This is a genomic window from Bellilinea caldifistulae, assembly GCF_001306055.1.
GTDB classification, from domain to species: Bacteria; Chloroflexota; Anaerolineae; order Anaerolineales; family Anaerolineaceae; genus Bellilinea; species Bellilinea caldifistulae.
Genome location: NZ_LGHJ01000013.1, coordinates 115344 through 218264, shown reverse-complemented (window position 1 = coordinate 218264; position 102921 = coordinate 115344). Strand labels below are relative to the sequence as shown.

Sequence of the window (102921 nt, the reverse complement as noted above, 5' to 3'; positions counted from 1 at the left end):
ATGATCCTTTGCCGGTTTCTTCGAAACGCTGCTTTTCCATCCCGCTGATCTCCAAAGTGGTTTGGTTCGATTGTATTAAGGTTTTCCCCTTTTCGTCAATCCCAGTTGTTTGTTTTTCAACAATCTCAGCCCTCAAATAGTTGCAATTTTTGAGGGCTGCCGCCATAATATTAATCTCCGATTAATGGTTGTGCATAAACATGCATTTTTCCCCATTTTTTACATCAATTCAACAGAGGACTGCTGGCAGCCCTCTTGAGGAGGTAATGAATAAATGAAACCGGCACCTTTTGAGTATTATGCACCGACCAGCGTGGAAGAGGCGCTCGCTACCCTGCAATCTCTTGGGTATGACGGGAAGGTGCTGGCCGGCGGTCAAAGTTTGATTCCGGCGATGAACTTTCGCATGGCTCGTCCGGCAGCGCTGGTTGACCTGAACAAGGTAAAAGAATTGTTTTATATCAAACCCACCAGTGACGGCGGGCTGGCAATTGGGACGATGACCCGCGACAGTGTGGTGGAAAAAGACCCGCTGGTGTCCGAGCGTTTTCCAATTGTCCCTTATGTGGTTAAACATATTGCCCATCCGCAGATCCGCAATCGGGGCACGTTCGGCGGGGCAATTGCTCACGCCGACCCGGCCGCTCAGATCCCGGCTTTATCGGTAGCCTTACAGGCTCGTTTTCTGGTTCGCAAACAGGGCGGTGAACGTTGGGTCAATGCCGAGGATTTCTTCATGGGTCCGTTTATGACCGTGCTGGAACCGGAAGAAATGCTGGCGGAGGTTGTCCTGCCGCCCATGGCCAAAGGCAGCGGGGCGTCTTACCAGCAGGTCTCCCGCCAGAAAGGCGGTTACGCACAGGCAGCCGTGATCAGTGTGGTGGTGGTGGACGAGAACAAACGCTGCAAGGATGTGCGGGTCGTTCTGTTCAGTGTCGGGGAAACCCCCATTCTTTCCCAGACCGCTCGCAAGATTCTGGTGGGAAATGTGCCAACGGCCGAGGCGATTGCCGAAGTGGCGGAGAAAATCTCCAAAGATGAAGTTGACCCCGGCACGGATATACACGGCACGGCAGAATACCGGCGGCATCTGGTCAAAGTGCTGGTGAGACGCGGCCTGACCGAAGCCTTCGAGCGAGCAAAGTAAAAGGAGGATGACATGGCTCAAACAGTCAAAATTAATGTTACCGTCAATGGCAAGCAGTATGAACGCGAGGTTGAGCCCCGTCTTCTGCTGAGCGATTTTATCCGCCATGACCTTGGTTTGACCGGTACGCATGTCGGCTGCGAACATGGGTTGTGTGGGGCTTGTACCGTTTTGATGGACGGCGAGGCGGTGCGTTCCTGCACCATCTTTGCCGTTCAGGCAGATGGACACGAAATTCAAACGGTTGAATCGCTGGGAACCCCGGACAACCTGCACCCGATCCAACAAGCCTTCATCGAAAAACATGCTTTGCAGTGCGGTTTTTGCACACCCGGTTTTCTGATGACGCTGGTGGATTATCTGGGGGATAACCCCAATCCAACCGAAGAAGAAATCCGTGAGGCGATTGATGGCAACTTCTGCCGCTGTACCGGCTATTTCAACATCATCGAGGCGGTGAAGCTGGCTGCCCAGAAGATGGCGTCTCATTAGTGGATGAAAGGAGAAGCAACCGTGGCAGGTAAATACGTTCATCAATCCATTTTACGGCTCGAAGACCCGGAATTGATCACCGGCAATGTTCAATTTCTGGATGATATCGAACTTCCGGGTATGCTTCACGCCGCTTTCAAACGCTCGGATTACGCTCATGCCCGTATCAAAAGTATTGATGTGAGCGAAGCCCGCAAACTGCCGGGGGTCATCGGTGTTTATACTGCCGAAGATTTCGGCGATTACATCAAACCCGGGCCGCTGCAAGTACCGCCCCCCACGGCAATCAAAGGCGCAACCTACGTGGCACGCACAACCATGCCGATAGCCAAAGATAAAGTTCGTTTCGCCGGTGAACCGGTTGCCATTGTCATCGCCGAATCGCGTTACATTGCCGAAGATGCCTGCGACCTGATCTACGTGGATTACGAGCCGTTAGAAGCTGTGGTGGATCTGGAAAAGGCGCTTCAGCCCGGCTCGCCGCTGGTGCATGAAGACCTGCCTTCCAACGAAGCCGGCCATGTGCGTCAGGAGCGTGGTTCGTGGGAGGAGGCAGTCAAAGAAGCCGACCTGGTGATCAAACGAAAGTTCTTCATCAATCGCAACGCCGGCGCGGCAATGGAAAACCGTGGCATCATCGTCCAGTGGGATAAACACGCCAAACAAATGACCATCTGGTGCGGCACCCAATCGGTGATTGCATTGCGCAATCAGACTGCCGCCCGGCTGGGATTGTTCGAAAGTCAGGTGAGGGTGATCACCCCCAACACCGGCGGCGGTTTTGGCCCGAAAATTAACACCTCACTGCCGGATGATGTCCTGATTACCTATCTGGCGATGAAATTGGATCGGCCTATCAAGTGGGTTGAAGACCGGCGCGAAAACTTTTTAGCCACCACCTCGGAACGCGATCAGGTGCATTATTGCGAACTTGCGGTCAAGCGGGATGGTACGATTGTTGGCCTGAAGGACTTTTTCTACCACAACACTGGGGCGTACAATCCCTATATGATGACCGTGCCGCTCAATTCCCAAACCCATACAGTCACCAATTACCGCGTTCCGAATTTCCTGACCGAGTTCTATGTGGTATTCACCAACCAGATGATCGTAACGCCGGTACGGGGCGCCGGCCGCCAATACGGCGTGTTTGTGATGGAACGCATGCTGGACGCAGCTGCCAGAGAACTGGGGATGAGCCCGGTAGAAATCCGCCGCAAGAATCTGCTGCCGGCGAATGCTTATCCTTACTACACCAGCATCATTGGGCAGGACTTTGTAGAGGGCGTGCTGGATAGTGGAGATTACCCGACCTCGTTTCAAAAGACCCTTGAATTGATCGAGTACGACAAATTTGTCAATGAAGTGCAGCCCAAACTGCGCGCCCAGGGCAAGAAGGTGGGTATTGGCGTGGCCTGCTTCAGCGAAGGCACGGGCGTTGGACCCTACGAAGGTGCCCGTGTGACGGTTGGCGGCAACGGCAAGGTGGTGGTTACCACGGGTTACACCTCCCAGGGACAGGCGCATTACACGACCTTTGCCCAAATTGTTGCCGATCAACTGGGGGTGGATGTGAAAGATGTCAAAGTGATCACCGGGGATACCGGTTACTTTGGCTGGGGAGCCGGCACGTTTGCCAGTCGCGGCATTACGGTGGCCGGTACGGCTACCCATCTGGCCGCTCAAAAAGTGCGCCAGAAAGCCCTCAAACTGGCGAGCAAGATTCTGGAAGCGCCGGAGGAAGAGCTGGAACTGGCTGATGGCGTGGTGCGAGTTGCCGATATTCCTTCTAAATTTATCTCGCTGGGTGATCTGGCGAACCTGGCCAACCCGATGCGCGGTACGATGGAGCCCGGCGCCGAACCCGGTCTGGAAGCGGTGGCTTACTACGGCCCGCCCTATGGTGCAACCGGCGCTGGTGCAGTGGGATTGATTATCGAAGTGGACCCGGAGACGATGCAGGTCAGTCTGGAAAAAATGGCTTTCGTCCATGACTGTGGTACGCCGGTCAACCCCATGGTGGTAGATGGTCAGATTCACGGCGGTATCCAGATGGGCATCGGCGATGCCTTCTACGAAGAGCTGATTTACGACGAGAACGGCCAGCTCGTAACTGCCTCGTTCATGGATTACCTCTTCCCGCAGGCAACCGATATGCCCAAGAAACTGGTGTTGGGTCATATGGAAACACCCTCGCCGCTCAATCCGTTAGGCATCAAGGGTGTTGGTGAAGCCGGCGCGATTCCGATTCCCTCCGTGTTTGTGCAGGCTGTTGAAAATGCGCTGCAAGAAACCGGGGTGGAGTTTGATCGTGATACGCTTTCACCCAGCCGCATTTTCACCTATGTTCAGCAGGCGAAGGGCGCTTGACGCCCTTCGCCATGAATGGATTTCGCATCCAAAATCCAACTTTACCTTATCATTGATGGAGGAAAACTTATAATGAAACTGGAAGGCGAGCACGTTTTTAACGGTCCCCGTGAAGCAGTCTGGGAAATGTTCTACGATCCCGAAGTGTTAGCCAGTGCCTTGCCGGGCACCCAAAAGCTGGAGATGGTCGCCGAAAATGAATACGAAGGCGCAATGAACGTGCGGATCGGCCCGGTTTCCGGTTCTTTTACCGGAAAACTGGTGATTTCCGATGTGGTCGAACCCGAGTCCTGCACGCTGACCGTGGATGGGCGCGGCACGCCCGGTTTTGCCAAAGGTGTCGGGAGAGTGCAGTTCATTGATCAAGGGGATGGTACAACCCTGATGAAATATGAAGGAGAGATGAACATCGGCGGCGCGCTGGCAAGCGTTGGCCAGCGGATGATCGACTCGGTTGCCAAAACCATGATCCGCCAGGCGTTCGAAGTGCTGGATAAAGCATTGGAAGCCCGCCTTGCTGCCAAAGCCAGCGGCAGCGAGGTTGTTGACTTCAAACCCCCGTCCGAAACAGAATTTGCCGCTGCCGTAGCCAAAGACATGGCGGGGGGTTTAACTAAAATACCAGAGGTTCGCCTGCTCATGTACATCATCCCTCTGGTGGCTGTGTTGGTTCTTCTGGCTGTTTTGTTCCGAGGTTGCAGCGGTTGATCCGCTGAATATAAGAAAGGAGGTGTCTATCGAGGACAGGATTGGTTTTTACACCCAAAGCGCGGTTCGGATGTCCACTTAAATCCGCAAGGAGGAGAGGATTGTACCTGAACGAATACGGACAGTTGTTCCGGACCCAATTCCCAACCCACAGTTTTCAATTTATTCTATCCATTCTTTCTTCAAGGGAGGAAGACTTCAATGGCAACTGATGTTCAAAAACCAGCCGTTCTGGGTTACCTGCCACAGGATACCCCGCCGATTGGGCGTATGATCCTGCTGGGTTTCCAGCACGTGATCACCATGTTCCCGGCCACGGTCTTGTGCGCGCTGCTGATGGGCTTCCCGGTCAGCACGGTGTTGACGGTAACCGGTTTTGGTACGGTGGTTGCGCTGATTGCCTCCAAACTGGCCATCGGCAATTACATCCCGCTGTACTACGGTTCGTCCTTCAGCTACATTGCGGCCGTCACTGCCATCACCAAACCGACTTTTGGCGTACCGGCCGACCCGGCTTTGCTGTCCATTGTTCAAACCGGTTTCATCGCAACCGGTACGATCAACGTCATTGTCGGCTTGATCATCCGGCTTTCCGGCGGTAAAGAAGCCCTCGATAAAGTGCTGCCCCCCGTGGTGACCGGTTCGGTAGCCTGCACCATCGGTATCGGCCTCGGTAAAGCAGCGCTGGACATGTCCTCCGGTGTGGCCGGCGGTATTCTGACCGGCGACATGACCTGGTGGACGGTTTCCCTGATCACCCTGCTTTCGGCCTTCATTTTCTCGGTTTATCTGCAGGGGAAGGGCTTCATCGGCATGCTGCCGATTTTGCTGGCGGCGATTGTCGGCTACATTGTGGCCATTCCGTTTGATCTGGTCAATTTCTCGCTGCTCGGTCAATCGGCGCTGTTCCGCGCCCCGCAATTCACTTTCCCCAATTTCGCCAGTGACCTGACCCTGACGGTGATCTTCGGTGTGGGCGTGATGGCGATTGCCACCATTCCCGAATCCACGGCGCACCTGTACCAGATCAGCCTGTATGTGGATCACCTTGCAGAGGAACAGGGCCGCGAAAAACTGCGCCTGAACCGCTATATCGGCATCAACCTGATGATTGACGGTTTGAACGATCTCGTCAACGGTATCTTCGGTTCGACCGCAGGTACCAACTACGGTGAAAATAACTCGCTGATGGTGATCACCCGCAACTACTCCGGCCCGGTACTGATCACAGCAGGTTTGATCTCGGTGCTGCTGGGCTTCATCGGCCCGCTGGCGGATCTGGTGTCCACCATCCCAACCGCCGTATCCGGTGGTTTGTCCATCTACCTGTTCGGCGTCATCGGCATGCAGGGTATTGCGCTGATGCTGGCGGAGAAGGTCAACCTGTTCGATCCCAAGCAACTGGCGATCGGCGCGACCATCCTGATCATCGGTATTGGTGGTAACATCGGTTACGAAGGCGGTTTCCTGCCGATCCCGATCCTCAAGGGTCTGTTCCCCTTCGGCTGGCCTTCCATTGCGACCGGCGCGGTGGTTGGTATCATTTTGAACCTGATCACCAACGTCTGGAAACCCCCGGTTGAACGGCTCAATCCCAACGTCTGATTGGGGATGCTGACGAGATAAACGGGCTGAACAAGGGTTATAACGGCGTTCAACCCAATTAACCTGGCTCCCGATGTCGTCACCCGGACATCGGGAGCCTTTTTGGAATATAATACGCGATGATGAGTGAAACCGACAAAATTCTTATAACCGGCGCTGGCGGTAAAACCGGCCTGGCGGTGTGTGCAGCGCTGATCGAGAAGGGCGCAGCACTTCGGGCGTGGGTGCGTCGGGATGCTAACACGGCGCCCCTCCGCCAGATGGGCGTAGATGACTTCATCGTAGGTGATCTGCTGGATTTTTCGCTGGCGGAGCGAGCCATGCGGGGAATCCGGGTGGTTTATCACATTCCGCCGAACATGCACCCGGATGAACTGCGCATAGCCGAAAACCTGATCCGGGCCGCCCGTTCCAATGAAGTGCTGCGGTTTGTTTATCATTCGGTGCTGCACCCCCAGGCGGAGGAAATGCCGCATCACTGGCAGAAACTGCGGGTTGAAGAGCGCTTGTTCACCAGTGGGGTGGATTTTACCATTCTTCAACCGGCTGTTTACATGCAGAATCTTCTGGGCTACTGGCAGTCCATTGAGCGGGATGGGGTTTACGGCATTCCTTATTCGATTGATGCGCCGCTCAGTCAGGTGGATTTAGCGGATGTGGCCGAGGCCGCGGCGAGCGTGCTGCTGGAAGAATCCCATTCCTGTGCCATTTACGAATTATGCGGCCCGGAAGCTCTCTCGGCCCGAGAAGCGGCTCAAAGGCTTTCTCAGTATCTTGGGAAACCCGTTGAAGCAGTAGAGATAGACCGTGATGCCTGGCAGCGTAAAATGCTGGCGGGGGGCATGTCGGAATATGCGGTCAATACCCTGTTGAAAATGTTTCTTTACTACGAAAATTACGGCATGCGCGGCAACCCGAATGTCTTGAGGATGCTTTTAGGGAGAAACCCCACCACGTTCGATGAATTTCTGAGTGCAGAAATTCAAAAACTTGATTGAGGAGCGGAATATGGATAAAAACAAGAGCCAGCACTATAACTTTTGCCACGAAGCCCTGCCGACTCTGTTTCATTCTCAAACCAAAGGTTTTTTGGAATATCTTGAACGGGATGGGTTGAAGTTCCTCAAATTCTGGTGGGATCATGTGGGGGAGCGCCTGGATGATTCCAAATGCTCTTCATTTGCCGGCGCTCAATATGAACTCCGCGAGGTGCCGGAAAAAAAGTCACGGGTAGTATTGGTGCGCTTGCCTACTCCAACGGTCAATTATGAATTTTACATGATGGCGCTGGTGCAGACGCCCGAAAAGCGCCTGCCGATGGTGCGCCTGCCGAATACCCGTGTATTCGCACTAGAAAAAGTGCCAACCGAAATGAGTGAAAGCGGGACGATGTTTGTAGAAATCACGCCGCGCTGCAGAATGCTGCGGATAAAGGAAGGCCCAAAACCTTCCCTGCAGACTTTTTACAATACGGTTCTCAAATACGTCTGGAAGAAGGACTTTGGAGGATTGGAATGAAATTTGATTTTGGACTGGTGATCACGGCAGTGGCCATGTTATTCTTTTATCTGCGGCTGGCCATGCTGCGCGGTAGAAAACGACGGCTGGAGCGCGAACAGGCTCTTAAAGCCAAAAAGGCCGGAAAAGGCGCCAAAGTTGCTCTGCCAGACCCGAACAAGCCAAGATATGAAATTCGCAGCTGGGTGCTGGTTGGAATTGCGGTTGCTCTGATGCTGGTGGGGTTGGCCGCCCGCCAGGCAACTTCATTTCCCCAGGTGATGCAGGATTACTGGTGGGTGGGAACTTCTCTGGGGGCTGTTTTGTTCTCTTTCTGTTTTAAGTAATGATGAACGCCAGCCTTCCAAATACCATTCGGATTACGATTGAATTCACCAATCTGGCAAAATATATCGCCGGTACACCGGCGATTGAAGTGGAATTTCCACGCGGGATTACTTACGGACAAATCGTTGAATGGCTGGCCGAGCGATACCCGGATATGGTTGGGATCATCATTCAGGATGATAAAAAGTCCTTATTGAATTCCAACCTGTTCATCATCAACGGGGAGATGGCTCAGCCAGCCTTTCGGATGGACGATACGCCCAAAGATGGTGACCGCCTGACACTGGTCGCGGTTGCAACCGGCGGTTGAGTTACGGGGTACCTTTGGCTGTCCGGTCAACCTAACGCAAAAAGAAAGACAAAACTATCAGGAGCGCGATAAAAGAACCGGCCAGAACACCGATTCGTTTTAAGTCCTTGATGATTGGGGTGTAATCCGGGTTGAACTCGGCGCTGGCTGAGTAGCGCCCGGTAGGAGCCTGGCTGCTTTTGGCAGGACTTTCGCGACTGATGGATTCGCTGGATGAAACGCGGCGTTTTTGTTTCTTGCTCATTCAAAACTCCTCATTAAAATTTTTTATCTTTGTTCGACAAAATTAGCGGTCACTACAATCCGCTGGGTATCTACCATGTATGGGTAACAGGAAATCAACGTGACCACTGCCTCGCGAGTAGGAGCAAGTACCTCAACACGGGTTGGTTCCACAATTTGAGATTGCTGGACTACATAGACGAATGCCCGCTGGCTGGTGTAAATGATGATTTCGTCGCCTTTTTTGAGTTTGTCTAAATCCCGAAAGATTTCACCGAAGACATCGTTATGGGCTGAAAGCACCAGATTGCCCTTCTGCCCCGGATTGGGTGAGCCAATCATTGTGCCAACCCCTTTTTTGAGTTGTTCCCAGCCGTCTCCCTGTACGACTGGTGCATCCACGCCAATGGCAGGGATCTGGATGCGGACGGCTTGTTCCGGGCTGGGAGTGGGGACCGGCAGGCTGGCAAAGGTCTGTACCAGCGGACGCAGGTGTTCGGGGATTTCGGCGTCGTTGGGGCGTACCCCGCCCGGCGAGTTGGGCGGGGTATGACCGGAGGGCAGCACCACTGCCTGAATGAGCGGAGTGGGGGTGAAGGTCGGCTGCTGCAAAGCGGCTGCCACTTCTTGATTGAGACTACGAATCAGATTCATGCCGTTGAGCAGCACAAATGCCAGTCCCAGTACCGCTGCAATTTCTACGAAAAGCAATAGACGATCCAACCAGCGGTTGGATTTACGGCGGGGAGATGCCTGCTCAAAGTCGCTTTCCACCTCGTCAAACGGCTGGATGGACTGGAATGCCGAAACATTCGGTTGAGGTTCAACCCGCACCACCCTGCCAGTACGGCGGAAGCGCTCCAGCCGTTGTTCGCGTTCGGCCCGGCGCTTTTCCACCAGTATTTGCCTCAACTCTTCGACACTGAGTTCTTCGACCGTTCGTCTTCGGCGCAAGGGTCTTGCTTCCTTTCCTGTCCAGTCCTCAAAATTATACTCGATTTTGAGGTGCTGCGATTTCAAAAAAAGAACAGATTATGGTAAGATAACCCATATTTCAAAGAAGGAACGGCTTTGATGTCGGTTTTTCGGAAGGGTATTCTCCTCATCGCTTTATTGGGGTTGTGGATCACTCAACCCGTACAGGCTCAGAGTAACACACCCCTGGATAGTGTGGTGATTCAAATTCTACCGGAGTTTGACCGGCCGGATGTGCTGGTGATTTACCGGCTCACTCTGGCAGCCAGTGTCAGTCTGCCGGCTCAGATCAGCCTGCGCCTTCCCCGCGCGGCCGGCGCACCGTATAATGTGGCATGGGAGGATGTGGACGGCTTGCTGTATAACCTGACCTACACGACCGAAGTCCGCGGTGACTGGCTGCAGATCAACTTTACAACCCCCTCGGCGAATTTGCAGGTCGAGTACTACGATCCTCGTTTGGAACGCGAAGGCCAGCTGAGAAAATTTACCTATGAGTGGAATGGCGATTTCAGCGTTCAAAATCTGGTTGTTTCGGTTCAGCAGCCGGCTAATGCCGAAAAAATGCAGGCTTACCCCGGTTTCGATGGCGGACAGCGGCTTAGTGATGGCTTTATCTACTTTACCAATCCGGTGGGCAAAGTGGATGCCGGCACTACCTTTAAAGTCAATGTGCGCTATGAAAAAGCCGACGATTCGCTTTCGGTGGGGATGTTGCCGGTTCAGCCGGCCCAGCCGCTGGATGAAACCACGCCTGGACGAACTTCGGCCTCCGGGCTTCTACCGGTATTTATTCTGGTGGTTGGCGGGGTTTTACTGGTCGTGCTGGTTTCTTGGTTTTTTATCCGGCGTGACCGGGAAGCCAGTCCGTCCACTCGGCGTTACCGCCACAAACGCTCGCCAGCGGTAAGCGTGATGGAAGAAACCAGCAGTGTGGTATATTGTCATCAATGCGGGCGGCGGGCTGAAAGCGGTGATATTTTCTGCCGAGCCTGTGGGGTTCGCTTGCGTAGGGATTAATCCTTGCCGCTTTTGGATGGCAGGCATATAATCAACAAAGATCATGATAAGAAGTTTTCCAATCAAGTTATCGGTGTGGAGCGAGATCGGTGCAATCTTCAATTCCTGAACCGCGTGAAGGAATAGCGCCCGAAACTGGCGAAAAAAAGACCTCTTCCTGGTTGAAGTCATTGGGGGAGATTTTCCAAACGCTGCTATTGGCGTTTGTGTTGTATTTTGCGATTGACGCAGTAGTGGCGCGCGTGCGAGTCGAAAATATCAGCATGCAGCCGACTCTCAAACCGGGTGAATTTGTGCTGGTGCATAAACTGGCCTACCGTTTCGGTGAAATCAAACGGGGGGATATAGTTGTCTTTCATTACAGCCCGCAGGAGGACTACATCAAACGGGTGATTGGTTTGCCCGGTGATGTTGTGGAGATCGCCGACGGATTGGTGAAAGTCAATGGATATCCTCTGAAGGAACCCTATATCAACGCTCCGCCCATGTACACCGGTTCCTGGCAGGTGCCAGAAGGAAAGGTTTTTGTGCTGGGTGACAACCGCAATCAGTCCTCGGATTCGCATACCTGGGGATTTGTTCCGGTTGAAAATATCGTTGGCAAGGCATTCGTGGTATACTGGCCATTGGAAGAGATGAAGGTATTGACCACCCAAATTACCGTGATTGCGAAGAATCAGCCATGAAGTTTGACCGCAATAGAATGCTCCCCTCTGAATTTTTCATCCCCTGCAGCGAATGTCAGGCAGGCCAGATGCACCGCACGCGGGTGGTATATTACACCTGGCTGGGTGAGGATTTGATCACCGTGCCGGATTTTCCGGCGTGGGTATGTGATGTGTGTGGCCGGCGGGAATATGACCTGAATGCCCTCAATCAATTGTCTCTGATCCTGAGCCCCAATGCCGGCAAGACGACCGTGCGTCAGCGGCGGATTAACCCCAAGACCGCCCCGCGCCAGAAAGGCCGGCGCGTAAGTCGCGCGGAGTAATCTTGTGGAATAAAAAAATCGGGGCTGGCTTTCATAAGCCAGCCCTTCTTTGTTATGGGGTATGGTGATGAGAATTAGGGGGTTGTCTTGATCTTGCCGGCGATGATATCGGCCTTGACCTGTTCAAGTTCGGCCTTCAGGTCGTCGGAGATGCGGCCGGCCAGGAATTCGGGGATGCCCACGCCGTCATTCGCCAGCGTGCCGACATACAGACCGCCTTTGAAGGTGCCTTCCACAACTTCTTTGGCAGCTTCAAACACGGCATTGTCCATTCGCTTCAACACCGAGGTGAAGATCACATCGGTGAACTGCGAAGCGCTGATCGTCCAGTCGGTATCCACACCGATGATCCAGGCGTTACCGCGTTCCTGGACGGCAGCGGCAGTACCCAACCCAACCGGGCCGGCTACCGGCATGATGATGTCGGCACCTTCGTCCATCAGGGTTTGACCCAGCTGGCGGCCGTCATCAGTGCTTTCGAAGTTGCCGGTGAAGAGGCCAGTCTGATTGGCGACGTCCCAACCGAGGACTTCCACGTTGGTACCGTGTTTTTCGTTGTAGTATTTGACGCCCAGGGCGAAGCCGTCCATGAAGACGGTTACCGGCGGGATCTGGATACCACCGAAAGTACCCACTTTACCGGTCTTGGTAGCGCCGGCAGCGGCGTAACCCGCCAGGAAAGCAGCCTGATCGGTTGCAAAGGTCAAGCCGAGCACGTTGGGGATCGTCGGATCGTAGGCGAAGTCCACAATGGCGAATTTCTGATTGGGGTTGGCTTCGGCGGCAGCTTTGGTGGCATCACCCAGCAGGAAGCCGACCGTGACGATCAGATCGCAGCCATCTTCGATGAAGGCATTGATGTTCTTTTCATAGTCGGTCTGTTGCTGGGATTCCAGATATTTACCTTCGACGCCCAATTCCTTCATGGCGTCTTCAACACCCTTCCAGGCGGTGGCATTGAAGGATTTGTCATCAATACCGCCGGTGTCGGTGACCTGGCAGACCTTGATTTTCGGTGCAGCCGGTTCCTGGGGGGCGGGTGTTGCTGCTTGCTGGCAGGCGGAAAGCGCCATGCTGGCAATGATCAACACTGCTACAACAAGGTAGAGCTTTTTGAACATGTGTTTTTCTCCTCCAAAAAATTAGGATTGGAATTTGGGGACGACTCGGTTGCGATGGGTGGGTTTCAGAAAACCCCCGCAACTTGCTTCAAGTATACAACGCTTTGGAAAAGATGACAAGTTGACACTTGACACCTGTTTTCCGTTCAAGAAGTCCGGGTTTTGGCTTCACCGCGCCGAACACCCAGCATCATGATCAAGGCCAGCAACATGAAAAGCGGACCGAAAAGCATGACCAGTGCATAATTCGAACCGCTCAACTGGATGATGATGCCGTTGAGATTCGGACCAAGGATGGCCGCCATGGTTGAAAAGAGATAATACAAGCCCGTGTAGGTGCCGATGTGCAAGTCATCGGTCATGTCCACTACCATCGGCAGCGAGTTGATGTTGATCAATGCCCACGAAACGCCGGCCAGCATGAGAATGGTGCCAACCACGGGGACATTACCCAGGACGGGCAGCCGGGCAAGTGAGATGGTCAGAACATCCGCAGGGACGAAAAACATTGCCAGCATGCAGGAAGCCAGCAGCACAATCCCGGTCATAATCGTACGCCGCCGCCCGATTCGCCCGCCGATCAGACCGGCCGGCAGGGCCATGATGACAAAGAAGAGCGAAAGCTGCCCCAGCAATCGAGCGCCATCCGATTCGGACAGCCCAAGATGATTGACCGAGTAGAGGGTGAAAAAGGCTTCAATGGCGTTGTAGGCCACAAACCAGAAGAAAATTGCCAGCAGGATGCGCAGGGGGGATTTTTCCTCCTCCCGGATGACCTTTTGCAGGCTGACCAGCAAATTGGGTTCGGTTTTATCGGTGACTTCGTACTCTTTTGGCTCCCGGATGAAGATGAACACCATCAGTGTCGCCAGAATGACCAGTGCCGAGCCCAGCCAGAACGGGTAAGCCGGATTCATCTCGTACAGCGTTGCCCCGAATAAAAAGGCGATGATGGCGCCGACCCCGCCCATGAAATTGATGATGCCGTTTGCCTGCGAGCGGTACTGGGATGGGGTGATGTCTGGCATGAGCGCCACCACCGGTGTGCGCCACAATGCCATGCTGAGCAGCAAAGTGCTGGTACAGGCAACAAACAACGGCAGAAGGGTCTGCAACGGAATCAAACCGAAAGCCACCGCGCCAATCGGCGCGCCGACCAGAATGAAGGGCATGCGCCGTCCAATGGGAGTGCGCAGACGGTCTGACCACGCTCCAATGGGCGGCTGAATCAACAGGGCGGCAATGTTATCCAGCGTCATGAAAAAGCCGATCAGAGCGGGTGCCAGATTGAAACGGTTGGCCAGAAAAATGGGGACGTAAGCGTTATACACACTCCAAATCACGCTGACGCCAAAAAAACCAAATCCCAGCAGAAAGGTTTTACCGAAACTGAAACGGGGAGTCATGAAAGCACCTCTTGAATGAAAGATGGATTTGTACCTCAGGTTGAGGGGGATTGGTCGGTTTTTTCGTCTGTAAGGGATGCCAGAAACCGGCGGTCGCTATCCGATAAATCGGCTTTTTCCAGCAGGTCGGGGCGGCGTTTCCACGTACGCAATAGGGCTTGCTGACGCCGCCAGCGGGCAATCTCGGCGTGGTTGCCGGAAAGCAGCACCTCCGGCACGCGCCAGCCGCGAAATTCTGCCGGGCGGGTGTAATGCGGATATTCCAGCAGACCGCTGGCAAAGGAATCATCCTGTGCGCCGTCCGGGTCGCCCAACGCGCCGGGAATCAGGCGGGTGATCGAGTCGATCAGAATCAGGGCGGGCAGTTCACCACCGGTCAGCACATAATCGCCGATGGAAATTTCATCGGTGACCAGATGTTCGCGGACTCGTTCGTCAATCCCCTCATATCGTCCGCACAACAGGGCAAGGTGAGGATAGGCAGCCAGTTCGGCAGCCACTTGCTGGGTGTAGGTTCTGCCCTGAGGGGTCAGCAAAATCACCGGACAGGCCGGTGGGCTGCCCAGCACGCTTTCCACGGCGGTAAAAATCGGTTCCGGTTTCATGACCATCCCGCCACCGCCGCCAAAAGGGGCATCATCGGTGATGTGGTGTCGGTCCGTCGTAAACGAGCGGATGTCATGGAGATGGACTTCCAGCAGTCCTTTTTCAATGGCGCGCTGGAGGATGCTGATTTCGAGGTAGGGGCGGATCACCGCGGGGAAAAGGCTGAAAACATCAAAACGCATGCTTCCATTTTAGCCGTTGGTGAGAAAGCAGGCAAGCCAAAACCGGAAAGATTAACCAGGCCTTAAAGCTTCAACGCCAGCGCTTGACGTTTCTTAAAATCTGATGGTAATATCCCTGATATGTATTTACGAGGTAGTAGATTAAGAATGAACCGCCGTCGGCGGACTTCCAACCCGCTGACCGTGATCATTTTATTGTTGCTGATTGGCGGAGGAATTTATATCAATCAGGTAGTGGTGCCGCAAACCCCCCCGTTGTTTGTGCCTACGCCGACCCCTACCCGCTCGCCGGAGTCCTATCTGGCTGAGGCGGAACAATTTGTGCGCGAGGGTAAGTTCAAGCAAGCCATACAGGTGTATCAGACGGCTTTGCTGGTCAACTCGGATAATCCGACCATTTACCTGAATATTGCACGCTTGCAGGTGTACACCAACCAGTATCAAGCGGCGGTGGATAACGCCGGTAATGCGCTGGTGATCAACCCGAACAACGCTGCTGCACTGGCGTTACGCGGATACGCACAGGGCTTGAGCGGTAATTATCTGGATGCCGAAGCGTCCCTCAATCAGGCGATTGAACTCGACCCGAACAACCCCGTGCCATACGCCTATCTGGCTGAGGTTTTGGCGTTGAAATCCCAGTCCTCTGCCGGGGATCCCGATGCCCTGAACCGCGCCATTGAGCTTTCACGCAAGGCGCAGTCCATGGCGCCAAATGCACTGGAAACTCACCGCGCCCGGGGGCTGGTGCTGGAATTTACCACCAACTACGAAGAAGCAGTAGCCGAGTTTGAAGCGGCCATTGCGCAAAACCCCTACATCTCCGATTTGTATATCTACCTTGGCAGGAACTACCGGGCATTGGGGGATTACCCCAAAGCCATCCGCGCCTTTACCAGTGCCAGCACCCTCAACCCGACCGACCCGCTGCCGTTGACTTATCTTTCCCGTACTTATTTCATCCAGGGCGAGTTTGCCAGCGCAATTCAATATGCAGAAAAAGCCATTGAGAATAACCCCACTGACCCGTATCTCTACGGTAACTTGGGGGTGATGCATTACCGGCGCGGTGACTACCCGCGCGCCATTCAAGCCCTCCGTTTGGCGGTACAAGGAGGTACAACCGAAGATGGAAAAGTGGTTGAGGGATTGCCGCTTTCGTACTGGCCGATCTCTGAATATTATTATATTTACGGATTGGCGTTAGCTCGTCAGGCTCAATGCGGAGAGGCGTTGTTGATCGCCCGAGCCGTGATGGAAACGGTGGCCATCGAGCAGGTCTCGGTCGCCAATGCGCAGGAAATCATCAATATTTGCCAGCAAGTTGCCGAAGGCAGCCTGCCAACCCCCAGCCCGACACCCGAGCCGTAAAAACGGCAGGGATGGAAAGATGATTGATTTAAACAACCACCGCCCCATATTTAGAAACCGAAATGGCCACAGCAACCCCTATCGGATTGTCCTCTTACTGGCGTTGCTGATGGCGGGCCTATTTGTTTTACGGGGCTACCAGAGCGGTCAGGTGGAAGCCCTGTTTCTACCCACACCAACCCCAACACGGATTCCGCGTTCATACGCGCTGGAGGGGGAAACCCAGTTTGTCGCTGGGAATTTGCCGGCTGCCATTGCAGCCTATCAACGGGCGATGGAGTTAGAACCCACCAACGCGCGGTTGATTGCCGAACTGGCCCGTATTCAAACCTATTATTCCAGTCTTTCCACCACCGATGCGATTCGTGTTGAACGGCTGAGGGCTGCTCGCGAAAACATTGACAAAGCCACCGAGCTGGCTCCGGAGGATTCTTTTGTGCTGGCCATCCGCGCCTTTGTTTATGACTGGAACTCGGTGTATGCCGGAGAAGATGCCCAACGCTATCTCAACGAAGCCGAGCAGTCGGTCATCCGTGCGCTGCAATTTGACAGCAATAACGCGCTGGCCCATGCCTATTACGCCGAAATCTTGATTGATCAGCAGAAATACGTGCAGGCCGACGAGAGCATGCGCCAGGCTTTGGAACGCGGAGCGGATTTGATGGATGTTCACCGCGTGAGCGGGTATGTACAGGAATCGCTGGGGGATTATCGGGCAGCCATTGAAGAATATCTGAAAGCGGCTGAAATTACCCCCAACTTTACCCCGCTTTACATTCGGATTGGGGCAAATTACCGCACGCTTGGTTTGAAAAGGGCAGAAGTGGTTGGCAGTGATCACCCTGAGGTAAAGGAGTACTACGAACAGGCTCTTTCGTATTATGCCAAAGCGGTAGCCATCAATAAACAAATTGGCGTACAGGATCCCATCCCCTATCTGGCGATTGGGCGCACCTATTCTCAGATGGGAGAATTCTTTGCGGCATCGTTGAATGTGCGGACGGCATTGGGCATGCTGCCGGCAGACCCGGATATTTACGGCCAGTTAGGCCTGGTTTACTTCCGCGCTCGAAACTATGAAAGCGCCATTCCGGCTTTGCAATGCGCCGTGCGTGGCTGTGATGCTGCGATTTCCTGCGAAGTTCGCCAGTGCAACCCGGATGTTGACCCGCCGATTGAGATTCAGGGGTTGGAATTATCGCCGGCTTCTTTGATCTACTACTATACCTACGGTTCGGTGCTGGCGGGTATGCACCGACCCGGTCTGGATTACTGTCAGGAGGCGGTCAAGGTGCTGGCGGAAGTACGTGCTCGCTACGGAAGTGATCCGACCATCCGCGCCATTATTGACCCCAGTGAGCAAATCTGCGCCTCTTACGGTATTCAAGCGCCATAAACCGCTAAAAAATATCAGAATTTTGTAAGAGATTCGCGAAACCCCTTGACTTTCCTTCCAAAGGTGGGTATGATACGCACTGGTTTAGCACTCAGGATAAGAGAGTGCTAAAATGTTCACAATCCAATCGAATTTCAGTAGTGGGAGGTTTGTATGAGTGTCAATCTTAAACCGTTAGGCAGCCGTGTCGTGGTTGAACCGATTGAACAGGAAGAAGTTACTGCGGGTGGTATCGTTCTTCCCGAAACGGCAAAAGAAAAACCCCAGAAGGGTGTCATTCTTTCGGTCGGCCCTGGTGATCGGGATGAAGACGGTAAACGCATTCCGATGGATGTGAAAGAGGGCGATACAGTTTTGTTTGCCAAGTACGCAGGCACCGAAATCAAGGTTGAGGGCAAGAAATTGCTCATCCTGCGCGAGAGCGACCTGCTCGCCATTGTCGAAACCAAGTAATTTTTCAAATCATCAAATAATCAAAGGAGAACACCTATGGCAGCCAAACAACTGGTATTTTCGGAAGAGGCTCGCCGTCGTCTGAAGAACGGCATTGATATCGTTGCTACTGCTGTGGCAACCACCCTGGGCCCCAAAGGCCGCAATGTAGCACTGGACCGCAAGTTCGGTTCACCCACCATCACCCACGACGGTGTGACCGTTGCCAAAGAAATCGAACTGGAAGACCCGTTCGAAAACATGGGCGCGCAGCTGCTCAAAGAAGCAGCCACCAAAACCAATGACATTGCCGGTGACGGCACCACCACCTCTACCGTGCTGGCGCATGCCATCGTTACCGAGGGTCTAAAAACATTAGCCGCCGGCGCCAACCCCATGCTGCTCAAACGCGGTATCGAAGCCGCTGCAAAACTGGTCTCGGAAGAAATCCGCAAACAGGCGATTGACATCACCACCAAAGAGGACATTGCCAATGTTGCGACCATTTCCGCTCAGGACCGCACCATTGGTAACCTGATTGCCGAGGTGATGGATAAAGTCGGTAAAGATGGCGTGATCACCGTCGAAGAATCCAAAGGTCTGGAATTCGAGACCGAATATGTCGAAGGTATGCAGTTCGACCGCGGTTACATCTCCCCCTACTTCATCACCGATCCTGAACACATGGAAGCCGTCATTCAGGATCCTTACATCCTCATCCACGACAAGAAAATCTCTGCTGCACAGGATATTGTCCCCATTCTCGAAAAACTGGTGCAGGTTGGCAAACGCGACCTGGTGATCATTGCCGAGGATGTGGATGGTGAAGCCTTGGCGACCCTTGTGTTGAACAAACTGCGCGGAATGCTCAACGTGCTGGCGGTTAAAGCCCCCGGCTTTGGTGATCGCCGCAAGGCAATGCTGCAGGATATTGCCATCCTGACCGGTGCCAGCGTGATTTCTGAGGAAACCGGCCGCAAGCTGGAAACCACGACGATTGCGGACCTTGGCCGCGCTGAAAAAGTGGTGGCGGACAAAGACAATACCACGATTGTGGGCGGTAAAGGCAATGAAGCCGAAATCCGCGGACGCATTGAGCAGATTCGGGTTGAGATTGAAAAGACCACCAGCGATTACGACCGCGAAAAACTGCAAGAACGTCTGGCGAAACTGGCTGGCGGTGTGGCGATCATCCGCGTCGGTGCTGCTACCGAAACCGAACTGAAAGAGAAGAAACACCGCGTTGAAGATGCCCTCTCGGCTACCCGGGCAGCGGTGGAAGAAGGAATTGTCCCCGGCGGTGGTGTGGCACTGCTCAACGCCATCCCCGTGCTGGACACGTTGAAGATGGAATATGAGGACGAGCAAATCGGGGTCAACATCGTCCGCAAAGCACTGGAAGTTCCGATGCGCAAGATCGTCGAAAACGCTGGCAAAGAGGGTTCCGTGATCATTGAAAACGTACGCCAGGCTCAGAAACGCGAGAACGACCCCAAGATCGGTTACGATGTGCTGCGCGATGAGTACCTGAACATGGTTAAAGGCGGCGTGATTGATCCTGCCAAGGTGACCCGCGGTGCATTGGAAAATGCTGCTTCGATCGCAGCCATGATCCTGACCACTGAAGCGTTGATCACCGAAGTTCCCGAAAAGGAAAAACCGGCAACTCCGCCGATGCCGGAATACTAAACCGTCAACCTTTCCAATTCTGAAAGGTACACCTCCCGCAGACAACCTGCGGGAGGTGCTTTATCCTGAAATCGGTTATAATTTTTTTCATGAATCTAGCCCATTGGAGAAACTGGAAAAAATTTTTGGCAGTGGGGGTGTTATTACTGGTGGTTATGGCGGGTTGTAATACCGGTAGCAGACCGACTGTTACCGACATTCCTGCGCAGGCAGAGCGGACTCCCCAGCCGCCAGTTGAACCCAGCCCTACGGCAACCATCACAGCAACCCCTGAACCGGCAGCCCTAATCATCAACGGGGAAAGGGTGGCGTTGCGGGAGTTTGAGGCTTCGCTGATTCAATTGGAAGCCGCCGACCGTGACCTTGCCATTCAGCGCAGTGACGAAGAGCGAATTCGCCTCGTGGCAAACGACCTGATTGAGCAAACTTTACTGGCGCAGGCTGCCCGTGAGAATGGCTTTAGCGTGGATGATGAACAGTTGAATAACCGCATCCAGCAACTGATTGAGGACGCAGGAGGACGGCAGGCTTTCGAAGACTGGCTGAGTCAAATGGGGTATGCTGAAGAAGGCGTTTTTCGGTCTGCGCTGCGCCGGGCAATGGAAGCCGCCCGCCAGCGCGATCAAGTGGTGGCCAGTTTACCCCCCCAAATTGAACAGGTAAAAGCTCGTCAAATCGTGGTACGCTTGCGCTCCACCGCCGATTCGCTCTACCGCCAATTACAGGCTGGCGCAGATTTTGCAACCCTTGCTTTTCAGTATGATCCGCTCACCGGCGGCGATTTGGGCTGGTTTCCGCGGGGTTTTTTGACCGTTCCGGCGGTAGAAGAGGCGGCATTCGGTTTACAACCGGGTGAATACAGCGGTGTGATCGAATCCGATTTTGGATACCATATCGTTCAAGTCGAACAGCGGGATGAAAGTCACCCTTTGAGCGGAGAAGCCCGCTTGACCTTGCAACAAAAAATCCTCCAGGAATGGCTCGAAGCACGGCGTGCTGCGGCCCAAATTGAGATGCTCTACCCGTGAAAGATGATTAATTCACCGACCCAACTCCCTGAGGAGGTAGTGCGTGAATAGACCCCAACCCCGAAAATCCAATCGAGACCTGCCGTGGAATCTGGCCACGGTGTTTGTCATTGCCCTGATTCCCCTGACAGCTTCGTTTTTCCTGATGGTTTTTCTCAATCCTCAGTCTTCCTTGAACCCTTTTCCGCCACCAACCTTGCCGGCTTTGGCCCAGGCGCCTACTGCAACATCAACTCTGCTGGCGCTTCCTCCCACATGGACGCCGACACCGTCCCCCACACCGGATTATTCCCCCACTCCTCCCCCGACGGCAACACCGACAGAGCCGATCATTGTGATTATTGGCACGCCAATTGAAAAGCTGGAGACGCCCGAACCGACCGAAACCAATGTGGCGGGAGGGTTTACTTTCATGCGTCAGAGTGATCCACAGGCCATTTCGATCAATCTTTATGATGCCAGCCGTGGCTGTGGCTGGATGGGTGTGGCCGGTCGGGTAGTAGATGAGCAGAACCGCCCTGTGACCGGCATTCGGGTCTGGCTGCGGGGTACGCTGGACGGCAAGCGGGTGGATATGACCAGTCTGACCGGAACGGCTGCCCAGTACGGCCCGTCGGGTTATGAATTTACCATTGCCAATCAGCCAATTGCTTCGCGGGGCTTGCTTTCGGTGCGGTTGTTGGATCAGGCCAATTTGCCTCTTTCCGAGCGGGTTGTGTTTGATACCTTTGCCGACTGCGATAAAAACCTGATTTTGATTGACTTCAAGAAAGTACGCTGATTCGAAATGAATCAGCGCGGATGAATATCCACTACCCGGCTGGCAGCCAGCAGACCCTTCAGCTCACCGGAATCGAGCGCCATTACGCTGCCGCTGCTGAAGAATTCAAAATCAAAGTTGATCGGCTCACCTGCCTGTTTACCCGGCATGGGCATCAAACGGGCGGTGAGGGGTTTTTCCAACCGTAGTGATAGGGCAGCCAGGTCCAGCAATAAAGCAGAGATGCTTTGCTCCGAACAATTGCCCGGCAGTGGAACCGTATCCAACCCGGTTCCGCAGACCGTAGAGTAGAGCAGCAAGTCCTTGATTTTCAGAGTGCCTTGGGAACCGCGGAGAGCCAGCCGCGAATCTTCCAGCACGGGGAGCATCAAACCGTTGAAGCCAGTCCGCTTCCACTTTCCCCGGTCAAGGGAATCCGCCAGAAACGCCGCAGCAGCCAATGAGCCATGCCCGCCGAGGGCGGAAATGCCTAACTGCTCCAAAGCCGCACCGGCAGAGCACCAATCCTGTGGGTATGGCGCAGTCGAAAAATCGAAGCCATAAAACTGGATCCCGAAACGTTCCTCCAACGAAGCAAGAAGTTCGCGGATACGTGAGGCGCTCGTTTCCAGTTCGATGATCAAATTCTGGCGGGCTGTTGTAAGGTTTTCAGATTGTTGAAATATACGCAAAATGGCATCGGCACATTCGAAACCCAATGCGTAGGCTGGCGGCTGGCCGGGGTTATGATAAGCCGCCGGTAAAAAGGGACAGCCGGCAGGCACGTTGGCCAGTGCAGCAAAGCGCAGATTGGCAAAGCCATTCGCTTCGATGGGGGCATTGAGCAAAATTGCGTGGGCACTCCGCTTCACGGCTTCCAAATCTACTTCTCCTTGGGAGGTAGTGAGTAAACCGGTTACAAAAACATTGCGCGTAGCCGAAAGCAGCGGCGAAATCCAATCGTAGGTTTCCGGTTGAGTTGGAATGGCGCACCCGAGCGAAAGATAGGCAAATCCGGATGTTTCAGCCCGATTCTCCCATTCTTTTACGAGGGAAATTGCCTCTGCAAAATTTTTCGAACCCAGCCAAAGGGGAAAGGGAGTAGTTGCCAGCCGACGGGTTTGCAAATCGAAACCGGCTTGTTGCAAGCGTTGAGCAGCCTGGTTGGTAAACGCTGCCAGATGGGGGAGCATTTCGGGAAAAGGATTTTGATGGGGATCAAAGAAGCAGGTTAAGGTGCGAATTTTCATGAGAACCTCTGGCGGACGACTTCAAACAGCAAAATACCGGCCGCAACGGCGGCATTGAGCGATTCGATTTGACCGGGCATGGGGATCATCAAGCGTTGGTCGGCAGCCTGTCGGGCATCTTTGGAAACTCCTTCGGCTTCACTGCCAATCACCAGCGCCAGCGGCTGACGAAGGTCAACCTGCCAGCAGGGCGTGCCACTTTCGACCTCGCTGACCAGGATTTGGGCAGGTTTTGCAGCACGGCTACGGCAAAGATGGATGATTTCTTCCCATTTTTTTTGCAAAATGGATAGTTTGAAATGAGCGCCCATCGCTGCCCGGACAACTTTGGGGGAGTATACATCAACGCATTCAGGGGTGAGGATGAGCCCGTCCGCTGCCGCCGCAGCGCTGGTGCGCAGCAATGTGCCGAGGTTGCCCGGATCGCGTAAATTGTCCGCCACCACGAGAAAATCCCAATCTGGTGGTAGGTCTCGCGGCTGCTGGCGAACGATTGCCAGAATGCCTTGCGGATTTTCGGTATCCGCTATGCGCTTGAACAATTCTGCCGATACTTCCTCGATTGGGATACGCTTTGCGGCAAGATCATCAGCCAGTTGTGCGGCGCGCGGGGATGGCTGGCTACTGATCAACACCAGATCGAGGGCAACACCGCTCAAGCGGGCTTCCTGAATCAGCCGCGCACCTTCAATGACAAAGGCTTGCTCTTCCTCCCGCCGTGAACGCTGCTGCATCAATCCGCGTACTCGTTGAATTTTGGGGTTATGGATGGAAGTAATCATGATGATGGGGTTTGCCGACTCATTTCTTCGTCCCAGATTCTGGTAAATTCATTCAAGGTTTCCTGGTCCAACAAGGTCAGGCGGACGAGCCCCAGTTGAGATTGTGGGTTTTGCTTGAAATATTCCGCAATGGTGTGAAAGATGATCCGGGCTGCCCGATCTTTGGGAAAGCCGAAGATACCGGTTGAAATAGCCGGCAGGGCGATGGAATGAATGCCCAAACTTTCTGCCAACCGCAGACTGGAGAATACAGCCGTGGCGAGTCGTTCATCGGCATTGTTGACTCCCCAGACCGGGCCGACAGCATGAATCACATATTTACAGGGCAACTTTCCGGCTGTGGTGTAGGCCGGGGCAGCATGGGAAACCGGCCCCTGTTGCTCAACCCAACGATCACTTTCTTCCTGAATGACCCAGCCGCCCCTGCGAACGATGGCGCCGGCCACTCCGCCGCCATGGTGAAGAAATTCATTGGCAGCATTGACAATCGCATCCACCTTTTGAAGGGTGAGATCCCCATGAACCAGCTCAAAGCACTGTCCGTTTGGAAAGGTATGAGCGCGCTTGACCTCCGACATTTTCTTTGCCTCTCTGGACAAGTATACCGCATTAAGAAAACGGGATGGAAGTTGTCCATCCCGTTGGGGTTAGCGTTGTGCAGAACCGTTGGAGTCCGGATCAGGACGCCTGAGCCTGTGTAACCACTGCGGCGAAAGCCTGAGGATCACGCACAGCCAGATCAGCCAGCATTTTGCGATTGAGGTTGATGTTGGCTTTGCGCAGGGCATAGATCAAACGGCTGTAAGAAATCCCGTTCAGGCGGGCAGCTGCATTGATGCGGGTGATCCATAACTTGCGCAGATCGCGTTTGCGGGTGCGCCGATCCCGATAGGCGTACCACATGCTTTTGAGCATGGCTTCGTTGGCCCGGCGGAAAAGAAAATGTTTCGTGCCGCGCTGGCCTTTGGTGAATTTCAAAACTTTCTTATGTCGTTGATGACCTTGCGGTCCACCTTTTACACGCATTGCTTACTCCTTTGCGAACCCCTGGGCGCCGGTGAATTCACCTGTTGTAAACACCCAACAGCCGCACCAAAAAGATGAATGAACGAACCGGCCTTAATCCTTCTTATCCAGATAAGGCGCCAAACGACGAACCCGTTTGATGATGTTTTCCCCTTGAACGGGGAGCATCTCGGTGAAGAGGGCTTTGGTGCGCTTGGAAGTGCGGCGACGGAGGTGGCTCTTGCCGCCTTTGGTGCGCACAAGCACGCCCGACCCGGTCAGGCGAAACCGTTTTGAGGTTGCCTTATGGGTTTTTAGTTTGATTTTTCCTGCTTTTGCTTTGCGAGGCACGGTGACTCTCCTCTCGTAAAAATGGATATAACGGTCTGCTTCCGCGACCGCTCATTATACCAGATTTTTGGATTCAAACAAGACGCCGGGCTTGAAATTAGCAGAAATTACTCTTCGCTGGCAACTTTTTCGCTGGTTTCGACGGCTTTTTTCTTGCCGCCTTTAACTGGGGCAAGCACCATGGTCATTGTTTTGCCTTCCAGGGAAGGCATCTGTTCAACGGTGGAAACATCTGCCAGTTCCTGAGCAATTTCTTTCAGGTCTTCCAGTGCCAGTTCGGGATAGGTGATTTCTCGTCCGCGGAAACGAACCGTAACCCGCACTTTCATTCCATCCTGCAACCAGCGGCGGGCATCGCGGGTTTTGAACCCGCGGTGGTGTTCATTGGTTTTTGGGCGAAGGCGAATCTCTTTGACTTCGATTTTGGTTTGCGATTTGCGGGCTTCGCGTTCTTTTTTGGTACGTTCGTATAGGAATTTACCAAAATCCATGATCCGGCAGACGGGCGGGGTTGCTCCCGGCGCAACCTCTACCAGATCCAATTCTGCTTCCCGCGCGGCACGCAGAGCCTTTTCAATTGGCAGGACCCCCAGATTTTCGCCATTAGGGCCAATAACGCGTACTTCTGGCACCCGAATGGATTCGTTTACCCGATAATTTGTTGTGCTAATGGGCTTTCTCCTTTCTTATCTTCTCAAATGGGATTATTTAGGCAAAACCGTCCGCTTATCTTTCATGCAGCCGGTTCGTAAATGATATTACCACATCTCTGAAGAGTGCGTCAACAATTTTCAGGCACTATTTTTCCAGCCAGATGGTGACCGGCCCGTCGTTTTCAATTTCAACCAGCATGTGGGCTCCAAATTCACCGCATTGAACGGGAATGCCGAGTTCCCGTAAAAAGCCGGCAAACCGCTCCACTAGAGGGGCAGCAATTTCGGGCGGGGCAGAATCGGTAAAGGATGGGCGATTGCCTTTTCGGGCATCTGCATACAGGGTGAACTGAGAAACTACCAGCGCCTCCCCGCCGATATCCAGCAAGGAAAGGTTCATTTTGCCTTGATCATCTTCAAAAATGCGCAATTGGGCGATTTTGCGCGCCAGTGCTTGAGCCGTTTCGGGTGTATCCGTTGGCCCCACACCAATCAGGATGACCAGCCCTTTGCCAATTTCGGCAATGCGCCGGCCATCCACGCTGACCGCCCCGCGTCTGACGCGTTGAATGACCGTGCGCATCAGGGCAACCCGATTGCCTGCCGAACTTCCACCATGGTTGCTTCGGCAATTTGACTTGCGCGTTTGGCGCCGTCCTTCAATACATCCCACACAAAATCCGGGTTTTGGGAGATTTCTTCGCGGCGCTGGCGGAAGGGCTGCAGGTGATGATTGAGGTTTTCGGCAAACAGTTTCTTGCAGTCCACGCAGCCAATCCCGGCACGGCGGCATTCGGTATTGACCATTTCCACCTGTTCGGGGCTGGAAAAGATTTTGTGCATGCTGAACACATTGCACACATCCGGGTTGCCGGGATCGCTGCGGCGGATGCGTTGTGGATCGGTGACCATTTGCATGACCCGCTGGCGGGTTTCTTCCGGGGTTGCGGCCAGTTCGATGTGGTTATTCAGGCTTTTGCTCATCTTTTGCTGACCGTCAATGCCGATGACTTTGGGTACCTGAGTCACCTTCATTTGGGGTTCAATCAATACCTGCGTGTTGTATCGGTGATTGAACGAGCGGACTGTCTCGCGGGCAAATTCCAGATGCGGGGCCTGATCCACGCCAACCGGTACAAGATCGGCTTTATAGAGGACGATATCCGCCGTCATCAAAACCGGGTAGCCCACCAGACCGTAATTCACATTGTGGGGCTGCTCGCGGGCTTTTTCCTTGAAGGTGGGTAAATCGGTCAATTTGCCCAATGGGGTGACCATCGAAAGATAAGTATGCAGTTCCATCACCTGCGGTACGTGGGATTGGACAAAAACAATCGATTCTTCCGGGCGGATACCGACGGCCAGCCAGTCCAGTGCCATCTCGTAGGTATTCTGGCGCAGGTCGAGGGTGGTCTCCAGCGTGGTAAGTGCGTGGACATCCACGATGCAGTAGATGCAGTCATAATCCTCTTGCAGGGCCACATAATTGAGCATGGCACCGAGGTAATTGCCAAGGTGTTGCCGGCCGGTTGGTCGGGCGCCGGAAAAAACTCTCCCTTTTTTCGCCATAAAATTAACCACCTTCCTTGATATAAGATAAGAGTAAATTTTGAATTTCGCCGGGTTCGGCATGACGATGGGTTTGCAGTTTGGAGTAAATCCGTTTGCCGTTGACGGTTACTTCAAAACAGCCTCCATCGGAGGGAATCAACGTAATTTGTTGAATGCGTGATTCATGTTGTTTCAGCAGACTTGCCATCAAACTGATGGCTCGTTCGGTATAGTGTCATACGGCACAATATTCAATGGTGATGACCAACTTCATCGTTACTGCTCCCGCTGTGGAATTGGCTGAATTATAATTCATCTGGCGATCTATGAAGAGTATACCATTGGAAAAACGAATTTTCGATCTGGTGCTTACCACAGTCGGTATGGTCATCGCTTTGCCGTTGATGGGGATCATCACCTTGTTGATTTACTTCAGGGAAGGCAGACCGGTGTTGTTCAGGCAGCCTCGTCCCGGTCTGGGGGGTAAGATTTTTACCCTCTATAAATTTCGTACGATGCGCAACGCAGTGGACAAAAACGGGAATCCCTTGCCCGACGGTGAACGATTGACTCCACTGGGGCGTTTTCTACGCTCGACCAGTCTGGATGAATTACCGGAGCTGTTTAATGTTCTACGGGGTGAAATGAGTCTGGTGGGACCGCGGCCCCTGCTGGTGGAGTATTTACCACGTTACACACCCGAACAGGCCCGTCGTCATGAGGTGCTACCGGGGATTACCGGCTGGGCACAAATCAACGGACGCAATGCGCTGACCTGGGAAGAAAAGTTTCGCCTGGATGTTTGGTATGTGGATCACTGGTCATTGTGGCTGGATGTGAAAATCCTTGCCCTGACTTTGTGGAAGGTGCTGCGGCGGGAGGGCATTAATGCCCCCGGCTCGGAAACTGCCGAGCCCTTCATGGGCAGCCCGGAGCAATCCAGTTAGGGAATGCTGAGGGGGTAAATCCAGCCGTTCTCAAGGTCGTTGAGAGTCTTCAATGCAAGATTTAATTTTCCCTCTGTCAAGCGGTCGGGATTGAACTCGGCAATGCGGATGCCTGCCTGCCAGACTTTTCCCGGTTCGGCGTTTTGCCAGCTTTCCCAGGCATTTTCTAAGGCAGTCAAGCGGTCAACTTGCAGCGTGGCTATCCACTGGCTGCGCCAATCCTCGGCTGGGGTTTGAGTCGTGAGAAAAGCAACATTCTGGCGGCTTATGGCTTCCAGTAGTTGGGGTTCGAGTAAGAACGGGTCAGCAAGATAAAGGGTCTCCAGCCGGTTTTGGTGAAGGCTGTCAAAAGCGGCAATCCAGTCCTGCACCTCTCCGGCGGGGTTGAAAGTGCTGGTTTGGGGAAAAAACACAATGGGAGCGTAAACCGGGGCGCAGCGGCCACATAGATATCGCCCCCCATTGATAAAACCATCCTGTAATTGACTTAATAATGGGTCGTTTTGATTGAATAAAGCACCCGAACGGAAATCAGGCGCAATCAGGGTGGTGATAAAACCTGCGATGAAGGCTTGCAAGATGGGTGTTGAGCGGATCACACTTACATTTTGTGAGGCTTCGGTTGAATCATCGTTTAAGATGATCAGGCCAGTTTGAGGAAAACGGTCTTCCCAGGCGGATGTTTGGGCGTCCGGTCCCGAAAAAATAACCAGCCGGAGATTGGCAGGGAGATTTTCCAGATCGGAAGGGGGGTGTACTTCAAAAATAAAATTTTGAGAGACGGCTTTGTCTTCCAGCCAAGTTTTTATCTCATTGGCAGTTGTCTCGCTGCCGTTGGGAATCACCAGCCAGACTTGAGCCGGTGGGGGGGTGGGGGAGGGCTGTTCTGCTGGAGGTTGAACATTAGATGTTGCGATTTCCGTTTGAGCCGGAGCGGGTGTCAGCGCTGTTGGCGGATTACCGTTACAGCCGGCAATCAGAATAACCAGCAGGAAAAAGGCGACAAGAGAACGGATCGAAAAAGTCGGATTGAGGAACATGGGCTAATTTTACCCGGAAATGCTTTTTTAAGTCTGTATTATAATTATTTTATGATTGAGATTAATATCCCCGGTCGCGGTGAATTAAGGCTCAACCATCTGGTCTGTGATGTCAACGGAACGCTGGCTTTAGACGGCAAGCTGATAGACGGGGTGGGACGCAGCCTTTCGGTTTTAAAAGACCGTCTGACGATTCACTTGATTACGGCGGATACGCATGGCAGACAGGAAATGATTGACCATCAGTTGAATTTGACTGCCCATCGCCTTAAATCCGGCAATCAGGCTGAGCAAAAGGCCGAATTTGTCCGCTCGCTGGGTGCCAGTCAGGTGATTGCGATTGGACAGGGCGCCAACGATGCCGGTATGCTGGCGGAAGCGGCTTTGGGGATTTGTGTCTTTTCGCGTGAAGGCGTTTCTACTGCCGCCTTAATGGCTGCTGATATTGTGGTACCGGATATCTTAAGCGCACTGGAATTGCTGGAAAAACCATTACGGCTGATTGCCACCTTACGCCAATGAGTATTCCGACCAGTGAACCTTTGCTCCCTGAGGATGAAAATCGCCTGCCGCCTGCCCGCCGTCGGCGGGTGCGGCGTTCCCTGTTGCCTGCCGGGGGAGATGAGCGGGCGGCTTTTTTAGAACAGCTGGCGCATCAGGTTACGCCCGGTTACGAATTTTTTCTGTTCACATTCTTTGCTGGGGTTGTTTTAGGGGTTGCCGTGTGGCTGGATTCGCCGGCTTTGTATCTTTTGGCGGCTTTGATTGCCCCATTTCTTGGACCAGCATTGGGACTTTCACTGGCGGTTGTGGTGGGATCGGGCAGGTTTTTCCTGAAAGCCCTGAGCAGCCTGGCGATTGCCTGCTTGATCATTTTTGGGCTGGGCGTACTCGCCGGTGGAATTGGAAAAGCGATTTTACCGGGCAACTCCCTTTCAATGCCGGTTAACTTTTCTCTCTTTTCAATACCCAATTTCATTGTGCTGGGAATTGGGGTGGGTCTGGCCAATTACATGCTGGTACGTTCCCCGCGCCAGAAGCCGCTGGTTGCCAGTGTGGCGATTGCCTATGAACTGTTGTTGCCATTAGGGGTGGCCGGGTTTTCGCTAAGTTATGGTTTGCCCGGCTCATGGATGGACGGTGTGATTGTTTTCATCATTCATCTGGCATGGTCGGCTCTGGTCGGCTCGATTGTTTTATTCGCAATGGGTTTGAAGCCCGCCAATGTATTCGGCTATACACTCGGTTCATCCATCATCCTCATTGGTTTGATTGCAGCCGTGCTGATTATCGGCCTGATGATGGCCCAACCGGTTGTGGTGGCTACTTTACCGACTGGTACGCCAACCCCAACGCTGACTTCGACTTTGCCTTCCCAAGCCACTCTCCCTCCATCGCCATCCCCCTCATCCCTGCCGCCGACGTTCACACCCACAGCAACCATTCAACCCACCTTCACGCCTACGGTGACAGTGACTCCTCAGCCGACACCGGTTTGGGCGCGGGTCAATGCCCCGCAGAGCGATGGCGCCATTGTTCGCGAGGAACCGGGTGGAAGAGCATTAACTTCCTTGCTCAATGGCAGTCTGGTGCAGGTGATTTCTGAGCCGGTGAGAGGAGAGGGAAGTACCATTTGGGTGCAGGTGCGAACCGAAAATGGATTGGTGGGGTGGATGGTGCAGGCTTTGCTGGCAACCGCAACGCCAGCGCCGGCATGGTAAATCTAGAAATATGCCGTTAAAATGCAGGGTGAATAACCCTGATAATTTTTTCACAGGAGATTGGTATGACAATACATTTTGGCACGGATGGATGGCGTGCGGTTATCTCGGATACTTTCACTTTCAATAACTTACGGCTGGTTACACAGGCAATTGCCGATGCCGTGGCAACCGATGGCTGGCTGAACGGAACAGGTAATGGTTTGGTCGCGAATCCGCGGCTGATGGTGGTGGGGTTTGACACCCGCTTCCTTTCGGATCGCTATGCGGCTGAAGCCGCTCGGGTGCTGGCGGCCAATGGCTTTACTGTGTATCTGGCGCAGGCAGATGCACCCACACCGGCCATTTCGTATGCGGTGCGTCATCTTAATGCGATTGGCGGAATTATGATTACTGCCTCCCACAATGCACCGCGTTACAATGGTGTAAAACTCAAAGCCGCGTTTGGCGGTTCGGCATCCCCTGAACAATGCCGGAAGGTGGAGGTTTACCTTAATGACAATGAGGCTCAGGCGCGCGGCCCCAACCTGATGGAATTCGAGCAGGCTCGCCAGTTGAGCCTGATTCAACGCTTTAACCCGATACCGGCTTACGCCGATCATCTGCGCCGGTTGATTGATTTTGACCTGATCGCAGAAAATCCCCAACGGATTGTGGTGGATTCGATGTACGGCTCTGGACGCGGCGTGATTCGTTCCATTCTTCAGGGAACCGGCTGTGAGGTTTTTGAGATTCGCGGGGAGATGAATCCCGGATTTGGCGGTGTTCATCCGGAACCGATCAGCCGCTATTTGGGGGCGCTGGCCGGGGCTATTTCAACAGGGGCGGGTAGTTTTGGTCTGGCTACCGATGGCGATGCTGATCGAATTGGGGCAATGGATGAGCGGGGCAATTTTGTTGATCCGCACAAAATCATGGCATTGGCTTTGCGGTATCTGGTGAAAAAACGCGGCTGGAAAGGGTCGGTGGTGCGGACGGTTTCTACCACTCGGATGATTGACCGGCTTGCCCGCAAGTACGGTATGACTTTGCACGAAACCCCGGTCGGTTTCAATCACATTGCCGATTACATGCTCAAAGAAGATGTTCTGATTGGTGGAGAAGAGTCCGGGGGAATTTCTTTCAAGGGTCACATTCCCGAAGGGGATGGCATTTTGATGGGTTTGTTGATCGTGGAAATGGTTGCCGATTCGGGGGGAAGTCTGGTGGATCTGGTTGATGATTTACTGGCTGAAGTCGGACCGGCTTTCTACGAACGACGGGATTTGCGTCTGAAACATCCGGTAGCAAAGGATAAGATGACATCCCGCCTGCAAAACGAAGCCCTGGCTCAAATTGGCGGAGAGACCATTGTCGAGGTCAGCACCCGCGATGGAGTCAAATACATTTTAGCGGATGATTCGTGGTTGTTGATTCGTCCCTCCGGCACGGAACCGGTTTTGAGGGTGTATGCAGAGGGGCGTTCAATGGAGATGGTCAAGGAATTGTTGAAGTACGGCGAGGTAGTGGCTGCCAGTGTCGCCTGAAAGAAGGTGACTGTCCGATTAGAATGGCAATCCCCGACGGTTTTCGCCGGGGATTGATGTTTTTCAAGGAGTAAGGGCACCCGCGTGTCGGTTGACAGCCGGTAAATGGGTCCTGATGAGAGCCGATGACAACTAACTGCTGGTCGAGAGGCGCAACCGCCGCACGATCAGCACAACCAAAATGAGGGCAAGCGCTACGCCAAACATGCCGGGCAAACCGACTTCATCCATAAAACCGGTGTTGGGTAAGGCAGTTGAGGTGGGGGCGATCGTGCCGGCCCCAAGGGTGGGTGGGACGGTTGGGCTGCCCTGCGCAACAGAGGTGAGGAAGGCTGCGACCGTTGCCGTGCGGGCTGCCGAATCGCCTTCTGCAAGGACACCCGAAGTGGCTGTCGGTTGAGGTGTGCTGGTAGCAATTACCACAACGACGGTCGGCGTCCAGGTGGGCGGCAGGACGGCTTTTTCTGTCATGCGGCGAATTTCCTGAACGTAGATATCGGTAGCTTGTTGGGCGATTGCCGTGTTTTGGGCGTTGATTTGGGCGGCCTGCTGGGTGTACTCCCCGGCGCGGTTGCGGTTGGCAATGACGAAGATGATGATGACGACTACCGCCAACACAAAGACGCTGGCAATTACACCGACCACAAGCCAGAAAGTCTTGTTGCTTTTTGGTTCGCCCTCTTCTTCCAGCGGCTGTTCTTCTGGGTAATCGGGTTTGAACTCTTCAAAAGGGTTTTCTTCAGGATTATTATTGTCTATGTTCATGGGTGCTTCTCCTAGAGGTTATTCTAGCACATCCAGGTTTGTGAGTGGTAACGAAATCTGCTGGTTATTTTCCAGACGAATTTCCGCTACCTGAACCCGCAAACCTCCCGGCAAGGTAACCCGCCCCGGCCGGATTGCGACGAGTGTGCCAATTTCGCCGCTATGGGGCGCACTGAGAATGCGCACGGTTTGCCCAACCGTAAACTCCACCACATCCATCGGGGTTTGGCCCTGGGAGGGTAACGAAACCACAATCTCCGGCCTTTCCCCAAATTCCGGATTCCAGCTGGTGTTAATGGAGGTTTCGCGTTTTTCATGGGTCTTCAAGAGACGAAAAGCAGCCCGATTCATGGGGATTTGCCCAAAACCCTCGGTGACCATAATCGGAACGCTGCATTTTTGAGCCGCACTGATTAATGCGGCCGAAATACTGCCAAGTACCAGCCCGCGCAGTGGTAATTCCTCGGCGGCGTCCAGCGCATCGGCTTTGTGGATAAATCCACCGACAACAATTGAGCCGCGTAAACTCATATCCAGATTGCCTCGATGAATCTCTTCATCCGGCTGCGAAACGGCAAATTGCAGCAGTCCGCCGTTGATTTGACCGTTTCCCCACACCCCCTGGATCAGCGCCCCATGCGTTTCAACGACGACACCTCGCTCGGACAGGACTTCGCTGACCACTCCATTTAACCCGGCTTTGAGTTCGAAGTGTTCGCCCGGTTTTTCGAGGAGAATTTGACCGCGCTGGATGGCCACAATGGTCGAATCGGCGGGGGCGCGAATCACCTTGGGAAGCAAACCGCCGGTTTGGGCAAGGATGTCTCCCTTTTCTACTCTTTCACCTACTTTTCGCTCAATCAGGCGATGAGCCTGTTCGACCCGCTTTAATCCCAGTATTCGGCGCACGTCCACCAGAATATGACTGCCGGGCAGATCGGCCTCAGCAACTACATAAGCGGCGTTGACCTCTTGTCCAACCCGTGCCAGAATACGCCCCTTGCCCGGTAACATGCGAGCCCGGCGGATGTGTGCCAGAGGGAGAATATGGGTGACTGGAGCGATCATTTTCCTTGTGACCTCAAGTGGAAGAGTGCAACTTCTGTACCAGATTTATGCGCCAAAGCCGGCTGCCCATTTTTTGAGCATGTCCCTTCGCCGGGCGGCATCCGTTGGTAAGGATAAAGGACGGCCGCGGGCATCTACAATGACTCCGCATACACCGCCAATCACCTTGAAAGAGCGGGTAGTATCTTTGCCAATCGGGTCAATGGTGATGGGGCGTAAGGGTTGCAGATGAACCCTGGCGGTTTGTCCGGTTTGGATGGGTAAAGCCGTAACGCTGCCCTGCCGAACTTCCAAACTGATCTGGTTGCCGGCCTCGTACTCTACTTTCACTTTGAGGATGCTGGTACCGTAGCGGGCATTGCTCAGCGGGACGATGACCGTTCCCAGATTCACAAAGGCGTTCGATTCGATGACCTGAACCGGAAGTATGGCGTTATTGGTGGAAATAATACCCAGGGCTGCGGTTAATCCATGAGCATCCTGTACAAAAGTGGTAATCCCGAAAGGCTGAAGGCCGTCCACCAGCAACATCAGGCTGGTTTGGGGTGACCATTGGGTGAGGGGCATGCCGGCAGCCAGGATGGGTTCGGCTAACAACGGCGTGTTTGGATAGCGAGTGCGATGCTGATTTAATCCATTCCACAAAACCTGGCGAATGGCAGCCTGTTCAACCGCGGCGGTTTCGGTGGTCACAGGGAGCAAAGTGGGGTGGAGGGTTTTATGCCAGAGGTAATCTTCCACCACGCTTTCGGGGATGTGAATGGGAAGCCAGCGGCTGATTTCCGAAATGGGGATGGTACGCAGCGCCTGTGCCATGCCCGGGCCGGTACCCATTGGCAAAACACTGACCGCTGAATTTCCCTGAAAAGCGCTGGCAATAATCAGGTTACCTGCCCCTAAATCCACTCCAATGACTCCCTTACCGGGATTGTTGATGCGGCTCAAAAAGCGGATCATTCGGGCAAAGGCAAACGGCGCAGAAAGCGGTTCTACGGCCAGTATCGAGCGATACGATTGGAGTCCGCCAATTTGACGCGAACGGATGTGAAATTCAGCATCTGCGAGGATATCCTGTGCCGGGGAGAGGTTTTCTACATCAATCTCAGGGCGGAGATTGGGGGCAACATGCACCTGGGTATATGTGCTCAGCACATCTTTGACGGGGGTGACCAGGGCATGATTGCCCGCATAGATCACTTCGGGTCTTTTTTCACGCGGGATGATTTGTAGCGCAAATGTGAGCAGGTCAACATTTTTAGCAATGGAGCGGCTCGCTCCTTGATCGGTGCCGCCAGAAAGAATGATCAAATCCGGCCTGGCGCGCAGCAACGCATCAATTTGCGCTTCAGGGGGACGGCGGTCGTTCAATCCGATGGCTTCGGTAATGATGGTGTGGGCCGAAGCAGCCAGACGTCGGGCGCTTTCCACAGAAACATCCTCCAACAAACCCATGACCACCACTCGCAACGGTTGACCGGCGGTATATGTCAACACAACCTGATCTACCCCGCTACCATCTGCTTTCCCCGGTAGAATCAGGCGTGATTCTTCCAAGAGGATGCGCGATGTAATCTCCTGCAAATGGGAAATCGCCAGATGGATACCCTCCGAAATATCAAAGAACGGCGCATGGATGGTTGTCGGAGCGCGACCGGCGCCAATGAAACGGTACTGCCCGTCCACCACGTCAAATAGCAGGGCGCGGGTATGAATACTGCCAATTTCAATGGCGAGAACGGATTCGGCGTCAACTAGTGAAGTGGTCATAGGCACTTTTCATGGAAGGAAGGTTTGGATTGCCGTGCGCAGGAAGTCGAATCGCTCAATCAGCGCCGTGAGGGCAGCCGCCAGGACACCAGCATACAAAGCGCCGAGGGTAATCGCGATGAAAATCTGTCCGCCAAAGGCTGCCACCTGAATAACCGCGGGCCGCCTGGTTTGTTGATTGGCTTTTCGGCGGGCGCTGAATTGAAAGTAAACCAATGTAGAGATTGTACCGATTAACAGGATGAGTCCACCGAATAACTGACCGCCTGTCTGCAAACCGCTGCCGCTTTGGGAGAGCGCAAATGGCTGAATTGCGCCGCGGATTTGTCCAAAAAGGGTGCCGCTGACCGCTCCGCCGACGATGACCGCCGCACCGCTGCCGACCAGAAACGCCATTGAGGGATTGCCCAGCGTGGTCAGCCGGGGAGATAATTTGAAAAGCAGCAACAGGCTCAACACGGCCGGTACCAGTGCGAGCATTTTTTCCGCAGGGCTGCCAAATATGAGCGGCGAAACCAGACGGGGAACGATGACCTCGAATAACAGGATGACGGCCACGTATCCGGCAGAGACACCTACAAATAAATAGGCAGCCAAACGGAAGAGGGGATTATCCCCAAGAATATAACTGAGGGTTAACAGGGTGAGAATGAAAGCAACCGCGGTCCAGGCAAAATCAACATCCATGATGCTTATTTCCCCTTTATTTCGGGCTTCTTGAATAATTGCATCACCAGATAATACAGGCTAAAAAGGAGGACCAGCACGACAATGACCATCAACCCGGCCTGGTAGGCATCCAGATAGCCGGCAGAAAGCCCGACGGTTCGTCCGTTCAATTGCTGATAGGCAGCCAGTCCGGGCAACCCGGCCAGCATACCCGCTGACTGCCCGTTTTGGACGTAAGGTTGAATCATCGGTGCGGCTTGATTGCTGGCGATGACCAACAGGGGGGTTTTGTCCAATAACGGCGTGAGTTGTTCAATCCACAAACGACTGGTGTCGGTGTTGTCGGTAACCAGCAGTATCGCCGCAAAGTCTGTAATGTGTTGGACGGTCTGGAAGGGTTGGCGATCCCAGGCGTAGGTTCCAAACCGGTCGCGCGAAGCAGCCAGTGCGGGCTGGCTTGCCAGAGCCGCAATGGAAGAAACTCCCCCGGGCAGATATCCCAAATTGAGTACTTGTCCATCGGAAGCGTTGTTCAGCAAAAGTTCTTCTGCCAGCACAGCACCGGTGGGATTGATCGAGACAACCACCATGCTTTTTCCGGATTGGATCAAATCGTCCATCACCGGTGAGGCAACCGTGGAAATCTCGCCTGCCAGGGCTGGTTCGAAATCCACGGCGAGAAGTATCGGGGCGTTCGATTCTGCGGAAGAAGTTAGGGAACGAATTTGAGAAAAGAAGGCCACATTTTCTGGGGCAAACAAAGCCGGCGGTGAGGCAAGGCTAACTCCGCCTACCAGGACGAATAAAATCGTTACTGCCAGCAAAATTCCGATCAACATGCGAGCAAGGATCTGCGGTCCTGCGCTTTTCACCCCGCTGGAAGGATGGCCTTGTTTTTCCTGTTGAAGTATCGATTCCAGAAGATTGGCGTAGTTGCGCTGTTTCTCGTTGACCTGTAAACGAGCGGAATAAATGGAAGGTTTGCTGTATTGGGTGATCAATGCTTCAGCCGGAAGCACACCCTGAAAACCGGAAAGGGGACCGCTGGTTTCAATGCGCTGATCTTCATCGGTACCGACCCGCCCCGGTGCAACCGCTTCGATGGGGCGCATGGCTTCCAGCCAGCCGGGTAATTCGGCCGGTTCGAGGCTCTCTTCACCTTCGGGAGCAGCGCCGGTAGGTTCAACGGAAGATTCGAGGACCTGTTCATCGAACCATTCGGGCAGCTCCTCGCTGATAAAGGGAGAGACCTCAAATTCTTGTTCAACCGCAGGTTGGTCAGATGGTGTTTCCAAAATGAAAGCAGATGAAGCGCCTTCGCCTAGCGAGGGAATTTCCTCCAGGAAGGATCTGAAATCTTCTGGCTCTACCGGTTGTTCCCCGGCTGAAACGCCGTGAAGTTCATCGGAAAGCGCCGCAAGACCCTCTTCAAAAGGTGGGAGAGATGTCAGCTGGTCTTCTGCGGCGGAAAATTCTTCAGGAATGGTTTCCGCCAAATTTTCCAATTCCTGAACGCCGGCTTCCTGAAATGCGGATTCGGCGGGGAGTTCTTCGGCGGTTTGCAGCCACGCTTCGTCTGGGAGGGTGCCCGGCGGTTCGCTTTCAATCGAGGTGGGTTCGGAAGTTCCTTCAAAGGACTCAAAAGCCTTCAGCCAGTCCTCGTCCGCTTCGGCGGGGGATGGTTGTTCCTCTGTAAAGGCGGCTGGGGTTGTCTCAAATGTTTCAAAAGATTGCAGCCAGTCCGGTTCTTCCTCCGCCGGGGCGGGGAAGGGGGGTTGCTCGGTAACTTCCTCATCTTCTTTGAACAGGCTCAAACCCGTCAGCCAGTCGGCGGTTTCTTGCGGGGCAATGGGGCTTTCCTCGGCGGTTTCTTCGGGTTGTTCAATACCCTTCAACCAGTCCGGTAACTGCTCCTGGCTGATATCCAGTTCTTCCTCACCGGCTGGGGCGGGCGGCGAGGGTGGTGTCTCGCTTTCTTCCTCTGAACTGACCAGTGAAAGCCAATCCGGCAGGGGGAGTTCTTCCTCGTCACTGCTTTCAACGGAGGCTGGCCCAGAATGACCCGCACTGATTTCCACATCCTTCAACCAGTCGGGTAGTTCTTCTTCCTGGGCTGCTTCATCCGGCTGTCCCTCTTCACTCCCAAGCTCTTCTTGTGAACGCTGGCGGATGCGTGCCAGCCAGTCCGGAACTTCTTCGGAGAAAGGAGGCGTTTCGGTTGATTTTGCTTCATCGCTTTCGGATTCGGGTAGAGGTTCGGTGTCTTCCCTCAGGTTTTTCAACCAGTCATCATCATCCCCGGAAAACGGAAAAGCGCTGGAAGAGGGGGTTTCGAAAAGAAAGCGATGACATTTTTTACATTCAATCGCATCGGTTGGGTTTGAAGCCCCGCAATGTGGACAAATGATCTCGCTCATATGACTATCCACTGTAAGGCCGGTCTGCACCAATGAGGATACGCAAACCGGTTGTGATGCTACCCAGGGCAATGCCCAGCAAAATACCCCTTGCCCCGGCAATCGGCAGGGTGTTGAGTGCGGCCAAAAAATCCTTTACAAAGGGGATATTTTCGGAGATATTCAAAAAGCCGCTCAACAAAATCAGGAACAGGATGGTGCTAGCCGTGAATAAGACCGCCAACCATCCACGTTTTCGTTGAAAAAGACGAATGCTGGCATAAGTCAGAGTAACGGTTAGCACACCCATTAAGCTGGCTTCTACGGGAAACTGGATGTGGGTGACAATCTTTTGAAAGTCGGGGTCGGTTGGGCCGAGGATCAGGCCGGCTGCAAAAGTTGCCGCAAAAGCCAGTAAAAGGAAGATGCTGTAATAATCGCGTTCGCGGGCGGAGTTTAATTTACGCCAGTGAACGCTCAGAAGGTTGAGGATGGCGATCAAGCCAGCTGTGGCTGCTACCGGGATTGTCCAGGACAGCAGGATTTGACGGATGGGAAGCAACACGGGTATGGGCAGAAAAGCCCCCAATAAAATCAGAAGCCCGGTAGCAATTGCAATCGCAGTGGAGATTGGCGCTCTCATACAATCCCTAACAATTTCAAAATGGAACCTGCGATGATGGTTACAATCACCCCCCAGCGAAGAATATCCTGGACTTGCAGGCTGGCGGTATAAACCGGCCCACTGTTGAGATAAGCTGGGATGGCAAATAATTCTTCACCAATCAGGGTTTCCTGGCTGCTGGTGAATAGTGCAGCCTGTGCGCTAAGCGAGTCGGTGGCGGCCAGTGTAAAGGATTCTTGCTGTTCTCCGGCTTCCATCAACAAAGCAATTTCAGGACCAAAATTGCCAATTGCCAGATGAGTGGAAACGTTTTCGCTGTCAGCAACCGGCAAGGCTCCGGCAATGTAAGAAAATGAGGTGGGGCCGGTCAATCGGCCGCGACTGGGGTCATACAATTCCAGCTGATTGATTTGACGGTAAGCCGCCCGCAGTGTATCCTGACTGAGCAGCGCCAGCGTGCCATCTCCGCTGGTAGCCAGTGGAGGACGGTCGCTGATACTGCTTACCCGGGCAATCCGCTCCAGGGTAGTGAGACCGGTCAATCCGGCAGCGCTGGTCGAAGCAGGCAGACCGGCTTTGCCGAGGGTGATGTGAATGCGGGTGCCGTTTTCCACTGCCAGTCCAATTGCCTGTCGAAGGCGTTCAAAGGCCAGCAGTTGACGCAGTTCACTGCGTAGGATATTGCGCTGGATGGTCAACAACAGGATTAATCCGGCAGTGACCGCAATCAACGTCAGTGCGATGATCGCATCAACCATTATTCATCAACCTCCCCGCGCAGGTACGCGATGAAACTCTGGCTGCGCTGATTGTCTTCCAACAGGTTAGCCAGTTCGAACCAGACTCTTTTAGAGGGAGAAAAAGTTTCAAGAAGCGGCATTCCGGCATAAACAAACTGGGCGGCAAGGACTTTCAGCGGACCGGCGGCTTCCAGTAAGGTGATTGTAATTTCCTCAAGGTTTCTTTCCTTAAGGAAATTTGCCCATTTTTGCCAGCAGGATTGTACCTCTTGCATGGTATCAGTATAGCATAATTTTTTAAATGCAATTTTTTAGAGGTGATATCCTCTATGAGGAAGCAATTTCAGGATGATGACGCTTCCCAGAGGGTGCTTCCTCCGCCTTTTTGCCAGTAATGAGAGATGGCTTTTCTCATTTCCTCGGTGCCTGACCAGAAAGTACTGATTTGGGATTGGTAGCAGGCAATTGCATCCTGCCACGCCCGACAGCCGCATAAAGATATGGCAATTTCATGGTTTCGCCATGCGGGGGATAAATATTCGTGCAGTTTTCCGGATTCTTGCAGTAAATAGGGGTAGTCGGCATAATACCAAAGCGGTCTGCCAAGTTGTTCAGCAGCGGTGCGGGTCAGGTGGTGATCCACATGTCCGCCGAGGGTCAACGGGCAAACGATCCGACTGGCAGTGGGAATGTGACCGGCTAACTGCTGTGCCAGTTGAGCCGCAAGGGGATACTCCACCGCCGGCAAGGGTTGGAAGAGAGCCTCGTTGGCGGTGATGAGGGGCTCACCGGTGTTCGGATTTCGGCGGTAAATACAATCGGGGATATCCAGATGAAATGGCGTTGCACCGAGCACCTGACAGGCGGCCAGGTCTTCGTTCCGGCGAGTGGCCTGAGATTGAGCGGCAGTGACCCCCCATCGTTGATGTAACATCTCGGCCAGGGGAGAAAGTTCTCCCGGAGGGGGATCTCCCGCGCAAATTGTGCAAATTTCCACCTTCTCCCCGTTTTGGATGAGTTCGTAAATCAACCCGCCGCACGAAAGTACGGCATCATCCAGATGGGGGGAGAGAAACACCCAATTCATGACATTCTATTGTACCATTAGCCGCCGGGCATGATACAATCAAAGCGGAGGTGCACTGTGGGCTGGTTTGATTTTCTGTTTGAAAAGAAACCGTATCCGACAAACATGCAGGCTGAAATTGACCGATTGATTGATGAACTTGTCCGCATTGGTCAAAAAGAAGATTTTCTATCCGAACGCTCTGGTGGATCCTTCAATGCCCAGTGCCGGCATGTTCGTGCGCGTGAAATCGGCATTCAATTGGATCGGGTTGGTGGTGTTGCTCTGATGGAGTATGTTTTGAAAAAAGTGCGCCGGCGTTTGGGTGAGACACTGGCCAACCATCTTGCTTATGCCTGGTCGGAAATCGGTAAATGGGTTCCGTGAAAAAGTGCTTGACAGCCTGAATGGGTTGCGGTAGGATAAATCCGTAATGGGGAGTAGCCTCCTTTCGAAGGACGGGCTGTCGTCAAAACGAAGCGAGATGCTTCCGGCAACCCGGACGCTGAAAACGGCGTTTGGCAAGACCATCACAATTTGGTGATGGTCTTTTTTTATAATCCTTAACCGGGAGCAATGATGCAATGAAAAACTGGTACTCGAAATCTCTCGACGAAATTGAGTCGGAACTCTCAACCGACCTGAAGCATGGTCTGACCACTGCAGAAGTCGAAAAAAGGCGGGCAAAATACGGCCCAAATGAATTGATTGAACGGGGCTTGAAAAGCCCGTGGAAAATACTGCTGGAACAATTAACCGAGATCATGGTGGTCATCCTGATTATCTCGGCGGTCATTTCGATTCTGCTTCACGAAGTAACCGATGCGATTGTGATCCTGATCATCGTGGTGCTGAATGCGTTGTTGGGGTTCACGCAGGAATACCGTGCAGAAAGGGCGATGGCGGCTTTGAAAAAGATGGCGGCGCCAAAGGTCAAAGTTCACCGGGATGGGCATTTGATTGAAATTTCTTCCCGTGAATTGGTGCCGGGAGATGTCATTCAGCTGGATGCGGGAGATGCGGTTCCGGCTGATTGCCGACTGATTGAAGCCGTTAACCTGCGGGTTCAGGAAGCAGTTCTCACCGGTGAATCGGAGCCGGTAGAAAAAAATACTGAAGTGATCAAGGGAGAGAACATCCCGGTGGCCGACCAGCACAACATGGTTTTCATGGGAACGGTGACCACCTACGGACGTGGTTCGGCAGTGGTGGTGCAAACCGGCATGCAAACCGAACTGGGACGGATTGCCGATATGATTCAGGGGGTGGGGCAGGAAGCCACGCCGCTCCAGAAACGTCTGGAACAACTGGGTAAAGGGCTGGCTGTGGCCGCCCTCGTCATCGTTGGGATTGTCTTTGCACTGGGAGTCCTGCGCGGTGAGCCGATCCGAATCATGTTCCAGACGGCCATCAGCATGGCGGTTGCTGCCGTACCGGAAGGATTGCCGGCAGTGGTGACCATTGCGCTGGCGCTTGGCGCTCAGCGTATGCTCCAGCGCCGGGCGTTGATTCGCAAATTACCGGCTGTGGAAACCCTCGGTTCGGTAACCACGATTTGTTCCGACAAAACCGGCACCCTCACCGAAAACCGCATGACGGTTACCGTGGTGGATGTGGCTGGAAATCGGATTGACTTTCTGGAGGAGGTTCAAAATTATTCACCGACAATACCCGAGCGGCGGAAAGTTGAACCGGTGCTGGTAGAACACCCAGCCGTGGCTTTGTTACTGGTTGGGGGTACATTGTGCAACGATGCGGTCATCGAAGTCAACGAAAGTGCGCGCGGCGGTTTTGTTTCGGTCGGCGACCCGACCGAAGGTGCCCTGGTAATCGCCGGTGCACGGGCGGGTTTGTGGAAGGATGAACTGGAAAAAGCCCTGCCACGCGTGGCTGAATTGCCTTTCGACTCGGAACGCAAGCGGATGACCACTGTTCACCGCCTGAATCAAGACGAGTTACCGCAGATATTAAAAACGGCTGAGCGAGTGCTTTCCAGCGAAATCTGGCAGCCATATATTTCCATCACCAAGGGAGCGGTGGACAGCCTGTTGGAAGTATGTAACCGTGTGTGGGTTGAAGATCGGAGTGTGCCTCTCGATGCAGAATGGCGCCGGCGGATCGAAAAAGCCAATGAAGAAATGGCGATGAAGGGAATGCGGGTGCTGGGAGTGGCTTTCCGGCTTTGTCCGCCGGAGCAGGTGGAAGGATGTGAAAAACCTCAAGAAGAAAATTTAATTTTCATCGGGATGGTGGGGATGATTGACCCGGCCCGTCCAGAGGTTAAGGATGCCGTGGCAACCGCCAAATCGGCAGGTGTCCGTCCAATCATGATTACCGGAGATCATCCCTTGACCGCACTCCACATTGCGCGCGAGCTGGGCATCACCACCCCTGACGGCGAAGCGATTACCGGTCAGCAACTGGCCAATATGAGCCTCGAAGAGTTGAAAAAAGCGCTGGATCATGTTTCGGTATTTGCGCGCGTTTCTCCAGAACATAAGTTGAAAATCGTGCAGGCACTGCAAGAAAAAGGTGAAATTGTTGCAATGACCGGAGATGGGGTCAACGATGCGCCGGCGCTAAAGAAAGCCGATATTGGGGTTGCCATGGGAATCACCGGTACCGATGTTTCCAAAGAAGCGGCGGATATGGTCTTGCTGGACGATAACTTTGCAACCATCGTAGCCGCCATCGAGGAAGGTCGGCGGATTTACGACAATATCCGTAAATTTATCAAGTACACATTGACCTCCAATGCCGGTGAAATCTGGGTGATGCTGGCCGGGCCGTTTTTGGGAATGCCCCTCCCGCTGACCCCGATTCAGATTTTATGGGTCAACCTTGTGACCGACGGTTTACCGGGGCTGGCGCTAACGGTGGAACCGGCTGAGCGGGATGCAATGAAGCGCAAGCCTTTCCCCCCGAAGGAGAATGTCTTTGCGAGAGGGATGGCGCGGGATATTTTATGGATTGGACTGTGGATGGGGTTGGTTTCACTGGCGGCAGGCTTGTGGGCTTTGAATACCGGCAGGACGGAAACCTGGCAGACGATGGTATTCACTACCCTCACTCTGGCGCAAATGGGGAACGTCCTGGCGACCCGGTCCAATCGCTATTCGCTGTTTCAAATCGGCTTGTTCTCAAACAAGTCTCTTCTGGGAGCGGTCTTGTTGACATTCGCCTTGCAAATGGCGGTGGTGTACGTTCCATTTTTGCAGAATGTGTTCAATACCCGTGCGCTGCCGGCAGAGGATTTGCTGGTAAGCTTTGGGTTGAGTACGCTCGTTTTTATTGCGGTGGAAATTTTCAAGGGGGTGCAGCGCAGAAAAGAATCAATTTAAACACGAGGGTGATCTGAACCAAACGGTGTGCCTCTGCCAGCAGAGACACACCGTTTTTGTTAAAGAAATGCGAAAATTAGAAGATGTACAACTATTGATTTAATTAGCATTGCGGTATAGAATTTGAGCAACTAAAAAATATACCTTTGAACTGTGTAAAAATTATAAAATTTTGGTGTGATTAATCCCCCCTATTGGGGGATGAAACTTTCCGTAGATATCTGTGTTCAGGAGAATATATGCCCATATCAGGTGGTGGCAGTAAAGTCGGTATTTATGTGGATGTAGCCTATATCTATAATAACGGGGGATCGAAAATGCAGTACGATGTACTGCGAGAATTTGCCTGTCGTGATTTTGCCGAGCCTGTGCGTATGAATGCCTATGTAAGTTATGATCGCGAGCGGGCGGAATGGGATGAAGTGTACCGCAAAGGCACTCAAAATTTTCATTCAGCCTTGCGGGATATGGGCTATAAGGTGATTGTCAAGGAAATCCAATGGTTTGAGGATGAAAGCGGCAACCGTTATGGTAAAGCCAACGCAGATTTAGATCTGGCTGTGGACGCGCTTCTGCAATCTGCCAAACTTGATCGGGTACTGCTTGCCAGCGGTGATGGCGATTTTGTTCAGGTGGTGCGCGCCTTGCAGGATAAGGGCTGCAGGGTAGAAGTCATGGCGCTGGACAATGTTTCCAGCAAACTGCGCCATGAAGCAGATTTTTTCATCTCCGGTTACCTGATTCCAAATTTGATCCCGGTCAACAATTACAAAACCGATCAACCGGAGTGGGGCGAGGTTGGGTCACGGGTACGAGGATGGTGTTACTGGCACAGCGAACAGGGTTATGGGTTTATGCGTTACCTGAAATCCATAGCTCCCGGCTTATGGCTCACCGATACACGCCACCCGGATTCACCCTACGCAACCGCCTTTTTTCATGACTCGAATTTACCCGAAGCGGTGCGTCCAACGGTGCTGCCCAGCCGAAGTTATATATTCGAAATGGAACTGGCGCGCTCTGAACGTGGTGGAGGCATTCAGGCGATTAACATTGAATTGATCAGCAAGATCTAATTACTCGGCTGCTTTGGATAATTGACATTTGTTCAGGTGCCACAGGCTGGTATAATAATATGCTTGCAAATTGAATGACTGGAAGTCAACTGTATGCTGGAAAAAATTACCAAGATCGAAGAACGATACGAAGAATTGAATCGGCTGTTGGAAGAAGCGGGTGATGATTATCAGCGGGCAGCTGAACTGGCTAAGGAGCGCGCTGATTTGGAGGAAATTGTCGAAAAAGGGCGTGAATACCGGCAGGTATTAAAACGCATTGAGGAAGCCCGTCAACTGGTGGATGGTGAGGATGAAGAACTCAGTCTGCTTGCCCGGCAGGATTTAGAAGAACTGGAGCCGCGTCAGGAAGCACTTGAACGGGAAATCAAAGCGCTTTTGCTGCCCAAAGATAAACGCGACGAACGCAATGTGATTATGGAAATCCGCGCCGGAACCGGCGGTGAAGAAGCCGCTCTGTTTGCAGCCGATCTGTTTCGCATGTACAGCCGTTATGCCGAACGGCGCAACTGGACGGTGGAAATTCTTTCTCAAAACGAAACCGGCATCGGCGGCTTCAAAGAGATTATCTTTATGGTCAAAGGAAAAGGCGCGTACTCCCGCCTGAAATACGAGTCCGGCGTTCACCGCGTCCAGCGGGTGCCGGCAACCGAAGCTTCCGGCCGGATTCACACGTCCACCGTCACCGTGGCCGTACTGGCGGAGGTGGAAGAAGTGGACATTGATATTCCGGAATCAGATATCCGGATTGATATTTATCGCTCGGCGGGTGCTGGTGGACAAAATGTTCAGAAAAACTCGACAGCCGTACGCATCACCCACATCCCCACCGGGATTGTGGTGGCGTGTCAAGATGAGCGCTCTCAATTACAAAACCGCCTGCGGGCGATGAGTATTTTACGAGCCAAATTATACGAAATTGAAGAAAATCGCCGTCAGCAGGAACTGGATGAAACGCGCCGGTCGCAAGTTGGCACGGGTGAGCGTTCGGAAAAAATACGCACCTACAATTACCCGCAAAACCGCGTTACGGATCACCGTATCAATCTTTCATCCTTCAATCTGCCAGCGGTGATGGATGGCGAATTGGACGAATTCATTGAAGAGCTGGCTTTGCGGGATGAAACCGAGCGGCTGACTGCCCATGAAACTGCCCAGCTGTGATGCCGGTGATTGGCTGAAGTCTGCGCGGCGGAGGTTGAAAAATATAGAAGATGGGGGGCTAGCAGCCCAGGTGATCCTGGCTCACGTGCTTGGGAAAAGCCGCGAATTTGTACTGGCCCACCCCGAATACAGGCTGGAAAATGAACAGCAAGAACAACTGGCAAGTCTGCTGACCCGCTTTGAGCAGGGTGAGCCGCTGGCTTACCTGACCGGTCACCGTGAATTTTTTGGGCTGACTTTCAACGTTTCACCGGAAGTCTTAATTCCGCGTCCTGAAACCGAAATACTGGTCGAAAAAGCGCTGGACTGGTTGAAATCACACCCAAATCGTCGTATGGCAGCCGATGTGGGGACAGGCTCGGGTTGTATTGCCGCTTCGCTGGCTTATCATGTGCCGGATTTGAAATGCGTCGCGGTGGAGCGTTCGTGGCAGGCGATGCTGATTGCCCGTCGTAATTTTGAGGGTTTGGGCGTTTCACCGCGCATCTTTCCTGTTATCGGTAACTTGCTGGATGCCTTGGGGGGGCTGTTTGATCTGGTTTGTGCGAATTTGCCGTATATTCCCACGGGCGAACTGGCGCATTTGCCGGTCGGCCGGTTTGAACCGCAACTTGCCCTGGATGGCGGTTCGGAAGGCTTGGATTGGATTGCTGCTTTGCTCCGGGATTCAGAGCGGTGGCTCGCAAAAGGCGGATTGCTGCTGTTGGAGATTGAAGCGAGTCAGGCTGAAGCGGTGACCCAGCTTGCCACCAGATGGTTGCCGACCGCTCAAGTTCAAATCATCCACGATTTACAGGGATTGCCCCGCGTGGTTTGGGCGGAGACACGGCTTTCGTCATAAGTCACATTTTTCAATCGCTTATCCGGGTGTTTTTCAGCGTGTTTTTCATGCTACAATAATTGCATGGGATTGGAAAGTAAAACTCCTCCTTCACCTTCTTTCCAAAAACATCGCCGCGAGGTTATCTGGCAGATCTTCATGCCGGTAATATTGGCGGGACTGATGTTTTTGGGTTTGGGACTGCTTATGGTACTCACCCCCACGCTGGGGACTTCGCGTACCGGTCATTGGGCAGCCATTTCCATTATCTGGCTGATCAGTCCGCTGATTCTCTTCGCTGTCCTGTTTCTGGCGTTGAATATCGGTCTGATTTATCTAATGAATAAGCTCCTGAAGGTGCTTCCTCCTTACTTGCGGGTTGGTCAGGTGTATTCACAGGTGATGGTGTTGCAGGTGCGAGCCTTCTGTGATCGGCTTGCCCGGCCTTTCATCCGCTGGGGTGGATGGGTAGCTGGTTTCCGTTACCTGCGTTCCAGAGTCATCCGCCGTTGAGTTTCAGCCTTAATCTCACTTCATTCCAAGAGGATTTCTGATGGATAACTGGAAAACCAAAATAATCGTGATTGGGGGCTTACTTGGGGCAGCTGCCGGGATCATTGCCGCGCTTCTCCTCATTCAACGGGCAGAAGAGACCCAACAGATGCCTCGTTTAACTGCCGGAGATGGGGTGAAAGTCGGTGTAGGCGTATTGGGATTACTGCGGTTGATTGCCGATATAGCCGGTTCGAAAAAGTAATTCAATAAACGATTGCGCCGGGCGGGGGTCTTTTGGAAAGCGCTCCTTTTATTCGCTATTTGATTGCCGGAAAGTTAAGGCGGGATTTTATCCTTCCTTTGAACGGTAAACCAGCGCTGGATATTCCCGGCGGCAGTCTGATTTATACGGCAGTCGGTGTCAGGTTGTGGGATCAGGGAATCGGGTTGATTGGACGGGTAGGTGAAGATTATCCGCACGATTGGCTCGATCAGTTTACCGCACGGGGTTTTGATTGTCGGGGAATTAAAATCCTGCCCTCAGCGCTGGAAACGCGTTATTTTGCAGCCTATCCGAATGGCGATGAAGAGGTATCGGATGCCCCTCTGGCGCACTTTTCAAGACTGGGGCTTCCTTTTCCGAAAGCGCTGCTGGGTTATTCTCTGCCGGCCAGTCAGGTTGACAGCCGGGTGCAACCAACCGATTGGACAATTCGCGCCGGCGATTTTCCGCCGGATTTTCTGGATGCCACGGCTGCCCATATAGCCCCGATTGATTATCTGACGCAGGCTTTGCTACCTTCCCTCTTTCGGCGAGGACAAATTACTACTTTGACCATGGATCCTTCCGAGGGCAGCATGAATCCGACTTTTCGGGACGACATCCCGGCGATGTTGAGAGGGGTTAGCGCCATTGTATGTTCAGAAAGGAAATTACGCCGTTTGTACGAAGGTTTAACGGATGACCTGTGGGAAATGGCCGAGCGGCTAAGCTCATTTGACTGTGAAATTGTGGTGATTAAGCGCGGAAGTCAGGGTCAATGGGTTTACTCGCGGTCGGGTCATCAACGCTGGGTGATTCCTGCTTATCCTGCCCGCGTGGTTGATCCAACCGGAGCGGGGGATGCCTTTTGCGGAGGTTTTCTGGCCGGTCTGCGTCAGACTTACGACCCGCTGGAAGCTGCTTTGTGGGGTAACATCTCAGCGTCTATTGTGGTGGAAGGCAGCGGCCCCTTTTATGCGCTGGATGTGTTGCCCGGTTTACCCAAAATGCGATTGGAAAAACTGCGCGAGATGGTGAGTAAAATTTGATGATCGCATTACCCGCCGAACTGCTGGATTATATTGTTGAGCAGACTGCTCGAATTCAACAGATTCCGGCGCCGACTTTTCAGGAAGGCCGCCGGGCGATCTACCTGCGCGATGAATTTTTGCGAATGGGGATAGATGAGGTTTTCCTGGATGAGCAAAATAATGTGTTTGCCAGATGGAAAGGGGGCAAGGCGCCGCCTTTGATTCTCTCGGCTCATCTTGATTCGGTTCATCCCGCCGATTTACCTTTACCGCTGGAAGTCACCACCGGAAAAATCACCGGCCCCGGTGCAGCCGATAATGCGCTGGGACTGGCAGCTTTGTTGACGATTGGCAAGTGTCTGGTGCAACAGGGTGCACGGTTTGAAGGGGATATCTGGTTGGTAGCGGATGTGTGTGAGGAAGGTCTTGGCAACCTGGCCGGCATGAGGGCAGTGGTGGAGCGGTTTGGTGGGGCTGTGCAGGCTTACGTGGTTTTGGAGGGTTTGGGTCTGGGACAGGTTTGCCATCGGGGATTGGGTGTTGCGCGCTACCGGATCACGGCTCAATGTCAGGGCGGCCATGCGTGGGTTAATCAGGGTGAACCTTCTGCCATTCACGAACTGGCGGCGGTCATTCATACCATGGCAGAAATCATCTTGCCCCAAAAACCGCGCTCCAGCCTGAATGTAGGCATTGTGCAGGGAGGCACTTCCATTAATACGCTTGCTGCCAGTGCATTTTGTGAAGTTGACCTGCGTTCGGAGGATCAAAACGGCTTGAACCGCCTTGTCCAACGGGTCAAACGGATTGTTGCGGGCAGAGAACGCAAAGGGGTACACTTTGAAATGGAATTAATTGGCGTCCGCCCGGCAGGGAGTATCCGTCCATCTCATCCACTGGTCAAACTGGCGCTGGAATGTCTGGCGGAATTGCATGTACCGGCGGTGCTGGAGATTGGCTCAACCGATGCGAATATTCCCCTCAGTCAGGGCATACCTGCGGTATGTTTGGGTCTGACGCGCGGAGGCGCTCCCCACACCTTCAGCGAATACCTTGAAATTCCCCCAATCCGTCTGGGTCTTCAGCAAGTGTTAATGGTGATTGAGCGGATCTGGCAAAAGAATGGGGGCGGTGGGGGTTAAACCAGGAAGTTGATCTCGTAAACCTGAACCGGTTCACGTTTGCCTTTTGCCCGAATGGCTTCCACCGGTTGATAGGCCGCATAACCAGCCAGACGATCAATCACTTCCTGCGTGACCAGGATTTGATTGGGGCGTGCATTTTCCTGAATCCGTTTGGCGGTGTTGATACAATCTCCAATGGCGGTATATTCAAGGCGTTTTTCGCTGCCGATAAGTCCCAAAACTGCTTCGCCGGTGTGGATCCCAATTCCAAAGGAAAGCCGCTGTTCGGGTGGTAATTCCTGATGAAGGGATTTAAGAGAATCGCGGATGTGCAGGGCAGCCCGTACAGCCCGGAGAGCGTGATCGGGCTGGCGCACAGGTGCATTGAACCAGGCCATGACGGCATCTCCGAGGAATTTATCAATCGTGCCCTCTTCCTGCAGGATGGCCTCGGCAGCGGCGGCCAGGTGGCGGTTGAGAATGGAGACGAGCTCTTCGGGAGATAACTTCTCACTGATGCCTGTAAATCCGCGAATATCCGCAAATAAAACGGTAATTTCTTTGCGCTGACCTCCTAAAATCAGGCTATCCGGGTTTAACTGACGGATGACGGCCGGCGAAACCATTTTTTCAAACAATCGGCGTTGGGCTTCCAATAATTTTTTCTCGGTCATATCATCCAGTACAAGAGCAACTCCCTGTGTCTGTTGCTGACCATCCTTGACCGGAGTGATGCTGATTCGCAAATCAATCCGTCCACGCCCGGCAATGGCCGGTGAAATTTCCAGACCCAATACCGGCTGATCGGTTTGAAGGACTTGTTGCAATTCTGGAATCAGGGCAGGGGAAAGCGAGGTGAGAATTTGCTGCAGCTTTTGACTGCCGAGTCCCGTGGCACTCTGATTGAGGATTTGTTCGGCTGCCCGGTTACACAACAAGATGTTCCCGTCAATATCCGCGGTGATGACTCCACTGGCAATGGAGGCAAACACCTTGTCCATCAAACTTTTCAATTCGGTTACTTCGGCAAGGCTGCGTTGTACCGAGGCAAACAGGCGGGCATTTTCAATGGCAACTGCTGCCTGATTGGCGAAAGCGGCCAGTAAATCCAGCTGTTTTGCAGTGAACAAGCCGCTGCGGATGCGATTATCCACATAAATGACACCGGTCACCTCACTTTTGACTCTCAACGGCACACACATGATCGAGCGCAGGTTGTGGGCAATGACCGAGTCCTGTTTTCCAAAACGCGGGTCTTCCTGAGCGTTGGTGGTCAGCACGGGTAAGCCTTCGCTGGCTACGCGGTCAATCACCGTAAAACTGATGTGCAATTCGGTGGTGTTCAGCGATTCCTGAACCCAGTTGCGAGCAATCCGGGTGACCAGATTGCCCGTGTCATCCTTCAACATCAGAAATCCGCGTTCTGCGCCGGTTAACCGAATGATGGTATCCATAACAATTTGGAGGACGGTGTTCAATTCCAGTGAGGTGTTGATCACCTGCCCCATGCCGGCCAGCGCGGTCAGACTACGGCGTTCTTCCTCCAGCTCTTCAAACTGTGCCGTAATTTTCTTGACCAGGGCGGTAATCCCAAATACGGTTTCAAAAAATGACGGTGGAAGGGCGGCAGGACGATTGACCTGGAGGTAGTTGTAAATGGCGTAACAGGCTGACCGCAGATTTTCTAAATTTGCTGCCAGTTGATCGCCCCGCACAGCAGATTTGATTTCACTCAATTTCTACTTCCTGAACAGAAATTTAAGCGCTGCTTTCGAGTGGCCTCCCTCTCAGCTTTGCCAGAATGATTTTACCGCGTTTTTGGAATGCAAGTTTCCAAATCAGGCGGGCAGATTGTTGGGCGGTGCCCGCATCCGCCGGGTAAGGGCTGTAGGCAATTTTCTGGTACTCTTGCAGCAACTGAAGAGCAGCCGGCTCACATTCCGGTAAGTAGTGCATCAGGGTTTGGACTTGTTCTGCTGGCGTTTGAGCGGGGGAAATGGGAATTTTCAACAATCGGCAGAGCCAATGGATGCTGTAAAAGGAGCGTTGGATGGGGGATAACTGGCTGTAATAAGACCATTGTTGTAACCAGCGAGGAATGCGCCAGCCTCGTTTACGCAGGTTGGTTTCCAAAAATAGCGGCAAACTCTGTTGAGGAAACCAGCGCCGGCGACGGCCATTGGCTGCTAGCAAGAAAATGATTATTCCTGCGATGAGAAGACCCAAGATGATCAGTGTGGCGCTGACCAGGGGGGTGGTCTGCAAATTGATCGGGGAAGAAGCCTGATTTTCTTCCGGTTGGGTGGCTTCTTCGAAATCATCCAGTAGTTGCGGTTGATTAGGATTGGGCTGAGGCAAGGGAGTGCGGTCCTCGGCATTTGAACCGCTGGGGCGTTCAATCGCGGCCTGAAAAGCGGTTGGTTCAAACTCCACCCACCCAATTCCCGGAAAGAAAACCTCCGGCCAGGCGTGGCGGTCCAGGTCCCGAACCCAATAAAGGTCTTCCTCTTCATCCAAAAAACCTTGCGCGTAGCCGATGACCCAACGGGCTGGAATACCCAATGAACGCAGCATCAGCACCTCGGCCGATGCGTAGTAATTACAAAAAGCCTGTTTATGCTCGAACAACACCCATTCCACCGGGTCTCTTCCGGCTGGGGGATTGGGGATGGTTGCCGAATAGGCGATATTTTCTCTCAACCAGAGAGTGATGGCGGCGGCTTTATCGTAGGGTGTTTCCAGCCCAGCGGTGATTTCCGCAGCAAGGTCGCGGATACTTTGGGGTAAATCCGGAGGTAATTGCAGATAGCGGTCGGTTACCCATTGAGGGTATTCCTCGCCGGCTTCGCGCATGGCAGCAATGGTTGGAGAAGCAATCGAAGAGGTTACCTGATACGTGCTGCCGGGTGGGATATCGGGGTCAGCCAGGACGGTCACTACATCTTCAATCTTTCCGAGCTCTGAGCCGTCATAAATCAGTTCAACATTGTGGTTAATCCCAACGGGCAAACCCGGCACGTAGACCATGCTCAGGTTGCGTACCGGACGGAAGTCGAAACGTACGTTAAGTCGCCGACTATATTGGGGATAATCCAGCGGGGGTGAGCCGACCCGCAACGGCTGTCGGTTCGTTACGGTGCTTTCCCAACGTCCATTCTCATAGGTATCATAACTGCGAATTCGCCAGTAGTAAGGCACTCCAATTCTTTGAGTGATACTGGCTTGAACGGTAAAGACGGTTGCGTCGGTCAACTGGCTGCCGGTTCCAAGGGCATACTCATCCGCATAAAATTCATCCGGCACGGCAACCGAACCTCTCAACGGGTTAGTCACGTTTTGAAAACGTTCCCGCAGGGATTGCAGGGATTGAATCATTCGCTGCCGTTCGGGGGTGTTGGGTACCACGGCGCGCACGATCCGGGGAGCGTTCCAGGCGAAAAACACCACCACGATCAGAATGATCAAACTGCTGCGAATCAGATTGAATCCGGTGTCGGTGTCCACGCCAATTTGTTCATCTTCCCATTGGCGGGCGTTTTTGAGGTAATTCAGGCGGCTGAACAGGAGCAACGCCAAAACCGCAAATACGCCGGTCGCCACACCGCTCTGTGCCAGCGGAGGATGATAGAGATCAATGACTACCAGCGCAATTCCTAAAACAATCAATCCCTGCCATGGCTTTCCATAGCGGGTGAGCTGGTAACCAGTGGATATGCCGACCAGCCAAAAAAGCAGCGCCATGTTGGCAAGGAAGAGGATGGAGTCGTTGAGCGGCTGGTTTCGTAAAAAGAGAACCAGATTTTGCCACATCCGGTCACCCAGCAGCCACAAACGCTCTAACCAGATGTAGTTGCTGGGAGTCAGTTCCCCCAATTGCCAGGTGACAAAAAAGAGGGTGAATATCAGGCCGAAAACCCCGACTGTTTGAGGGCTGAACCGGCTGTACCCCAGAGCCAGACCCAATAACGCACCGATAAAAGCCAGTCCAATCACAATTTCAAGATGATCGGTCCAGCGGGTATCCGCTAATCGGTAGGTAACGGTAATTAACGCTGCCAGGAAAAGGGATACCGATAAAAGATCCCACCAGCGTTTTGAGTTGTTGAGCATGATTTTAGTGTACAATACTTTTGCTTTATCCGTCAATGGCGGGGTTTAAGGTTGCATGTTTGGATAAGTCAATCACTTCATTGCAGGAATTAAGACAATGGACCCATTTCTCTTGAGTGAACTTGATTTTATACAAAGCCTTCAAGGCGGGTTAGGCGGATTGGTCTCACTTTTTAAGGGTATCACTTTTTTGGGCAATGAAGAATTTTACCTTTTGATCATTCCCCTTCTGTACTGGTGTGTGGACGCCGGGTTGGGGCTGCGAATTGGGGTAATGCTGATTTTCAGTAATGTCTTCAATTCCGCTTTGAAACTGGCGTTTCATTCGCCGCGGCCTTACTGGATAGATTCAACCGTGCGAGCCTTCAGCAGTGAAACCTCCTTTGGGATGCCTTCCGGTCATGCTCAAAATGCCGCCAGTTTGTGGGGGTTGGCAGCGGTTAAGATCCGCAAAACGTGGTTCCGCTGGCTGGCGGTTCTTCTCATCCTGTTGATTGGACTTTCGCGAATGGTGTTAGGGGTGCATTTCCCCAGTGATGTTTTGGTCGGCTGGGGGGTGGGTGGTTTGTTGTTGACGGCTTATCTTCAACTGGAAAAGCCGGTTATTCGCTGGTTCAATGGTCTTAACCCCAGCCGTCAATTCACGGTGGCGCTGGCCAGTTCCCTGGTGATTTTGCTGAGCGGCTTTCTGGTCTTATTGGGGGTAAGCCGTTGGTCGTTGCCGCCAGAATGGGGTCAGACTGCTCTGCTGGCCGCCCCGCAGGATCCAATTAATCCTCTCACGCTGGCGCCCTTTTTTACGGTAGGCGGTACCTGGCTGGGTTTTCTCACCGGCCTGATTTTGATGCTGCGTAGCGGCGGATTGATGAATGTCACCGGCAGTCCACTTCAGCTCAGTGGGCGTTTTTTGATCGGGATTGCGGGCGTGCTGGTTTTGTACGCCGGCCTGGGTGCGCTGTTTCCGCGTGAGCCGGAGATGGTCGGCTATGGTTTCCGTTTCTTGCGATATAGCCTGATTGGATTTTGGATTTCAGCGGCTGCTCCCTTTTTGTTTTTACGGCTGAATCTGGCAAGGCGAATTTGAAAAGATCACAGTTCCAGTTATAATCGAAGAAGATTGAGGAATTAAGTAAAAAAGGAGGAAACGATGCGTCGTCTGGTCAGTTTTTTGGTTGGTGTGTTGATCGGCGGTTTGGTCGGGGGTACACTGGCTTTGCTCTTTGCGCCGGCATCCGGCAGGCAATTTCAGCAGCAACTCAGTGAAACGATTGACCGGCTGAGCGGTGAGGTGCGTACAGCAGCGGAACAACGCCGCAAAGAATTGGAGGAAGAGTTGAACCGCCTGCGACAGGGAAGGATTCAACTGGAGTAGAGTAAAGGGCATTAAACGATAAAGGACTGCCGCGGTTTCCGGCAGTCCTTTTTGTTTTTACCGTTGAGCGCTGAAGGTGTAGGAGGCTGGTTGGCGGGTAAAGCGGGTTGTCCCGCTGACCACCAGAACCACCGGTTCAGTTGGGGTTTCCAGATCAACCGTGTGACGCAAGGACTGACTGGGAGCGACCGTCAGGTACTCCACTCGCGGGTTTGAACCGAGGTAAATCAGCGAAAGGCGGAAGGTCTGCGGTAGACGGTTTTGAATGCGCACAAAGCCGTTGGCCTGCCAGCCGCCTTCATCGGTCTCAAAATCGGTGAAGTAGTTGATTGCCGGAATGGACACATCGTCCAGCAGCAATCCCTCGCCGTTCACGGCTGCATCGGTTACGTATTCAAAGCGCAGTAAAACTTTCTGACCAGCAAAACGGGAAAGATCAACTATCTCCTGGATGTAGCCGTTGGTTTTACCGTTGTAGCCGCAGCCATAACTGTTTCCGGAGGGGTTTTCGGTGGTGCAGGAAGGCGTGGTCAGGATTTGCCAGGTCTGGCCGTTATCCTCAGAGGCGACCAGGTACAGGTAGTCGTAATCCTCCTCAAGATCATACCAGGTTCGGTAGGAAAGTTGAATGGGTGCGCTGACCCCGGTAAAATCAAACTCACGGGTCAGGGTCATGTTTGATTCATCGCCTTTATTTGACCAGAAAGCGTAATCACCCGAATAGGCATCGGTTGGAAGAACTCCGACCTCGCTGCTGCCCTGAAATTCGAGTGTGAAACTGCCCTGACAGTTGAAGCGGATGTAATCCGCTCCATATTGACGGACTGTGCGGCTCTGGCTGCGTCCGTCGCAGGCGGTGAATACTTCGGTATCGTTGACGGTTGGAGCGCTGCGGTATTGGGTGTAGGCAAAGCGGCCGTCGCCAATTTGGGGGTCATTCAGGTAATTGGTCAGTGTCCAATCCACAAAGACATCGTCGGCCTGAATGAGTTGACCGGTCAGCGGGTCAATCTCATTCAAATTGGCCAGCACGGTATCTATGCTGTCCAGCCCGTTATCGGGATGGGCAACCAACGATTTGGTGGCTTCTTCGCCAAATCTTTCAAGGAAGTAATTGACGAACAGGAAGGATGCGCCATAATAAGGGGTGGTGGCGCTTGAGTCGGTTGGCCAGTCGTTGAGCTGGTGATCGGGATTCGTCGAGAAGATGAAATCAAAACCACCGGGGTCGTATCCGTTGAGAAAAGCAGCCAGTTCGGAGAAACCTTCGTTCAGCCAGGTTTCTTCGTTGCGGTCGCGGTACCAGTGAATCATGTGCTGAAATTCATGCGCCAACACACCGTAGGTGAATTCCTCCTCCAGTCCGGCGTTATCGGCGCTGAGGATGAACATTTCGTGGGCATTGGAGTACTGGTGCGCCAGGGGATGCACAGAATCGGCCGAGGAAAAGTAACCGGCAATGTTCCGGCCGGCGCCGCGCGTGTAGAGTACGAATAAACGTGGGTCGTTATCTACGCCCGGGTTCCACTCCATCCCGAAAAATTCGCGATTGGTCGGCACAATTTGATCATTGAAGGTTTCGGCAAGACGGCGCAGGGCAGATTGGTTGTAGGATACACCGTCCTCGATCCAGAAATAGGCGCTATCCGTTACATAGCGCAGCACGGCTTCGACCTGAAAGTTCTCGGTGGTATCCACATTGGTGACCCAGAACTTCTTGCGATCGCCAACCTGAAAGGGACCGCCATAGGGGACGGTTTCGGGAATTTCGCCTTTGCCGCCCAGCCGCTGGGCCAGTTCTCGCGGGTCATTGACCGGGACCAAAGCCTGTTGGAGGCTGCGCAGGGTCTCATAAGCGCCGTCGCCGGCCGGTTGACCGGACGGGGTAGCAACCAGCGGGGGAGGATCAATATCCGGCAGGGTGGGGATGATCTCGCGCCAGTCCTCGAAAGGGGGTGTGAATTCAAAGACAGGTGAATTATCTGGGCTGTTCGATTCGGAATTGAAAATCAGAAAGCCCACAGCGCCGGTCAGCACGGCTGCGCCGCACAGGCATATACACAGGACAATGATAACCAGAAGGACGATCAGTAAGGTACGGGAGGAGGTGTTCATGAGGATCTCACTTTTTAGTGCAAAAATTTATCTAAAAGATTAAACATATCCAATCATAACAAAAGGTCTTATTTCTAGACAATCCTAAAAGTCTTGTTGTCTAATGGATTATCTTGTGTGCTGGAATTGCTCCGGAATATATTTAGGCATCATTAACCACAGAATTAACATTATGATGAGCATCAGGGTACGGATTGGGACTAAAACCCATAGGGATGCTGGTACGTTTCTTCCCAGCAAGAAAGGAAACTCAATCAAATTGATTGTGACGAGAAGCAATGAAAGTAATACCCCTGTGCTTAGCGGGAGCGTCAACAGCAACAAAGGTAAAATATACAAAACCCACTGCGAACTCCAGCCCGGCGACCAGAGCAAAAAGAGTATCCATACGACCCCAATATTCATAAGATAATTGAAATCACTGGTTTGAGATTGTTGGGCTAAAAGAATAATCCCAATGCCGCAGAAAATCGGGAGGGTAAGCAAAGGGGGTACGACTGGCGGGTTTCGAGTCGGGATAGTGCTTTGGACGGGGTCCAAGCGTTGTTCGGTTGTCAGGTAAGCGCCGGTAGTCAGGTTTCTATCCATCAGTGCCCAAATGGTTTGCCACGAGGATCTTGCCGGTTGTGCCATCAACGAAGCCGTGGTCATTTCCGGGGAAACCACGTAGAGAATGGCGAATACTATGAGAACGACTACCAAAGCAATGCTCGTCAACTGAAATATATTCTTGAGTGAGCGCTGGCGGATTAGCGCTGGTAACAAAAATACGGGAAACCACTTTGCCAGCATTCCCAATCCAATCCATAAGCCAGCGAATTTGTCCTTTTTTTCTAGAATTGACCAGATACCGGCCATCATCAATGCTAAAGTAATTAAGTCAGCATACCACCATGTATAGGGAAGAACGACCAGAATTCCGAATAAAATAAGGCTGCGAATCTGGCTCACCCTATCATCGTAAAGCCGTGAGGCGATTTTTTGAAACAGGAACAGGGTAACAGCACCGGCAAATGCCAACACCAGTGCCATGAGGAAATCATATAAAAAACTCTGTTCCCCAACTACACGGAAAAGGATTTCACTGAGGAAAGGAAACAAAGGCGGATATTCTACCCAGTAATCCAGGTACGGCCAACCCGGAAGAGCAGTCCATTCCCGGTATACGTCTAAGTCGCCGATTCCATAATACCCATAAGGGACGAGTGTAAGGAACAGAATAATTCGCGAAAAAAAGAAAAGAAAAGGTAAAAGGTAATGCTTGTTCTCCTTAATCCATTCCTGATCGGAGGCCATCTTCAATTCAAATACGGATTATTGTCGGCTTCTTCTTGAACGGTGGTTTCCGGGCCGTGGCCGGGCAGCAAGCGGGTTTCGGGCGGAAGGCTCAAGACCTGCTGGTAAATAGACTTTAGTAATTGGGTGCTGCTGCCACCGGGTAAGTCGGTTCGCCCGACTGCGTTTTGAAAAATCAGGTCGCCGACGATGGCTGCATTAGCCTGGGCAGCATAAAAAATGACATGTCCGCGGCTGTGACCGGGGGTGTGGCGCACTTCGATTTCCTCTTCTCCCACCTGCAGGATTTGTCCATGTTCAAAAAACAGGCTGGGCTGAGGCATTTCCGGCATTTGAATGCCAAACAAGCCGGCTCCGCCGCCGGAGCGGTAAAGTTCCAGATCGTCCGGGTGAATGCCAATCGGCAAAGGCGGTTCGCGGAATTGCGAAAACAGTTTCGCGCCGGCGATATGATCAAAATGGGCGTGGGTCAACCAGATCTGGGTCAGGTCTATCCGACGATCCAGGATGATTTCGGCGATTCGATGGCTGTCAAAAGTCGGGTCAACAATGACGGCCTGGTTTGTGGCTGTATCCACCAGTAAATACGTGTTGTTGTCCAGAGGGCCTAATGAAAAAGTGAGGATTTCGAGTGTCAAGGGGCTGCTCCTTTGATTTTATTCGGAAGGGGTATGGGATTGAATGAACCGGCATACCCGTTCAAACACCATCTGACGGTCTGGCTCGCGTACCACCACATGTCCGCTGTTTTCCACCCACAGGATTTCTTTTTGCGGGCTGCCCAGCGCATTAAGGATTTTAATGGCATTTTCCGGCGATACACCCTGGTCGGCGCGGGAATGGACGATCAGCGCCGGAAGGTTGACATGAGGCAAGATTTGCCGGAGCTCGGCCAGCAAATCGCGTAGTTCGGCGATGGAGGCGGTGGGGTAATCGGGGTATTCAAGATGATCGGCGGCGGCCTGAGGATTGTGCCAGTCCGGTGGGCCTTTGGGGACGCGCGGCTGAAGATGCTTGATGAGATGAATGAAGTTCAAACGCCAGTCCGGCGGGAGTTGATAAGGTGCGGAGATGGAAATGACCCCCTGTGCCGGTAAATAGGAAGCTGCATAAAGGCTCAGCGCCCCGCCCAGCGATAAACCTGCCAGAAAAATTTGCTCACATGCACCGCTTAGCAGATGAAATCCATCCTCCACGCTGGCCAGCCAGTCCCGCCAGCGGGTGCGCGGCAGGTCGGCTGGGTCAGTGGCATGACCAGCCAGACGAATGCCCATGACACTGATGCCGCGCTGATGCAGGTATTCTCCCATCCAGCGCATCTCTTTGGGTGTGCCGGTCAGGCCATGCACCAGCAGGCAACCCACCTTACCAGATGGAAAAAAGAATGGTTCTGCGCCGGTCATCGTGATGGTTGATTTCTGCATGGCTTAATCCAGAAGGATTAATTCACGGGGAAGGGTGGTCAAGGATTGGCAGCCATCGGAGGTGATGACCACGTCATCTTCGATCCGCACCCCACCCTTGCCGGGCAGGTAAATACCCGGTTCCACGGTATAGACCATTCCGCTTTCTAGCGAGAGCGGGTTTTCGGCATAGAGGTAGGGTGGTTCGTGGCTTTCCATTCCTAAACCGTGGCCGGTACGGTGGATGAAAAACTCGCCGTAGCCGGCTTGCTCAATCACCTGCCGGGCAGCCCGGTCAATTGCACCTGCCGGTACGCCCGGTTTCCCGGTGGCTCGTCCCTGCTGATTGGCCTGCAGTACCACCTGATAAATCCGGCGAAGTTCCTCGCCGGGGTCGCCCAGTGCCAGGGTGCGGGTAATATCCGAAAAGTAATCCTGATACGAAGCGCCCCAATCAAACAGAACCAGCTCACCGGGTTTCAGCGGCGTATCGCCCGGAACAGCGTGGGGGTTTGCGCTGTTGGCGCCAAATGCGACGATGGGTGCAAAAGGCAATTCGGGCGCGGAACCACAACGCAGCAGCGCAACGGTTAACTCGGCTGCCAGTTCGCGCTCGGTAATACCTGGCTTAATCAGCGGCAGGGTTTGTTCAAAAGCCTGCTCGGCAATCTGCACGGCACGGCGCATGGCAGCCAGTTCCTGTTCATCTTTACGTAGACGAAGCACGCTTAAAGCCGGTTCAGCCGATACCACACGCACCTCGCGGGCTGCGTTGCTGATGAACTGCCATTCCAGAAAACGGAAGCGAGCTGGTTCTACGCCGACCACTTTGCCGTCCAACCGGCAGGTCTCGGCAGCCTGCTGAAAAGCCTTTTCCCATTCAGCGGGGTTCTCTCCAAAGGGAATGAGCTGAAGGGGCAGTCTGGATTGCCGTCCCTTTTCGAACTCTAATTCAGGCACAATCAGCAACGGGGGATAGGGCGGTGCAATGATCAGCGTGGTTGGGCGTTCACTCAAATGGAAATGCAGGCCGGTCAGGTAAACCAGCGAGGGGCTGGGGTTTAGCGCAATTGCATCCAGACTGGCGGCGTTCATCAAAGCAATCAGGCGGGCAAGGCGATCATTGGTCACGGGTTACCTCCTGAGCAAATTATAATCCAACCCCTGCTGAATGGTTTTTCAGCAGGGGCGGCTAAATCCTGTGTTCAATGCTCAGGCTAACTGGTCTTCGCGCACCTGTAAATCGGCCCGCCCAATTTTGCCGGTTGGGGTCATGGGCATTTGAGGGATGATCTCAATCACTCGTATGGTGTTCTCTTCACCCAATACGGCATTGCAGTGTTCCATCAATTCTTCCGGCGTGGCGCTGGCATCAGGGTACAGTTCAACGATTGCTTTCGGCACCTGGCCGGCCTGCGGATCTTTTTTGGCAATGACACAGGCATAGCGGACGGCAGGGTGGCGCAGGAGGGCCTCTTCCAGGGGGCGGGGGAAGATGACTTTGCCGTGCATCAAAATCCGCTCACTCCAGCGTCCCACCAGACGGATATAGCCGTCCTCGTCCATCACCCCCATATCGCCGGTGTGCAGCCAGCCGTTTCGCAGGGCTTCGGCGGTTTTTTCGGGCAGGTTGTGGTAGCCGATCATCACACCCCCGCGGATGAGAATCTCGCCGGGTGTTCCGATGGGGACTTCATTATCCTGCTCGTCAGCGATGCGAACCTCGCGATCGGGCAGCTCCGGCCCGATGGCGGCGAATTTCGATCCCTGTTCGGGACGCGGGTAGCCCAGGGCAACAAACCCACCCAGCTCGGATTGACCGTAGGACTCGACCAGCGGGGCACCCAATTCTTCTTGATAGGCCTTTTTCAACTCGGGAGGAACCGGCGCACCGCCTGAAACCACAAAACGCAAAGCAGCCGGTTTGCGTCCCACCTTTCTACAATGCAACAGAAGGTCGTTCAAAAGCAGGGGATTTGCCACCATAAACGTAACCCCGCGCTGCTCCATTTCATTCCAGGCTGTTTCGACATTCCAACGGGTGCGCACACCGATATACACGCCGCGGTGAATGCCGGGTAGCAAATTGCCCACCAGATGATACGAACTGGCCAACGAAGTCGGCCCGAAGGACACATCTTCCTTGCTCAGTTGCAACCGCTCGGCGATGCAGTGAGTGGCGCGGGCAGTGTAACCATGGGCAAGTATGGCGCCTTTGGGTTTACCGGATGAGCCGGAGGTGTAAGAAAGATGAGCAGCATCCTCTCCATCCACCCGAACTGCGGGTGGTTTGAGCTCGGCTGCCACCAGCGCATTCCAATCCAACGAGCCGGGGTGTTCGCCATCCAGACAAATATAATGGTGCACCGAGGGCATCTGCGAGCGGTTACGTTCGACTACTTCGTGCAAGTCGCCGGTGTAAATCAAAACACTGGGAGTAGAATCCTGAACAAACCAGGCCAGATTTTCGGCCTGCAAAACATTGATGTGATCTGAAATGGCGCCCAGTTTCCACGCCCCAAACATAGCCATGACATAGTCTAAACCGTTGTGAGCAAAAATGCCAACCCGGTCGCCTTTCTGCACGCCCAGGTCGGCCAATGCCCCGGCCACAGCATCGCTGATCAATTCGCCTTCGGCGTATGTGATGGAGCGGTTGCGGTCACTCCAGTAAACGAACGGGTGTTCCGGAAGCCGCCATGCCATACGACGCAACATATCGTTAAAAGTTAAAAAATTCATCTTGTTCTCCTGGATATAGATTGAATGATGGGGGACTGGCCAAGGGGAGGACGAGGCGTGAAAGATATGTTTAGTTTAACGAATTTGGGGGGGCAATTTCAAGGATTAAAAATTATTTAATCGAGCAGAGGTTGATTGGAATGCCGGGTGCTTTAACCGCTGGTTTGATGGTGGAGCAAAAATTTTTGTTGACAAAAGAAAAACTTCATAGTAAACTTTCGTGCGCTGGCAAGGTAGCTCAGTGGTAGAGCAGGGGACTCATAAGCCCTTGGTCGTGGGTTCGACCCCCACCCTTGCCACCTTTTTTATTTTTTTTCCAAAATTGAAGTAAAATTGCCTCAAACATTCCCTTTGCCGTGCATCTTTTCCAGCAGGGGCAGTCCATTTTCGTTGGCGGAGGTTTCCTGTACTATGCAAAGCCCCAATTCCCAACTGGCTGAAGCAATTACCAAAGTTCTACTGACGGTTATTTTCCTGGGCGGAATTTTCTGGTTTGTTACGGTTGGAGCAAACCTGGGTGGTGGGGGGATCGAAAACTTTCGGATAGACTGGCTCGACTGGGCCTTGCTTTCCTTTGCGACTTTTCGGCTGGGACGCCTGATTGCTTATGACCGGGTTGCCGAACCTTTCCGAGCACCATTTACCCGAACGGTCAGGGATATAACCGGTGCCGGAAATACCGTTGTTCCAAAAGGCCGGGGAGTGCAACGTGCCTTTGGTCAGCTCATCTCCTGCCCGATTTGTGCCGGTACCTGGGTGGCAGCGGGGCTGGTTGTACTGATGTATTACTTTCCCGGTCCTACGCATGCTTTTCTGGTCATGACAGCAGCCATTGGCGGGGCAGAATTAATTCACAATGCAACCGAAGCCTTCTGCTGGACTGGCACGCTCAACCGCGCTCGCGCGGGGCGCATCTTTAACGACCGTTCAGAGGAGGATCAAACCGACTGATATTCCAGTTCCTTTGGGGGGAACTATTTCATTATCTCCTTCGTCCTGATGATGCATAATAAATGCAGCATTTTTTGGATGTAGGAGTAAAAAACCATGTTTAAGAAAGTGTTTCCTTTGATGATGGCTTTGAGCCTGCTGGCAGTTCTGCTGTCTGCCTGCGGATTGCTGCTGGGACCGCAAGATGGCGGGAAAGACGCTCAAAGCGTACAGCAGACGGCCGTCATGCAGACGGTTGCGGCTGTGATGACCCAACAAGCGTTTGAAACGCTGATTGCGCAGGCGACTCAAATCGCCAGCCAGCAGAATACACCCACGCCCCAGCAACCCACAGCGGTTGCCACGGAGGCGCAGAATACACCTGTTCAGCCTACGCCCACGGTTGTGCTGCCTACCGCCACACCCACACCGAAACCGATACCCTGTAATGCGGCTTCCTTCGTGAAGGATGTAACCATTCCGGATGGCAGCGAATTGATCGGCGGTCAGAAGTTTACCAAGACCTGGCGTTTGAAAAACGAGGGCACCTGTACCTGGACAAAAGATTACGCACTGGTGTTTGTGGATGGTGCCTCGATGAGTGCACCGGCATCGGTCTCATTGAAGGGTGATGTACGGCCGGGTGAAACGGTGGATCTCTCGGTGGAACTGGTTGCCCCGACCAAAGCCGGCTCTTACAAGGCTAACTGGATGCTACGCGATGCTTCTGGCCGCACCTTTGGATTGGGCCCGAATCAGGATAAACCCTTCTGGGTGAGCATTAAGGTTTCCGGTTACAAAAGCGATGACGTTCCATCCGCTATCTATCCGTTGGACTTTGTCGCCAGCATTTGTCAGGCCGATTGGTCAAGCAATGCCGGTAAGGTAGCCCGCCCGTGTGCCAATGTCAGCCAGAGCGAGGCTCAATGGGCAGCCGTATTGCTCAACCCGAAGATTGAAGGTGGACGTCAGGAAAATGAACGGGCGCTTTGGATCCACCTTGCCAACCCGAACGATTGGATGCAGGGGTTCTACCCGGCGCGCAATATTCAGAGTGGTGACCGTTTCAAAGCGTGGGTTGCCTGTCTGGATGGTAACACCACCTGCGAGGTGCAGTTCAGTCTCGATTACCGGATTGACAACGGTAACATTGAAAATCTGGGCAAGTGGAGCGAAACCCTCGATGGTAAATGGACACAGATTGACCTTGACCTGAGCGCGTTTGTTGGTAAGAATGTCCAGTTCATCCTGGGAGTTACCAACAAGAACAGTAAGGGGCCGGTAGATGCGGTGTGGTTTGTCCCTTCAATACAGACAGTTACGCCGTAAAGTAGCCCTGAGATTGCAGGTATAAAAAAACAATCCCCGCCGGTTTTCTGCCGTGCGGGGATTGTGTTTATCAGGCCGCTGCCAGTTGTTCCGGTTGAGAGAAGGGATCGAGATCCTGCTCCATTTGATGACGGAACTGCTTGGTGTAGAGTGAGTAGTACTTTCCGCGCTTGCGGAGTAATTCAGCATGAGAGCCCATCTCGGCGATTTTTCCCTGCTCAATGACCAGAATGCGGTCAGCGCGTTTGATGGTGGAAAGACGGTGGGCAATGACGAAGCTGGTCCGCCCTTTCATCATCATCTCCATGCCGCGTTGAATCAGGGCTTCGGTGAGGGTGTCCACCGAGCTGGTGGCTTCGTCCATGATGAACACCTCTGGTTTGGCCAGGACGGCCCGCGCCAGGCTGATCAACTGCTTTTGGCCGACCGAGAGGAGATTACCGCCCTCGCCTACCTCTTCATCATAACCTTTTTTCAACTTGATGATGAAATCGTGAGCGCCAGCCAGTTTAGCCGCTTCCACAATTTCTTCATCGGTGGCGTCCAGCCGGCCATAACGGATATTCTCGCGAATGGTACCGGAAAAGAGATGCGGGGTTTGCAGCACCATGCCAATGCGGGATTGAATGGCGTGTAAAGAATATTCGCGGTAATCTTTCCCACCAATCCGAATACTACCCGATTTAGGTTCGTAAAAACGGCAGATCAGGTTGACAATGGTGGTCTTTCCCCCGCCAGTTTCGCCGACCAGCGCAATGGTTTCGCCACGTTTGACATGCAGCGAGAAGTTTTCCAAAACAGGCTTTTTGTCACCTTCATCGTAGTAGAACGTGACGTTGTCAAACTCGATATCGCCCTGAATGGTGCCGGGGTCGTAAGCCCCCGGTAAATCTTTGACATCCGGCACGGCATCAATCATGGAGAAGATGCGTTCGCCGGAGGCAATTGCATGCTGCATCTCGGCAAATACCCGCGCCAAATCCTGAATTGGCCACATCATGAAGGTGACGTAAGAAACGAATGCCTGAATACCGCCTACGGTCATGCCGCCAACCTGCACCTGCCAGCCGCCATACCAGACAATTGCAGCCAACGCAATGGCTGAAACCAGCTGAACGCTGGGAAGGAAGAGCGCACTGAGCCATGCTGCACGGTAGGAAGAACGGTACATATCCGCCGTAAGCGCTTTAAATTCCTCCAGATTGGCATCCTCGCGGCAAAGGGCTTTAACCACCCGGACGCCGGTGATATTTTCGTTGAACGCCCCAGTGATTTTTGAGTTGACTTTGCGCACGTTGCGGAATTCTCCCAAAATCCGTTTGCGAAACTCATAGGCAACGTAAAATAATATTGGCAGAATTCCCAAAACGATCAGCGCCAGTTTCCAATTGATGAACAGCATGAAACCCATGGCGGTGATGATATTCATCATCCCCCAGGTTACATCCAGTAATCCCCACGTGACCAGATCGGCAACTCTTTCGCTGTCCGAAGTGACGCGTGACATGATCCAGCCAACCGGCGTGCGACTGAAGTAGGAAAGCGAAAGTCCCTGCAGGTGGTTGAACATCTTCTGGCGCAGATCGTAGCGAACCCGCTCACCCAATACGCCGGCAAGGTAGATAAAACCAAACACACCGCTTGCCTGAACGAAACCCAGCGAACCGTAGATAATTAACAAGCGGTACAATTCACTGCGGTTTTGAGCGAGAATACCGTTGTCAATAATCAGTTTGCTGAGGTACGTGAAAATTGAATCCAACGAGCTCACCAGCGCAATTGTGACCAGAAAGCCGACCACCCAGCGCCAGTGTGGACGGGTCAACGCAAGAATGCGCCGTAAAGTTTGACCGTTGAATTGGGTCTTAAATTCTTCTTCTTCAAAGTATTCAACTGACACTGGCGATCTCCTTTTCCAGTTCGTCATCAATACGGGTCTGAATTTCGTAAATCTGGCGGTAAATACCGTCCTGTCGTACCAGGTCGGCATGTCGTCCGCGCTGGACGATGCGGCCCTTGTCCAATACAAGAATCAAGTCGGCATCCATGATGCTTTGAATGCGATGCGCTATGATGAAGGTGGTTCGTCCCTTCATCAAGTTTTGTAAAGCTTCGCGAATCTCGGCCTCGGTTTCGGTATCCACCGCCGAGGTGGAGTCATCCAGAATCAAAATTCGTGGATTTTTCAACAAGGTTCGGGCAATCGCCACCCGTTGCTTTTGACCGCCAGAGAGGGTAACCCCTTTTTCACCGACAAGGGTGTTGTAACCCTTTTCAAAGGTGAGGATAATATCGTGAATGGCAGCAGCTTTGGCGGCGGCTTCCACTTCAGATTGCGGCACTTCCCTGCCGACCCCATAGGTGATATTTTCGCGAATGGTACGCGAGAAGAGAAAAGGCTCTTGTTCGACAATTCCGATTTGCTGGCGCAAGAACAGGCGGGGATAGCGCTTGAGTTCAATGTCATCCAGCAAAATCCGGCCTGAGGTATATTCGTAAAATCGAGGCAGCAAGTTAACCAGGGTGGTTTTGCCTGAACCGGTGGAGCCCAATAAAGCCACGACCTGACCGGGCTCACACTTAAAGGTGATGTCTTCCAGAGCAACGTTGCCGTCATCGTATGCAAAACCTACCTGTTCAAATTCGATCTTCCCGAGAATGTCGCTTTTAGGACGGTGTTTTCCGGTTTCTAACGACTCGCGATCCTGCTTGATGATTTCCATGACCCGATTGTATGAAACCATACCGGTGGAAGTCTGGACGATCAGGCGTCCCAGGTTGCGCATGGGGAAGATGATCCACACAATCAGTCCAGCATAGGCCAGGAAAGTACCGACGGTGATTTCGCCATTGATGGCCATCAACGCGCCAACCAGATAACCTACCAGAATTTGCAGGTTGCAAATTGTGTCGGAAATTGGCCAAAAGAGGGAGTGCATTTTGAGCAATTTTTTGCCGCGCAGGAATTTTTCCCAATTGTCCCGTTCGAATTTTCCGATCTCGTATTCCTGACGGGCGAAGGCTTTGACCACGCGGATACCCGTCAGGTTTTCCTGCAGGGTGGTCGAAAGCACCGCATCCTGAGTTTGATACTCCTCGTAGGCTTTGGAAATTTTGCGGAAAAAGATCAGGGAAATCCCCACAATCACCGGCACGACGATCACCGAGATCAAAGCCAGTTTTACATTCAGTTGAAGCAGGGCGATGAAGTTGATCACGAAGAGTAAAATAATCCGCCCAATACCGATGGCCTGATCGGCGAAGAACCGCCGCAGAGCATCCACATCGGAGGTTGACCGTTGAATCAGCTCTCCCGTTTCCATCCGAGAATGGTAAGTAAAGGTCAATCGCTGGATGTGGTCGAAGAGGTAATTGCGCAGGCGGCGGGTGATACCCTCGGCGGTTTGGGCAGCCAGTTTTCCGCTGAGAAATGAAAAACCACCCTCCAGGCCGGCCAGCAAAATAAAGCCCAGGGCAATCGCCGGCAGGGTCAGGGCTGCGCTTCCGGCAACCAGATAGTCATCAACAAAATAACGCAGCAACAGGTAGGTGAGCGTTTTGGCAACCGCCGAGATTCCCAGACTCAGAGTTGCTGCGATGTAGAGTTTGCGGAAGCCGCGCATCAATCGCCAAAGACCCTTCAGACGATTGGTGTGGACAGCGCGCTTCAGGTCATAATTCAAAACTGCTTCGGATACTGTCAATTTATCCTGCCTCCGGTGAGGTTTAACAAAAAACAATCACATGGAAAAATGTGAGTTCGTCCAGTATAACGCATGCCGGTGAATTTGCAATCAGTCCATCGGTCATCAAAACCTGACCAAACGGGTGGGAAATTCTGCTAATGGAAGGTATCAAAACAGGGGCTGACAAACCGGGCAGATAAAACTGCTGGTGCTGCCGGTCCTGATCTTCTGAATCGGTGTCTGGCATTGAGGGCAGGGTTTACCCTCCTTGTAACCGATCAAGATATCGTCCATTGTAAAAGAGCCGCTCCAACCATGCAAATCCACTTCGTAGAACGCACCATTTTTTTCAAGGCTGGTGCGCAGCCCGGTTTGAATGGCGTTGGACAGCTTTTCAATTTCGTAATCGGTTAGCGACTTGATGGAGCGCAGTGGATGCAATTGAGCGAGAAAAAGAATATCGTGAATATAGGCATTACCAATACCGGCGATCCGGCTTTGATCCAGCAAAAAGGACTTTAACTGGCCAGTTCGTCCGTGGAGTAATCTCTTTAAGTCACTTGCATTCAGATCGAGGGCATTCGGACCCAATTTTCGGATCATTGGATGATGTTCCAAACCATTTTCGGGAACATAATGGGCGTAGCCAAACCACCAGAAGTTGATCGAGAGACAACTACCATCCGGGAAATCCAGAATAAGGCGGTATTTTTCGGGCAGAGAAGAACGGGTCACCAGGAGGATCTCGCCGCCCATGCCCAGATTCAAGAGCAGCCAGCCCTGATGGAGATGCACGAATAACCATTTGCCGTGATAGGTGACTTCTCGGATGAAACAACCGCACAATGCGGATTGAAACTCCTCAATGGGCAGATTCAGGCATTTGGGTTGGATAACTTCGACGCTGCTGATTACTTTACCGTGAAGCTCGGTGTTCATCTGCCGGGCGCGCGAGGCAATTTCGGGTAATTCAGGCATGGGGCAGTACTCCGGTTGGGATTAGAGATTACTTATTTTAGCACTTAAGTTCTAATTTTGGTTAATTGGAATACCACCCGGCAAAGGCGATGATTTACTCGCCTTTCATTGCCAACCAGCCATGTAACGTAGCCCGGTAGAGCGCCCGTTCAAAGTACGAGCCTTTCAGGGAGAGGTTTTCATAGCCTTTTTCGAGCAGCACTTCCATGAGTGGCTGGATTTGTTGAGCATAATGGCGCATACAGGCTTCCGGATGAATGCCCGGCCAGGAGTAGCAGGTTACCGTCGTCCGGCGGTGGGTGGTTGGAATTCCTTCAGGGATGGTTTTTGTCCAGTTTGGATCATCTGGATGGAAAATATACTGGTCTAAATTACCCATTGGGATACCTTCAATTCCCCTTACCACCGGCGGCGTCACATTCATGGTATAGGGATCAACCGCCAGGTCTGCGATGACGGCGTGGTCGGGCAGCCAGGCAATCCATTGATTAGGCACAACCGGTTTGCTGGTATCCCAGCGCTGAGTGGCGTCAACCAGAATATCCGAAATTTGAAAGAGAGATTGCATCAGATGAGCCTGACAGGTCACGTTGCGGCCGACAACCTGAGCAATCACCCCCGGCCCGCCTGCCCGGATATGATCATTGTTACGTTCGATATTGCCCAGTTTTGTGGCAGCTTCTACACCGTGCTTGCCAACCATGCCAACCCCAAGAATTAAAGCACGGATGGGTTGACCATCCGGTCTGATTAACCCCGGCCAACGTTTTTCCAGCACATCATAGGCTGCTTCCAGGCCATTCCAGGCAACCGCCTTCATGTTTTCAATCAATCGAATGTTGTTGTCGTCCACGACACTGTCCATTGAAATGGCGCGAATTCCCAGTTCGCGTAATGCCTGAACCCGTAGGGGGCGGGTGGGATAGTGCAACATGGAAAACAAAATTGCACCCGGCTTTAATAATTGGAATTCTTCCAAAGTGGGCGATCGTAAGACAATTACCATTTCCTGTGCAAAGGTTTCCTCGCGGCTGGCTCTGCGGATACGAGGATTGCCCTGTTGATAATCATCAAAGGTAAAACCGGATCGCGATCCGTAACCATCTTCCAAAACGATGTTGACGCCGTGATTCGCCAGAAACTGGATGAATTCGGGCAGAAAAACCCGCTTCTCTCCCGGTTCTTTTTTCATCCGCGGGAATCCGATACTTTTGATGACAGGCATGATTTCTTTCCTCCTTGTAATATTAAGCAGACTTAATGTACCCAGCGGGAAAGCATTGCGCGGCTGAGCGCCCGATGAAAATACGTACCCTGAGGATTGATTTGTTGAACTCCACCCGCGCTTAGGATGGTTCTCAACAAGGGGGCAATTTGAATACCGTAGATTTCCATGCACTTACGGGGGGTAATGCCAGGCCAGGAGTAGCAGGAAACTGCAAAGCGCCGGTTGCGGGTAGGAATACACGCTGGAATTTTCTCATAAGCCGGGTCGTTGGGTGGAAAGACGTATTGGTCGAGATTGCCATGCGGGATGCCTTCGATCCCTTTGACGGTGAAAGGCGGCTGCTCGCACTCATACGGATCAACCGAGAGGTCGAGCAGGACGGCGTGGGGTGCCATGAAAGCGATCCAATCATTCGGAATAACCGGGCGTGAAGGGTCTGGACGTTGAGTGGCATCAATCAAAAGGTCGGTCTGGCGTAAAAGGTTTTGCATGAAGGCGTAATGGCGGGTGAGGTCATAATCCACAGCGGTAACCTGAACACCCGGCACCCCTTTTTCGACCATTTTGCGCCAGAGTCCCTCATTGCCGTAACGAATGGCAGCTGGCATCACATGCATACCCACCGCCCCGCTTCCCAACAAGGTGACATGGATGGGAGGACGATGGGGGCTTTCAAACCCGGGCGCGGGATAGATTTCCCGCAATACCCGGAAGGCTACCTCAACACCGTTCCACGCCACCATTCGTAGGTTTTCTACCAGACGGCGGCCGGTGTCATCTTTAATCGAGTCGAGCGAAATGGCTTCGATTTGCAGCGACCTGAGGAATTCAATCCGCTGCGGACGGGTCGGAAAGTGGATCATGGAGATCAGGCAGGCGCCTTTGCGCATTGTTTTGAGGATGTTTTCGTCCGGGTAGCGCAGCACCAGCACGAGATCCTGTTGATAGACTTCTTCGTGAGAGGCAAAGCGCACAGAGGGACAGGCATCGTGATAATCCTTCTCGCTCAGGCCCATACCGGAGCCATAGCCATGCTCCAGAACCACCTCACCACCCCAGTTGGCGATGTGGGTCATTAAGGAGGGTAAAAAGTCTCGCACTTCACCCGCCTCAACGTGCATTCTGGCGAGACCAAAACGAAGGTTTTCTGGCATAAGAATTTCCTGATTTTTGAACGGTATAGGATAAGTTTACCAGAAATCGGATCCCCCAAGTGAATATGAAATATCATGCCGCCTGTCAATTGTATTTTTTGTCTAGAGGGGCTATAATCAAATCACGATATTCTTTCCGGAAGGAGGTTGGTTTTTCATGGCTAGTGTTACGTACGATCATGTCTGGAAAAAGTTTGGTGATTTTGTCGCACTCAATGACCTGAACATCCACATCGAAGACAAAGAGTTTTTGGTGCTGGTTGGGCCATCCGGTTGCGGCAAAACCACCGCACTGCGCTGTCTGGCGGGGCTGGAAGAGGTCACCGACGGACAGGTCAAGATTGGCGATCGAGTGGTCAACGATGTGCCGCCCAAAGATCGCGACATTGCCATGGTGTTTCAGTCGTATGCGCTTTACCCGCACATGACGGTGTTCGACAACATGGCGTTTGGTCTGAAGCTCCGCAAAGTTCCCAAGCAAGAGATTCAACGGAGAGTAGAAGAAGCAGCGGCAATTTTGGGAATTGAGCATCTGCTCAAACGGAAGCCGCGCGAATTGTCCGGCGGTCAGCGCCAGCGTGTGGCGGTGGGGCGTGCCATCGTGCGTGAACCCAAGGTATTCCTGTTCGATGAGCCGCTTTCCAACCTGGACGCCAAATTGCGCGTTCAGACACGGGCGGAGATTAGCAAGCTTCATCAACGGCTGCAAACTACCTTTATCTACGTGACCCATGATCAGGTCGAGGCCATGACGATGGCAACTCGCATCGCGGTGATGAACAAAGGGATTTTGCAGCAATTGGACACCCCCCAAAATCTGTATGATAAACCCGCTAATCTGTTCGTTGCTGGATTTATTGGATCACCATCCATGAATTTCTTCCCGGCCCACCTCCGGAAAGATGGAAACGATTTGTTTGTGGATACTGGCGATTTTGCGGTCAAGATCCCGGAAGACCGGGTGAAGACCTATGCTCCCTTCGCCGGGCGTGAGGTGATCTTCGGGATTCGACCGGAGGATATCCACAATCCTCAATTCGCTCCGCCGGGCATCCATGCAGCATCGGTTGAGTGCAAAGTGGATGTTACCGAACTGATGGGAAATGAAATCTTCCTCTACATGGTCAGCGGTAAACACAATTTTGTGGCTCGCGTTGACCCGCGCACTCGCTTCCACATTGGGGATAAGGTGCAGCTGGTCTTCAACATGGATAATTTCCACCTGTTCGATCCGGCATCCGACCGTGAAAATCCGGTAGCAATCCGCTGAGAGTTTTTCCAGCAAAGAGATGAGCACAAACCTGTTGCTCATCTCTTTTTTTACTTCGCTGTGATTAAGAAAATTTAAATGCGGGTTTTGCTAATCCTTTACCAATCCTTAACATCGCTTAATGGATTATGGGGAAGTACTTTTGATAAGATTAACCTTGTTTGATTCCAAAATGATCAGGAGGAGAAATATGTCTAATCGCGCGTCTCGTTTTCGAATAATGGTCGTATTGGCAGTAGTGTTAGTGATGGTTATGACAGCCTGCCAACCTGCTGCGCCTGCCGGCGAACAGGGTGAAACCGATCCGCTGGTGAAAGCAGCCAAGGAAGAAGGTATGTTGACCGTCATCGCCCTACCCCATGATTGGTGCAATTATGGGGAGGCAATTGAAACCTTCAAGGCCAAATACGGCCTTCAGGTTAATGAGCTGAACCCGGATGCCGGTTCTGCGGATGAAATTGAAGCCATCAAAGCCAATAAAGATAACAAAGGCCCTCAAGCGCCGGATGTGATTGATGTGGGCTTTGGTTACGGCCCGCAACTGGTTGAAGAAAAATTAACCATGCCCTATAAGGTTTCTACCTGGGATACCATTCCCGACGAGGTCAAGCACCCCGATGGGTACTGGTATGGTGACTACTACGGCGTGCTGGCTTTTGAAGTTAACAAAGACGTCGTTCAAAATGTCCCGCAGGATTGGGCAGACCTATTGAAGCCCGAATACAAAGGGCAGGTTGCGCTGGCGGGTGATCCGCGTGCTTCGGCTCAGGCCCAAATGAGCATTATGGCTGCGGCACTGGCCAACGGCGGTACGCTGGATGATGTAACCCCCGGTTTGGAATTCTTCAAGAAATTGAATGATGCCGGTAATTTTGTGCCAGTGATTGCAAAGCAGGCGACCATTGCCAAAGGTGAAACTCCGGTGGTGATGCGCTGGGACTACAACGCTCTGGCGGATAAAAATGCCCTGGCGGGTAATCCCGAAATTGAGGTCGTCATTCCGCAGAGCGGTGTGATTGCGGGTGTCTATCTGCAGGCTATCAGTGCCTATGCTCCCCACCCCAATGCTGCCAAATTGTGGATGGAATTCCTCTATTCGGATGAAGGTCAGCTGATCTGGCTGAAAGGCGGCTGCCACCCGATTCGTTACAATGATATGGTGCAACGTGGCGTCATTCCGCAGGAATTGAACGATGCCCTGCCGCCGGCTGAACTGTACGCCAAAGCTGTATTCCCGACTGTTGAGCAAATCAACAATGCCAAACAACTGATTGCCGAAAAATGGATGGAAGTTGTTGGCGCGGATGTTAAGTAAATTCAGGCAAAATTCAACCACACAACGGGACGCGCGTCACGCGCGTCCCGTTCCCTCGTCCCTGCTGAACTGGCTGGGCGTTTTGCCATTTTTTCTGTTTATCTTCCTGTTTGTGTTTTTACCTTCATTTTCTCTGGTGAGCGGCAGTTTTCAGGATAGGCAGGGGAATTTTACATTTCAAAATTATTTGGATCTGTTCAGCCCATCTATCCTCAGTGCCTACTGGGTGACCATCCGCATCAGTCTGGCATCGGCGATAGGCGGCGGGATATTGGGCTTTTTTATGGCTTACGCAGTTACCCTTGGCGGATTGCCAAAAGGGCTACGCAACGCCCTGTTGACCTTTTCCGGGGTTGCCTCAAACTTTGCCGGTGTTCCGCTGGCGTTTGCATTCATCGCAACGCTTGGCCGAACCGGCATGGTGACCGTCTTGCTGAAAATGGCGGGCATTGATTTATATGACCGCGGTTTCAGCCTGTATAGTTTCTGGGGACTGACCCTCACCTATCTGTATTTTCAATTCCCATTGATGATCTTGATTATTACGCCGGCACTAGATGGCTTGAAGCGAGAGTGGCGTGAAGCCGCCGAGAATTTGGGGGCTTCTTCCTGGACTTACTGGCGGCGGGTTGCGTTGCCGGTGCTGACCCCCTCCATTCTGGGCGCCATGATTTTGCTGTTTGGTAATGCCTTTGGCGCCTATGCCACGGCGCTCTCTTTGACCGGCGGTTTTATTAATTTGATTACCATTTTGATTGGTTCCCAAATCAAGGGCGATGTGTTGCAAAATACCGGCTTGGGTTATGCGCTGGCAATCGGTATGGTGATTGTCATGGCAGGAGCCATCCTGCTTTACTACTTACTGCGCCGGCGCAGTGAGAGGTGGCTGAGACTATGAGCAAACGCAACACTTTATGGTCGTGGTTTTGGATGATCCTTGGCGGGTTGTATTTCTTTTTACCGCTGCTGGCGACCTTCGAGTTTTCCCTGAAAGCCAGAAAAGGCGTGTATAGCTTCCTCGCTTATGAGCGCGTCTTTGCTGACCCGTTGTTTTTGAGAACTTTCATTTTTTCTCTGGAAATGGCCGTGTTTACTGCGCTGGCCGGCATTTTACTGATTTTTCCAACCGTTTACTGGATCCGCCTGAAATTGCCCCAATTGAGAGGGTTGATCGAGTTTGTGAGTATGTTACCATTCGTCGTTCCGGCGATTGTGCTGGTATTTGGGTTGATACGGGTTTTTAGCGGTGCACCATTTTTCCTGACCAATACCTTTACGGGGACGAATGTCCTGCTGGTAGCAGCCTATGTGGTGTTGACCATGCCTTATTTGTACCGCTCAATTGATACTGGCCTGCAAGCCATTGATGTGCGTACCCTGACTGAAGCAGCCCAAAGCCTTGGAGCCGGCTGGGGTACCATTCTCTTCCGGGTCATTCTCCCCAATGTGCGGGTTTCTATTTTGAGCGGTTCGTTTTTAGCAGTAGCAACCGTGATGGGGGAGTTCACCATAGCCAGTTTTCTGGTTGGAATCCGGGCGTTTGGCCCGTACATGTCTCTGGTCGGGCAGAACAAGACTTATGAGTCCTCCTCGCTGGCGATTATCAGTTTCGCCCTGACCTGGGCATTCATTGGTTTGATTCAATTGTTGAATCGCGGCAGAGTCCAAACCCAAATTGCAGGAGCCCACTGAGGTTGACAACCGATATGACCTATCTTCTGCTTTCGAATTTATCCAAATTCTACGGGAATACCCTTGCGGTAGAAAATTTCAACCTTGAGGTTGAGCGTGGTGAGTTTGTTTCCTTTCTCGGTCCGAGCGGGTGTGGCAAGACAACAACCCTGCGAATGGTAGCAGGATTTGAGGTGCCTGATCAGGGCCAGATTGTGCTGGAAGGGGAGGACATTACCCAGTTGCCGCCAAATCAACGCATGGTAGGGATGGTATTCCAATCCTATGCGTTGTTTCCCAATATGAATGTGGCGGACAATGTCGGTTTCGGTCTTTCGGTACGCAAAATGCCCGCTGAACAGATCCGCCAGCGGGTTTCGGAAATTTTGAAAATTGTCCAACTGGAAGACCTTCAAAAACGCTATCCTTATCAGTTATCGGGCGGGCAGCAGCAGCGGGTTGCTCTTGCCAGGGCGTTGGCGATTCGCCCGCGCGTGTTGCTGCTTGACGAACCTCTTTCAGCCCTGGATGCCAAGATCCGGGTCGAATTGCGTGCAGAAATCCGTCGCATTCAACAAGAATTGAAAATTACTACAATCTACGTTACCCACGATCAGGAAGAGGCGCTGTCGCTTTCGGATCGGATTGTGGTGATGAATAAGGGCAAGATTGAACAAATTGGCACACCCTTTGAAATTTACAATTATCCCCAAACGGAGTTTGTGGCTTCCTTCATCGGACAATTGAACCTGATACCGGTTCAGGTGGTTGACCGTGAAGGCGGGCTTTACCGGATTGGCACACACACCATTCAAGTTGAGCAAAACCATCGCACGCCGCTTAGCAGTCAGCCCAAGCTGGCAATTCGTCCCGAAGAAGTCAAGCTAGGATCTGTGGAGGGTTGGAATCAACTGACTGCGCTGGTTCGGCAAATTTCCTTTTTGGGAGCGATTGTCCGCATCTGGCTGGATGTTGAGGGTGTCTCGCTTTTGCTGGATGTGTTCAACGAGCGAAAACTGGAATTGCCCAAAGTCAACGAAAAGGTGGTAATTAGTTTCCCGCACCACGCCTGCTGGGTTTTGTGAGAATTCAATTCCTCGGGCGGCTGCCAGCGGCTTTCTGGTACCAGCGCTTACCCAGCCATATTAGAGCAACTCCGCCCAAAGCGGAGAGAATGCCCATAATGATAAAGGCATCCTGCCAGAATCGCAGCGGGAACAGACGGATGAGTGTGTCCGAATAGTAGAAAAGCCAGGTGTCTCCCTCAAAGAAGATCAGGTGAAAGCCGGTGAATAGCGCGGAGAAGCCAATCATAACCCCTACCAGAATCAAGCCGATGACAATCAGCACCCCCCAGCCGGCTCGCGAGAGGGTCAGCCAGTAATCGGCCAGCCAGTTGCCGCGCCAGGCCCACACACCGGTCAGGAAAATAAACATTCCTAAAATGATCCATGCTCGAATCATCTGCTGCACCAGAATTTTTACATCCAGCATATGGCGCAATTCGCGTTCATTGAAGACTGCAGACCCATTTTCAAACTTTAAATCTCCGAGGAATGAGATGTCTGCATCGTTCAAAAGATATTTGAGGGAGAGATTGGCCCAGTGGAGACGATCATCTTTGGTAAAGCCAAACGCATCTGGCGGGAAGCCGGGCAGGTTGTATTCAATGGTCAGGAAAAGCGGATTCATCAAAAGCCGTATCGAAGTCATCATGACAAATAAAACAACGGCCGGCAGCAAAATAGAGAGGACAAGTGAGCGAATGGTTTTCATTGCAGGGTCTCCACTTCCCCGGAAAATAAAAAGTCCAAAATCATTTCGTTGGTGATCCACTCAATGGGTGAGCGGTCATCGGTGAACACCACTCCCGGTGGCGGGGCGGGCTGCAGATTTTGAAGGGTCACCGCCATGGATTGGAGCAACAGGTAGGGGGTTTCGGCAGATTGACTCAATTGCTGAAAATTTGCAGCGAGGTTTTCTGCCACCGTTGGCTGCACGGTCGCAAACAGGATGGAGTTAAAGGAATCCGGTAAATCCATGATGTGGACGCTGGGAAAGACCTGTGCGATGGTTGTGTAGAGGGTATTGATCAACCGACGATCCGTGGGGCTGCGTCCAACGTTGATTACCATGACACCATCATCTGTCAGACGATCTCGCACCAGTTGAAAGAATTCCAGGGTGGTCATGTGCCATGGGATATAGGGCGGGCGGTAGGCATCTACACTGATGACCTGATACTTTTGGTTGCTGCGTGCCAGCCCCCAGCGCCCATCTTGAACGATGACATTCAGGTAGGGCAAATCCATCCCAAAGTAACGGCGTCCAACCTCAACGATCTCCGGGTCAATTTCAATGCCGTCAATGATCAGGTTGGGAAATACCAAACCAGCCTGTCGGGCGGTTGTGCCGGCAGCCAGACCGACAATCGCCATGCGGCGGATGTCGCCGGGTTGCACCGGGGGTGGGTTAAAAAATGGAGCAACCAGCACCTGTTCCCATGGACCGTTGTAAAAATACTCGGTGGGATGATAGACCGAATGCACCCCCTGTCCGTCGTTGAGCCGCAGGTAGCGGGTTTGACCGAACTCCAGAACCTGGATGTAGTTGTAAGCCGAATCAGTTTCGAAAATCAACCCCGCGCTGGACTTGTCCGTTCCGCGTGTTCCAAATACCGCCAGCAGAATCAGAATGACCGGCATCCAGGTATAACCCAGGGTGCGCCGCCAGCCGCTGGTAACACCCAGTCCGAGTAGTGCAATCAATAGCAGGAAAGCCGAAATGGTCAGGAAAGTACGGTAAGTTCCGACCAGCGGGATGAGAATCAATACCGGAAGAAATGTGCCAAGGAATGAACCGAGGGTGGAAATGGCGTAAATGCGCCCGGCCACACTGCCGGCCGTTCGCGAATCCAAAAGCGCCAGGCGGATTGCAAACGGAGAGGCCGTGCCCAGTAGCGTGATGGGAATGAAGAACAGAATCATCACCACGCTGAAAGAGCCGAACAAGACCCCTAAATCGAGGTTGTCGAAGGCATTGGCGGCCAACCGCAAAATCGGACGTGAAGCCAGCGGTATCAAGCCAATCGAAAAGGCTGCCCAGATCAAGATTTGAAAAAAGGTCGAGTAATGCGGAGAACGATCCGCCCAGCGTCCGCCAATGAAATAACCGGCGGTCAGGTAAATCAGGATCAAACCGATGATGCTTGCCCAGGTCAGGTTGCTGGTGCCAAAATAATTGCCCAGCAAGCGCGAGGCGGACATTTCGGCTGCCAGAGTAGTCATGCCGGAGACAAACACAGCCAGATAGAGCCATTTGCGCATGTGGTAGATTATACCGTGAGGTAGCGGATTACTCCCGGATTTAACCATGGGGAAGTTGACTATAATTGATTGGCAGGAGGCGATGAAAATGAGACCGATTCCACTGGTAACCGTTAATCAGATGCGGGCGATTGAACGCGAGGGGGATGCACGGGGTGTTTCTTACGCCGAAATGATGGAGCGTGCCGGACGCGGTGTGGCTCAGGTGGTTATGCGTTTACCGCACACTTTCCCGCGCCTCAGTGTGCTGGGTTTAATCGGTTCAGGGAATAATGGCGGAGATGGATTGGTGGCGCTGGAAGCACTGGCGCAGGCCGGCTGGAAGGCAAGGGCTTATCTGGTGCGTCCGCGCCCGGCTGAGGATGCTCTCTTGCAGCGAGTCAGAAAGGCCGGCGTGGAGATAGGGGAATTTGCCCATGATCCGGGTTTTGTCAGGCTGGATGAGTGGCTTTCAGCCAGTGATGTTTTGCTGGACAGCGTGCTGGGAACCGGCATTCAGTTGCCCCTCAAAGCAGAGGTGGAACGTGTTTTGGCGCATATCCGCGATCTGGTTGGCTTGCCGTTCGTTGTGGCGGTGGATTGCCCTTCCGGCGTGGATTGCGACAGCGGAGAGGCTTCTCCGGCGGTCATCCCCGCCCACCTGACAGTTTGCATGGATGCTGTCAAAGCCGGTTTGTTACGGTTCCCGGCAGCGGAGTTGACCGGTCAGTTGGCGGTGGTGCCCCTCGGGCTGCCGACCGATCTGACGGCCTTGCAAGAAGTACGCGATTTCGTCGCCTGCGGGGCCGGGGTGCGTGAATGGCTGCCGGCAAGACCTGCAAGCGCCCACAAAGGAACGTTTGGCACGGTGCTGGGGGTAGCCGGTTGTGAAGACTACATTGGCGCAGCCGGACTGGCAGCCGAGGCGGCCTATCGCAGCGGGGCTGGTCTGGTAAGGATGGCGGTCATTCCGACGGTGCGCAATGCGCTGGTAAGCCGATTGAGCGAGGTTACCTGGCTGAGTCTTCCGGAAGAACAGGGGAGTATCGCGCCGCAGGCGGCTCAAATCATCCTTGCCCATCTTGAGCGGGTGACGGCTCTGTTTATCGGGCCAGGTTTTGGCACTGCCCCTGCCGTGGGCGGGTTTGTACAGGAGTTTTTCAACCTGGCAATTGACCTGCCTCCCATGGTGGTGGATGCGGATGGGCTGCGGCTGTTGACGAAGATTGAGAAATGGCATAAAAAATTGCCATCGCCGTCGGTTTTAACCCCCCATCCCGGTGAGATGAGTGCTCTAACCGGCCTCTCGACTTCTGAAATTCAGGCTGACCGGCCCGGTACGGCGCGCCGTTTTGCTGCTCAATGGGGGCATGTTGTCGTGTTGAAGGGGGCATTTACGGTTGTTGCCTCACCCGATGGAACGGTTTATCACATTCCGGTGGCTTCTGCGGCACTGGCACGGGCAGGCAGCGGCGATGTGTTGACCGGTCTGATTGCAGGCCTTCTTGCTCAAGGGATTGCCCCATTCCCGGCGGCCATTACTGCCGCGTGGGTTCATGCAACCGCCGGTTTAATCGCTGAGCAACTGATCGGACAATCGGCTTCGGTGCTGGCGGGCGATATTCTGCGAGCTGTGCCTCAAGCGTTGACCCGTCTTTACCAGCGGAAATACATACATGACCCGATGTGGATAGTGGGTTGAATCAAAAGCAGCCGGAAGATTTTGTCCGGCTGCTTTGAAAAATCTGGTTGATTTAAGAGAGGGTTTCGCCGATTTCTTCGGCTGCATCGCCAGCCTTGGAGGCGGCTTTGCTCAGTTTGGATTTTTGTTCTTCAAGTAAGGTTGAGCCTTTTTGCTGCAGTTCCTCAGCAGATTTTTTGGCTTTTTCCAGCAGTTCTTCAGCGCGGCGCAAGGCCTCGTTGGCTGCTTTTTCGGCTTCGGCATAGGTGGTATTGACCGTTTCTGAGGCTTTGTCGCGCAATTCAATGGCGCGCTCTTTGATCACCTCACGGGTCTCTTCGCCGGATTGGGGGGCAAGTAATAAAGCCGTAATGGCGCCGGTCAAACCTCCAATCACAAAACCGATCAGGAAGGCTCCAAAATCATCTCGTTCAGACATCTCAATCTCCTTTCTTTGGCATTTTTTAAATAGATGGGTTTTCGCATCAACCCGGTTCACCGCCGGTCCGGGCGGATGAAGTCAAAAAGTTTACGCAAGCCGGCAAGATACTCATTCAGTTTCAAGACGGGTTCAACCAGATTGTTGCTGAGGAATTGGGTCGTGCCGCGCAGGTGATTAACTGTCTCATTGGTTGAATCCAGAATTGGCTTGATTTCATTTTGCAGCAAGTTGATCAACGTGGCGACTTGAATGATCAGCACGATCACCGCCACTCCTAATACCAGTGATTCCAGCGCCATGATGATGATAAAAATATCCCGAACCTTGGCGGTGGTACTTTCGGGTGAAAGTGCCAGCAGGACGATCCCGCCGATCATCAGCAAGACAATTACAACGACGGCTGCAATGATACCAGCCGCCCGTCGGTTCTCTCTGGATCTTTCTGATGGGGCTGATTCGGGAACGGCAGTTGACGGTTGACTGGTTGGTTCAGCGGATGCGGGTTGAGGTTCCTCGCTCATGCAATCATTATAACATACCTGAAATGCTACCGAAGATCGAGATTAATCAAATCATAACCTTCCAAAAATCCCCAGAAGGAATCACCCAACAGCCAAGAAGGGGAATCTCAGAATCAATCGGCTTTGTTTATAATTGAAATGAGGGTTGCACGATGAGTATTGAACCGGTTTACCGTCGGCTTCTGGAAAGCGGTGAGGCTCATCAGCGGATTGAACAAGCCTATGCTCACCTGCAAGCCTGCGATGTGTGCCCGTTAAGATGCGGGGTCAATCGTCTGGCAGGTGAGAGGGGAATGTGTAAGACCGGTGCCCGCGCTCAGGTGAGCAGTTTCGGCGCTCATTTGGGAGAAGAACAGCCGCTGAGGGGCTGGGCTGGTTCAGGCACCATTTTCTTTGCCCGCTGTAATTTAAGGTGTGTCTTCTGCCAGAATTTTGAAATCAGTCAGGTGGGAAATGGACGTGAGGTTGAGCCAGAGGAGCTGGCGGAAATCATGCTCAGGTTACAAGCCGCCGGCTGCCACAACATCAATCTGGTTTCTCCGACGCATGTTGTGCCGCAGATCATTGCAGCCGTGCTGATCGCGGCACAGGCCGGTTTGCGCCTACCGCTGGTTTACAACAGCGGCGGTTATGATTCGCTGGATATGCTGGCATTACTCGATGGGATAGTGGATATTTATATGCCGGATATGAAATACGGGGATAGTGAAATCGCCCGCCGCTTCTCGAGGGTGCCGCGTTATGTTGAAGTTAACCGTGCGGCGGTGCGTGAGATGCAGCGTCAGGTGGGAGATTTACAAATGGATGAACAGGGTATTGCCCGGCGTGGGCTGCTGGTACGCCATCTGGTGTTGCCCAATCAACTGGCCGGTACCGAAAAAGTGCTGCGATTTCTGGCGGATGAAATTTCCAAAAATGTCTATCTCAACCTGATGGATCAGTATTACCCGGCTTATCAGGCGCATAACTACCCCGGTCTAAACCGGCCGATTACCTCACAAGAATACCAGGAGGCAGTTGCAATTGCCCGGCAACTTGGCTTGAACAGGCTGGATCAACGCCAACGCCGCGGCCTGTGGGAATGACTTGGGTGGCTTCCGGATTTTCCACTCAAACCCAAGCAACCCGCTAAGCTCCTGGCCCTCGGCTAGCGCTGGATAGGGGATCGAAGTCAATGAATTAGCAGGATAAATTCGGCTTTGCGATCCTGCACCATGCGGCGGATTTCGCTCACCGTGCCGCGCAGAACCTGCTCGCCCGGCAGGGTCAGGTTCAAACCAAGTGTCACCCGCCGATTTTTACCGGCAGTCTTTTCGATATCTTCCAGCAGACTGGACAGGCGGTAGGGCGTATCCATCAAGACAAGGGGAAGATTCAGGCGCAGCAAGCGCTGCAATTCCTGACGGCGTTCCTGCGGAGAACGCGATAAGAATCCAGCATAGACAAACCGTTCGACCTTTGTATCCAGCAGGCTGAGTAGGGCCATCAGCGAGGAAGCACCCGGTACTGCAGTTACGGGAATGCCCATTTTAACCGCCTGGCGGATCAGTTCTGCACCGGGGTCAGCAAATACGGGGGTGCCAGCATCGCTGATCAGCGCCATCTTTTCGCCCAGTGCCATCCGCTGTACGAGAGTGGCTGCTTGTTCGGCTTCGTTGTGTTCATTGAGGGAAATCAGTTGTTTGGGGGTGATGCCCAGTTTCTTAAGCAGGGTACTGCCCTGGCGGCGTTCTTCGCAAATGACCACATCAACTTCTCCCAGAATGCGAATAGCCCGCAGGCTGATGTCTTCCGGGTTTCCAATCGGGGTTGCAACCATGTATAATTGACCCATATTCATGTTGGAGATTATAAAGCATTCTGATTACGAATGGCTGACATCCACAAAGTGTAGAAGAAGCATCGTTCGAGAGGTTGTAAATGATTACCGCATTGGAGAATTTCAATCCTGTTGTTCAAGCATTGTTTGCGACGCTCTTCACCTGGGGGGTCACCGCTCTGGGGGCAGCCGGTGTGTTCTTAACCCGAGAAGTCAACCGGCGGTTGCTGGATACCTTACTGGGATTTGCCAGCGGGGTGATGATTGCTGCCAGTTTCTGGTCACTGCTGGCGCCGGCAATTGAGATGTCCACCGGTTTAGGGATCCCCGGCTGGATCCCGGCCGTAATTGGATTTCTATTTGGTGGCGCTTTTCTTTATCTGGTTGACCGATTGTTGCCACATCTTCACGTTCGCGAGCCGCTCAGCGCGGCAGAGGGAATCAAGACCTCATGGCAGCGCAGCGTTCTGCTGGTGCTGGCAATCACGTTGCACAATTTTCCAGAAGGTCTGGCAGTGGGGGTCGCCTTTGGGGCGGCAGCCAGCGGCATCCCCGAGGCAACGATTGCCGGAGCAGTTGCACTGGCGATTGGAATTGGGCTGCAGAATTTTCCCGAAGGTCTGGCAGTATCTGCGCCTTTGCGGCGCGAGGGTGTTTCTCGCTGGAAAAGTTTCTTAATGGGGCAGGCTTCCGGCCTGGTTGAGCCGATAGCCGGTGTATTGGGAGCGGCGGCGGTGTTTTTCATCCAGCCGATTCTGCCCTACGCGCTGGCCTTTGCTGCCGGGGCAATGATTTATGTATGCGTCGAGGAGTTGATACCGGAGGCTCAGCGCGGTGAACATTCGGACATGGCTACCATCGGGCTGATGCTTGGTTTCGCTGTGATGATGGCGCTGGATGTAGCCCTTGGATAAGCCCACCCGGTTTTCGCGGGTCAGCCGCATCACCTTTTTATTGGTGGTCTTTTTTGCGCTGGATAAAGCAGTAGCCTTCATCCGGCAGGTGATTATTGCCCGCCAGTTCGGACTTTCAGCGGAATTGGATTCGTTCAATGTCGCGAATAACCTGCCGGATTTGCTGTTTGCGTTGATTTCCGGCGGAGCGCTGGCAATGGCTTTCATCCCGGTGCTGGCGGAAGAAATCACTAAGGGGGGCAGGCAGGCAGCCTGGAATCTCTTCTCCAAAATTGCCAATCTGGCGTTTCTGGTCACTGCCGGATTGGCGGTGCTGGTCGCTCTCTTCGCGGATCCGATGGTGCGCTGGGAATTGGGGATTGCGCCGGGCTTTGAAAGCGGCCAGCAAGACCTGGTGGTCAACCTGATGCGCCTGAATCTGATTGCCACTCTCATCTTCTCCATCAGCGGCCTGGTGATGGCGGGCTTGCAAGCCAATCAACATTTTCTGTTGCCGGCAATGGCACCGCTGTTGTATAACTTCGGTCAAATTTTTGGCGCACTGGTGCTTTCGCCTCAGGAAGGTTATCGGCTGGGGGGAATTACCTTACCGGCTTTTGGGCTGGGGGTGCACGGACTGGTGTATGGCGTGATCCTCGGCGCGCTGCTGCACCTGGGGATACAGCTTCCCGGTTTAATTCGCTACCAGTTCCGCTGGAACAGCGGGCTGGGGTTGCGAACCGAGCCGGTCCGTAAAGTGCTGCGCCTGATGGGGCCCCGCCTGATCACCATGATGTTCATCCAGTTGATTTTTATCGTGCGCGATAATCTGGCTTCGCGATTGGAAGAAGGGGCGGTTACCGCACTCACCTACGGGTGGATGATCTTTCAAGTGCCGGAAACGTTAATTGGTACGACGATTGGGACGGCACTGCTGCCCACCCTTTCAGAACAGGTGGCACGTCAGGAACGCGAGGAGTTCTTCGCCAGTGTTCAGCGAGCGGTTCGGGTGTTGATTGCGATTACCCTGCCGGTGGCTGTGATTTTATCTTTCGGACTACGTCCCCTGCTGTTACTGGCGTTTGATTTTGATTCTGCCGGAACGGATTTGCTGACCTGGGTCACGCGGGCTTATCTGGCGGGGCTGGTGGGGCAAAGTCTGGTGGAAGTGGCGGTGCGGTCGTTTTATGCCCGTCAAAATGCGCTGATTCCTTTATTGGGGGCCGGCTTTACCTTTGCCGTGTATGTGCTGGTAGGCAGTCAATTGTACCGGTTGGTGGGGGCGGCCGGCATCAGCCTGACCGACTCGATTGCATTCACCGCCGAGGCAGTTCTCCTTTTGCTGATCCTCAACCGGCGGCTGGTGCGTTCGCTTCAGGTGGGGGGCAGCCTGCTGCGCGGTTTACTGGCAGCGACAGCCGGCGGGGCAGTGGTCTGGTTGGGAATGACCCTCATGGCGGACTGGAATCCCTTACTTCAAAGCCTGATTTCCCTGGCCGGCGGAGGGCTGGCAGCCATCCCCATCCTTCTACCTGAATTGCGTTTGATCCTTAAATTATGAGGTTGAGGTAGGGTATAATTGCCCTCATGACGGACAAGGCTACCATCAATGACAAAATCCATTCGCCGGCCGATAGTCGGGCAGAAGTAGAAGAACAAGCCGAAACCAATCCGCGTAAGAGAATACCCTTCTGGGTCTTTCTGGTGGGAGTTGTTTTTCTGTTGGCTGGGGCGGCAATCGGTGTGTTTTTGGGATATCGCGCCGGTATCGAGTTGCGGAAACAGGCTCAACAAAGTCAGGTGATCATGGAAGCGACCTACCAGTTTCAACTGGGACTGGTTGATTTAGAATCCGGACGCTATGAAACCGCCCGCAAACGCTTTGAATATGTCATCTCGCTTCAGCCGGATTTTCCGGCAGCGGCGGAGAAATTGGTAGAAGCCAATATGCTGTATTCTCTGGCTCTGACACCTACCGCAGCGCCTACCCCAACGTTGGAACCCACCCCTGATTTGCGTGGTGAGGAAGAAATTTTCAATCAAATTGCCCAGCACCTGGCAAACAAGGAATGGGGGCAGGCGATTGAGGCCATACAACGGTTGCGGGATAAGAACGTGAACTACCGTTCGGTGGATGTGGACGGGATGTACTACATTGCCTTGCGTTTTTTGGGGATTGAGAACGTCAGCCGCGGGGAGTTGGAAGTGGGGATTTACAACCTGACGCTGGCGGAAAGATTTGCTCCGCTGGATGTGGAAGCCCAGAATTATCGAAATTGGGCGCGCATGTACCTCTCAGCAGCCAGTTTCTGGGGGGCGGATTGGGCGAGAGTTGTGCGATATTTTGCCGATATTTACCCATCACTGCCGAATTTAAGGGATGCTTCGGGAATGACCGCGGTGGAGCGCTATCGAGTGGCTTCCATTCGTTATGGCGATCAGTTGATGACGCAAGGTTTGTACTGCGATGCCGAGCTTCAATACCGCAATGCGTTGACCATCCGCCCGGATCCAACTGCCGAAAGTGCGGCGGCTCAGGCAGCAGAATACTGTGCCAATCCGCCGAATCAAGAAGAACCGGAAGAAACCTTACCGCCGGAAGACCTAACTCCAACCCCCCCTGATGGGGGCGAACCCCCGCTGGAAACCCCCACGGAAACGCCCTCAGGAGGATAGCAGGTTCTATGGAGAATCTACCCGATTGGGGATTGGCACTGGCATACTGGCTGCACATGCTGGCAACGGTGACATGGCTGGGCGGTTTGGCAGCGCTGGGGATTCTGGTGATTCCCAATGCCAGAAGGATGCTGAATGCCAGTGATTACACCCTCTTTCTGGAAAAAGTGCAGAACCGTCTTCAACAGATTGGCTGGTTCAGTCTGGTGGTGTTGACCGGGACGGGGATGTTTCAGATGAGCGCTCATCCGGCCTATGAGGGATTTTTAGCGATTGAAAACAGCTGGTCGGTGGCGATCCTTGCCAAACACGGAGTGGTGGCTTTGATGGTTGCGGTCAGTGCTTATAACACCTGGGGATTGACACCGGCTTTACGCCGGCTGGCCTTGATGCGCGCTGCAGGTAAGGAGTTGCCTTCGGATAAATTGATGGGCTTACAAAAACAGGAAGACCGCCTGTTGCTTCTGAATGGGGTTTTATCGGTGGTGGTATTGCTGTTGACCGCCGTGGCGCGGGCTTCTTCCTGACTCGATTGCTTACGGGCGCGGGGCGGTGTAGAAGCGGTACGGTTCATCCGGGTAATAATGCCAGATTTTGCGTCCCGGGAAGGCACGCATGACTTGTTGATTTTCTTCCTCGCTCCGGCTGAAAACGAACACAAAGGGTGTGTCCAGATAGGGAGAACTGAGTTCCAGTAAGGTGGCATATTCCCGCCAGTTATTCTGGCGATGAACAAAGATCAGTGCGGGGGTCAATTGGGTGGCGTTTTGACTCTGGAAGGGCAATAGCTGCTCACGGCTTGCACCGTAAAGGTGAATCATCCCGCCTAAGCGGGCCGGCAGATAGAAACACAAGTTACATGCCAGCAAAGCCGTGGAAACAGCGGCAACCAGCCCAAACCGCAGGCGGGAAGCCCACCAACCAACCGTGAATGGCGGATCGGCAGTTAATTTACCCGCCAGCCATGCAATGCCGGCTGCTGTTAGCAAAGTGACGCTGATCAGTCCTTCAAAGTAATAACGCGGCCCGTAGAGTTGCGCACCAATCCAGTAAAGCATGTAAAACAGCATCAGAGAAGGTGCAATTGCAAGAGTTGACCAGGCCGTTTTCTGACGGCGGAGGGCAAATAAACCGAAAGGTAAGAACAGCCATGAGACTCGCCCCCAGCCAAACAGGTCACTTACACCGCTGTGCAAACTGTGTTTCAGGTTCAACCTTGCCCAGTAGAGATTATGCCCGCCTTCTTGAACGCCGATGCCGGGGCCAAAACCGATTTTGTCATACTCCCACCACAGGGTGTAGGGGTTGAGCAGGAAGTTGCCGGTCACAGCATACTGCCAGACAAAAAGCAAACCCGCCAGCAGGCCTGCCAGTATTCCTGTACGGATCATCGCCATGCGGACGGCGGGAGAAGATTTAAACAGGCGGATGATGCCCTCTATCAAAAAGGGAAAGGCCACCCCTACCGCCGTGAGCGGACGGGTGAGCGCCAGCAATCCAAGCGAAAAACCACCCAGTAGCACACTCATCCAGCGGGGTATGGAGGGGTGAAGGATTGTCATTTCCAGCCACGCCATCAGGAAGGCCAGAGTCAGAAAGAACGACCAGATATGGGAAAGTAATGTTCCGGCATTTAACAGAAAGAATGGCGAAGTGAGGGTTAACAGGGCCGCCAGAATACCGATGATCGGGCGGGTCAGACGGCTGACCAGTCGGTAGGTCAACCAGATGCACAGGGCGGCAAGTAAGGGGTTGACCCAGTCGCGTAGATCCAACCGTACACCCAGAGAAAGCACAGCCGGCCAACCGGGAGGGTACTTGGAAAAGCGTAATCCGTTGTAATCCACCACAAAGGGCGTCAGAAAACAACGCGGGCAGGGTGGAGATTGGATGGCGAGTTGATTGCGGGTGTAAAGGGAAGCCTGCCACGAATAAGCCACTTCATCTTCAATATGCGGCACCCCTTCGTAGATTCTGGTTGTAACCTGATAAACCACCACAAGGGTGAGCAGCGCCAGAAGCAGGGCAGTCAGGTCAGGCAGGCGTTTCATGGAAGTGGTATGGGATCAGTCTCCTATGGGAATGGCGGTCAAATCATGCGGCAAAGCCCCGCTGATCTGCACTGGAACGATGCTACCTGCAGGGACTTTCCCTTCAATAAATACCAGCCCGTCAATTTCAGGAGCATCACGGTAAGACCGGCCAATGGACAAATTGCGGTCAACTCCTTCGACCAAAACCTCCAGGCGTTTACCAATCAAGGTCTGATTTCGTTGCAGGGAAATTTTTTCCTGCAATTTCATCAACCGTTCCAACCGTTCCTGTTTTACCTCGGCCGGGACAGGATCGCCCAGCGGTTCACTGGCGGTGCCGGGTTCAAAGGAGAAGGTGAAAGCCCCAACCCGGTCTAACCGAACATCTTGTAAGAAATCCAATAAAGTCTGAAATTCCTCTTCTGTTTCACCGGGATAGCCGACAATGAATGTGCTTCGGATGGCCAGATCCGGCATGGCAGAGCGCATTTTCTCCAGGGTTCGATAAACCCAATCCATGTTGGCCGGGCGGCGCATCCGTTTGAGGGTGGCAGGATGGGCATGCTGGAGAGGCATATCCAGATAGTGTAACAAACGCGGGTTGGATGCCATGATCTCGATTAAGCGATCGGTCACATAACCGGGAAAAGCGTAAAGGATGCGAATCCACGGGATTGAGGTGGATTTCAAGAGGTCTTCCAGCAAAGCTGGCAGGCCGTCCCGGATGCCGAGGTCATGCCCGTAATCGGTGGTGTCTTGAGCAATCAGGATCAGTTCCTGAACACCTTGCCGTTCCAATCGTTGGGCTTCCTGAATAATCGTCTCCGCCGGGCGGCTGACGAGCGTGCCTTTGATCAGTGGAATGGCGCAAAAAGCACAGGGGCGGCGACAGCCATCCGCAATCTTCAGATATGCGCTGCTGCCCTGAACCGCAGCGCGCAAGACCCCTTTTTCATCCCGCCCAATAACCCCATCTTCCGGAATGTGATAAACCGGCTGAGGCGGGAATTGGCGGATTTTCTCTATTACCTCCAGAATATCCATCCAGCGGCGCGTCCCCATTATGCCGTCAATACCGGGCACCTGCTCTAAAACCCATTCTCGATACCGCTGGGTCAGGCAGCCGGCGGCAATCAGTACCTGTCCACGGCGTTTGCGGCGGGCTAAAGCGCGCAGCTCGCGGATGGATTCATCACGGGCGGGTTGGATAAACCCGCAGGTATTCACAATCAGAACTGAGGCTTGGGCCGGTTTTTCGGTTGGCTGATAGCCGGCGCGTTGGAGCAATTCAGCCATGGAAGTCGAGTCGACTGTGTTTTTGGAACAACCTAAAGAAAGCAGATAAAAACTTTTGGAATTCATTCAACCTCTAAGGAACAAATGGTGTTACGGTTGGGGTGGGTAATTGCTGGGTAGGCTGAGGGGTAAATGTGGGGGGCAGGGTTGGCGCTGGAGTGCTGGTGAACAGCGGGGTTGGGACAACCGTACCTTCAGCGGTAAAGATCAAGCGGAGCACTTCGCCAGATGCCCCTAAATTCCCTAAATTGTTCTGGTTATACACAATTTGAAGTCCGGCTGCGTTTCCGCTGGTTAATTCGATGGCTTGTTTTCCGGTGAACGGATAGGCACTTCCGGGGATGGTGCGCCCTTCAAACGCAACCCGATTATCAACCACAACCCGCAGCCAGACGCGTTGATTGGCAATTACGTAAACCTGCACGGGGTCGGTGCTGGAGGGCAGCTGACCGGTGGCCTGGGTTTCTTCACCTTCTGCCGTTGCCGGGGGAAGTGCGCTGCCGTTATTTTGGGCAGCGGCTGGCGGGGGTGATGGCGTGGAGGTCGGTTCGCTCAAACCGTTTACGTCGGCTGTGTTTAATAACAATTCGGAAATAGAGGGGGGTGTTGCCTGTACCTCCTGATCCTGTAAGCCGGAAACGCGTGCCGTCCCCCAAACGACGAACACCAGAAGGATTGCAAACAATAAACCACCCACCAGCAAATCGGGTGTCATCCATCTCCGCAAAAAAAGCGAGAGAGGGTTGGGTGTGCGTACGGGTGTCGCGGAGGGAGTGGAGCGGGCAGGCGTGGTAGTAGTCAGGTGTTCCAGCCTTCGGCGTTGTAAACCATCCGCAAATTGCATCAGGATGGCTTCACTATCGAGGTTGAGAAATTCGGCGTAGTTGCGCAGCATCCCTCGGCCTTGAACAAGGGATGGTAGCTGATCGAAATGTCCTTCCTCGATGGCCTGTAAATAACGGGCTTTAAGGCGGGTAAACCGTTCAGCATCTTCCAGCGAAATTCCCAATGCTTCGCGTTGAGTGCGAAATTGCTGCCCAATTTGGGAAAAAATGAAAGAGGAACTTCCTTCAACCGGTGCCGGCGTAATGAGGGTTCCTTCTGGAATGGGAACAGAAGTTTCCGGGACGGTTTCGGAGCTGACTTCTTCTGTTTCTGGTAAGGTTATTTCCTCGTCCTCCAGTCGTTCTTGTGTTTGGATTGCATTATCCTCATCGGGAAGCGGAGTGGCCGTAACCGGCTCGGAAGTCTCCGATGGACTCGCTTCCTCCGCTATTGTGGGTAGGAGAATTTCCTTGTCTGGATATGCGTCCAGCAATGGTTGCGGATCAATGTTATAGGTGCCGGCAATCAGGCGCAGGTAACCCCGTGCCTGAACGGTTGAAGGCAGCAAAGACATTTCGTCGTTTTCCAACGCGCGGAGGTATGTGGGGTTGATGCGAGTTGTCTGAGCCAATTGCTCGAGGCTGATGCCGCGTTCCTCACGCAGTTGACGCAGGTATTGCCCGATGGTGAGTTTCATTGCCGTATTATACCCTCAATCAAAGACCGGCCTGCCGTGGAATCGCTGGCATTGGCCGGTCTTGAGAGGTTCCTCTTTCGGGTAATTTTTTCAGGCTTCGGCGGTTTCCTCAGCCGGGGTTTCGGTTTCGGCAGAGGGAACCTGCACCACTTCACCTTCGCGGTGAACAAGGATGCGGATTTCAGGCACCAGGTCAACCGTCAAACGGACGTGGGCAACATGTTCGCCCAAAGTACGAATCGGCTCACATTCGATCTGATGGCGGTCAACCTCAATCCCCAAATTTTGCTTAATTGCATCGGCAATCATCTGGGTGGTGATCGAGCCGTACAGTTTACCGGTTTCACCGGCTTTGGAGGCAAAAGTGAAGTACTTGCCGTTCAATTTATCGGCGACACTGCTCATTTCGCTGTTCAATTCCTGGCGGCGAGAAGCAGCTTTAGCGCGGATTTGATCCACCTGCTTAAGTGTGCCGGGTGTAGCCAGGACGGCCAATCCTTGCGGAATCAGATAGTTTCGTCCAAAGCCATCGGCCACTTTCTTCACATCTCCAGCGCGGCCCAGTTTGTAAACGTCCTTAATCAACAATACTTTCATGGTTCAAGCCCTTTCATTCCAAAAAAATTGAGTTTCGGCTGAGAGCGAAGGGTACAACGCTCAAAGCCCGATGATTCTACCAGACCCTTCTACTTCCGTCAAATCAAACCGGCTTATGTTCCATTGACATCCGGAATACGGTTCAGACCATAACTGCGAACCACCGGTAATACCGAGAGGATGCCGGTATTGGGCAGATTGAGATCGCCGGTTACCCGTTGAGTTGCTGCCACTACTTTATCTACCATGGCATCGTTTTCTACGATGGTGATCAGGGTGCGGTTGAGATTTTGGAGATGTTCTTGAAAATCCTCCAGACTGGGAAAGAGCGGCAAATCATCGCGCCACGCTCCTTTGGCGCGGATGCGAGCCAAACCGGTGCTGGGAAGAATGGTTACCCCACCAACACCGGCCTCCTCCCAGGCGTTCAACACCTGTTCGAGAAGTTCCGGATTGTGTAAAACAAAGAAAATCATGTACATATGGTCCTCCCGTAATCAATCGGGATTACTTATTCTTGAACAGGGGCTGGCGAAGAAACGGTTACTTTTCTAAAGGACGCACGCAACAAGGGCGGGGTGAGGAGGGTGGTAATCAGAACCATGCCAACGATGGCGGAAAATACGGTTTCGTTGATATAACCCTCCGCCAGACCAATGCTGGCAACAATCAAGCCCACCTCTCCACGTGAAATCATGCCAATGCCAAGTTGTAGCGATTCCAGCCAGTTGAATCCGCCCAGTTTTGCTCCCAAACCGCAGCCAATCACTTTCCCCAGTATAGCAAAAGTGCTGATGACCAGCATCAACCATAGGGCATTCAAATTGAGCGTGTGAGTATCTACACTCAAGCCAATGTTGACGAAGAATATTGGCACAAAGAAACTGTAAGCCAGCGAGCGTAATCCCGGCTCTATTTGACTTTTTTCGGGCGTTCGGGCAAACATCAAACCGGCCAGAAAAGTGCCGGTGATGGCTGCCATGCCGCCAATCAATTCGGCGGCCAGCCCATACACCATCATGATAATCAGACTGAAGGTTAAAATGCCTTGACTGATGGGCATGTTACTGATCCGACGGGAAAGTTTGGGGAGAACCCACAAACCAAAGGCTGCCGAAAGACTGAGAAATCCAATCATCTTTAGCAATACCAATAAGATGTCCAGCGCCGAACCCCCGCCCGAAAGTGCAAGAAAGGTGGAAAGCAAAAGGATGACCAGAATATCATCGAACACGGCTGCGCCGAGTAATCCCAATCCAACCCGGCTGCGCAATACTTTTAATTCCATCAAGGTTTGGGCAGAAATGCTGACACTGGTTGCGCCTAGCGTCAGTCCAATAAAGGCAGCGTTGTCGAAAGAGTAACCAAACATTTCACCTGCCAGAATTCCCAGCCCAACCGGTGTCAACACCCCCAGAATTCCACTGAAAGCCGCCACGCGGGTATTGCGGGTGAGCTCTGAAAAATGGAGTTCCAAACCCGCCAGAAACATCAGCACCAGAACGCCGATTTCGCCGAACTCTGCCACAACCTCGCTCAGGTGGCGGTCGGTGATGAAAACGAGGTGTGTCAGGTCAATCAATGACGGGCCAAGCAACAGCCCGACCAGCAATTCACCCAGTACTGCCGGCTGCCCCAACCGGGTGGTCAGATAACCGGCCAATTTTGATGCAAAGAGAATAATGGTGAGTACAAAGATTAATTGCAGGAATGGAGTCATCAAAATCCTTCCGGGCAGCGTTCAAAAAAAATGCCCCCCGCAGGGAAATTTTGCGCAGGTCAGGAAATTTGTTTGTAGTTTACCATAAATTCTTCCAGTCCGAATTGAGAGAGCCTACGGTATACTAAAATCAGGTTCACCTTTTTTAGAAAGAGGAAAAAATGTCGCTTGAATCCGAACGAAAACGTTGGGAAGAAGAAGTCCTCAAACCTCTAATTTCCAAATATCCGGAACGTCGGCCTGAATTTTTCACACCCTCTCAAATTCCCTTACCACGGCTGGGATTGCCATTTAAGTGTGACTATCTCAAAGAATTGGGTTTTCCGGGGGAGTATCCATTCACTCGTGGCGTCCAACCCACCATGTACCGTGGCCGTTTTTGGACGATGCGCCAGTATGCTGGTTACGCAACGGCAGAAGAATCCAATCGCCGTTATCGCTATTTGCTTCAGCAGGGGCAGACCGGGCTTTCGGTTGCGTTTGATTTGCCCACTCAAATCGGATACGATGCTGATGACCCGATTGCCAGCGGTGAGGTCGGCAAGGTGGGGGTTTCGATATCCTCTCTGAGGGACATGGAAATTCTCTTCAATGAAATTCCGCTTGACAAAGTCTCTACCAGCATGACCATTAACGCCCCAGCCGCGATTTTGCTGGCAATGTATATTGCAGTTGCCCGCCGCCAGGGTGTTGAGGAAAAATGGTTGCGAGGCACCATTCAAAACGATATTCTCAAGGAGTATGTGGCACGCGGCACCTATATTTTCCCGCCGGCGCCATCCATGCGGCTGATTACGGATGTGTTTCAGTATTGCGGAAAGAACGTCCCGCGCTGGAATACGATCAGCATTTCGGGGTATCACATCCGTGAAGCCGGGTCAACGGCTGTGCAGGAAGTCGCCTTCACCCTGGCGGATGCGATTGCGTATGTTCAGGCTGCCATTCAAGCCGGCCTGGAGGTTGACCGCTTTGCCGACCAATTGTCCTTTTTCTTTGCAGCCCACAACAACTTTCTGGAAGAAATTGCCAAGTTCCGGGCGGCACGCCGGATGTGGGCCAGAATCATGCGGGAGCGGTTTCACGCTCAGGATCCCAAATCGTGGATGTTGCGTTTTCACACTCAGACGGGCGGTTCAACGCTGACAGCTCAGCAGCCGGAGAACAACATCGTACGCGTCGCCATACAGGCTCTTGCTGCCGTGCTGGGTGGTACGCAGTCCCTGCATACGAACAGCATGGACGAAGCCTTGTGGCTGCCGACTGAAAAATCGGTGCGGGTTGCCCTGCGTACACAACAGATCATCGCCTACGAATCGGGCGTAGCCGATACGATTGACCCGCTGGCGGGTTCTTACGTCATCGAGTACTTGACCAATGAGATAGAACAACGCGCCTGCGAATACATCCAGAAAATAGATGCAATGGGCGGGGCGCTGGCTGCCATTGAAAGCGGTTATATCCAAAACGAGATTCAGGATGCCGCCTACCGCTATCAGAAAGCGGTTGAAAGTAAAGAACAGATTGTGGTCGGGGTGAATGCATTCCAGGTGGAAGAAAAGATCGAGCTGGAAGCTTTGCGGGTGGACCCATCCATCGAGCAGCAGCAACGCCAGCGACTGGCAGAATTGCGAGCCGGGCGAGATTCGGCAAAGGTCTCTGAGCTGCTGGGACAGCTGGAAATTGCCGCTAAAGGCAATGAAAATCTGATGCCCCTGTTCATTACCATGGTGGAAAATGATATAACCTTGGGGGAGATTTGCGGTGTTTTACGCAAGGTGTGGGGAGAATATGTGCCTCCCGCATGGATTTAGTTCAAGGAGTGAAAAATGGCAAAGATCAAGAAAATCAACCATGTGGCAATTGCCGTACCGGATGTGGATGCTTCTCTGACCTTCTGGCGGGATGCGTTGGGGCTTGCGGTGGATCATATTGAAGATGTTCCCAGCCAAAAAGCGACGGTTGTGTTCATTCCGGTTGGCGAAAGTGAAGTGGAACTGGTGCGCCCCACCAGTGAAGATACGGGGGTGGCCAAATTCCTTGCTGAGCGCGGCGGTGGAATGCACCACCTGTGTTTTGAGGTGGATGACATTCAGGGGATGCTGGAAGACTTGAAGGCCAAGGGTGTGCGCCTGATCAACGAGACACCTCTGGAACTGCCGGGACGAAAGATGGCCTTTATTCATCCCAAGAGCAGCGGCGGTGTGCTGATTGAACTGTATGAGTTAACCGCCCCGTAACCGCTGTCATCGTTCGTTCAAGGCTTGTACAACAACGCCCTGCGGGTTAAAAAATCTCGCAGGGCGTATGTTATGATATTGAAAATGAAACGGGCGATGACCATGAATAATAGACTTAAGCGTATCCTCCAAGGTATTTTCTGGATTCTGGTTTATTTGTTTCTGACCCTTTTACCGGTTATGGTCATGTTTTTACCTCCCAGACCGCCTGGGCGTGAGTTTATCCGCGAATTGTCGGTGGCGCTGGGGTTTGTGGGGCTGGCGATGATGGCCCTGCAATTTGCACTGACAGCCCGTTTCAAAACCATCAAAGCTCCTTATGGGGCGGACGTGGTTTATCAATTTCACCGCCAGATTTCGATTCTGGCTTTTGTTTTAATCCTGATCCACCCAATTCTTCTCTTTGTTCCTCAAATTCACCCAATCAGCATTTTGAATATTTTTTCACCAGAAACGCCCTGGCGGGCTCGGTTTGCGGTCACATCCCTGCTGGCTCTCTGCGGATTGATTGTGATGGCCTTGTGGCGCAAGCCGTTGAAGATTGAATATACCCGTTGGCGGATCTGGCACGGTGTGCTGGCTACGGCGGCGGTCGCTTTTGCAATGTTGCATGTATTAGGGGTCAACTGGTACATCAATGTACCCTGGAAGCGGCTGTTGTGGGCGGGTTACTCGATTTTCTTTGTGGGTTTGCTGCTTTACACCAGGGTGTGGAAGCCCTGGCAACTCTTGCGAACCCCTTACCGCGTGCAAGAAGTCAAACCAGAGCGCGGTGGCTGCTGGTCGCTGGTTTTGCAGCCGGACAACCATGCCGGATTTGATTTTCAACCAGGGCAGTTTGCATGGATCACCGCCTTCAGCTCACCTTTCAAGGATGCCGAGCATCCCTTTTCTTTCTCAAACGCCCCGGCTGGCGATGGCCGTTTGCGCTTTACCATCAAAGAATTGGGGGACTTTACCCGCCGGATAAAAGAGTTGAAACCCGGCGACGTGGTGTATGTGGATGGTCCATACGGTGCATTCAGCATTGACCGCCACCCTCACGCCAAAGAATTTGTTTTCATCGCCGGCGGGGTTGGCATTACACCAGTAGTGAGTATGCTGCACGCGCTGGCCCAACGAAACGATCCACGGCCGCTGTTGTTGATTTACGGGGGTAGGGATCTGGAAAGCCTGACCCTGCGCGATGAAATCGAGGAGTTACAAGGGCGATTGAATCTGAAAGTGGTGTATGTTCTGGAAAACCCTCCAGAAGGATGGCAGGGTGAAAAGGGCTATATCACCCGCGAGGTTCTGGATCGCTGGTTATTGCCAGAGCGCCGGAAAAATCAGACGGAGATTTTCATTTGCGGCCCGATTCCGATGATGAACGCTGTTGAAGATGCGCTTGCCAGGATGGGTTTCTTTGCCGGTGATGTTCATTCGGAGCGGTTTGATCTGGTATAGGAGGAGGATTGGATGCGAAGCCGATTAATGACCGCCCTCACCGTTGCGATCGGGTTAATGATCCTGCTGATTTCGTTGTTGTTTGCAGCCGTCCAGAGCGGTTTGCTCGGTTGATGGTCAGGCTGGTTGATTGAGGACATCCTGATCAATCAGGGTTTGTTCTTCCAATTCAGCCACTTTCATACCGCGTTCGATATTGACACGGCTGAGGAGGTACATACCGATCCCAAAAAAGAAAATCAGGGAAACGATGCTCAAACGGCTTGCACCAGTCAGCGTTGAAACAACGCCGAACAGGAACGGGCCGGCGATGTTGGCAAACTTTTCAAACACGCTAAAAAAGCCAAAAAACTCCGCAGATTTGCTTTTGGGGATCATGCGTCCCATCACCGAACGACTGAGCGCCTGACTACCACCTTGAACGGTAGCAACCAACGCACCCAATGCCCAGAATTGCCATTCAAATTGCAGAAAATAGCCCATAATCGAAATCAGCGTATAAACGGACAGGCTGAGGTAAATGGCTTTTTTCGGCCCAATCCGCTTTGCCAGCCGCCCGAAGAGTATTGCGAACGGTGCAGCCAGAAATTGCACCATCAATAAAGTGCCGATCAGGGTTGTTTGTCCAATGCCGATTTCGTTGCCGTAAGCGGTGGCCATGGTGATAATGGTGCCGATTCCATTGGCATAAACCCAGAACGCCAGCAGGAAAATCGAAAGATCGCGGTAGTTGCGAATTTCCTTGAAAGTAGTACTGAGGCGGCTGAAACTGGCTTGAACAGGGTTAAATTTTTCTTCCCCCGGTAAAATCCGCCGTTTCGGTTCAGAGACGTAATTCAGAAGCGGGAGAGTGAAGATAAACCACCACACCGCAACGGTCAAAAAGGCCATGCGGGTCATCAACTGTGTGATTTCGGCTTCCTGTTCGGGTGGAAAAAATCCCGGCACAAACAGGATCATAGCTAAGTTGATGGCCAGCAGCACACCTCCGCCGATGTAGCCCATTGCATAACCGCGTGAGGAAACCTGATCCAGTTCATCGGGCCTGGCAACGTGAGGCAGTAAAGCATCGTAGTAGACCAGGCTGCCGGCAAAGCCGATGTTTCCTAAAATGAAAAAGAGTGAACCAAGCAGCCAGTCGCCGGTGCGCACAAAGTACAGGAGTGCCGTGCCGGTCACACCCAGAATCATGAAAATGGTCAGATAGCGTTTTTTCGCGCCGCTGAAATCGGCCATTGCTCCAAGGATGGGACTGATGATGGCCGCCAGCAGGGCAGAAATGGAAGTGGTGAATCCCCAGTAGGCGGTAGCAATGTTTGGCGGGAGGTTTGCAGCGGCAACCGAGGTGTAATAAACCGGCAGCACGGCTGCCATAATGGTAGTGGCAAAGGCGGAGTTGGCCCAATCGTACATTGTCCATGCCCAAATGGCGCGTTTGCGTTTCTGTTCGTCCATGTTCACTCTCCAAAGTGATCTCGTGGAATAGAAAGATTATACATAGCCAATGTAATCCATGGGCGAAAAAGAGGTTAAGAGTTATTAACAATCACGAGGCATTTATGATTTGCGGTACAATTATGGATTGCCTGATTCAAAATTGCTTTCATGCCCGAAAGGCATGTTATAATAGAATAAAGTTTCTAAAAAAAAGGTTATAGATATGACCCAAAATGTCATTCGGGTAGTCGGCGCTCGCGAACACAACTTGAAAAATATCACCGTTGAAATTCCACGCGATCAACTGGTGGTGATTACCGGCCTTTCGGGGTCGGGTAAAAGTTCACTGGCGTTCGATACGATCTTTGCCGAAGGGCAGCGTCGTTATGTGGAATCGCTCTCGGCTTATGCGCGGCAGTTCCTGGGCCAGATGGAAAAACCGGATGTTGATTCGATTGAGGGGTTGTCACCAGCGGTTTCGATTGACCAGAAAGCCACCTCTCGCAATCCGCGTTCAACAGTTGGGACGGTTACCGAAGTGTATGATTACCTGCGGCTTTTGTTTGCACGGGTGGGTATCCCTCACTGCCCGGTTTGCGGTCGCGAGGTGGTTCGGCAGTCTGCTCAGGAGATTGTGGATGCGATAGAAAAAATGCCGGAAGGGACACGTATCCTCATCCTTGCCCCGATTGTGCGCGGTAGAAAAGGCACCTATCAGGCGGTCTTTGATGAGATCCGCAAAGCCGGTTTTGTGCGGGTGCGCGTAGATGGTGTGGTTTATTCATTGGATGATGAGATCACACTTGACCGCTATAAGATCCACAACATTGAAGCCGTGGTGGATCGTCTGGTTTTAAGTAAACCAGAGACCGCTGAAGAAGAACAGGCTGCCCGCTCACGATTGACTGATTCGGTAGAAACCGCCCTGAAAGTGGGTGAGGGGTATTTAATTATTCAAAATCTTTCTACTGACCCGCCTCAGGATTTGTTTTACTCTGAACACCTCGCCTGTCCGGAACACGGCGTTTCGTTGCCGGAAATTGAACCACGTACATTTTCGTTTAACACCCCGCATGGCGCCTGCCCCGATTGTCAGGGTTTGGGCAGCAAACTGGAAATTGATCCCGATTTGCTGATACCTGACAAGGAACGTTCTTTGAATGACGGGGCGATTATTGCATTGGAATGGAATGGCCCGCGCGACCAGGGAGGTTATTACTGGCAAATGGTTGAAGCGGTTGCGGCACGGTATCATATTGACCTGGATGCCCCGGTTCACACCATCCCCAAAGAGAAATTGGATAAAATCCTGTACGGTACTGGTGGCGAGGAAGTCCGCGTTCATTTTCACGGTCGAAATGACCGGCAGTCATCCTACCAGACTGCCTTTGAAGGGGTCATTCCCAATCTGGAACGGCGCTACCGGGAGACTTCTTCGGAGTATATCCGCAACAAGATCACCGAATTTATGAGCGACCGTCCTTGCCCCACCTGTCACGGCAGCCGTTTGCGGCCCGAAGCGCTGGCAGTCACGGTGGATAACTACAACATCGTTGAGGTGACTTCCTGGCCGGTTAATCGAACACTCGAATGGGTCAAACGTTTGAATGGCCCGCAATCCCCACTTTCGGCACGCGATCAGGCGATCGCCGGCAGGGTTTTGAAGGAGATTGAAGCCCGGCTGGGTTTTCTGGTGGATGTAGGGCTGGATTACCTGACCCTGAACCGGTCCGCCAGTACGCTTTCCGGTGGTGAAGCGCAGCGTATCCGTCTGGCTACTCAGATT

The 102921-nt window shown here is 53.0% G+C and carries 98 protein-coding genes, 1 tRNA gene and 1 pseudogene (1 of these 100 cut by a window edge); 51 read left to right on the top strand and 49 right to left on the bottom strand.

The window, feature by feature from the left end; genetic code table 11:
* Window positions 1-274: 274 nt before the first annotated feature.
* The 9 genes from AC812_RS08440 to AC812_RS08400 all read left to right on the top strand — a co-directional run bounded on the left by AC812_RS08440 (window position 275) and on the right by AC812_RS08400 (window position 8477).
* Window positions 275-1147, top strand: coding sequence for an FAD binding domain-containing protein (locus AC812_RS08440; protein ID WP_061918440.1), 873 nt, complete (start codon window positions 275-277; stop codon window positions 1145-1147).
* A gap of 12 nt (window positions 1148-1159) precedes the next feature.
* Window positions 1160-1639: a (2Fe-2S)-binding protein gene (locus AC812_RS08435; protein WP_061918438.1), complete on the top strand. Its 480-nt coding sequence runs from the start codon at window positions 1160-1162 to the stop codon at window positions 1637-1639.
* A gap of 21 nt (window positions 1640-1660) precedes the next feature.
* Complete coding sequence (locus tag AC812_RS08430; RefSeq protein WP_061918463.1) at window positions 1661-4009, top strand: xanthine dehydrogenase family protein molybdopterin-binding subunit; 2349 nt, start codon at window positions 1661-1663, stop codon at window positions 4007-4009.
* A gap of 72 nt (window positions 4010-4081) precedes the next feature.
* Window positions 4082-4717 (top strand): SRPBCC family protein, encoded by a 636-nt coding sequence (locus tag AC812_RS08425; protein ID WP_061918436.1) that lies wholly within the window; start codon window positions 4082-4084, stop codon window positions 4715-4717.
* A 201-nt stretch (window positions 4718-4918) separates the two neighbouring features.
* Entirely contained in the window at window positions 4919-6322 is a 1404-nt protein-coding gene (locus AC812_RS08420) for a uracil-xanthine permease family protein (RefSeq protein ID WP_082149167.1), read from the top strand.
* Between the two features lie 119 nt (window positions 6323-6441).
* Window positions 6442-7320, top strand: coding sequence for an NmrA family NAD(P)-binding protein (locus AC812_RS08415; RefSeq protein ID WP_061918434.1), 879 nt, complete (start codon window positions 6442-6444; stop codon window positions 7318-7320).
* A 10-nt stretch (window positions 7321-7330) separates the two neighbouring features.
* On the top strand, window positions 7331-7840 hold the full coding sequence (locus AC812_RS08410; RefSeq protein ID WP_062158860.1) for a hypothetical protein: 510 nt from the start codon (window positions 7331-7333) through the stop codon (window positions 7838-7840).
* Window positions 7837-8166 carry a hypothetical protein gene (locus AC812_RS08405; protein ID WP_061918430.1) on the top strand — a complete coding sequence of 110 codons (330 nt, stop codon included), beginning with the start codon at window positions 7837-7839 and terminating at the stop codon, window positions 8164-8166. The genes AC812_RS08410 and AC812_RS08405 overlap by 4 nt, the downstream gene beginning before the upstream one ends.
* A 2-nt stretch (window positions 8167-8168) precedes the next feature.
* A complete protein-coding gene (locus tag AC812_RS08400; RefSeq protein WP_061918428.1) occupies window positions 8169-8477 on the top strand; it encodes a MoaD/ThiS family protein in 309 nt (102 codons plus the stop codon).
* 31 nt (window positions 8478-8508) lie between these two features.
* Here AC812_RS08400 and AC812_RS08395 read toward each other — a convergent pair whose 3' ends face one another.
* Window positions 8509-8721 (bottom strand): hypothetical protein, encoded by a 213-nt coding sequence (locus AC812_RS08395; RefSeq protein WP_061918426.1) that lies wholly within the window; start codon window positions 8719-8721, stop codon window positions 8509-8511.
* Window positions 8722-8744: 23 nt separating this feature from the next.
* Window positions 8745-9653: a sortase gene (locus AC812_RS08390; protein WP_061918424.1), complete on the bottom strand. Its 909-nt coding sequence runs from the start codon at window positions 9651-9653 to the stop codon at window positions 8745-8747.
* 120 nt (window positions 9654-9773) lie between these two features.
* Here AC812_RS08390 and AC812_RS08385 point away from each other — a divergent pair, with 120 nt between their 5' ends.
* The 3 genes from AC812_RS08385 (at window position 9774) to AC812_RS08375 (ending at window position 11685) form a co-directional block, all read left to right on the top strand.
* Complete coding sequence (locus AC812_RS08385; RefSeq protein ID WP_061918422.1) at window positions 9774-10694, top strand: zinc ribbon domain-containing protein; 921 nt, start codon at window positions 9774-9776, stop codon at window positions 10692-10694.
* Between the two features lie 89 nt (window positions 10695-10783).
* Window positions 10784-11380: a signal peptidase I gene (gene lepB / locus AC812_RS08380; protein WP_236839272.1), complete on the top strand. Its 597-nt coding sequence runs from the start codon at window positions 10784-10786 to the stop codon at window positions 11378-11380.
* Entirely contained in the window at window positions 11377-11685 is a 309-nt protein-coding gene (locus AC812_RS08375; protein ID WP_061918421.1) for a YgiT-type zinc finger protein, read from the top strand. The genes lepB and AC812_RS08375 overlap by 4 nt, the downstream gene beginning before the upstream one ends.
* Before the next feature lie 74 nt (window positions 11686-11759).
* On the opposite strand, the gene AC812_RS08370 is transcribed toward AC812_RS08375, so the two are convergent.
* The 3 genes from AC812_RS08370 to trmD all read right to left on the bottom strand — a co-directional run bounded on the left by AC812_RS08370 (window position 11760) and on the right by trmD (window position 15000).
* A complete protein-coding gene (locus AC812_RS08370; RefSeq protein ID WP_061918419.1) occupies window positions 11760-12806 on the bottom strand; it encodes a BMP family lipoprotein in 1047 nt (348 codons plus the stop codon).
* A 146-nt stretch (window positions 12807-12952) separates the two neighbouring features.
* The gene (locus AC812_RS08365; RefSeq protein ID WP_061918417.1) at window positions 12953-14212 is read right to left on the bottom strand and encodes an SLC45 family MFS transporter; all 1260 of its coding nucleotides are present in this window, start codon (window positions 14210-14212) and stop codon (window positions 12953-12955) included.
* Window positions 14213-14247: 35 nt separating this feature from the next.
* The gene (trmD, locus tag AC812_RS08360; RefSeq protein WP_061918415.1) at window positions 14248-15000 is read right to left on the bottom strand and encodes a tRNA (guanosine(37)-N1)-methyltransferase TrmD; all 753 of its coding nucleotides are present in this window, start codon (window positions 14998-15000) and stop codon (window positions 14248-14250) included.
* Window positions 15001-15147: 147 nt separating this feature from the next.
* On the opposite strand from trmD, the gene AC812_RS08355 reads away from it, so the two are divergent.
* The 6 genes from AC812_RS08355 to AC812_RS08330 all read left to right on the top strand — a co-directional run bounded on the left by AC812_RS08355 (window position 15148) and on the right by AC812_RS08330 (window position 21697).
* The gene (locus AC812_RS08355) at window positions 15148-16371 is read left to right on the top strand and encodes a tetratricopeptide repeat protein (RefSeq protein ID WP_061918412.1); all 1224 of its coding nucleotides are present in this window, start codon (window positions 15148-15150) and stop codon (window positions 16369-16371) included.
* A gap of 19 nt (window positions 16372-16390) precedes the next feature.
* Complete coding sequence (locus tag AC812_RS08350) at window positions 16391-17767, top strand: tetratricopeptide repeat protein (protein ID WP_061918410.1); 1377 nt, start codon at window positions 16391-16393, stop codon at window positions 17765-17767.
* 153 nt (window positions 17768-17920) lie between these two features.
* Complete coding sequence (gene groES, locus AC812_RS08345; RefSeq protein WP_061918408.1) at window positions 17921-18220, top strand: co-chaperone GroES; 300 nt, start codon at window positions 17921-17923, stop codon at window positions 18218-18220.
* 36 nt (window positions 18221-18256) lie between these two features.
* Window positions 18257-19888, top strand: a complete 1632-nt coding sequence (groL, locus tag AC812_RS08340) for a chaperonin GroEL (protein WP_061918406.1) — start codon at window positions 18257-18259, stop codon at window positions 19886-19888.
* 89 nt (window positions 19889-19977) lie between these two features.
* Complete coding sequence (locus tag AC812_RS08335) at window positions 19978-20916, top strand: peptidylprolyl isomerase (RefSeq protein ID WP_061918404.1); 939 nt, start codon at window positions 19978-19980, stop codon at window positions 20914-20916.
* A gap of 43 nt (window positions 20917-20959) precedes the next feature.
* Window positions 20960-21697 (top strand): hypothetical protein, encoded by a 738-nt coding sequence (locus AC812_RS08330; protein ID WP_061918401.1) that lies wholly within the window; start codon window positions 20960-20962, stop codon window positions 21695-21697.
* Window positions 21698-21708: 11 nt separating this feature from the next.
* Here AC812_RS08330 and AC812_RS08325 read toward each other — a convergent pair whose 3' ends face one another.
* From AC812_RS08325 to AC812_RS08285, 9 genes and pseudogenes are all read right to left on the bottom strand, one after another.
* The gene (locus AC812_RS08325; protein ID WP_061918400.1) at window positions 21709-22926 is read right to left on the bottom strand and encodes a DUF711 family protein; all 1218 of its coding nucleotides are present in this window, start codon (window positions 22924-22926) and stop codon (window positions 21709-21711) included.
* Window positions 22923-23708: a TrmH family RNA methyltransferase gene (locus tag AC812_RS08320; protein ID WP_061918398.1), complete on the bottom strand. Its 786-nt coding sequence runs from the start codon at window positions 23706-23708 to the stop codon at window positions 22923-22925. Before AC812_RS08320 ends, AC812_RS08325 begins: the two co-directional genes overlap by 4 nt.
* Window positions 23705-24286, bottom strand: coding sequence for a macro domain-containing protein (locus AC812_RS08315; protein ID WP_061918396.1), 582 nt, complete (start codon window positions 24284-24286; stop codon window positions 23705-23707). The genes AC812_RS08320 and AC812_RS08315 overlap by 4 nt, the downstream gene beginning before the upstream one ends.
* A gap of 100 nt (window positions 24287-24386) precedes the next feature.
* Window positions 24387-24734 carry a 50S ribosomal protein L20 gene (gene rplT, locus AC812_RS08310; RefSeq protein ID WP_061918394.1) on the bottom strand — a complete coding sequence of 116 codons (348 nt, stop codon included), beginning with the start codon at window positions 24732-24734 and terminating at the stop codon, window positions 24387-24389.
* 93 nt (window positions 24735-24827) lie between these two features.
* A complete protein-coding gene (locus tag AC812_RS08305) occupies window positions 24828-25064 on the bottom strand; it encodes a large ribosomal subunit protein bL35 (protein ID WP_061918392.1) in 237 nt (78 codons plus the stop codon).
* Window positions 25065-25171: 107 nt separating this feature from the next.
* Window positions 25172-25735 (bottom strand): translation initiation factor IF-3, encoded by a 564-nt coding sequence (infC, locus tag AC812_RS08300; protein WP_082149163.1) that lies wholly within the window; start codon window positions 25733-25735, stop codon window positions 25172-25174.
* A gap of 127 nt (window positions 25736-25862) precedes the next feature.
* The gene (gene dtd, locus AC812_RS08295) at window positions 25863-26300 is read right to left on the bottom strand and encodes a D-aminoacyl-tRNA deacylase (RefSeq protein ID WP_061918388.1); all 438 of its coding nucleotides are present in this window, start codon (window positions 26298-26300) and stop codon (window positions 25863-25865) included.
* Complete coding sequence (gene trpS, locus AC812_RS08290; protein ID WP_061918386.1) at window positions 26300-27286, bottom strand: tryptophan--tRNA ligase; 987 nt, start codon at window positions 27284-27286, stop codon at window positions 26300-26302. The genes dtd and trpS overlap by 1 nt, the downstream gene beginning before the upstream one ends.
* 4 nt (window positions 27287-27290) lie before the next feature.
* Window positions 27291-27488 (bottom strand): annotated as a pseudogene (locus AC812_RS08285) (Rdx family protein); the annotation flags it as partial.
* A 121-nt stretch (window positions 27489-27609) separates the two neighbouring features.
* Between AC812_RS08285 and AC812_RS08280 the strand changes: the two are divergent.
* Window positions 27610-28215, top strand: a complete 606-nt coding sequence (locus tag AC812_RS08280) for a sugar transferase (protein WP_272897786.1) — start codon at window positions 27610-27612, stop codon at window positions 28213-28215.
* Here AC812_RS08280 and AC812_RS08275 read toward each other — a convergent pair.
* On the bottom strand, window positions 28212-29255 hold the full coding sequence (locus AC812_RS08275) for a hypothetical protein (protein WP_061918380.1): 1044 nt from the start codon (window positions 29253-29255) through the stop codon (window positions 28212-28214). The two genes, AC812_RS08280 and AC812_RS08275, sit on opposite strands and share 4 nt — an antisense overlap.
* 51 nt (window positions 29256-29306) lie before the next feature.
* On the opposite strand from AC812_RS08275, the gene AC812_RS08270 reads away from it, so the two are divergent.
* From AC812_RS08270 to AC812_RS08260, 3 genes are all read left to right on the top strand, one after another.
* Complete coding sequence (locus AC812_RS08270; protein ID WP_061918378.1) at window positions 29307-29777, top strand: HAD family hydrolase; 471 nt, start codon at window positions 29307-29309, stop codon at window positions 29775-29777.
* Complete coding sequence (locus AC812_RS08265) at window positions 29774-30976, top strand: DUF389 domain-containing protein (protein WP_061918375.1); 1203 nt, start codon at window positions 29774-29776, stop codon at window positions 30974-30976. The genes AC812_RS08270 and AC812_RS08265 overlap by 4 nt, the downstream gene beginning before the upstream one ends.
* A 65-nt stretch (window positions 30977-31041) precedes the next feature.
* Window positions 31042-32502 (top strand): phosphoglucomutase/phosphomannomutase family protein, encoded by a 1461-nt coding sequence (locus AC812_RS08260; RefSeq protein WP_061918373.1) that lies wholly within the window; start codon window positions 31042-31044, stop codon window positions 32500-32502.
* A 132-nt stretch (window positions 32503-32634) separates the two neighbouring features.
* Here AC812_RS08260 and AC812_RS08255 read toward each other — a convergent pair whose 3' ends face one another.
* The 9 genes from AC812_RS08255 to AC812_RS08215 all read right to left on the bottom strand — a co-directional run bounded on the left by AC812_RS08255 (window position 32635) and on the right by AC812_RS08215 (window position 41619).
* Window positions 32635-33267: an LPXTG cell wall anchor domain-containing protein gene (locus tag AC812_RS08255; protein WP_061918371.1), complete on the bottom strand. Its 633-nt coding sequence runs from the start codon at window positions 33265-33267 to the stop codon at window positions 32635-32637.
* Between the two features lie 18 nt (window positions 33268-33285).
* Entirely contained in the window at window positions 33286-34335 is a 1050-nt protein-coding gene (locus AC812_RS08250; protein WP_061918368.1) for a hypothetical protein, read from the bottom strand.
* Window positions 34336-34380: 45 nt separating this feature from the next.
* Entirely contained in the window at window positions 34381-36102 is a 1722-nt protein-coding gene (locus AC812_RS08245) for a glutamate mutase L (RefSeq protein ID WP_061918366.1), read from the bottom strand.
* Between the two features lie 9 nt (window positions 36103-36111).
* Window positions 36112-36789, bottom strand: a complete 678-nt coding sequence (locus tag AC812_RS08240) for a hypothetical protein (RefSeq protein WP_061918364.1) — start codon at window positions 36787-36789, stop codon at window positions 36112-36114.
* Window positions 36790-36794: 5 nt separating this feature from the next.
* Window positions 36795-39188, bottom strand: coding sequence for a hypothetical protein (locus AC812_RS08235; protein WP_061918362.1), 2394 nt, complete (start codon window positions 39186-39188; stop codon window positions 36795-36797).
* 4 nt (window positions 39189-39192) lie between these two features.
* Entirely contained in the window at window positions 39193-39810 is a 618-nt protein-coding gene (locus tag AC812_RS08230) for a hypothetical protein (RefSeq protein ID WP_061918360.1), read from the bottom strand.
* Entirely contained in the window at window positions 39807-40550 is a 744-nt protein-coding gene (locus AC812_RS08225; RefSeq protein ID WP_061918358.1) for a DUF6754 domain-containing protein, read from the bottom strand. Before AC812_RS08225 ends, AC812_RS08230 begins: the two co-directional genes overlap by 4 nt.
* The gene (locus AC812_RS08220) at window positions 40550-40807 is read right to left on the bottom strand and encodes a hypothetical protein (RefSeq protein ID WP_061918356.1); all 258 of its coding nucleotides are present in this window, start codon (window positions 40805-40807) and stop codon (window positions 40550-40552) included. The genes AC812_RS08225 and AC812_RS08220 overlap by 1 nt, the downstream gene beginning before the upstream one ends.
* A 68-nt stretch (window positions 40808-40875) precedes the next feature.
* Window positions 40876-41619, bottom strand: coding sequence for a PIG-L deacetylase family protein (locus AC812_RS08215; protein WP_061918354.1), 744 nt, complete (start codon window positions 41617-41619; stop codon window positions 40876-40878).
* A 57-nt stretch (window positions 41620-41676) separates the two neighbouring features.
* On the opposite strand from AC812_RS08215, the gene AC812_RS08210 reads away from it, so the two are divergent.
* The 9 genes from AC812_RS08210 to AC812_RS08170 all read left to right on the top strand — a co-directional run bounded on the left by AC812_RS08210 (window position 41677) and on the right by AC812_RS08170 (window position 50929).
* A complete protein-coding gene (locus tag AC812_RS08210; protein WP_061918352.1) occupies window positions 41677-41985 on the top strand; it encodes a hypothetical protein in 309 nt (102 codons plus the stop codon).
* Between the two features lie 197 nt (window positions 41986-42182).
* Window positions 42183-44939 carry a cation-translocating P-type ATPase gene (locus tag AC812_RS08205; RefSeq protein ID WP_061918350.1) on the top strand — a complete coding sequence of 919 codons (2757 nt, stop codon included), beginning with the start codon at window positions 42183-42185 and terminating at the stop codon, window positions 44937-44939.
* A gap of 239 nt (window positions 44940-45178) precedes the next feature.
* Window positions 45179-46015, top strand: a complete 837-nt coding sequence (locus AC812_RS08200; protein WP_061918348.1) for a LabA-like NYN domain-containing protein — start codon at window positions 45179-45181, stop codon at window positions 46013-46015.
* A gap of 93 nt (window positions 46016-46108) precedes the next feature.
* Window positions 46109-47179 (top strand): peptide chain release factor 1, encoded by a 1071-nt coding sequence (gene prfA, locus AC812_RS08195; protein WP_061918346.1) that lies wholly within the window; start codon window positions 46109-46111, stop codon window positions 47177-47179.
* On the top strand, window positions 47160-48020 hold the full coding sequence (prmC, locus tag AC812_RS08190) for a peptide chain release factor N(5)-glutamine methyltransferase (protein ID WP_061918344.1): 861 nt from the start codon (window positions 47160-47162) through the stop codon (window positions 48018-48020). Before prfA ends, prmC begins: the two co-directional genes overlap by 20 nt.
* Before the next feature lie 138 nt (window positions 48021-48158).
* Window positions 48159-48512: a hypothetical protein gene (locus tag AC812_RS08185; RefSeq protein WP_145962578.1), complete on the top strand. Its 354-nt coding sequence runs from the start codon at window positions 48159-48161 to the stop codon at window positions 48510-48512.
* Window positions 48513-48552: 40 nt separating this feature from the next.
* Entirely contained in the window at window positions 48553-48756 is a 204-nt protein-coding gene (locus AC812_RS08180) for a hypothetical protein (protein WP_061918341.1), read from the top strand.
* A gap of 32 nt (window positions 48757-48788) precedes the next feature.
* On the top strand, window positions 48789-49805 hold the full coding sequence (locus AC812_RS08175; protein ID WP_061918339.1) for a carbohydrate kinase family protein: 1017 nt from the start codon (window positions 48789-48791) through the stop codon (window positions 49803-49805).
* A complete protein-coding gene (locus AC812_RS08170; RefSeq protein WP_061918337.1) occupies window positions 49805-50929 on the top strand; it encodes a M20/M25/M40 family metallo-hydrolase in 1125 nt (374 codons plus the stop codon). Before AC812_RS08175 ends, AC812_RS08170 begins: the two co-directional genes overlap by 1 nt.
* Here AC812_RS08170 and AC812_RS08165 read toward each other — a convergent pair.
* A complete protein-coding gene (locus AC812_RS08165) occupies window positions 50926-52647 on the bottom strand; it encodes an adenylate/guanylate cyclase domain-containing protein (RefSeq protein ID WP_061918334.1) in 1722 nt (573 codons plus the stop codon). The genes AC812_RS08170 and AC812_RS08165 overlap by 4 nt on opposite strands.
* A gap of 22 nt (window positions 52648-52669) precedes the next feature.
* Complete coding sequence (locus AC812_RS08160; RefSeq protein WP_145962577.1) at window positions 52670-55036, bottom strand: transglutaminase TgpA family protein; 2367 nt, start codon at window positions 55034-55036, stop codon at window positions 52670-52672.
* 82 nt (window positions 55037-55118) lie between these two features.
* Here AC812_RS08160 and AC812_RS08155 point away from each other — a divergent pair, with 82 nt between their 5' ends.
* Together AC812_RS08155 and AC812_RS08150 are read left to right on the top strand one after the other, a co-directional pair.
* Entirely contained in the window at window positions 55119-56105 is a 987-nt protein-coding gene (locus tag AC812_RS08155) for a phosphatase PAP2 family protein (protein WP_061918330.1), read from the top strand.
* Window positions 56106-56168: 63 nt separating this feature from the next.
* Window positions 56169-56393 (top strand): YtxH domain-containing protein, encoded by a 225-nt coding sequence (locus AC812_RS08150; protein ID WP_061918328.1) that lies wholly within the window; start codon window positions 56169-56171, stop codon window positions 56391-56393.
* 57 nt (window positions 56394-56450) lie between these two features.
* Here AC812_RS08150 and AC812_RS08145 read toward each other — a convergent pair whose 3' ends face one another.
* The 6 genes from AC812_RS08145 to AC812_RS08120 all read right to left on the bottom strand — a co-directional run bounded on the left by AC812_RS08145 (window position 56451) and on the right by AC812_RS08120 (window position 63949).
* Window positions 56451-58508, bottom strand: a complete 2058-nt coding sequence (locus AC812_RS08145; RefSeq protein ID WP_061918326.1) for a M6 family metallopeptidase — start codon at window positions 58506-58508, stop codon at window positions 56451-56453.
* Between the two features lie 108 nt (window positions 58509-58616).
* Entirely contained in the window at window positions 58617-59804 is a 1188-nt protein-coding gene (locus AC812_RS08140; RefSeq protein WP_061918324.1) for a DUF2029 domain-containing protein, read from the bottom strand.
* A 2-nt stretch (window positions 59805-59806) separates the two neighbouring features.
* Window positions 59807-60442 (bottom strand): MBL fold metallo-hydrolase, encoded by a 636-nt coding sequence (locus AC812_RS08135; RefSeq protein WP_061918322.1) that lies wholly within the window; start codon window positions 60440-60442, stop codon window positions 59807-59809.
* Between the two features lie 18 nt (window positions 60443-60460).
* Window positions 60461-61228: an alpha/beta hydrolase gene (locus AC812_RS08130; RefSeq protein ID WP_061918321.1), complete on the bottom strand. Its 768-nt coding sequence runs from the start codon at window positions 61226-61228 to the stop codon at window positions 60461-60463.
* Between the two features lie 3 nt (window positions 61229-61231).
* On the bottom strand, window positions 61232-62338 hold the full coding sequence (locus AC812_RS08125; RefSeq protein ID WP_236839270.1) for a M24 family metallopeptidase: 1107 nt from the start codon (window positions 62336-62338) through the stop codon (window positions 61232-61234).
* A gap of 81 nt (window positions 62339-62419) precedes the next feature.
* Window positions 62420-63949 carry a class I adenylate-forming enzyme family protein gene (locus tag AC812_RS08120; RefSeq protein ID WP_061918319.1) on the bottom strand — a complete coding sequence of 510 codons (1530 nt, stop codon included), beginning with the start codon at window positions 63947-63949 and terminating at the stop codon, window positions 62420-62422.
* Between the two features lie 227 nt (window positions 63950-64176).
* Here AC812_RS08120 and AC812_RS08115 point away from each other — a divergent pair.
* The 3 genes from AC812_RS08115 to AC812_RS08105 all read left to right on the top strand — a co-directional run bounded on the left by AC812_RS08115 (window position 64177) and on the right by AC812_RS08105 (window position 66208).
* Window positions 64177-64248, top strand: a tRNA-Met gene (locus tag AC812_RS08115).
* A 112-nt stretch (window positions 64249-64360) separates the two neighbouring features.
* Window positions 64361-64900: a DUF1360 domain-containing protein gene (locus AC812_RS08110; RefSeq protein WP_061918317.1), complete on the top strand. Its 540-nt coding sequence runs from the start codon at window positions 64361-64363 to the stop codon at window positions 64898-64900.
* A gap of 96 nt (window positions 64901-64996) precedes the next feature.
* Complete coding sequence (locus AC812_RS08105) at window positions 64997-66208, top strand: NBR1-Ig-like domain-containing protein (protein ID WP_061918315.1); 1212 nt, start codon at window positions 64997-64999, stop codon at window positions 66206-66208.
* 70 nt (window positions 66209-66278) lie between these two features.
* Here the strand turns inward: AC812_RS08105 and AC812_RS08100 are convergent, their stop codons facing one another.
* The 5 genes from AC812_RS08100 to AC812_RS08080 form a co-directional block, all read right to left on the bottom strand.
* Window positions 66279-68108 carry an ABC transporter ATP-binding protein gene (locus AC812_RS08100; protein WP_114676117.1) on the bottom strand — a complete coding sequence of 610 codons (1830 nt, stop codon included), beginning with the start codon at window positions 68106-68108 and terminating at the stop codon, window positions 66279-66281.
* Entirely contained in the window at window positions 68098-69912 is a 1815-nt protein-coding gene (locus tag AC812_RS08095; protein ID WP_061918311.1) for an ABC transporter ATP-binding protein, read from the bottom strand. The genes AC812_RS08100 and AC812_RS08095 overlap by 11 nt, the downstream gene beginning before the upstream one ends.
* 150 nt (window positions 69913-70062) lie before the next feature.
* The gene (locus tag AC812_RS08090; protein ID WP_061918309.1) at window positions 70063-70872 is read right to left on the bottom strand and encodes an Fpg/Nei family DNA glycosylase; all 810 of its coding nucleotides are present in this window, start codon (window positions 70870-70872) and stop codon (window positions 70063-70065) included.
* A 94-nt stretch (window positions 70873-70966) separates the two neighbouring features.
* Complete coding sequence (locus AC812_RS08085) at window positions 70967-72097, bottom strand: Rossmann-fold NAD(P)-binding domain-containing protein (protein WP_061918307.1); 1131 nt, start codon at window positions 72095-72097, stop codon at window positions 70967-70969.
* 32 nt (window positions 72098-72129) lie between these two features.
* The gene (locus AC812_RS08080; protein WP_061918305.1) at window positions 72130-73254 is read right to left on the bottom strand and encodes a Rossmann-fold NAD(P)-binding domain-containing protein; all 1125 of its coding nucleotides are present in this window, start codon (window positions 73252-73254) and stop codon (window positions 72130-72132) included.
* Between the two features lie 157 nt (window positions 73255-73411).
* Here AC812_RS08080 and AC812_RS08075 point away from each other — a divergent pair, with 157 nt between their 5' ends.
* From AC812_RS08075 to AC812_RS08055, 5 genes are all read left to right on the top strand, one after another.
* Window positions 73412-74524 (top strand): ABC transporter ATP-binding protein, encoded by a 1113-nt coding sequence (locus AC812_RS08075; protein WP_061918303.1) that lies wholly within the window; start codon window positions 73412-73414, stop codon window positions 74522-74524.
* A 247-nt stretch (window positions 74525-74771) separates the two neighbouring features.
* The gene (locus AC812_RS08070) at window positions 74772-75839 is read left to right on the top strand and encodes an ABC transporter substrate-binding protein (protein ID WP_346265126.1); all 1068 of its coding nucleotides are present in this window, start codon (window positions 74772-74774) and stop codon (window positions 75837-75839) included.
* Window positions 75829-76737, top strand: a complete 909-nt coding sequence (locus AC812_RS08065; RefSeq protein WP_061918300.1) for an ABC transporter permease — start codon at window positions 75829-75831, stop codon at window positions 76735-76737. The genes AC812_RS08070 and AC812_RS08065 overlap by 11 nt, the downstream gene beginning before the upstream one ends.
* Window positions 76734-77531 carry an ABC transporter permease gene (locus AC812_RS08060; protein ID WP_061918298.1) on the top strand — a complete coding sequence of 266 codons (798 nt, stop codon included), beginning with the start codon at window positions 76734-76736 and terminating at the stop codon, window positions 77529-77531. The genes AC812_RS08065 and AC812_RS08060 overlap by 4 nt, the downstream gene beginning before the upstream one ends.
* 14 nt (window positions 77532-77545) lie before the next feature.
* Window positions 77546-78595, top strand: a complete 1050-nt coding sequence (locus AC812_RS08055) for an ABC transporter ATP-binding protein (protein ID WP_061918296.1) — start codon at window positions 77546-77548, stop codon at window positions 78593-78595.
* A gap of 4 nt (window positions 78596-78599) precedes the next feature.
* Here AC812_RS08055 and AC812_RS08050 read toward each other — a convergent pair whose 3' ends face one another.
* Together AC812_RS08050 and AC812_RS08045 are read right to left on the bottom strand one after the other, a co-directional pair.
* A complete protein-coding gene (locus AC812_RS08050; protein ID WP_061918294.1) occupies window positions 78600-79286 on the bottom strand; it encodes a TIGR01906 family membrane protein in 687 nt (228 codons plus the stop codon).
* Entirely contained in the window at window positions 79283-80836 is a 1554-nt protein-coding gene (locus AC812_RS08045) for a spermidine synthase (RefSeq protein WP_061918292.1), read from the bottom strand. The genes AC812_RS08050 and AC812_RS08045 overlap by 4 nt, the downstream gene beginning before the upstream one ends.
* Window positions 80837-80924: 88 nt before the next feature.
* On the opposite strand from AC812_RS08045, the gene AC812_RS08040 reads away from it, so the two are divergent.
* A complete protein-coding gene (locus tag AC812_RS08040) occupies window positions 80925-82517 on the top strand; it encodes a bifunctional ADP-dependent NAD(P)H-hydrate dehydratase/NAD(P)H-hydrate epimerase (RefSeq protein ID WP_062158858.1) in 1593 nt (530 codons plus the stop codon).
* A 52-nt stretch (window positions 82518-82569) separates the two neighbouring features.
* On the opposite strand, the gene AC812_RS08035 is transcribed toward AC812_RS08040, so the two are convergent.
* Both AC812_RS08035 and AC812_RS08030 read right to left on the bottom strand, forming a co-directional pair.
* The gene (locus AC812_RS08035; protein ID WP_061918288.1) at window positions 82570-82935 is read right to left on the bottom strand and encodes a YtxH domain-containing protein; all 366 of its coding nucleotides are present in this window, start codon (window positions 82933-82935) and stop codon (window positions 82570-82572) included.
* Window positions 82936-82991: 56 nt separating this feature from the next.
* Window positions 82992-83459, bottom strand: a complete 468-nt coding sequence (locus AC812_RS08030) for a hypothetical protein (protein WP_061918286.1) — start codon at window positions 83457-83459, stop codon at window positions 82992-82994.
* 152 nt (window positions 83460-83611) lie between these two features.
* On the opposite strand from AC812_RS08030, the gene AC812_RS08025 reads away from it, so the two are divergent.
* Complete coding sequence (locus tag AC812_RS08025) at window positions 83612-84544, top strand: radical SAM protein (RefSeq protein ID WP_061918284.1); 933 nt, start codon at window positions 83612-83614, stop codon at window positions 84542-84544.
* An 86-nt stretch (window positions 84545-84630) separates the two neighbouring features.
* On the opposite strand, the gene rsmI is transcribed toward AC812_RS08025, so the two are convergent.
* The gene (rsmI, locus tag AC812_RS08020; protein ID WP_082149160.1) at window positions 84631-85299 is read right to left on the bottom strand and encodes a 16S rRNA (cytidine(1402)-2'-O)-methyltransferase; all 669 of its coding nucleotides are present in this window, start codon (window positions 85297-85299) and stop codon (window positions 84631-84633) included.
* An 80-nt stretch (window positions 85300-85379) separates the two neighbouring features.
* Here rsmI and AC812_RS08015 point away from each other — a divergent pair, with 80 nt between their 5' ends.
* From AC812_RS08015 to AC812_RS08000, 4 genes are read left to right on the top strand one after another with little or no spacing between them, the layout of a single operon-like run.
* Window positions 85380-86192 carry a ZIP family metal transporter gene (locus tag AC812_RS08015; protein WP_061918280.1) on the top strand — a complete coding sequence of 271 codons (813 nt, stop codon included), beginning with the start codon at window positions 85380-85382 and terminating at the stop codon, window positions 86190-86192.
* A complete protein-coding gene (gene murJ, locus AC812_RS08010) occupies window positions 86185-87732 on the top strand; it encodes a murein biosynthesis integral membrane protein MurJ (protein ID WP_061918278.1) in 1548 nt (515 codons plus the stop codon). The genes AC812_RS08015 and murJ overlap by 8 nt, the downstream gene beginning before the upstream one ends.
* A gap of 26 nt (window positions 87733-87758) precedes the next feature.
* Complete coding sequence (locus tag AC812_RS08005; protein ID WP_061918276.1) at window positions 87759-88847, top strand: hypothetical protein; 1089 nt, start codon at window positions 87759-87761, stop codon at window positions 88845-88847.
* A gap of 8 nt (window positions 88848-88855) precedes the next feature.
* Complete coding sequence (locus AC812_RS08000) at window positions 88856-89374, top strand: CopD family protein (RefSeq protein ID WP_061918274.1); 519 nt, start codon at window positions 88856-88858, stop codon at window positions 89372-89374.
* A gap of 9 nt (window positions 89375-89383) precedes the next feature.
* On the opposite strand, the gene AC812_RS07995 is transcribed toward AC812_RS08000, so the two are convergent.
* The 6 genes from AC812_RS07995 to AC812_RS07970 all read right to left on the bottom strand — a co-directional run bounded on the left by AC812_RS07995 (window position 89384) and on the right by AC812_RS07970 (window position 96015).
* Complete coding sequence (locus tag AC812_RS07995; protein ID WP_061918273.1) at window positions 89384-90898, bottom strand: STT3 domain-containing protein; 1515 nt, start codon at window positions 90896-90898, stop codon at window positions 89384-89386.
* Between the two features lie 15 nt (window positions 90899-90913).
* Window positions 90914-92242: a 30S ribosomal protein S12 methylthiotransferase RimO gene (rimO, locus tag AC812_RS07990; protein WP_061918270.1), complete on the bottom strand. Its 1329-nt coding sequence runs from the start codon at window positions 92240-92242 to the stop codon at window positions 90914-90916.
* 7 nt (window positions 92243-92249) lie between these two features.
* The gene (locus AC812_RS07985; protein ID WP_061918268.1) at window positions 92250-93698 is read right to left on the bottom strand and encodes a helix-turn-helix domain-containing protein; all 1449 of its coding nucleotides are present in this window, start codon (window positions 93696-93698) and stop codon (window positions 92250-92252) included.
* Window positions 93699-93788: 90 nt separating this feature from the next.
* Window positions 93789-94295, bottom strand: a complete 507-nt coding sequence (rplI, locus tag AC812_RS07980; protein WP_061918266.1) for a 50S ribosomal protein L9 — start codon at window positions 94293-94295, stop codon at window positions 93789-93791.
* A 113-nt stretch (window positions 94296-94408) separates the two neighbouring features.
* Entirely contained in the window at window positions 94409-94777 is a 369-nt protein-coding gene (locus AC812_RS07975; RefSeq protein WP_061918264.1) for a P-II family nitrogen regulator, read from the bottom strand.
* 29 nt (window positions 94778-94806) lie between these two features.
* Complete coding sequence (locus tag AC812_RS07970; protein WP_061918262.1) at window positions 94807-96015, bottom strand: cation:proton antiporter; 1209 nt, start codon at window positions 96013-96015, stop codon at window positions 94807-94809.
* Window positions 96016-96176: 161 nt separating this feature from the next.
* Between AC812_RS07970 and AC812_RS07965 the strand changes: the two genes are divergently transcribed.
* The 3 genes from AC812_RS07965 (at window position 96177) to AC812_RS07955 (ending at window position 99698) form a co-directional block, all read left to right on the top strand.
* Window positions 96177-97826: an acyl-CoA mutase large subunit family protein gene (locus tag AC812_RS07965; RefSeq protein ID WP_061918260.1), complete on the top strand. Its 1650-nt coding sequence runs from the start codon at window positions 96177-96179 to the stop codon at window positions 97824-97826.
* A 15-nt stretch (window positions 97827-97841) separates the two neighbouring features.
* Window positions 97842-98252, top strand: coding sequence for a methylmalonyl-CoA epimerase (gene mce, locus AC812_RS07960; protein ID WP_061918258.1), 411 nt, complete (start codon window positions 97842-97844; stop codon window positions 98250-98252).
* A 102-nt stretch (window positions 98253-98354) separates the two neighbouring features.
* On the top strand, window positions 98355-99698 hold the full coding sequence (locus AC812_RS07955) for a ferredoxin reductase family protein (protein ID WP_061918457.1): 1344 nt from the start codon (window positions 98355-98357) through the stop codon (window positions 99696-99698).
* Window positions 99699-99815: 117 nt separating this feature from the next.
* On the opposite strand, the gene AC812_RS07950 is transcribed toward AC812_RS07955, so the two are convergent.
* Window positions 99816-101153: an MFS transporter gene (locus tag AC812_RS07950; RefSeq protein WP_061918256.1), complete on the bottom strand. Its 1338-nt coding sequence runs from the start codon at window positions 101151-101153 to the stop codon at window positions 99816-99818.
* 205 nt (window positions 101154-101358) lie between these two features.
* Between AC812_RS07950 and uvrA the strand changes: the two genes are divergently transcribed.
* Window positions 101359-102921, top strand: the 5' portion of a protein-coding gene (gene uvrA / locus AC812_RS07945; protein WP_061918254.1) for an excinuclease ABC subunit UvrA. The gene runs 1353 nt beyond the window's last position; the window shows 1563 of its 2916 coding nt (coding positions 1-1563); its start codon is at window positions 101359-101361; its stop codon lies beyond the right edge, outside the window.

Bases quoted from the DNA above. Each gene is read 5' to 3' on its own strand.
- AC812_RS08425 (WP_061918436.1), top strand. From the start codon at position 4,082: ATGAAACTGGAAGGCGAGCACGTTTTTAACGGTCCCCGTGAAGCAGTC.
- AC812_RS08395 (WP_061918426.1), bottom strand. From the start codon at position 8,721: ATGAGCAAGAAACAAAAACGCCGCGTTTCATCCAGCGAATCCATCAGT.
- rplI (WP_061918266.1), bottom strand. From the start codon at position 94,295: ATGAAAGTATTGTTGATTAAGGACGTTTACAAACTGGGCCGCGCTGGA.
- AC812_RS08400 (WP_061918428.1), top strand. From the start codon at position 8,169: ATGAACGCCAGCCTTCCAAATACCATTCGGATTACGATTGAATTCACC.
- rplT (WP_061918394.1), bottom strand. From the start codon at position 24,734: ATGCGTGTAAAAGGTGGACCGCAAGGTCATCAACGACATAAGAAAGTT.
- AC812_RS08025 (WP_061918284.1), top strand. From the start codon at position 83,612: ATGAGTATTGAACCGGTTTACCGTCGGCTTCTGGAAAGCGGTGAGGCT.
- AC812_RS08410 (WP_062158860.1), top strand. From the start codon at position 7,331: ATGGATAAAAACAAGAGCCAGCACTATAACTTTTGCCACGAAGCCCTG.
- AC812_RS08140 (WP_061918324.1), bottom strand. From the start codon at position 59,804: ATGGCCTCCGATCAGGAATGGATTAAGGAGAACAAGCATTACCTTTTA.
- AC812_RS08220 (WP_061918356.1), bottom strand. From the start codon at position 40,807: ATGCAAGAGGTACAATCCTGCTGGCAAAAATGGGCAAATTTCCTTAAG.
- AC812_RS08235 (WP_061918362.1), bottom strand. From the start codon at position 39,188: ATGAGCGAGATCATTTGTCCACATTGCGGGGCTTCAAACCCAACCGAT.
- AC812_RS08110 (WP_061918317.1), top strand. From the start codon at position 64,361: ATGCAAAGCCCCAATTCCCAACTGGCTGAAGCAATTACCAAAGTTCTA.
- AC812_RS08250 (WP_061918368.1), bottom strand. From the start codon at position 34,335: ATGATCGCTCCAGTCACCCATATTCTCCCTCTGGCACACATCCGCCGG.
- AC812_RS08215 (WP_061918354.1), bottom strand. From the start codon at position 41,619: ATGAATTGGGTGTTTCTCTCCCCCCATCTGGATGATGCCGTACTTTCG.
- AC812_RS08365 (WP_061918417.1), bottom strand. From the start codon at position 14,212: ATGACTCCCCGTTTCAGTTTCGGTAAAACCTTTCTGCTGGGATTTGGT.
- AC812_RS08085 (WP_061918307.1), bottom strand. From the start codon at position 72,097: ATGCCTGTCATCAAAAGTATCGGATTCCCGCGGATGAAAAAAGAACCG.
- AC812_RS08155 (WP_061918330.1), top strand. From the start codon at position 55,119: ATGGACCCATTTCTCTTGAGTGAACTTGATTTTATACAAAGCCTTCAA.
- groL (WP_061918406.1), top strand. From the start codon at position 18,257: ATGGCAGCCAAACAACTGGTATTTTCGGAAGAGGCTCGCCGTCGTCTG.
- AC812_RS08130 (WP_061918321.1), bottom strand. From the start codon at position 61,228: ATGCAGAAATCAACCATCACGATGACCGGCGCAGAACCATTCTTTTTT.
- AC812_RS08075 (WP_061918303.1), top strand. From the start codon at position 73,412: ATGGCTAGTGTTACGTACGATCATGTCTGGAAAAAGTTTGGTGATTTT.
- AC812_RS08015 (WP_061918280.1), top strand. From the start codon at position 85,380: ATGATTACCGCATTGGAGAATTTCAATCCTGTTGTTCAAGCATTGTTT.
- AC812_RS08255 (WP_061918371.1), bottom strand. From the start codon at position 33,267: ATGAACATAGACAATAATAATCCTGAAGAAAACCCTTTTGAAGAGTTC.
- AC812_RS08035 (WP_061918288.1), bottom strand. From the start codon at position 82,935: ATGTCTGAACGAGATGATTTTGGAGCCTTCCTGATCGGTTTTGTGATT.
- AC812_RS08270 (WP_061918378.1), top strand. From the start codon at position 29,307: ATGATTGAGATTAATATCCCCGGTCGCGGTGAATTAAGGCTCAACCAT.
- AC812_RS08065 (WP_061918300.1), top strand. From the start codon at position 75,829: ATGTTAAGTAAATTCAGGCAAAATTCAACCACACAACGGGACGCGCGT.
- AC812_RS08420 (WP_082149167.1), top strand. From the start codon at position 4,919: ATGGCAACTGATGTTCAAAAACCAGCCGTTCTGGGTTACCTGCCACAG.
- AC812_RS08405 (WP_061918430.1), top strand. From the start codon at position 7,837: ATGAAATTTGATTTTGGACTGGTGATCACGGCAGTGGCCATGTTATTC.
- AC812_RS08260 (WP_061918373.1), top strand. From the start codon at position 31,042: ATGACAATACATTTTGGCACGGATGGATGGCGTGCGGTTATCTCGGAT.
- AC812_RS08265 (WP_061918375.1), top strand. From the start codon at position 29,774: ATGAGTATTCCGACCAGTGAACCTTTGCTCCCTGAGGATGAAAATCGC.
- AC812_RS08045 (WP_061918292.1), bottom strand. From the start codon at position 80,836: ATGCGCAAATGGCTCTATCTGGCTGTGTTTGTCTCCGGCATGACTACT.
- AC812_RS08050 (WP_061918294.1), bottom strand. From the start codon at position 79,286: ATGAAAACCATTCGCTCACTTGTCCTCTCTATTTTGCTGCCGGCCGTT.
- AC812_RS08145 (WP_061918326.1), bottom strand. From the start codon at position 58,508: ATGAACACCTCCTCCCGTACCTTACTGATCGTCCTTCTGGTTATCATT.
- AC812_RS08180 (WP_061918341.1), top strand. From the start codon at position 48,553: ATGGATAACTGGAAAACCAAAATAATCGTGATTGGGGGCTTACTTGGG.
- AC812_RS08230 (WP_061918360.1), bottom strand. From the start codon at position 39,810: ATGAGAGCGCCAATCTCCACTGCGATTGCAATTGCTACCGGGCTTCTG.
- AC812_RS07965 (WP_061918260.1), top strand. From the start codon at position 96,177: ATGTCGCTTGAATCCGAACGAAAACGTTGGGAAGAAGAAGTCCTCAAA.
- prfA (WP_061918346.1), top strand. From the start codon at position 46,109: ATGCTGGAAAAAATTACCAAGATCGAAGAACGATACGAAGAATTGAAT.
- AC812_RS07950 (WP_061918256.1), bottom strand. From the start codon at position 101,153: ATGGACGAACAGAAACGCAAACGCGCCATTTGGGCATGGACAATGTAC.
- AC812_RS08375 (WP_061918421.1), top strand. From the start codon at position 11,377: ATGAAGTTTGACCGCAATAGAATGCTCCCCTCTGAATTTTTCATCCCC.
- AC812_RS08440 (WP_061918440.1), top strand. From the start codon at position 275: ATGAAACCGGCACCTTTTGAGTATTATGCACCGACCAGCGTGGAAGAG.
- AC812_RS08185 (WP_145962578.1), top strand. From the start codon at position 48,159: ATGCCGGTAATATTGGCGGGACTGATGTTTTTGGGTTTGGGACTGCTT.
- AC812_RS08370 (WP_061918419.1), bottom strand. From the start codon at position 12,806: ATGTTCAAAAAGCTCTACCTTGTTGTAGCAGTGTTGATCATTGCCAGC.
- AC812_RS08205 (WP_061918350.1), top strand. From the start codon at position 42,183: ATGAAAAACTGGTACTCGAAATCTCTCGACGAAATTGAGTCGGAACTC.
- AC812_RS08150 (WP_061918328.1), top strand. From the start codon at position 56,169: ATGCGTCGTCTGGTCAGTTTTTTGGTTGGTGTGTTGATCGGCGGTTTG.
- AC812_RS07955 (WP_061918457.1), top strand. From the start codon at position 98,355: ATGAATAATAGACTTAAGCGTATCCTCCAAGGTATTTTCTGGATTCTG.
- AC812_RS08030 (WP_061918286.1), bottom strand. From the start codon at position 83,459: ATGAGCGAGGAACCTCAACCCGCATCCGCTGAACCAACCAGTCAACCG.
- trmD (WP_061918415.1), bottom strand. From the start codon at position 15,000: ATGCGTTTTGATGTTTTCAGCCTTTTCCCCGCGGTGATCCGCCCCTAC.
- rsmI (WP_082149160.1), bottom strand. From the start codon at position 85,299: ATGAATATGGGTCAATTATACATGGTTGCAACCCCGATTGGAAACCCG.
- AC812_RS08415 (WP_061918434.1), top strand. From the start codon at position 6,442: ATGATGAGTGAAACCGACAAAATTCTTATAACCGGCGCTGGCGGTAAA.
- mce (WP_061918258.1), top strand. From the start codon at position 97,842: ATGGCAAAGATCAAGAAAATCAACCATGTGGCAATTGCCGTACCGGAT.
- AC812_RS08225 (WP_061918358.1), bottom strand. From the start codon at position 40,550: ATGGTTGATGCGATCATCGCACTGACGTTGATTGCGGTCACTGCCGGA.
- AC812_RS08275 (WP_061918380.1), bottom strand. From the start codon at position 29,255: ATGTTCCTCAATCCGACTTTTTCGATCCGTTCTCTTGTCGCCTTTTTC.
- rimO (WP_061918270.1), bottom strand. From the start codon at position 92,242: ATGAATTCCAAAAGTTTTTATCTGCTTTCTTTAGGTTGTTCCAAAAAC.
- trpS (WP_061918386.1), bottom strand. From the start codon at position 27,286: ATGGCGAAAAAAGGGAGAGTTTTTTCCGGCGCCCGACCAACCGGCCGG.
- AC812_RS08320 (WP_061918398.1), bottom strand. From the start codon at position 23,708: ATGATTACTTCCATCCATAACCCCAAAATTCAACGAGTACGCGGATTG.
- AC812_RS08315 (WP_061918396.1), bottom strand. From the start codon at position 24,286: ATGTCGGAGGTCAAGCGCGCTCATACCTTTCCAAACGGACAGTGCTTT.
- AC812_RS08070 (WP_346265126.1), top strand. From the start codon at position 74,772: ATGGTTATGACAGCCTGCCAACCTGCTGCGCCTGCCGGCGAACAGGGT.
- AC812_RS08090 (WP_061918309.1), bottom strand. From the start codon at position 70,872: ATGCCTGAATTACCCGAAATTGCCTCGCGCGCCCGGCAGATGAACACC.
- AC812_RS08335 (WP_061918404.1), top strand. From the start codon at position 19,978: ATGAATCTAGCCCATTGGAGAAACTGGAAAAAATTTTTGGCAGTGGGG.
- AC812_RS08350 (WP_061918410.1), top strand. From the start codon at position 16,391: ATGATTGATTTAAACAACCACCGCCCCATATTTAGAAACCGAAATGGC.
- AC812_RS08355 (WP_061918412.1), top strand. From the start codon at position 15,148: ATGAACCGCCGTCGGCGGACTTCCAACCCGCTGACCGTGATCATTTTA.
- AC812_RS08055 (WP_061918296.1), top strand. From the start codon at position 77,546: ATGACCTATCTTCTGCTTTCGAATTTATCCAAATTCTACGGGAATACC.
- AC812_RS08325 (WP_061918400.1), bottom strand. From the start codon at position 22,926: ATGAAAATTCGCACCTTAACCTGCTTCTTTGATCCCCATCAAAATCCT.
- AC812_RS08005 (WP_061918276.1), top strand. From the start codon at position 87,759: ATGACGGACAAGGCTACCATCAATGACAAAATCCATTCGCCGGCCGAT.
- AC812_RS08000 (WP_061918274.1), top strand. From the start codon at position 88,856: ATGGAGAATCTACCCGATTGGGGATTGGCACTGGCATACTGGCTGCAC.
- AC812_RS08435 (WP_061918438.1), top strand. From the start codon at position 1,160: ATGGCTCAAACAGTCAAAATTAATGTTACCGTCAATGGCAAGCAGTAT.
- AC812_RS08080 (WP_061918305.1), bottom strand. From the start codon at position 73,254: ATGCCAGAAAACCTTCGTTTTGGTCTCGCCAGAATGCACGTTGAGGCG.
- groES (WP_061918408.1), top strand. From the start codon at position 17,921: ATGAGTGTCAATCTTAAACCGTTAGGCAGCCGTGTCGTGGTTGAACCG.
- AC812_RS07985 (WP_061918268.1), bottom strand. From the start codon at position 93,698: ATGAAACTCACCATCGGGCAATACCTGCGTCAACTGCGTGAGGAACGC.
- AC812_RS08170 (WP_061918337.1), top strand. From the start codon at position 49,805: ATGATCGCATTACCCGCCGAACTGCTGGATTATATTGTTGAGCAGACT.
- AC812_RS08245 (WP_061918366.1), bottom strand. From the start codon at position 36,102: ATGACCACTTCACTAGTTGACGCCGAATCCGTTCTCGCCATTGAAATT.
- AC812_RS08040 (WP_062158858.1), top strand. From the start codon at position 80,925: ATGAGACCGATTCCACTGGTAACCGTTAATCAGATGCGGGCGATTGAA.
- AC812_RS07975 (WP_061918264.1), bottom strand. From the start codon at position 94,777: ATGTACATGATTTTCTTTGTTTTACACAATCCGGAACTTCTCGAACAG.
- AC812_RS07995 (WP_061918273.1), bottom strand. From the start codon at position 90,898: ATGAAACGCCTGCCTGACCTGACTGCCCTGCTTCTGGCGCTGCTCACC.
- AC812_RS08200 (WP_061918348.1), top strand. From the start codon at position 45,179: ATGCCCATATCAGGTGGTGGCAGTAAAGTCGGTATTTATGTGGATGTA.
- AC812_RS08120 (WP_061918319.1), bottom strand. From the start codon at position 63,949: ATGAATTTTTTAACTTTTAACGATATGTTGCGTCGTATGGCATGGCGG.
- AC812_RS08385 (WP_061918422.1), top strand. From the start codon at position 9,774: ATGTCGGTTTTTCGGAAGGGTATTCTCCTCATCGCTTTATTGGGGTTG.
- AC812_RS08240 (WP_061918364.1), bottom strand. From the start codon at position 36,789: ATGGATGTTGATTTTGCCTGGACCGCGGTTGCTTTCATTCTCACCCTG.
- prmC (WP_061918344.1), top strand. From the start codon at position 47,160: ATGAAACTGCCCAGCTGTGATGCCGGTGATTGGCTGAAGTCTGCGCGG.
- dtd (WP_061918388.1), bottom strand. From the start codon at position 26,300: ATGCGCACGGTCATTCAACGCGTCAGACGCGGGGCGGTCAGCGTGGAT.
- AC812_RS07970 (WP_061918262.1), bottom strand. From the start codon at position 96,015: ATGACTCCATTCCTGCAATTAATCTTTGTACTCACCATTATTCTCTTT.
- AC812_RS08060 (WP_061918298.1), top strand. From the start codon at position 76,734: ATGAGCAAACGCAACACTTTATGGTCGTGGTTTTGGATGATCCTTGGC.
- AC812_RS08105 (WP_061918315.1), top strand. From the start codon at position 64,997: ATGTTTAAGAAAGTGTTTCCTTTGATGATGGCTTTGAGCCTGCTGGCA.